Source organism: Paenibacillus spongiae (assembly GCF_024734895.1).
GTDB lineage: Bacteria > Bacillota > Bacilli > Paenibacillales > Paenibacillaceae > Paenibacillus_Z > Paenibacillus_Z spongiae.
The window spans coordinates 142,672-258,014 of record NZ_CP091430.1 but is presented as its reverse complement, the minus strand read 5'-3'; the positions used below and the strand labels follow the sequence as shown (position 1 = coordinate 258,014).

The following is a 115,343-nucleotide window of genomic DNA, read 5'->3' as shown; positions in this document are numbered from 1 at the left end:
TCCTTTACGGGCAAATTGCAAAAAAGTTGCACTCTTAGAATTCTAATTTGTGAACAAATTGTGAACTTAGAAGGGAAAAGATGAAAATAATCGAATAAATAGCGAGAATGAAATTTTTGCCGAATTCCCGCAAGGGAAACGGGGGAACCACTCTGGGTGAATTGATCCCGGCAGCCGGACGGACCGGATGCCTGAGGCGATCATAGGGAGACCTTCAACCGAACCCCACAGCTAACCTCGTAGGCATTGGAAGGGGTTTCTATCTTTGAAGAAGGTTTCCGCTCTGCTGGTTGGTCTGGCTTTATTGTTGACATTCCAAGCTGGAAGCGTTTTCGCAGATTCCAGAATGGATGAAGTCATCAAGGACGTAATCGGCACACCGTACAACTACGGTGGTACAACTACCAAGGGATTCGATTGCTCCGGATTTACGATGTACGTGTTCAAGAAACTCGGCGTATCGATTCCGCATGCATCCTCCTCCCAATCCAAGCTTGGCAAGAAAGTCGCGAAGAACGACCTGATCGCCGGCGACCTCGTATTCTTCAATACGAGCGGTAAAGGTATCTCTCATGTCGGCATCTATGTTGGAGACGGCAAGTTCGCGCATTCTTCCTCCAGCAAAGGCGTAACCATTAGCGGTCTCAGCGATTCCTATTACGTGAAACGGTATGTCACGGCCCGCCGCGTAATGAGCACCGCAACGTATACGAAATATGCCGACGAACCGTCTGACGAAGCAGTCGACGGCGTGGACGTGGATTAAGACGTAAATCGGCATCCTTCACGATGTCGAATTACACAATATAAGCCGCAGTGGTTGTCGATGATGACGAGCATTGCGGCTTTGTTGTTCTTCTTGGGACGATAGGCCCTGTAGTAACGCCGGCCGCCGACCGGAGATTACTCGCCGCGTACCCGGTATCTCACCCACCAGAACGTGCGGCCGACCTGTACGTCCAGCTGCGCAGCGACCGGAGCGAACATTTCGTGCAGCTCCATTGCCGACTCGCATCCCTCGCTCCGCCGGTCCGCGAGTACAGCCGTCGCGCCCGCGCCAAGCCGCTCGTGCCAGGCAGCCAGAAAGACCGGCCGTTCCTCGACCGGCATCTCCCCAAGACAGAAGCAGGCCAGCCCCGCTTCATACTTGCCGTCGACTCGGTTGAGCTCGGTTATGCGCACAGCCTTCGAGGCAGGCGTCAATAGACGGGGGGTGCGCGCCCCTGCCACCCGCAGAACGCTGCGTCCAGCCAGCGTCAGGCTCACCGCATCCTCTACCTGAACCCACTCGTTCCACCGTTCTTCCAAGCTATTCCGCCATCTTCCCATCCGATAACCTCCCGCTGCGCAGCAGCCATGATGTTACCTCTATACATATGACCGTCCGCTCGCAAACTGACCAAAAAAAGGTATAATGAATCCGTGAATGCCTGATCCCGCTTACCTTCTATTGGGTCCTGTTTAATGAGCCTGTTTGCATCAGCGAACGGTCGCACCTAAATATAGAAAACGACATGTAGAACTTTGCTTGCGAAACCATTAAGCCGCGAAGGAGCCGATGTCCCTTGTCCCAGCAATCACCTGCCCTTTCCGTATTCCACCCTACTCTCGCCGGCTGGTTCTCCCGGACGTTCGGGGAACCGACAGATGTCCAGCTGCAGGCGTGGGCTTCCATTCTCTCCGGCCGGCACACGCTCATCGCGGCTCCAACCGGTTCCGGGAAGACGCTTGCGGCACTTATGCCCTGCCTGGACAAGCTTGCTAAGGCCAAAGCCTCCACCCGTTCCGGATGGAAGCCGGGTGTTCGCATTCTGTATGTCACGCCGCTGAAAGCATTAAACAATGATATCCAGCATCATCTGACCCGCTTCATGGAGGCGATCGAGCATTACGCCGCCAGCCAAGCGGAGTCGGGCGGTCCCGCATGGCCGGGCATCCGCACGGCCGTTCGAACAGGGGATACCCCTTCAAGCGAAAGGGCCAAGATGCTCCGCCGGCCGCCTGATGTCCTGGTGACGACGCCGGAATCGCTTTATTTGATGCTGACCTCGGAGAAGGGGCGCGCGATGCTACAGACCGTATGGTCGGTCATCGTCGATGAAATCCACGGAATTGCAGGAGATAAGCGCGGCGCTCATCTGTCCCTTACGCTGGAGCGGCTTTCGGCATGGTGTCCCGAGCCAATTCAACGCATCGGCGTCTCCGCGACGCAGAAGCCGCTCGAGCGGGTGGCCCGCTTCCTGGGCGGCTGGGATTCATCCGCGCCCATGACCGCGGACACGCCGCATCCGCTTGGCTATTCCCCTCGGCCGGTCACGATTGTCGAGAGCGCCATGGTAAAGTCGATCCAGGTGAGGGTAACGATGCCCGATTTCAGTCTGACGGCCAAATCGGGCGAAGGCGTGTGGCTGCCGATCGTCGATCGGCTGCTGCAGCTGATGACCGGGGCGCGGTCCGTGCTGCTGTTCGTCAACAGCCGCAGGCTGTGCGAGCGGCTTGTGCTGCGGCTGAATGAGCAGACCGGCTTCGAATTCGCTCGCGCTCATCACGGCAGCTTGGCGCGCGAGCGTCGGCTTGAAGTGGAAGGGATGCTGAAGAACGGGGAGCTGCGCTGCCTCGTCGCCACCTCATCGCTGGAGCTGGGCATCGACGTCGGCCATGTCGACCTCGTGCTGCAGGTCGACCCTCCTATGGATGCCGCCTCCGGCATTCAGCGCATCGGCCGGGCAGGGCATTCCGTCGGCGATATCAGCCGCGGCTTCATCGTCGCCCGAAGCCGCGGACAGCTGCCGGAAGCGGCCGTCCTCTGCCGCAACATCGTCCTGCGGGATATCGAAGAGATCCGGCTGCCGGATCAGCCCATCGATGTGCTCTCCCAGCAGATCACGGCCATCGTCGCCGCCGGGAATACGACCGTCGATGCGCTTCTCCGGCTTATTGCCGGCAGTGAATGCTACCGTAACTATACGCGCGATCAGCTGGATGCCGCGCTCAAGGTGCTTGCCGGCTTCTATCCGTTCATGCGCCCGCTCATCGACTGGAACCGCGACCTTGATCTGCTGAGCAAGCGGGCTAATACATCCGTAGCCGCCATAACCGGCGTGGGCACCATACCGCAAACCTCGGCGTATCCTGTGCATCATGCGGACAGCCGGATTCACCTCGGCGAGCTTGATGAAGAATATATCCACGAAAGCCGCGCCGGCGACGTCTTTCAACTGGGCACGACATCCTGGATGATCAGCCGGATCGAGCAGGACCGCGTCTACGTGAAGGAAGCGCCGAACCGGTTCAGCGAAATTCCGTTCTGGAAGAATGAGCCGGGCGGCAGGCGCGTCGAGCTGGGCGTTCAGCTTGGGCAGTTTCTGGGTCAACTGTCGGAACGGCTCGAGCTGGACCGGAGTCAGGCGGGCGGCACCGGCAAATCGTCCGCAGCGGAGACGGCAGCCGAGCGGGACCGTAACAATGCCGTGATCCGCTGGCTCGATAGGGATTACGGACTCGACTCCGAAGCGGCCACCCAGCTGATCGAGCTCGTTCAAGCGCAGCATAAAGCGCTGGGATTGCCGACCGAGCGGCGCATATTGATCGAGCATTACCGCGACCTGACCAACCAACAGCGCGTCATTATCCATAATCCGTTCGGCCGGCGTTTGAACCGGACGTGGCTGCTTGCAATCGAGCGCCAATTCGAGAAGCTGCTTCCCTATAGGCTATACGGGAACGCCAAGGATAACGGCATCGAGCTGGTGCTGCCCGAGTGGGATGCCTCCTGGCTGCGGACGCTGTGGCATATTACGCCGGGAAGCGTCGAGCCCCTTCTCACCGAAGCCATATCCGGCTCGCCCATGCTCGGAATCTCCTTCCGCCGGATTGCGGAGACGTCACTCCTGCTCTCCCGCAGCTTTACGCGCACGCCAATGTGGCAGAAGCGGCTTCGCAGCGAAGAGCTGCTGAAGCACGCGCTGCCTTATGCGGAGCATTTTCCCTACTTGCAGGAAGCCATGCGGGAAAGCCTTCACGTCTATATGGATGCGGACGGCTTGAAGCAGCTGTTAACGAGCATCGCGGAGGGCCAAATCGAAATCGTGGTGAAAGAAACGAATAGCCCTTCTCCGTTCGCCATTCAATTTCTGGCGGATTACGTCAATGCGCAGATTTATGAGGGGGAGGGATTTAGCGACGCTACCCGGCTTCAGCTGCTCAGCGTCAGCAAATCGCTCGCCGGCGAGCTGTTCGGCACGGAAGCGGTGCAGAGCGCCGTTGATCCCGGCATTATGAGGGCGGAGACGGAGCGGCTGGACAGCACGGCGCACATCCCCGCCACCGCCGAGGAGCTCTATGCGCTTCTGAAGAAGCGCGGCGATCTGACAACGGAGGAGCTTGGCAAGCTGACGGAGGGAATGGATGTGCGCGGCTGGTTGGATCAATTACAGGATGCCGCACGCATAACGGCTTATTCGTTCGCCAATGATGCGGACGGTATCCGCTGGATCTGTACCGAGGAGCTGGAGATGTACGGGGCATTCCCCGAGACCGAAGCAGCGATAGCCTTCGTGGCCGGCCGATATGCCGAGCACCGGATATCCTTCACCGACGAGGACCTCCGTCACCGGTATGCGTTATCCGAGGAGCAGGCCCGGCATGTCGTCGACAGCCTGCTTGCCATGGACCGGATCGAACAGGCTCCCTTCGCGGCGAGCGAGGACGAACGCATCTGGACCAGCCGAAACGTAGCCAAACGGCTGATCCGCCTAACCATGGAGGAGGCGCGCAAGCAAGCCGGGCCGGTCGATCCGGTCCGCTGGTGCAGCCAGATGGCACTGCTCCAGCACGCTCTCCCGGGGACGCAGCTCAGCGGCAGCGATGGCTTGCGCACCGTGATCGGACGCCTGCAGGGGTTCTTCCTCCCGGCCTCTCATTGGGAATCGATTATTTTCCCTGCTCGCGTGACCGCCTATCGGAAGGACGAGCTGGATCTGCTGTGCGCCTCCGGCGAGATCGTCTGGATCGGCAAGAAAGAAGACGGCGAGAAAGAGGGCAAAATCGCCTTCTTCCTCGCCGATTCCAAGCCGCTGTACGCGCCCTATGTCGATCAGAGCATCAGCCGCGTCCAGGAGACGAAGCATCCCGAGCTGCTCGCCCTGCTGCGGGGAGGCGGCGCAAGCTTCCTGACCCGGCTCAGCCGCGAAACCGGCAAGATACCGTCCGAGCTGCTTGCCGACTTGATCGACTTGGTCTGGGAGGGGCATGTGTCCAATGACCAGTTCGCTCCGCTGCGGCTGCAGCTGCAGACCAAAGGCAAGCAGCTTGCGAGGACAGGCTCCGGCCAAGGCCGATGGTATTGGACCGGCTCTCTGACGGAAGCTGCGGATATCGATCTTCCAGGCGCGTCTGCCGATGGTGATGGTGATCCGGCGCAGCCCGTTATATCCGCCTCGGGAACGGACTTCTCCGAATCGGCGCTTCATTGGACGCAGCATCTGCTGGACAGCTGCGGCATCGTGTCCAAGGAGCTCGTCGCGCAGACCTCCCCGTTCAGCTGGGATGAGCTGCTGCCTGTGCTTCGGCAGCTGGAGCATTGGGGCGTCGTCACGCGCGGACTGCTCGTTCAAGGGGTGCCTGCGCTCCAATTCGCCCGGCGCGAGATGATCGCCTCCGTCCATCAGCCGCTAGCCTCTCATAGCAACGACGATGACATCACGGTGTTATCCGCCGTCGATCCGGCCAATCCATTCGGACTGACTGCGGAATGGCCGGTTGTTCGAGGAGCCGGCTTTGCCCGCAAGGGCGGCAATTATTTGGTGCTGCATCACGGACGCTGGCTCTACTGGCTGGAGAACAACGGCCGCAAGATCGTGGAAATCCCCGGTACGGATATTGACGGGGAGCCCTTAGACCCCCAGCCAGACAAAGGCAATGATACCGACATCGCCGACGGCACGCATGCAGATCCTGGTATGCTAAAGCAAATGTTCCGCACCATTCTGCGCCGGCAAGCCTTGAGCAAAATAAAAGTCGAGCGTTGGAACGGCGAAGACATCACCGAATCGGCCGCAGCCGACTTGCTCCGCGCCATGGGAGCGGAACGCGACAACCGTTCGCTCGTGCTCTGGCCCAGCCAGCTGCAATAACAGCATCAAGAACGAATGACGTGCCGGATCGCTCTGATCCGCACGTCATTCTTCGTTCTTAACCGTTAGTACCTTCCGATTAACGACATCAGGTATCTGGCGTCGTCGGCAGCAATTCCCGGCGTGCCGATAATATTCGGGCGGGCGGGCGGCACCCCTCAATAGGCGAACATCGTCTAAGAAGATTTCGCCTGCCGGGTTCTAAATGTCCGCACAAATACAAGAAAGGGAACGCCCTCGCAGGCGTTCCCTTCAATATCCAACACTCGCTGCGGCAGTCATGATCCTATTCGTCCGCTTAGCTTGTCTGCGATCGTTCGCTCTTCGTCGCCGCCGCAATCCACGCTTCGATCGCTTGGGCATCCATCGGCTTTCCATAATAGAAGCCCTGCATGACCCGGCAGCCGCGCGACTGCAGGAAGCCGATCTGTTCCTCCGTCTCGACCCCTTCGGCTACGACCTCCAGGTTCAAGTGGTTCGCGATGGCGATGATGGTGCTTATAATCGCCTGCTTGGAGGGCAGCGTGCTCTGACGGATAAACATCTGATCAATTTTCAGCGCGTCGATCGGCATTTCGTCCAGGCTTCCCAAGGACGAGTAGCCCGTGCCGAAATCGTCCATCGATACGCGTACGCCGAGCTGCTTCAGGTCCTGCAGCTGACTGATCGTATCCTGCATATCGTACATGGCGATGGATTCGGTGATCTCCAGCTCCAAATCTTGCGGCGCCAGCTGCGAGAATGCAAGCGCATCGGCGACCATCTCTCTGAGCATGCCGCTCTCGAACACGCGGATCGACATATTGACGGAGACGCATACATGAACCAAACCCTGCTGCTGCCATGTGCGGTTCTGCAAGCATACCTTGCGGAGCATCCAACGGGTCATCGATACGATCAGCCCCGTCTCCTCCGCAATGGGAATAAACTCCACCGGAGAAATCAAGCCGAGACGGGGATGCTGCCAACGAAGCAGCGCCTCCATTCCCCCTACTCGATTGTGCTGGGAATCCCATTTCGGCTGATAATAGATCAGCAGCTCGTCGTTCGCCAACGCCTTGCGCAGATCCCGCTCCAGCTCCATCTTCCGGACATACGTCCGGTCGATTTCTTCATCGAACAGCTGGTATTGATTCTTCCCCAGACTCTTCGCGCGATACATCGCCATATCGGCCGCTTTCAGCAGCGAGGTACGGGTCGTCCCGTGCTCGGGCGCCAAGCTGATGCCGATGCTCGCCGTCATATAGATTTCATTCCCCAATACGGTATAAGGCTGTTTGATGACGGCAATGAGCCGCTCCGCCAAATCGGCCGCTTCCTTCCGCCTGCCTCTGGCCGAAGCGACGAGAAACTCATCCCCGCCGAGCCGGAATACCGTATCGTCGCCTGACGTCGTCCGCTTAATCCGGGATGCCACTTCTTTAATGAACAGGTCGCCCGCATCATGCCCGAGCGTGTCGTTAATCGTCTTAAACCGGTCCAGATCGATGAATAACAGATAACCGCTTTCCTTCGCCGGGTATGAGTTTTCAAAATATCGCACCAATTGATGACGGTTCAACAATCCGGTTAACGCATCATTATACGCCATCCGCTCGAGCACGGTCCGGTCGAAGAAGACGACCCCCCAGGAAATGGCCAGAATGAGGAAGGTAGCGATCGCCACGCCGATCAGCAGGATCGTCTGGGAATCCGCGATATTATCGACCGAATGGTTCGCCGATGCATCCAGACTAAACGCGGTCGCCAGCATGCCGGTATAGTGCATCCCGCAAATGGCGGCCCCCATCAGTACCGCGCACAGCAGCTTGAGCTTGCTGAACCCCGACGAATTGCGAAGCTTCACAAATAAGTAGAGGGCCGCGTAGGATGCCGCCAACGCAACGATAACGGACAGCACACAGTAGAACGTATTATAGTGAAGGACGATTGGCCATCGGATAGCGGACATGCCGATGTAATGCATGGCAACGATACCGCCTCCCATATATATACCAGCCGGTACCATCTGACGGATGCCCGCATGAGGAGCGGAAGTCACTCTGAAAGCTATGAACGACGCACTGATACTCGCAATCATAGACACAAGCGTAATTGGAATGTTGTATTCGACGGTCAAGCCCAAATGAAAGGCCAGCATGCCGACAAAATGCATGGACCAAACGCCGATGCCCATAACAAAAGAGCCGACAAACAACCAGATCATACGGCTCTTCCCCTTGACATGCGAAATCTTGCCCGCCAAGTTGATTGCTGAATAAGACGCGGCCACCGCAATGAGAACGGAAAGCAGCACAATCATGCTGTTGTAATGTCCCTGCAGGTGAGTCATAATCAAACCTTCTTTACGAAATAGAGTAGTCGCTCGCAGTACAACTCATTATAAGTCAATTACCAATTGAAAAGAAGTCCTTTGCCGATTTTTTCCGACATATAATAGGAAATTAGTCCCTGAATTGTCCGACAAGCCCCTGTGCTTGTGAGAGGCTTATATCCCCCGTCGTTATCGCATTAATCTATTTATCGCAGATGCACCTTTTTTCAATCTAGGTATTAATGCCTACTTACTATTTTGTCACGCAGCTTAAGACTCGCCTTTCCAGTATACGGACGCCAGCCCAACACTTTCTCAAGCATTATAGCTTGGAAAATACAATGATGTTGTCGAATTGTGTCATACCTATTATTATCGTGGTTAATTCGTACGACGGTTGTCGGGGCTTCTCCTATAAAGGCATTGTTCATCGGGCAGCTGCAGCATTTTCACATATGAAAATACAGATAAGCATGGTATTGTATACAGAGCATTGGAGTTGAGAGGAGATTCTTACATCATGACCCGGCTTGTCTTTCTGGGATGTATCGCTTACCTGGTCGTCGGACTGGGGCAGCTTGTAATCGGGGCCGTTATGGAACCGATGATTCACGCTTACGGGGTTCAATATAGTGACGGGGGACAGCTCGTCATGCATCAATTCTTAGGCGGCATGGTCGGTATGCTGCTGACGCCATGGCTTATTCGGAAATTCGGCAAAAAAACAGTGCTCTTATCCGTGCTCGGGATCACGATCGCAGCTGAAGCTGTCTATGTTATGCTTCCGCCTTGGACGGTTATGCTTACTATTGCGCCGCTTGCCGGTTTTGGTCTTGGCACGACGGAATCGGTTGTCGGCTCCTTCATTATCGGCTCTACCGGAAAGAATGCCAACGTCGCCATGAGCAGGGTTGAAGTCTTCTTCGGAGTCGGTGCGCTGCTGATGCCGTTCGCGGGCGCCCTATTGATCGCAAACGGCTATTGGAGAATGACATTCGGAGTTGTCGGCCTTCTGGCCATCGGCGCATTGCTGTTATGGGTATTCTACTGGCCGTCTCTGCTCGACAAGCGGCCGGAGGATTCGAGCGGCAGCGGCAGTCCAGCTGCTGCAAAGCCTGCCGTCATGAGCCGCCGGTATCTCCCGGTGCTGTTCGCAGGCATCGCCTTCTTCGCCTTGTACGTCGGTCTGGAAATGAGCTTCATCCATTACCTGCCGTCCTTGCTTGTGGCAAGCAACGGGCTCTCGGAATCATCGGCGACGCTGGCACTCAGCCTCTTCTGGGGTGCCATGGTACTCGGCAGGCTCGTAGCCGGCCAGATTGCCGACCGGTTCGGCGGCGTGACCTATCTCCTGCTCATGTGCGCCATATCTACGGTTACGTTCGGTGCAATGGGCCTGCTTACCGGGGCTGCCGAAACCTTCATCCTGACGTTCGGCACGGGTCTGTTCATGTCCGGTATGTTCGCAATTGCGCTCGTCTTCACGAATCGCGCCATACCCGGCCATACGGAGCGGACAACGAGCCTGTTGATGGCAGCAGGCGGCATTGGCGGCGCAGTCATACCTAGAGCGACGGGATGGTTTATGGATGACTTCGGCCCGGATGCCACACGTTGGTTATTCACCGGCTGCGCGGTTCTCCTCTTTCTCGTCATGATCTTCGCAGCTGCCGCCGCACGCCGCACGAAACCCGAAGCAAGATCTGCGGCAGCGTAATCCAAACGTCAACGAATTTCACGGGAAAGAGCCGTCCAGCATGTATCTGGGCGGCTCTTCTTTGATTGAACGGCTCTTCTCTTCACCCGGCCATTAAGGGGAAACGGTCAAGCTTCCGTCATCCTCGACGATGACGAGATTGCGGCCCCCGGTCCCTCCATGGTTGTCCCATGGCCAGATGTCGCGGAAATACCAGCGCCCTTCCGCGCTTAGCCCGTCAATAACTTCTTGCGAGACGTTGCTGTGTCTATGCCAGCGCATGCCGATGTTGCAGAAAGCGAACAGGATCGAGATGCGCGGATGGTCCGGATTCTGCCATACCGGTCCGACATGGCATGTATTCTCGCTGAAGAAGACGATTGAACCTGCAGGCGCTTCATAGCCTTCGAACGGAGCGCCGTACTGATCCTTTCTCGCCAGGAGCGATTTGGGCACTTTCATATTCGATTTATGACTGCCCGCAAGGAACATCGTGCCTCCTTCGTTCAAGCCGACATCATTCAGTTCGACAACCATTCGGGTCAGACCCGCATAAACTTGGCCTTCTGTATAGTGATAATGGAAGTGCGGGCTGCGCATCGGCCCGCCTTGATGCGGCCCCAAATGGTCGCCCTGCCCCTTCTCGCGTTTAACGGTGAACACATGATCCAGCCTCACATCCGGACCGATCAATTCCTTAAGCGTTCCTTTCACGACGGGGCTTCTCAAGATGGCTTCCGCCGCTCCCCCCGGCACCGAGGAACCCTGCACGATTCCAGCCTTCTTCTCTGTATCGGTGCGATTTTCCTTCCGCTCCATATCATTCAATACCTGCTCCCGGATCGCTTCCGTCTGCTCCGCGGACAATACGTTCGGAATCACAATGTACCCCTTCAGGTCGAACAGAAACTTTTGTTCCTCGCTAAGTTCAAATTGTGAGAAATCGACTTCATATGGAACCGGCATCGTCACTTCTCCTCCATTTGAGAACAAAATGTAAACGCTATCAGTTTAACGCTTTCTTGTCGAATTGGCAATCGTTGTCTTTCATTGGTAAACAATTGTACGCTGGGGATTGAATATGGATTATAATGGGGAGAGCAGCCGCAAACTTAAAAAGCTCCATCCGCCCGTTGCCAGGCAGATAGAGCCATTATAGGACGCTCCTTGTTTAGGGGGAGCCGGTTCTACTTCATAATCAAAACCGGTATGGCGGAATGCTGGACCACATTATGGCTGACGCTGCCCATCATGAACTCGCGAATGCCGCCCAGACCGCGGCTGCCAATTATGATGAGACTGCAATCATTCTGTTCCGAATAATTCAGAATCGACTGTGCGGGACTGCCCTCAAGAAGCTCGACATGCGAAGACGGGAGATGGGCTACTTTTTTGCCGGCTTCGGCAAGCAAAGCCTCCGCTCTTTCGTAAAGCTCCTTCTGCATCGAAGCCGTTGCCGTCAGCATCGTATCGGCGACCGCTACATACGGCAGACTGTACACATGAACGACCGACAGTTTACCTGTCTGCTCCGTCTCAACCAGCTTGACTGCATACTCTAATGCTTTCCATGATTGTACCGATCCGTCGAAAGCGACGACCACGTGAGCAAATAGCATACGAACACTCCCCATCTTTTTCGGTATGGTTCTTTATCTTTGCTTTGGTTCAACTTATCGGATACACAATACGATTACCCGATTTCCCCACCTATGAAACGGTACCTCGTACTCTTATTCTATAGCAGAAACGCTGTACAATGTTAGGCGAATTATCAACGAAATATTGACGAAAGTCAAAACCCGGTTAACGAGAAAAATGAATGCGAAGGAGCGGTTACTATGAATAAAGAATGGATTCTGCATTCGGTTATTTTCAATCTGAAGCATGCGAAGGGGTCGGAGGAAGAGCGCCGCTTTCTCGAGGACGGACAAGCGATTCTCGCCTCTATTCCGGCGGTGAATAACTTTCGCGTCTATCGGCAGGTCAGCCCCAAGAACGATTATGATCACGGCTTCGCCATGGAATTCGCGAGTCAATCGGACTACGATGCGTATAACGAACACCCGCTGCATGTCCAATTCGTACAGGAGCGCTGGGCAACAGAGGTTGAACGCTTCCTGGAGATTGATTACAAACCGTAATCGGCGAATTGCCATATGACAAAAAAAAGCGAATGCCGCCGTGGAAATCCGGCAGGCCATTCGCTTTTTTTTTGATTTGCACGATCCGCTGCCACTCTTCGCTTTGCTCAGAACCGGCCTCGCCGTGTGAGTTAGAAATAAACGATATAGACGACAACGGCAAGCAAGATCCGATAGACAGCGAACGGAACCAGCTTGATCCGGTTGATCAGCTTCAGGAAGAAACGGATCGACACAAGCGCGAACACGAACGCGCTAAGAAAACCGACAATAAAGAACGGCAGTGAATCCAGCGTAAAGTATTCCCAGTTCTTCAGCAGTGAGATGCCGCTGGCTCCGGCCATGATCGGCACCGCCATAATGAACGTGAAATCCGCCGCAGCGCGGTGGCTCAGACCGAGCAGAACGCCGCCGGAGATGGTCGAGCCCGACCGGGAGAATCCAGGCCACAGGGAGAAGCATTGAATAAGCCCGATCGATAATGCTTGCTTGTAGGTGATCTGGTCCACCGTCTCGACCTTCACCTTCTTCGGACGGAACAGGTCGGCCGCAATCATGAAGACGGCTCCGACTACAAGCCCGATCAATACGGTTGCGGTGGAGAACAGATACTCGTCGATATAATTCTCGAGCAGCAGTCCGAATACGCCGGCCGGAATCAATCCGACAATAACCTGACTCAGCTTCAAGCGCCCTTGCGATGGCGCTCCCTGAGCTTCGCCCGCGCTGATGCCCTTCTGACCGCGGCGGAAACGCCCCAGTCCGAGCAGGTCGATGAACCGGTTGCGGAACAGGATGACGACGGCCAGAATCGAGCCGAGCTGAATAACGACCTTGAACGTATTGGCGACATATTTGGTCAAGAACTGCTCGGATTGAAGCCACATGTCATCGACAATAACCATATGTCCCGTAGACGAGACAGGCGCAAATTCGGTAAGCCCCTCAACAAGGCCCAGAATAAATGCTTTCACTAGATCCAAAAAATCCATAATGTTCGGTTTCTCCTTCTCCTCATCTGATTCCATGCCCATGCCTGAAGATCTTCTTCAGGTTCCGCAAATAGCGGTTGCGAATAAAGTAGAAATATAGAACCTGCGCAACGAAAAAGCTGATCAACACAATTCCCATATCGGCCGCAATGGAGATGTAGAAGAACCGCTGCAGCGCCGTAAACGCGAATACGCTGTGGATCATCGCGACGCCAATGGGGACGAAGAACAGCAGCACCAGCTGCCGCGTCACGATCCGTTTCAATTCCCGGTCGGTCAGCCCCACCTTCGCCATCGTCATATATTGGCGCCTGTCGTAATCCAGATCGGCATAGAGACGAAAATAGAGGAAGCTCCCCGCCGCGATGAAGAACACGGTGCCGACGAGCAGCCCGACGAACAGCAGCGAGCTGTACAGGCCCTTCTGACGGGAAACCAGCGTTCCGCTGACGGTAATGGCATAGGATTTGTCCGCTTCATATTTCGTCCGGCCGCCCTCGCCTGCCAAGTTCTTCGCCATTCCGATCGTTCTGCCCGATTCCGGGACGTAGAAGCCCGTGTAATGATCGGTCTTGACCTGTGAATCCAGCCGGTTGAATACGGAATCGCTGACGACCAGTCCGCTGAAATCCTCCTCCAGCTCCCGCAGCAGATGATTCGGAATCGGAACATGCTCCGTGATGCCAATCTCCTGGACCTTACCCCCGGCCGCCTTCGATACATAGGTCAAATGCCCGCGTGTTCCCAGCATCGGCCTGTCCTTCAACGAGCCCAGTATGACCAGCGCCTGGTCGCCGGTTAACGGTCGTTCGCCGAATGAATGGCCCGCCCGGATAACCGCTTCGCGGTAGGACGAGAACGGGATAAGCGGCACGCTCTTCATCCTGCCGGAGCGGTCAGCATCTGCCTTGCCCCGGAATCCGATAACCTCATCGACATGGAGATATTTGATGGGAAAGCTCAGCTTCTCGTAATTCAGTCCGCGTGCGTCCAGCTCGGCTTCGATTCCTTCCAGGTGACGCTTCGCGTCCTTGCTGCCTTCCTTGGCCATATAGCCCACTGCAGCCGGATAATCGTCGTTATATTGCGTGAGCAGCGTGTTAATGGACGTCAATACGCCGACTGCGCAGAAGGAGACCGTCGAGATAATCGTGACCATAAAGAACATCCGCGCATTGTCCTTCAGCCTGTATGACAAGCTCGATAGGGTCATGAGGTTCGTATTTCGCCAGAAGAACAGCCTTCGCCGCTGCAGCCTCTTTATTATATAGACGCTTAACTGCGTGTAAAAGAAATAGGTGCCGACGACCGTCATTCCGATAACCGGGAACATACGGGTATAAACCGTTGCCGCCGTGGCGGTTGCAGCAAGAAAGTAGCTCGCGAGCAGGAGCACAGCGGCGAGCAGCGACAAGCGAATGCTGGCCTTGGGCTCCGCCTTCGGCTGCTGCCCCGCTTGAAACAGCTCGATGAGCCGGTTGGTCCGGATCAGGGCGGACGTGCAGATCGAGATGATGAAGAACAGCAGCGCGAACGAGCCGATCGTCAGCGCCGGAGCCTGCCACGATACATGGAAGGAAAGCGGCGGGATGCCAAGGAAGCTGGAGCCAATCATGAGGAACAGCTTGCCTGTCAGCAGCCCGGCGACCATCCCGGCGATAATGGCGCCGATCCCGATTAGCATATTTTCCAGGAATACCATGACATTGAGCTGGCGCTTCGTCATACCGTGCATAAGCAGCACCCCGAACTCCCGCTTGCGCGACCGGAGGAACGAGCTCACCGAATACAGCACGAAAAAGAACGAAAACACATACATGATCGATTCCGCCGCACCCATCGCCTGCAGGACGATATCATAGAACAGCCCGTTCCGAACGTCCGGATTGAAGATGAATAGCGCGCACACGAAAAAAATCATGACCGAGAACGCGCTGCTCAAAAAATAAGCGGCGTATATTCGTTTATTGCGGATGACATTCCTATAAACGAACTGGCGAAAGGTCAAGTCCTCTTCCCCCTAACAGGGACAGCATATCGATGATCTTCTGGAAAAAGGTTTGCCGGCTGTTGCCCCTGTATATTTCGTTATAGAACTTGCCGTCCTTGATAAAAATTACACGATGGCAGAAGCTGGCCGCCACTGCATCATGCGTAACCATAAGCGTCGTCGTTCCCATCTGCTCATTGATGGCCGCCAGCATTTCCATCACATCGTTCGACGCCTTGGAATCCAAATTCCCGGTCGGTTCGTCCGCCAATATCAATGCGGGCTTGTGGATGATCGCCCGGGCGATCGCGGTGCGTTGCATTTGGCCGCCGGAAATTTCATACGTCCGCTTCCGCCGGATATCCCCGATGCCAAGCCTGTCCGTCACGTCCTCCAGCCGGCGTTCCATCTCCTTCACCGATACGCCGTCGAGCGTTAACGGCATGACGATATTCTCCTCCACCGTCAGCGTATCCAGCAGATTGAAGTGCTGAAACACGAAACCCAGCTCATGCCGGCGGAACAAGGCCATCTCTTGTTGGCTCAGACGATGCGGATTGCTGCCATTGACCATGATCTCGCCGGATGTCGGCTCGTCGATCGTCGCGATGACATTGAGCAGCGTCGTCTTCCCGCTTCCGGACGGCCCCATGATGCCGACGAATTCTCCCCGTTCGATGGCGAATCGAATATTATCCAGCGCTTTGTAAGACAGCTTGCCTTCGTATATTTTGGATAAATCGATGACATCCAGAATTGTCAGGTGTAACAACTCCCTTACACATCTTCACGTTACATTATAGTCAAGACCGCTGACGCCTTGCTATGGTTAAACCTTACTGTATCTTACACAATTGTAATCTTACAGCCTTGCATGATCTGACGGGTTCATTATCGTAACGGCAACTGCTCTAGTCCTGCAGTAGAAAACTTTGTTGGCATGCGGGTTCTGCCTTGGTCAGAACAGGATCCGCACGACCGTGCCTTCCCCTGCCGCCGACTCCAGTTCTATGCGATGTCCGAGCTTGCCGCAAATTTGTTTCGCCAGGTACAAGCCCATCCCCGTCGATTCTTGAAAGCTTCGCCCATTCTCGCCTGTGAAGTAGGCGTCGAAGACACGCGGCAAGTCGCTCGCCGGAATCCCGACACCCTCGTCGCGGATTTCCAGAACCGTATCCGGTCCGCGGCTGGAGCCATGAAAATGAATGTGGCGGTTCTCGCGAACCGTGTACCGTACAGCGTTGGTTATCAGCTGCGTCAGGACGAAGGACAGCCATTTCTCATCGGAATGCACCGTCATGGCACCCTCCATCCGAATGACCGGAAAAACGCGCTTCCGGATGAACAGCCGCTTCTGGTGGGAAGTAACGGAGCGGACGACGGCTTCCAGATCGAGGGCTTCGACATGGAAATCGTGTTCGAACGTATCCAGGCGGGCCGTATACAGGACGGTCTCCAACCCTTTCTTCAGACGGTCGACTTCATCGCCGATTGCGGTGAAGCGGGGCTCGTCCTCGTCTTGGACCATAAGGTAGATGACCGATAGCGGCGTCTTCATCTGATGAACCCATTGATTGATGAAGTGGATCTGGGTTTCTATTTTATGCTTGTATTGGTTCAGCTCCGTCTTATAGTGACGAAGCTGGCTCTTGAGCAGCTGCTGCAGGCTTTCCGCAAGCGGCGTGCTTTGCGTCCCGCCCGTGAACTCCTCCATCGAGGCGAGCGGCTCCTCCAGCCGGTTATAGAATGCGCGGTTCGTTATATATCGATAGGCCAGATAACCGACAAGGAGGCAGCCGCTCAACAGCCCTGCATATAAGCTGATCGCCGTATTGCGGTAGCCATCCAGCCTGTAGATGTACGTAATGACCAGCAGCTGCGCAAGATAGACGGCGATTAGAGGCGATTGATCGCGCAGGAACAGCTTCATAATGCCTTCCCCCAATTCGGATACAGCCGGTATCCCTGCCCGCGGATCGTCTGGAGCGAGTCGTGGATGCCGAGCTGCGTCAGTTTCTTGCGGACGCGATTCACATATACGTTAAGCGTATTATCGTCGACGAAGGCTTGATCGTCCCAAATTTTCTCGAGCAGCCGGTCGCGGCTAACGAGCATGCCGGATTTTTTGAGCAGCTCGTCGACGATTTTGGCCTCGGTGTGACTCAGCTCGACGGTTTCGCCGTTCCAGGAGAGGGCCAGCCGTTCGACATCAAACGTCAACCCTTCGACGCTGACCGTCCGCTCGTTCGACGACCCGGCGTAAGTACCGTACGCGCGGCGAAGCTGGCTTTTTATTTTGGCCATTGCAATCTCGTAATCGAACGGCTTCGTGATGTAATCGTCCGCCCCGTTCTCCAGCGCCATCACCTGGTCCATCTTGCCCTCCCGCGCAGAAATGAACAAGATCGGACAGGTCGATAGATTGCGGATTTGGCGGCACCAGTAGTATCCGTCATATTTAGGCAAATTAACGTCCATCAGGACGAGGTGGGGCGAGAACAGCTCGAATTGCTTGCGCACCTTGTCGAAATCGGTAACGGCCTGCGCCTCATAGCCGAATTTATGCAGATGCCCGACCAGCAGGCTGACAAGCTGTTTATCATCCTCAACCAGCAATATTTTGAACATTCGCATTCTCCTTCAGGAGAGTCTCGTTCATTCGAAGAACTACTTGAAAGTATAAACGATACCAGGAAGCCTCTCAACGTACCGGGGGCGTGCTTGATTCATTGCATTTTTTTGCAACCGTCTATTCTTATATATTTTGCAATATTATTTAGAAAATCATCTCTATTATTTATAAAATTTTTAGTTGTATTTACCATAATATCCTAGTAACATTGACCTGATCTGTTTATTCGACAAATTCTGGGGGTTTTTGCACACGATGAAAATGAAAAAATCGGTTCTTGCAGCAGGTCTTGTACTTTCGGTTTCATTCGCTTTTACTTGCGGGGTATTCGCAGACAGCTACCTGAAGAAAATTACCGCCTATCAGAACTCCAAAATCAGCATCAAGGTAGACGGACAGAAGGTTGTCCTGAAGGATGGCAAAGATACGCTTACGCCGATCGTCTATGAAGGCCATACTTATGTGCCCGCGAAGCCGGTTGCCGAAGCCATGGGCGGATCGATCAAATGGGACGGCGCCTCCTCGACGGTGTTCATTTCTTCCGGCAGCGGGAGCAGCGTCGATCCGAACGCCGGCATCCCGAACAAGGATAACTCCGACGACGATAACAACAGCAACAATAACAGCAACGATGATGATGACGACGATAAACAAGCGCCGATCGCAGGCGTTAAGAATACCTTTGCTTCCGGCACATCCGCAGGCGACGTATTCAAGGAGATGAAGCCGGTTGCGAAGACGGCGTTGACGTACTACCTGAATGCGATCAAGACAGGCGATACGGCGAAGCTCAAAGCGTTCACCGATAAATATTACACCGATATGCCGCTCATCACCGATGCAAATAAGAAGTTCGAGTATGTCAGCGACAGTATCGAAGGCTACCGTAAAGCCAACAAGCAGGATCTCATCGACGGCGTAATCGCAGCTGCCCAGAAGAAACTCGATAGCGGCAGCTTCAATCCGGAGTATTCCTCCGGGTCCGCCGAAGGCAAGGGCGTCTATGTCAGCTATACCCTTACATCCGATACCGGTTCCAAGTATTATTTCTACTTCAACGTGAAATTCTCGTTCTATAATAACGGCGACGGCTACAAGCTGACCGATATTTATTTCTATTAATCCTTATTACGTGAAGAGGCTGCTCCGATACTTGTGATCGGGGCAGCCTCGTTCTATGCGCACGCTGTTTGCAGTGAGTTACCGTGCAAGCATCTTCAATGATTGCCATACGCCAGCCTGATTATTCAAGAAGAGCAGCCGCTTCCGGGTGATCCTGCATCACCGCTACCGCATGCGGGGTAGCGCCATAATCGGTCACATCGGATTTATTCGCGCCATGCTGCAGCAGCAGCGTCAGGATCGCTTCCCGGCCGAAATGTCCCGCGACGTGCAGCGGAGTATACCCGGGACGCCACTTCCCTTCACATCTGGCGTTTATATCCGCGCCGCTTTCCAGCAGCGTTCTAACGACATGCTCGTAGTTGCTGGCAATGGCGGAATGAATGGCCATATAGTTAAAGTTGCCGTCCTTGCTCCGGGCATTCACGTCAGCGCCATAATCCAGCAGCAGCCTCACCGTATCTTCATGCCCGAAATAAGAGGCAAGCCCTAACGGGGTAAACCCATCTACGCTGTAATTCAGGTGAAGTCCCGGGGACCGCTCAAGCAGCTCCTTCACCCGGTTCGTATTGCCGACTGCCGCAGCTTCAAAGATGCTCAATTCCGCGCCGTTATCGATGAGCAGCTTCCGAATTTCATTCGCACGATAGTAAGCCGACATCAATACGGCGGTCTCTCCGTTCCCTGCTCTTGCGTTAACGAGAGCCATATCCGAACTGACCAGCGATGTGATTTTGTCCAAATCTTCAGCTCTTACCGCTTCAACCATGTCGCGTCTCAATTGATGCACGTTGTCCGCAAGCTCCTGCGCTCTTCTGAGCAGCTCTTCCGACGATTGAACCCCAACGTTAATAAAATGGGTGACGGCCTTCGAACGGTTGGTCTCCAAGCCCGACTCGACCAGCAAGTCAACCGCCTTCAGGGACGCTTTATCCAGCAGGATGGAAATGACTGCACTTTGCCTTTTAACTGCCATAGGACTCTCCAACTAATGTAAGATTTTAATTTACGAAGTCACCATAACACAAACTTTTTTAAAATTCTATAACAAAAGTCACTGCAAAATGAAATAATTTTTAGTATGGAGTCGGCTGTTTGGGGATAGCCTCCGGCGAGGATTCTTTCACCCGTCCGCTGCCCCTGCAACGCCCAAAACGGGACTTACGGCTGGGGCGCCACGGCTGCAGTCCGGCTGTAACGCCGGCTTTACCGTTACAACTCGAAGGGGCTGATCACAGGACTGACGAGCCGCCCCAAGGGAAAGAGCCGCTCAATTTATATCCAGAAACACCCAACTATTCCCCGGTATTTGCGTCTAATCGTAATAACATGTACTGGAGGTGTTCGCTTTGCTTCATAGGAGAAACCTCGTGAGACTCGGACTTTGTTTGTTCTTGTTGTTAGTCGCCTGCGAAGATTCCAAGGAGTCTGAGCAGCAGTCGCCAGCGGTATCGGGCACGTCGGGGGAAATCCAACAGCTTTCCGCCCCGGACTCAATGAAGCTGGCGGACGGGAAACTGCAGTCCTTCTTGGACCGGAACGCCGACTTCTACCTGGATACAGCCTCTTACAGCCAGCCGATATGGATCGACGACGAAACATTGGTTTATTTGGACAGCGAGGATAGCGCGGATGGCATGCAGCATGTCTACACGATTTACCGATATAACATCGGGACCAAGGAGAAGAAGTCGCTGTGGGAGAAGGAGACGCCCTACTCCCCGAGTCTGTTGAAGTACCGGCCATCGGATCACGCATTGTTGTTCGCTGTCACGGTAGATGAGAATAGAACTCAAACCTTACAACTGAACGCGAATTCCGGCGAGCTGGCAGCATACCCGCAAGAAAAGCATGGGGATTGGACGATGACGTTCCGTCCGGATGGCATCTGGGGCGAGAACGCCGCTTCAGGGAAGAGCGTACAGTGGGCCAAAAGCACGGGGAGGATGACGCCGGAAATTTATTTTCTGCAAGACGGCAAATCATTCGTCTTTCTGGAGGAGACCGGCAGGCGGTTTGCGGATGGCAGCGGAATCGAGAGAAATCTGCGTAAAGTGGACATGGAGACCGGCCGGGTTACGACATTGTTCCCTGACCAACCGCAATGGGATATTCTAGGCTGGGCCAAGGAAGGAGAGATTCTGCTGGTCGATGTCGCCTTCAATGAAGGAGCAAGCCAAGATTACTCTTACCCGATCCTGATGGACTTGGTCCAGGAGACAAGCAAGCCGCTAATTCCAGACCAAGCGAATTTCAGTTCCTACTATGACGGCATATTCAGTGAGGAGGCCGGCCTGTTCATAACGCATACGGACGGGCAGCGGTATATGTTCAACATGCAGGGAGAGCTCATCACTAAGCACGCGTGGCATGGAGAATTTCAAAGAAAGGAAGCGTTCTCTCCGGACGGGCTCAGAACGGCTTTCACCTCCGGTACGTTCCAAGAGGGGAAAATCTTTGTCGGCGATGCCGACGGGGAGCATGTCAGCGCCATGACTTCAGACAGCATGCCCGTATCCGCGCTGATTTGGTCGCCATCAGGCAAAAGGCTGCTGGTGCAGATTGACGGTCACTTAATGATCGCCGTGGATGTATATAAGTCGAACCAATGATTGGAGCACGCCCGCTGCGCAGGCAGAATGTTCTTCCGGTCGCTGTTGTTCCCCCGGCTTTTCTTTGAATCAGATTGATTATAGGTATAAACCAGGGAACAACTGCGCCCGCAAGCGCTTCTCCAGAAATCATTCTTCCTGCTCTGCTCGTAGTTGATTCGCGCTCAGACTGCTGCCCGGACGAAGCACGCAGGCACCGCGACGTATTGGCGCTTCTATCTATCCTTACGTTCCCTGTCTCCACCAAGCAGCTGCAGGATAATCGCCCGATCCGATCACAACCGTTTCCCCGATGGCAGGCGTGGCGATATCGACCTTCCGTTTCTGCGCCGCCTTCGTCACCCGTTCGATCGGGTCCGTCCACTCATGGAACGCCAAGGTGAAGGCTCCCCAATGGACAGGAATCAGCAAGCCCCCTTTGACATCCAGATGGGCCTGCACCGTCTCCTCCGGCATCATATGAATGAAGGACCACCGCGCGTCATATTGACCGCATTCCATTAGCGTTAAGTCGAAGGGCCCGTATCGGTCCCCGATTTCTTGAAAATGCGGCCCATACCCGCTATCCCCGCTGTAGAAGACCTTCGCCTTCTTCCCAGCTATCGCCCAGGAACACCACAGCGTCGAATTGCGGTCGAAGAGGCCTCTCCCGGAGAAATGCCTTGCCGGCGTGCAAGCCAGCTTCAACCCATTAAGCTCGATTTCGTTCCACCAGTCATGTTCGGTCACCTTGGCCGGATCGATCCCCCATTTCACCAGCCGCTTTCTCACCCCAAGCGGGACGATGAATCGCTCTACCCTGTCTTTTAATGCCCGAATCGAGCGATAATCCAGATGATCGTAATGATCATGGGACATGACGATGGCATCGACGCGCGGCAGCCGGTCCCGATCAATTGGCAGTATGCGTCTGTACCTCTTGCCCCCGAAGAAGGGAAACGGCGACGGCGAATCGGCAAGCATGGGGTCGAAGAGCAGCCGCTGTCCTTCGATCTCGAGCAGGAATGCGGAATGGCCGAACCAGGTTACCCGATTGTGTTCCGCGTCAGGCATGGGGTCAAAGCCGAACTCCTTCACGGGAATGGGCCTTGCCGGGTAACGGTTAGGGATGCTGCTCATGTAATCCCGCAGCATGGTAAGCGTTGCCCTCAGCCCCATATCCATAGCCGTAGGAATTTGGTTGACGAACTTCGTCTTGCTGTTGGTCGTTGTCACGACGGAATTCCCCCTATCTCGCATGCGCCCGGATTATTACGCCTTAACTTCGGCTGAAACCCCGAACCGATCCATAAAGATATGTTACACTGGAACTAGTAGAAATAACAGAAGAGCAGCAAGGAGATTGACGAAATGAAGCTGGTATCATGGAACGTGAACGGCCTGCGGGCATGCGTCAACAAAGGATTCAACGACTACTTCAACGAAACGCAAGCGGATATCTTCTGTATTCAGGAGACCAAGCTGCAGGAAGGGCAAATTACCCTCGAATACGGCGAGGACTACCATCAATATTGGAATTACGCGGAGAAGAAGGGCTATTCCGGGACGGCCGTCTTCACGAAGGTAGAGCCCCTCTCGGTCCGATACGGACTAGAGGAAGACCAAGAGTCCGAAGGCCGGATTATTACGCTGGAGTTCGACGGCTTTTATCTCGTGAACGTCTACACTCCCAATGCCAGAAGGGACTTGTCCCGCCTTCCGTTCCGGCTGGAGTGGGAAGACCGCTTCCGCAGCTATCTGCAGCAGCTGGACCGTCATAAACCCGTTATCGCATGCGGCGACTTGAACGTGGCCCATCACGAAATCGACCTGAAAAATCCGAAATCCAACCGGAACAACTCCGGCTTTACGCTGGAGGAACGGGAAAAGATGACGCAGCTGCTCGATGCGGGATTTATCGATACGTACCGTCATTTCTACCCGGATCAAACGGATGTCTATACCTGGTGGTCTTATATGCCCAAGGTAAGAGAGCGGAATGTCGGGTGGCGCATCGATTATTTCCTCGCCTCCGCAAGACTGGCCCCTTCATTGGCGGATGCGCGGATTGATTGCGATATCACCGGCAGCGACCACTGTCCCGTTGTTCTGGAAATGGCCGATCCCGATCCTCAATCGGAGCGGCAAACGGAATAGTCTTGTCGGTCTTGCCGGGAGACTCTCTCTGGCGCATAAGAAAAAGCCCTCCGCGAAGGGCTTTTTCTTATGTACGCAGCACAGCATGGCAGCTGCTAATCCGGACAACGATACGATTCAAACGACCAGCTTCACGCCGCTAGCTCGCTGCTCCAGCATGCTTCTCAGCAGCGTGCCGATGTGAGCGCCGGCTTCTACCGGAGGCGTACCGCCCGGATGGATATTGGACAGCACCGTACGGTCCGACTCCATCATCCCTTTCCGGGGACGGTAGCACATATAAGCGCTCATGGAGGAGGACGAGACTAATCCGGGCCGCTCGCCGATGAGCAGCACCAGCACCTCCGGCTGCAGCAGCTCGCCAATGTGATCCATCACCGCTACCCTTCCCCCTTTTACGAAGAACGGGGTCCCATAATTCAGTCCATTCGCTTGCAGGGAATCCAGCAGTGCAGGATACACATCGGGCAGGTTCCGCTCGATCGCATTCGCGCTCAAGCCGTCGGAGACGACGATTTGCACCTGGGGCTTCCTGCGGCATTCCTGCAGCAGACGCTCCGCGCTCCGGTCGGTCAACACCCTGCCCATATCCGGACGCTTCAAATAGTTCTCGATGTTCCCGTACTGCGTCTCCACCGTGAATAACCCGTAGCGGTCCAGCGTCTCGGGCGTTACCTCGCCGTATACGGAATCGACGGCCGCCGCATGGTCGCAGCGAAACTTCAGCATCGCCCGCGTGAGCGGCCGCGTCCCTGCCCGCCACACCCCGATCCGTGCCGGCGTCGAGGCGCACCATTCCTCCAGCAGCTCCGGCGCATGCGGATTCGGCACCATTGGAGGCGTATCGGCCTCCGTGGATGATTCCGTGACCGCAACAAACGCCTCCCCTGGATCAGCAGCTCCCCGCTGCTGCTGATGCACTTGCCGCTGCGGCAGCCGATCCTGGAGCTCTCTCATGATCCGGTCCGTCAATTCCTGCAGATCGATCGGTTGTTTCATCATCCCGCCTCCTATGCAAACAAGGTCGCATCGCCCGCCGCCGCGGTAAGCTTGCCGCCCGACATAATGCCCATCGACTCCAGCCACTGCTCGAACGCCGGCGCCGGACGCAGGCCGAGCGTCTCCCTCAGCGTGGCGATATCGTGATAGCTCGTGGATTGATAGTTCAGCATGCAATCATCCGCCATTGGCACACCGATGATGAAATTCACCCCGGCGTTACCGAGTAACACCGCTAAGTTATCCATGTCATTCTGGTCGACTTTCATATGGTTGGTGTAGCACACATCGACGCCCATGGGCAGCTGATGCAGCTTGCCCATGAAGTGATCTTCCAGCCCCGCACGGGTCACCTGCCTGCCGTCGTACAAATACTCCGGACCGATGAAGCCGACCACCGTATTGACGATAAACGGCTTGAACCTTCGCGCCAAGCCGTAGCATCTTGCTTCGAGCGTCACCTGGTCGATGCCATGATGCGCATCGCCGGACAGCTCGGAGCCTTGTCCGGTTTCGAAATACCATACGTTCGGACCGGTCCCCGTCCCTTCGCTGCGGGCAAGCGCATCCGCCTCCTGCAGCAGCGCCAGATCGATGCCGAACGCAAGGTTGCCCGCTTCGGTTCCGGCCAGGCTCTGGAACACCAAATCCGCATGCCCGCCCTGCCGAATGGCCCGCATCTGGGTCGTAATATGCGCAAGCACGCAGTTCTGCGTCGGAATCCGGAAACGATCCATCACGTCCTTGGTCATATTCATAATGGCCTTCACGCTGTCGGCGGTGTCGATAACCGGATTAATGCCGATCACCGCATCCCCGATCCCGTAGCTGAGCGCTTCGAACAAGGAGGCCCGGATGCCGTTTACGTCATCCGCCGGATGATTCGGCTGCGCTCTTCCCGCGAGCACGCCCTTCTGCCCGATGGAGATATTGCAGTGCGTGATCACCTCGATCTTGGACGCTGCTTGAATGAGATCGAGATTGTTCATCACCTTGGATACCGCTGCGATCATCTCGCTCGTGAGTCCCCTGCTGATGCGCCGGATGTCATCCGTTCCAGTCGAAGACGACAGCAGATATTCACGCAGCTCGGCCACGGTCCAGCGCCGGATTTCCGCATAAATCTTCTTGTTCAAGTCCTCCTCGATGACCCGGGATACTTCATCCTGCTCCGGGGGCAGCAGCGGATTCTCCCGGATCTGCTCAAGAGTCAGCTCGGAGAGGATCCACTTCGCGGCCATCCGCTCCTTGGCGTTCTGCGCGGCAAGGCCGGCCAGCTGATCGCCTGCCTTCTCCTCGTTGGCCTTGGCCATAAGATCCTTCAAATCGCGAAAATGATAGGTTTGTCCGAGCAATGTCGTCTTTAAATTCATGAGCCCTCACCTCATCTCCTAACTGCCGGAAAAAACCAGGGTTTTGACAATAACGGGAACCATCGTCCCTCGAATCGGTTCGCCCAGATCCAAATAATCGCCATGATCCACCTTAACCTGATCGATGCACACGATGCGGAGCGCGCCTGACGAACGGAGCAGAAGCGACTGCCCAAGCGCTTTGGCCATATCGTTCTCGCAGACGACGACCAGCTTGGCGCAGCCGGGCACGAGGCGCAGATACCCCTGCACGATGGACTCCGACAACCGCCGTATTATGTCGTAGGTGACATTCCTCCGCGAAGGAATAAACAGCGCGAAGGGCGGGCAGCTGTCTTGGCCGTAAATTTGCAGCCCCGACCGGATCGCCGCCTCCGCATCGTCATCCGGCAGCTTCACGACCGGCATGTTCTTCATCGGCAGCATGTCGGGGGTCAGATGCAGCGTAGCGCCGCTGATCTCGGTGCTCTGCATGCCGGCGCCAATGACGGTCGCGTGAACGGCATGAGCGGCACGAATGAGGGAGAAGGACCTCCGTGCGCATTCCTCCGCCAGCGCCGCAGCCAGCAGCGGTCCGAAATCCCCGTACACCGCCGTCTCCTTCATGCTCTCTGGCGGTACCGCTCCGAGCATGGCGCCGATGCCGCCTGAGATCATCCATTCACCGATGGCCGGCATTTCCTCCGGCACACGGCCCACAGCAAGCAGCCTGCCTTGGGACGGAACCCCCTGAAGAAAGTCCAGCAGGGTCCGGCTCATCTGCCGGGCGATCAGGCGAACGTAGTCGTATGTCGGGGCTGCCCCCACCTGAAGGTGAAAGCCGTTCTCCCGCAGCCACGGACGTATGGCCTCCGAGACATAGACGATCCGCCCTTCCGGCGTTAATTGAATCAGCCGTCCTCCGACATGCAGCGTCACGGTTTCGATCATGCGCCCTCGGCGGAAGAAGGACGCATTCGCCGTCCCCCCGCCGATATCGATATTACAGACGACTCCGCGGGACTGCTCCGATCTGCGTTCCGCCCCCGATCCTTTGCCCGACAACAGCGACTCCAGATCCGCCCCCGCTGTTGCGACGACGAAGTCGCCGGCTCTGTCGGCCAAGTAATGGAGCAGCTGCTTGGCGTTATGCTTGGTAGCCGTCTCCCCCGTTATGATCACCGCGCCGCTCTTAATATCCGACAGGCGGATGCCCGCCTTCCCGTATTCCTGTTCCAGCCACCGCATCACCTGCGCGATATCGATTTCATCGCGATTCAGCAGCGGTGTCGAATAGACGGCACTCTCATACGCCAATCGCCGCTCGGCGATTTCGAATCTGGGCAATGCATGGGCTGCCGATTTGCGTGCCAGCCGCAGGCGGCTGACGATGCATTTGGTCGTGCTGGTGCCCAAATCGATTCCGACGCTGGTGATCCACTCCTCGTCCATGCGGGTCACCTTCTCCCGTCGCTCTGCAGCAGATGGTCGATCCGGCTTCGCAGCTCCTCGATGCCGGTTCCCTCCCAGGAGGAGACGGCGAAGCACTCGCCCTTTGGCATCGCCTGCCGGAGCAGCCGTTCGGCCTTGGCCGGATTGGCCGATGGATGGTCGATCTTCGTGATAACGCCGATAGCCGGCACGGGAAATCCGCCGGCGAAACCCGGGGGAAAATATCCCCGTTCCTTGGTCGCATCTTGCACCAGCACCAGTAATTTGGTATCGAAGGAGGTTGCGATCAAATAGCGGTACTGCAGCGGATTCTCGCAGTATTCGCCCGGCGTGTCGATCAGCCAGTCCCGAAACAGCAGGCTCTGCGTCTTCGCTACTTCCCGATCGTCGTTCAGAAGAGCGCGGATTAATGACGATTTGCCTGCTCCCACCGATCCGATTACCATGGCGCGCCTCTTCTTCATGAGCGGGTAATCGGAGCCGGCGTGAAGAACAGCTTGCTGCTCAGAAAGTCGTTAACCGTAGCGACCGCCATCTCGACGGCCGACACCTCTCCGCTTAATACTAACGATCCGGTGAACCGGTCCAAATAGCCGATTTCCACAACGGCCGCCTTGGTGGCGATATCCGCCGCGATAATCGCCGTTTCGGTCGGCGTTAGCGTAAGAATCCCGATGGCTCCGGCCTGATCGATGCCCAATTTGTCGTAGATCACGGGATCGGGATTCGCGATGATATGCGACAAGGTAACCTGCTTCCCGGGAACGTATTCCTGGATCACGCGCTGCTTCTCCATCCTATTCCCCTCCTTGGCCCGCGATTTCCATCGAATCGACTATGCCGACGATAATGGCGTCGATCGGAACGACCCTCTCCGGGAACAGCATGCGCGCCGGATTCCCCCGTGAGACAATGACCTTCTCCCCGATGCCCGCTCCGATCCGGTCGGCGGCGACAACCGGCTGCCCGGCCTCCTGATCGCCGGCATCCAACGGCTGAACGATCATCAGCTTCAGGTTCTCCATCCCGGCTTCCTTCTGGGTCGCCCATACGCTTCCGATGACTTTGCCTAGCAGCATGCCCATCACCCTTTGCTCGTGTATTGAAGGTTAATTCCCCGCTGCTTCAACATATCTCTGGCGAGCGGGGATACGATTGTCTTCGGATCCAGCTCAAGCGAGCCTCCCAAGGCGGAGGCATGAGCAGCTACCCAGTCCGCCGTGATGAGCGCCCTTCGTACCGAGGCCGGAGTCGGGTTATTTTCCTTTACAGCAGCATTCGGGGAATGCGCTGCATCGGAAGAGGAGCCGAACATGCGAACAAGATCCGCAGCCAGCTCAGACCGGTCGATCAACCGAATTCCCAGACCTTCCAAGGCATCCATGTGGGTTCGGAACAGCTTCGCATAGCCGGGCGTCAGCTCCAGCGTCTTCAACGTCTGGCGGTCGGCCCGCTTAATGCCGCCGGAATCCTTCCCGATCCATACCGGCTTGCCTAGAAGCAGCGCCGCAAATACAAGCTCCGACTTCACCGATCCCTTCATCCCGGTTGCGATGCGGGCCGCGTTATCGAGATCGATCTCGGGGATGACGATCCCTACGTAACTCTGCGGCAGCTCCAGCGGCGCCGGCGCATACTCGTCAATGGCGATGGAACGCTTAACGCCGGAGCTCTCGCACTTGTGCATGCCGATCCAAGCGGACGTCTCGCCGTCCAGAAACGCGAGATCGCAATCAATGCCTTGGTTCTCCAGCAAAATGAACGTATCCGAAAAAGCCTCATGCGCGCGGCTGTCGCAGAACAGAAAGAGCACCTTCGGCCGAGGTGCGGACTGAACCGCCGCCGCAAGCAATTCCTTGGCTATTTCCTTTACAAGCTCACGTACATCCATGTTTCTCACCCCTTTGCCCAAGCAGCGTCCGAACCGCCGGCACTGATGGATACGTAATCGCCCTGCTGCAGGAATGCCGCGTTGGCCTCGTCGGTATCGATATGGAAATCAAGCGAGAAGTCGGCATGAACTCTTATGGCGACTTCTCCGAATGTGAGCGGCCGCTGACCATGCGTCTGCACCGATACCCGGTCGCCATGCGTAACGCCGTATCTGGCGGCATCCGCCGGCGACATATGTATGTGCGCCTTCGCCACAATGACACCGCTCTCGATCACGACCAGCCCCTTCGGGCCGTAGAGGGCGATACCCGGCGTATCCGCATGATCGCCCGATAACCGGAGCGGCGGTTGAATGCCGAGCAGAAAGCCGTCGGTGCGTGTAATTTCCACTTGCGTTTCGCCGCGCGAGGGCCCCAAGACCCGGACGTTCTTGATCATGCCTTTGGGTCCGGCCAGCGATACCGTCTCGTGGGCGGCAAATTGGCCGCGCTGCGATAAGGCCTTCATGGGCATAAGCGTATGCCCCTGTCCAAACAACAGGCGGACGTGCTCCTCGGATAAGTGGATATGCCGATTGGACACGCCCACCGGAATATCCGCTTCGGGCTTATGCCTTCTCGCCTCGCCGGATGAAGATACGACCGGAGCTTCCGTAACGGGAATGCCCCGATCGCGCAGAAAGTCCCGCGCCGCAGGCGTCAAGCGGTCGCCGCCGCTCAGCCGAAACGGATTGGGCAATCCTTGCGGAAGTAAAGCCCGCAGTTGGGATTCGGTAATAAAGGCCATGCGGCTTACGCCTGAACGCGCGGCAGAATGCCTTCAATATCGGAATGCGGTCTTGGAATCACATGGACGGACAACAGCTCCCCGACCTTCTCGGCTGCCGCGGCTCCGGCGTCCGTCGCTGCTTTGACCGCGCCTACATCGCCTCGCACCATGACGGTGACGATCCCTCCGCCGACATGCTCCTTGCCGATCAGCTTGACGTTCGCCGCCTTTACCATTGCATCGGCTGCCTCGATCGCACCTACCAGACCCTTCGTTTCCACCATACCTAGTGCCGTTTGCTCTGCCATGTCAATTTCCTCCTAAAATGAATGTAATAGACGCTCGCTTCTCAAACTTCTGTATGAAATGGGCTGCGCTCTTAGCGCAGCTTCAGGATACCTGCATTTCCTTCAGCACGTTCTGAATAATCTGCATGATTTCTTCCCGGGTAATGTCTGCGGGCAAGGCCTGCCCGATCCGATCCTGAAGCGTCTGTTCCGGCTGCTCCAGCGCCATCTCCCGAAGCCCGAACGCGACTCTCTTGATATTGATGAGATGCATCGGCCCCACATTATCCGACGTAATGTTATGCCCATACGATCCGCAGCCAAGCGTCATCGAAGGCGGAATGCCCGTGACGGCGCCGATGGCGCCGAAGGTCGTACCTGCATTAACGACGATCCGGGAGGCCGGCTTCTCCAGCCCGAAGGCCTCGATGACGTCCATCTCCTCGCAATGGATGCCAAGCGTATGTCCCAAGCCGCCGTTCTCCAACAGCTTCTTGCTGATCTGACAGCCGTCCCGCCAGTTGTCGCAGGTGTACAAGGCGATTACGGGACACAGCTTCTCGATGGAAAAGGGGACGTCCTTGCCGATCTCCGTCTCTTCTGCGATAAGCAGCCGGGCATGCTCGGGAATACTGATCCCGGCCATCTCGGCAATCGTTCGCGGCGATCTGCCGACGATGTTCGCGTTCAGCCTGCCGCCGGCCAGGATGACGCGGCCTACCTTGGCCTTCTGCTCGTCATCCAGCACGTAACCGCCCGCCTGCCGCAGCTCCTCAAGCAGCCGCGGTTTGATCGAGGCATCCGCCACGATCGCTTGCTCCGAGGCGCATATGGTGCCGTAATCGAACGTCTTGCTATCGATAATGCGGCGCACCGCCTTCGGAATATCGGCGCTCGGGTGAATATAGACGGGCACATTCCCCGGCCCCACTCCGTAAGCCGGCTTGCCGGAGCTGTAAGCCGCCCTCACCATCGCCGTACCGCCAGTCGCGAGAATAAGGTCGGACAGCTTCGATTTCATCAGCTCCTGCGTCGCCTCCAAGCTGGGCTCCGACAAGCAGAGCACGGCATCCTTCGGGCCGCCCGCCCGCTCCACAGCCTTGCGGACCGTCTCCACGGCCGCCCGCGTGCAGCCCAGGGCGGATGGGTGCGGGCTGAATACGATGGCGTTCCGCGATTTGATGGCGATAAGCGATTTGAATATCGCGGTCGAGGTCGGATTCGTCGACGGCACAATGCCGCAGATGACGCCGAACGGCTGCGCGATTTCCCATACCCGGTTCGGCTCGTCCTTGCGCACAATTCCGACCGTCTTCAAGTCTTTAATTGCCTCAAATACCTGCCGGCTCGCAAAACGGTTCTTCGTCGCCTTGTCCGCCGGATTCCCGAAGCCGGTCTCCTCCACCGCCATGCGGCCCAACCGTTCCGAGTCCAGCTCGGCCGCTTCGGCCATAGCCCGGACGATCTCATCGATCCGGCTCTGGGAGAGCGTCTCCAGCACCGCCTGGGCTTCTTTGGCCTGCCGCAGCAGATTGCGCGCTTCTTGAACGGACGACAAATCTTTATCCAGTGCTTGCAGCGTAATCACTCCTTTCTCGACAGCAACGATCTTCCAGCGGTTGACCGGCGGGGCTTCTTGGCCTGGCCGGCAGCAGACTGCTGTCTGGGCTTAATAAGCGGGAGCACATCGGCAGCCGGTCCTGGTATGACGCTGCGATGCAGCAGCTTTCCCATGGATCTGGCGATCGATGCTCCCGCCTCCACAGCTTCGCTGACTGCAGCGACATCTCCGGCGATATAGACCGTCATGATGCCCGCATCCGCCTTCTCATACGTATAAATCTGTACATCGGCCGTCTTGGCGGCGCCGTCAGCCGCGGCGATCATTGCGGCTAATCCGTAGGTTTCAATCATGCCAAGGGCTTCACGCTTCATAACCGTTCACCCTCCGTCATAGTTCCCGGGGCCGGGACGCCACGCTCTTCACGCCGAATGAGAACGCTTCCGCGGCAGCCTGGCAATCGGCCTGGCTGCCGGTTAGCAGCCCGCCGGCGAAATTGGTCTCCGTCGGCGGGCCATAGAATTGGCACAGCCTGACATTGGCTGCCTTCATGGCCAAGTCCAGGCCTACGATCGCCTCCGCCGGCGGCGCAATGAGATAAGCGAGCGGCTCTCCCGCTTCGATTCCCGCCAGCTCCGATAGGAAAGATCCGGTGCGGGAAATGACATGAGCGTAATAGGCATGGCTGCCGTCTTCGCTCAACGAATAGAAGCAAGCGGTGTTCTCGATCACATGAACAGCCGCTTGGAGCCCGCTTCGCACGGCATCCGGGTCCGGCCCGCCGAGCATGCCGATGAACTCGCCGGAGAGCGGTCCTGAAGCATGGGCAGACCCGGCATAGAACGACTTCGCGTAGACGACGCGGACATCGGCCATCTTGGTCGCTTCATCCAATGCGGTATACCCGACGTCGTCAATGGTCGAGGTCAGGATTCCCAAGCTCCGGACAGACTCCCCAAGCTTCAGCTCGGCCGCCAGCTGATCATCGACGCGGGGAATAACTTGAACGGCCAACGGCCTGGCGCGCACTTCACGATCCATCATAACCACCCGCCTCTTCGAGCTTTCTACTATGAATATGTGAATCTACTACACTTAATTCGCTATAGAATGAACGAAAGGAAGGCGCCGCTTAGGCTTGATGCTCCAATCCTTCGTCAATCGGCAGATTCCTCTTCATTCGCAATCCATACCGTAATATCCCGGTCCGTCATGTATTGCTGCCATTCCTCCGTGCAATTGCGGTCGGTGATGACCGTATAAACGTCGTCAAGGGAGCATACGTTGGCGAAGGTGGTTCTGCCGAATTTGGAGGAATCGGCGATAATGATGACCTCGTCCGCACGATCCATCATTTTGCGGGAAATATTGGCTTCCGATAGCTCGTAGTCGGTGAGTCCGTCTACCAATGATATGCCCCCTGGAGATAGAAATGTCTTATTGACCCTGAGCTGATTCAAGATCAGCTCGGCAAGCGGCCCCTCGGTCGACTTCTGACGGGGATTCACTTCCCCGCCGACGAAGATGATTTTCCCGTTGAAAATCTCGATGGCCAGCAGCATCGTTGGCGTGGAATGGGTGACGATCGTGACATCCTTGTGCTCCCTCAGGTTCCGAATGATCTCCATCGTCGTCGTGCCGTTCCCGAGCATGATGGTGTCTCCGTTCTTCACCATGGACGCGGCATACTTCCCGATGGCCGCCTTCTCCTTGGCATGGAGCTGCGTCTTCTCGTCGAAGGGAAGCTCCAGCGAGTCCGCCCGGACCTTGACCGCCCCGCCGTACACCTTCTTCAGCTTCCCTTCGCTGTCGAGCCGCTCCAGATCCCGGCGGATTGTCTCGGTCGATACGTTAAATTCATCCGCCAGGACGAGAACCTCGACTCTCCCTTCCTTATTTAAGTACTCTAATATTTTCTTCTTACGTTTCTCAAAAGATAGTGACACGGAAATCTCTCCTTAGGATGACTTTGAAGCAAGGTCATATTGATGTATGAATCACACAGGCATCTATAGGTAAAATGCGCAATATCGCAAGTTCAACCCAATCGAGTCGCAAGTTAAGTGGACGTCATTTGGTATAATGTGGTTTCTTTGTATTATACGCCTAATATCGATTTAGTCAACAAAAAACCAACTTTTAGCACGTTAATTCCACATATCTCGTGGAGTGTTATCTTGCAGATGTGGAAAACAACACCCCGAACAAATCCGGTTTAATTCAAGCGCATCTAGCCCTCCCGAAAGTAATATCCGCACAGCGCACAAATCGCAATCGGTAAAAACTTATTAACGCGGACTTATTAACGGACATGAGTTCCGCTATTATATGAATCAAGAATCTTTTGAGAGTGCTGCGGACATGAGATCCCTTATTCAGGCAAAGCGCCCCCCAGATTAATGGATCAGCTGCGAATAACGTATCTGAAGTCCGCAACCGGCGCAAATCGGCCAAAATACGGTAAATAACGAATCCTATGTCCGCAGCTCTCCCGGCTGCTCAACGAACCGCAAAATACCGGCACGCTGACGGTTGGCGGCTGCGATGCTTAGTACGCGAAACGTCAGCGGGCAGTCCAAACTGCTCCTGGCCCTGTGCAATCTCGTGTTGCTCCCGAAGCACAAGAAGGGACGGTCATCCTTACGGATAATCGTCCCTTCTTGCCGGTTTATAACTTGGATTCGATGAGCTTGCTGTATATCTGGTCCAGCATGGCGATTTCCGCATTCGTCAGAACGGAGAAAGTATTCTCCATTACGCTGTCCCATACACCCTTGGCGGTTTCCACCATTTCTCTTCCTTCATCCGTTATTTCCAACTGAATCGCCCGGCGGTCCTGTTGATCGTCACGGACGCGGTGAATAAGCCCTCGTGCCAGCAATTTATCGCAGATGGCCGTAATGCCACCCGATGTCACCGAGAATTGATTGACCAAATCCTTCGCTTGCAGCGGCCCCTTCTCACCGATCCACGTAAGCACTTCGTACTGCGCATAAGACAGATCCATCTTGTTCTGCCGGTTCCATTCCGTCAGCCACTTTCTCCGATGCTGCATGGACTTGCCCGCATAGGACAGCAATAGCTCTTTCCGATTCAATACGGCGACTTCCCTTCCTGATCCACCATTCACTTTCCTTCTACGATAGCAGAAATTGAAAAGGGGGTAAAGGCAGCGGGACTTGCCGCTTAAGGCTTGAAATACTCAGCCGCCGGCAGCTCAAATTTCCATGGCCCTCTTATTAATACGTCAGGATTCTCTATCGTTAATTTCACCTTGCTGCTGCCGGGGTCGATATCAAACTGCAGGTACTCCAGCACGCCCGTCTGCTCGTTCAGTTTCCCGTGATGCCCCATCTCGCCGATATTGATCATATAGAGCGACTTCTCGGACTGGTCATTATAGTGGAGGTCGACATACACTCTAAGCTGGCTGTCGTCGATTCGCTCCGTCTTCGTGATCGTGACCGGAAACCCGGCTAGTTGAAATGCTTGATTCATTCCGTCCGTAGTCTCCGTCGGAACTGTAACCGTAATTTCATCCTTGTATTGAACGCCGATTTCCGGCAGGGTTAACGTATAGGTCTCGCCCTCCGCACCGGATAAAGGAAAATAAAAATCGCTTGCAGGGGCGGATATTCCCCGAATATTCTCGATCTCCAGCTTTTCTCCCGCCGCATTCAACACATTTAGTTTCTGGCCATCTCGCAAGTGTATGCCATGAATGCCATACTCCATAATTGAAAAATCTCCGGCATGCTGCGCGACAAGGGAGATTCGCGCTTTCTCATCTACGCGGCCGGCAATTGCGGTAATCGTAACACCGTTGACGGCTGCCGTCTCCCCCATCTCCGCATAGCTCGCATAAGCGTCCGCCTTGACAAGCGTCAGCGGAATCTCGAGCGCTGCGTCCGTCACGATAAGCTTTACCTTTCCCTTCACATCCAATTGTCCTTGCTGCCAGAAGGAAGCCGTCCAGCTGTCCGGGGACCAGCTGGCCATGGAACGCTTCAGTTCATATTCAACTCCTTGTTCATTAACGAAAGTAATGCGTTCGATCCTGGCCGTGTCCGTTCCATTCATCGTCACATAAGTCATCTTCTCATCCACCATAATACCGGTGATTGCAATGGAGCCTTCCCCAACCTGCCGGGTAATTGGCTGCTTAAGGATATACGTATCCGCAGCCCCCTCTGATTCCTTGACGATGCCGATGCCCGGCACGAACTGCAGCGCCTTCTGTATAGCCGCTAATACTTGCGTATTATATATCGCCGTCGTCAGGATCAGGAATATGACGATAACAGCTGCTATTGCTTGCCGTCTCGATAACCGGTTGCTCGTCCGCCTTCCACTTGACTCGTGTTCGGACCGCGCCTGTTGAATGCCGAGCAGGCTTCGTGCATGAAGCTCGGGAGGAATCGGTATCGTATCGATCTCTTCCTTGATTCTATTGTCCATTCACGTCTTCCTCCTCCGCTCGGATCCGCAGCTTCTTCAGTGCCCGGTAAAGCAGCGTCTTGGCCGTCCCTAACGGGATGTCCAGCATCTCAGCGGTTTCCCTGATCGTGTAGTCGTAATAAAACCGGAGCATGATGACATTCTTCTCTTCCTCGTCCAATGCATCGATTAAGCTCTTCAGCGAAAGGGATAGCGGAATATCTTCATGCTCGCCATGGGCGATCGCTTCATAATGCTCCTGCTTTAACCGTACGACCTTCTTGCGCCGCCGCAGCAAGTCGATGGCGCAGCTGATCGCTATTTTGATCAGCCATGTCTTGAAGTATTGCGGCTGCGCTACTGTCGCTATGGATTTATACGACCGGTAGGCGGTTTCTTGAACGACATCGAGCGCATCCTCCTGGCTTTTCACATAGACGTAAGCGGTGCGGTAGATATCTGCTTCAAACTGCTGGAATAGCGCGATATACGCTGTCTCGTCGCCCTGCTGGGCTCTGCGGACCAAATCCTGAATAGCCTTTCACCCGCCTGTCATGTGGCTTATACGAATTAGACGCTCCGCATCCATCGTTTGGCTTTCGTATGAATAACAAATAGGCAGGAACTCACCGCTGCATGTATAGGACCGTTCCGTACAACCATAATATATAAAAAAGGCCAACCTCCCCCATCGGGGGAGAATTTGGCCTCTAATCTTATCTTACCGGTTATCGCAGTACACGCGCGTGTTGGCTATTAGCTGACTCCGGTTCCGGATGTATCGTTCTGCCGGAGAAGGGCGAGCGCCGTGTGCATTTTATCAATATATGCGGGATCTCCGCCGGTGCACATGAACCTCACGCTCCCGGTGCCATGGCGCTTGGCGATTCCGTAACGGCTCAGCAGCGCAGACAGCCGTTTCACCGTGCCGACGTTTCCGTCGACGATCTGGATATGCGGGGGCAGAATCTCCCGAAGGATGTCGGTGTAGAACGGATAATGCGTGCAGCCCAGCACGATAATGCCGTATTGGTCCAAATCATAGCCTTCGAGCTTCGAGCGGAAGTAATCGCCCATGATGTGTCTGTCGAACTGCAGTTTCTCGCAATATTCCACAAGCTCCGGCAGCGGCAGCGAATCCACGATCCCCCCGTCATCGACGCGGGATACCAAAGCATAGTATTTAGGCTGCTGAAGCGTTAAAGGCGTTGCGAACACCAGCACTCTCTTGCCCGTTGCCCGGTTCATCTCCACCGCCGGCTTCACTGCGGGCTCCATGCCGACAATTGGCATCGAGTACATCTCTCTCAATTCCGCTACAGCGATGCTGGTAGCCGTATTGCATGCCACGACCAGCGCATCGATCCCTTCACCCACCATGGTGGCTACAATTTCATGAATGAATGATTTCACGTCTTCCTTCGATTTGGTCCCATAGGGGACATGGAGCGTATCCGCCATATAGAGGAAGTCCTCAGCAGGAAGCCGGCGGAGCGCTTCCGCCAAAACCGTAAGCCCGCCGATCCCCGAATCAAAAAAACCGATTGTCATGTGTGATCGATTCCTAACGTGTATAGTATTAAGGCTATACTCAGCATACTGCGACATTCTCTTTAGGGCAAGGTCTATCTCTTCCAACTGCACACCTTGACGATATCGATAGGAAGAACGGTTGAAACGCATACCCGCTGTGCGGGCAGAATACTCTTTACGAAGTGGTTATTCCCGATTCCTTGAAGCCCATATGCAGGTTAAAATTGGCTGAACGGAGGAGATGCCGATGCTTCCCCGGCATCCAAGGTCCGTTCCGCCCGTTCTAATAATAAGTATGCTTGTCTTGCCCTAACGATGCAAAAAACACAGGCGAGCCGCCCGTGTTTTTTGCCGATTCCATATCTTACGGGATTCTCTCCTATGCCGCAGCTTACAGATGAGGAACGCCTGCCAGCCGCCGTTCGCCAGCAGCTTCGCCGCTACCCGTGCCGATCCCGCCTGTCGCGCCAGTTACGAGAGGGCGTGCTTGCCGACAAACGCTTGATCTGAGCATATTCCATTGCCTCGTTCCCCCTCGGATGCGCGGCCTTGCCTTAGCGTTTACGCAAACGTTTCGCGAGGTACGTTCCGAGCGATTGGACCCCCTGAACGATGATCACGAGGAATACGATACAGGTTACCATAACGGCCGGCTCCCAGCGCTGGTAGCCATAACGTATCGCAACATCCCCCAGTCCGCCCGCGCCGACAACGCCGGCCATGGCCGATGCGCCGATCAAGCCGATCGTCGCAATCGTGATGCCGAGCACCAGACCCGGCCGCGACTCTTTGAGCAGCACGCGGAATATGATCTGGTTCCGGGTCGCTCCCATCGCCTGATAGGCTTCGATAACGCCCTTGTCCACTTCCAGAAGGGCGGATTCCATCAACCTTGCAATATACGGCGCCGTATAGAAGACCAGCGGCACGATCGCGCCTTTAACGCCGATCGTCCCCCCGACGATCCATTTCGTAATCGGTATGATCGCCACCATAAGCACGATGAACGGCAGGGAACGCAGAATATTAATGACCACGTTAAGAATTTGATAGATGACCGCATTGGCATACAGATTGTTGGGTCTGGTGACGACCAGAACAATCCCCAGCAGCATGCCGATAACCGCCGAGATGACCAGGGAGATGCCGACCATGGCGCCGGTATCCCGAATCGCATCCAGGTACAAATCGCCATATTCCGAGAAGCTGTCGATAAACTTATTCAGCATGTTCAATAACCTCTATTCGCAGCTGCTGCTGAGCCAAATCGTCCATTCCCGCTTCAATGGCCGACGCTTCGCCGGTTACGCCGATAATGAGACAGCCGAAGATCGTTTCCTTGATTTGCGTAATATTGCCGTACAGAATGGTCGGCCGCAGCGCATATTTCGTCGCCAGATCGGCCAATATCGGATCCGCCGCGTTCTCGCCGACGAAGGAGATGCGCAGAATTTTCCCGGGCTTCTTCTCGCTTTGCAGCTTCTGAAGCAGCGCGCTTGGCATCGTGACGTCAAAGATGCTTTTAATGAAATTTTTCGTGATCGGCTGCTGGGGAGCGGAAATAATGTCCATGACCGTGCCTTGCTCCACGACTTCCCCGTTCTCCATCACCGCCACGCGGTCGCAGATCTTCTTGATGACGTGCATCTCATGCGTAATGAGCATGATCGTAATTTTATATTTGCGGTTAATCTCCAGAAGCAGGTCCAGAATGGATTCCGTCGTTTGCGGATCCAATGCCGAAGTGGCCTCGTCGCATAACAGAATTTCCGGATCGCTTGCCAGCGCTCTGGCGATGGCGACGCGCTGCTTCTGCCCGCCCGACAGCTGATGAGGGAATGATTCTTCCTTATCGCTCAGTCCGACCAGCTCGAGCAGCTCCCGCACCTTCCTCGCCGTCTCCTCCTTCGGCGTCTTGACCAGCTGCAGCGGGGCCGCAACATTATGGAAGACATTCGTGGAAGACAGCAGATTGAAGTTTTGAAAGATCATGCCGATCTTTCTCCGTACGGCGCGCAGCTCCGCACGGTTCAAGCTTCCCAGCTCGGTGCCGTCGATCCGGACCGAACCGGATGTCGGTTCTTCAAGGAAGTTGACGCAGCGAATCAAGGTGCTCTTGCCCGCTCCGCTGTAGCCGATGATACCGAAAATCTCGCCCTTCTGTACGTCGAGCGAAACATTCTTAACGGCATCAACCTCCCGTTTCCCTTGATAGTACCGCTTCGATATTTGTTCTAACTGTATCACTGTGCTCACCTTCCGCTTCGTATCCGTTCGGGCGAAAACTGTTCGATGGAGAACGGCGTGCCGCCGTCCACGACCAGATCAGCCGCTATTCTCCCCATGGCAGGCGCGAGCTTGAACCCGTGTCCGGAGAAGCCGTACAACGCGATTGCTCTGGGCATATCCGGCAGTCTGCCAATAATAGCATGCTCATCAGGCGAATAAGCATCCATATAAGCGTTCAGCCGGATCGGATCCGCAATGAGATCGGGGAGCAGCTCGCGTACAGCTTCATTAATTTGATTAAGATCATCGATTGCGATATGACGGTTCAGGTTATGCGGGTCGTCCACCTCGTCATAGCCCTGGTTCAGCATAACCTTGACCATCGTGCCTTCAAGCGTAGGCTTGCCGGAAATATCGAAGTGCTTGCTGCGGCGGATAAAGATCGGGAATTTGTCCGGCGTATACATCTCCGGCTTCGTCGTGGCGAAGAAGCTCATGACCAACCGGCGGGTGACCAGCGGACTAGCCTGCTCCGGAAGCAGCTTCTTCGTATACGGTCCCGTTGTGATGACGACCTGTCCGACCTTGTACGTCTTGCCATTCGCCACAATGCGAACGCCATCTCCGTCCGGTTCGATCGATTCGACCTGCGTATAGCGATGTATAACGGCGCCCAGCGCCTCGCTGCGCTGAACGGCGGATACGACGGCAAATTCCGGGCGGATGAAGCCGGCTTGCTTATCGAGCACCATCACTTCGCCCGGGAACAGCTTGTGCTGCGGATAGCGCTTCTGCGCTTCGTCATATTCCAGGTATTCGTGCTCCAGGCCGTGCGTTTCGATGCTCTTCATGACACTCCGGATCGTATCGCCCTCCGCCGGGCCGATCATCAATCCGCCATTCAAATGCAGCAGCGAATAACCGGTTTCCTTCTCCAGCTCACGCCATTGCTTGCGCGCTTCATGGAGCATCGGCACATATTCGCTGCCTTCCAGATAAGCGGTGCGGAATATGCGCGATTCCCCGCCCGCAGCACTGCGGTCATGGCCGGTTCCGAACTGCTCGAACCCAATGACCTTGACCCCTCTGCGCGCTAATTGCCACATCGTCATGCTGCCAATCGTACCGATCCCAATTACGGCTACTTCAGCGTCCATCATGATCCCCTCCGTCAGCGGATTTAAGTCTACTAAGCGAAAAAAGGCACGGCCGATGCCGAGCCTTAGTCCCCCGAGAAAGACAGTCCGCAGTTCTCGATGTTAATAAGCGTCTTATTGGATAAGCGTGAATCTTATGATTTTGTTAACCTGATTAAGGTTTAAGGTCTTACCACGCCGGAACTTGGAACTCGCCGTACTTCTCTTGAACATATTTCTTCACTTCATCAGACTGATAGTAGCTGATCAGCTTCTGGAAGATCGGCTTGTCCTTGTCAGCCTCACGAACCGCGATAATGTTCACCCATGGTGAATCCTTGGATTCGGTATAGATCGCCTCGTCCAGAGACAGACCGTTCTCAACAGCGAAGTTCGTATTGACCATAGCAGCCGCCAGATCGCCCAACGCCTTAGGAAGGAATGCGGCATCCAGCTCTCTGAACTTCAAATTCTTCGGATTCTCTACGATATCCCGAACGGTAGCTTTGGCGCCCACGCCTTCTTTCAGCTTAATTAAGCCCGCTTTCTCGAACAGAATAAGCGCTCTTGCTCCGTTCGACGGATCGTTCGGCAGACCGAGTTCGTCGCCTTCCTTCAGCTCGGAGAGATCCTTGATCTTGTCGGAGTAGATGCCGACCGGATAGTTGATCGTATCCGCCAGTCTCACGATATGCGTGTTATGCGACGCATTGAATTCCTCTAAGTAAGGCAAATGCTGGAACGCGTTCGCGTCAAGCTCTCCCTCTTCCAGCACTTTATTCGGCTGCACATAATCGTTGAATACAACGACTTCGATATCGACGCCGTCCTTAGCTGCGTTCTCCTTCACGATCTTCCATACATCCTCGGATTCGGGACCCGACGATATGCCAACCTTCAGCTTCTCTCTTTGGCCTTCAGCAGGCTGATTCGCGTTGGCATTCTTATCTCCATTTGCGTTGCTGCCGCATCCGGCAAGCAGCAGCACAAGAACGATACCCAGTACAATTGATGCGTATGATTTCTTCATGATGCCCCCCTGTTTATTATCCTCATTTTCCCATTTTCTTATATTCCAACCTGTTTACCCCGAATTAAAAATAACATGTTGGACACGTTTCGTCAACCCTTTCATGAAATGGTTTTACATTTGTAAAAACTTACTAGTTATTAGGTAGCCCTGCAGGGTTAACTTTACGCAGAACGGCCACCCTCTCCGGATGGCCGATTCGATCGTTATTTAGGATTCCATGAGCTTCGCGGCATCCCAGGCGCGTCTAAATGCGGCAACATCCGGGTAACGCAGCTCTCGCTCAGGGTCGACCGCTCGCAATGCGACCTCGTAAAGCGACAGACTCGCGTCCCATTTCTCGCAGGAACGGTCCGTTTCCCCGCCCAGCAATCCGAAGGCGATGGCCCCCATCGTAAAAACATTCGTCCGCGCATCGATCGGCGCACCTAATGTGAATTCCTCCGGTGATTTCGAACGCGCCGCGCCCCAGAAATGCTCGCCCATATCGTTGAACGAAGGCGTTTTTCGGTAGAAGTCGATATCGCATATTTGGGTCACGTGGTTTGAGAAATCGTATAGTATGCTCCCATCATAGAAATCGACGGCGGCATAGCCTTGCGATTCCACATGCGCATGAAACGAAAAGATTGCATCCAGCGATTCCAATCGCCGACTCACCGGCAGATGCTTGTAACGATAGTAGGGTGAATCCGGGTGATCGTACTTGGCCGGAGGCGGGAAGGACCAGTGGGAATGCAGGCAGTCCCCGTCGAACCATTCAAACACAGCCGCATAGCCTTGATTCACCGGAAAGTGATTCACAAGCTGAATCAAGCTGGGATGCGCTAATGCAGCATATAGAGGGATAGCCTGCGATAATCGCCTCACCGCATCTTCCGGGTCCCCTCTGTAATCCAGCGGTTTAGCTCCGGCATATTTGACGAATCGCCTCTTTCCTTCGATCTCGACGCCGAAGCTAATATTCCCGGAATCCTGTTGGTCGAATACGCGAAATGCATGCCCCAGATTAGTTAGCCATTCGAAATCATGGGGTTCTTGCAGATGAAAGGCAACCTCGCCTAACGATATGGCAGTTGAATAACGATTCTCCATTTGACCCTCCCAAATTTAATGGGGATCACGCCGTTTGCCGGGCTGAAGCGCTGTCCCCTTCCTTGTATTGCGCCCGAATTGATGTTAGCTTCATCTCCATAAGACAACGCCTCCTTCACCTATAGTCGCGATTAAAATACCATTAATCATTTACGATGTAAATCACGCTTAATAAGGAGTTAAAGTAAGCAGGTCTCCAACAGCCGCCTTGTTGCTTCCCAATTGTCGTTAAGCCAGTCATTCCGATCGCGAAATTGGGCGAGAATATACTTGAAAGGCTGTTCGGCGTCCTTCCCTGCATAATGCTGGCCGATATAAATATGAAGGACTGCAATATGATAGACCTGGGTCAGAAGCTGAAGTTGATCGATTTCTTCCCCGGAGCTCTTGCGGAATGCAGCGTATCCCTTAACGAAAGCATCCATCATGTCGAGCGATCCATCGGACAGCTGCAGGATATGATTCAGACTGATCGCGAATTCCATAAAACCCGCATCCATAGATGTAAAATCAAAATCCAATACGCCGCATATTTGGTTGTCTCGGGCTAGTAAGTTGAACACGAGCAAGTCATGATGAACCAATTGGGCCGGCAATTGTTGTAGCTGGCTGATCGAACGTTCTACCAAGGAAACCATTTCGCGATAGAAATTCTGATCGTCCTCCGGAATATGAAAAGGCGGCTCATCGATAAACGACGCCACGGTCCGATGATCAGCTAGAGGATGCAGCTTGTAGATGTTCATAAAGGAGATGCCCCGGAATCCAAGCCCCCTCGTATCGCAATGGCTTAAAGCGGAAGAAATTTCGCCGACCACCCGGCCAAACCCGTATGCTTGCCCAGTGTCTGTCAATTCAGGCGGGCTTCCCTCCAGGAAGGAAACCACAGCCCCCAACGTACCGTCTGCGAATTGTATATATTCATCTCCCGTTAGCGTACGAAGGAAGACAGGCACCTGGAAGGAAAGACCGCTTTGACTTAAATAGGACGTGATGCGCGACTCCAGCTCCAGGCTGGGTACATTTTTGGTATGCGGATTATAGATGCGGGCTATATAGTTAACGTCATGAATCGTAATGACTCTCGTAAGATTCGTCAGACCGAATGGAACCGGCTCCATCTCATAGCTCGAACAATCCTCGAAGTAATGCCGAACCAGCTCATCGAATTTTGCCTGCATAATGCCCTCCTTTACATTCATCCATATATTGCTAAACACAATCCGCTATGCTAAAGTTAATGTATCCATGTTATTGATTAAGGTTACTTTATTCAATATTGAAGGCGGGGCGAACCTATTGAAGCACGATAAGGTCAAGCTGGGCATACCCGGTCAAGAGGGACAGCTTCAAATGATGTTCTCCAGAGGAGGAGCCCGTGCCGGCGCGGGACGTAAAGGCTTCGGCGTAACCAAGAAACTTTCTTTGACGTTGACCGAAGAAGTATGGGCGGCATTGGAGCAGCGCTCCGCCAAGCTCCAATGTTCCCGGTCGGAAACGATCCGCGATATTATGGAAGCCTTCTTCTTGACCGGTTCGGAAGATAAGGATGTGCGGCCGAATGCGGATTAGCGTCTCCCGTGAAACGTTGTATGCTGCCGTACAGAACGTTATGAAGGCTGTATCCTCAACTTGCACCATTCCGATCTTGTCAGGAATCAAGCTCACGGCCCACTCGAATGGACTGACGCTGATCGCAAGTCACATGCACATGATGATCCGGCATGACATTCCTTTAACCGATACCGAGGGCATAATTGCGATTCACAGCACGGGATGTATCGTCGTTCCTGCCAAGACCTTCTCAGACATCCTGCGGAAATTCCCCTCGGACCAAGTCAAGCTGGACATAGCCGAGCATCTGGTCCTCACGATTAGAGCCGATTCGTCTGTCTATCGCTTATGCGGGATGGATCCATCGGATTTTCCGGACATGCCTGAAGCAAGAGCCGATCTCCTATTTAACATCCCTAGCCCGCTGCTGTACCGTGTCATTAAACAAGTCGCTTTTGCCGTGTCGAGCTCCGAGAACAGGCCTGTCCTGACGGGCGTTTCCTGCCGGCTTGATGCGCAGGGCCGCCTCCGGTTTCTCGCTGCGGATGGAGTCCGATTGGCAGTGCGGACGATTGATCTGGACATTAGCCCTGTACCGGTCATCCATCCGATTATTATTCCTGGGAGCAACCTGCTTGAACTGGCCAAGCTGCTCCGCGACGAGCAAGGAACAACGGAGATCGCCTTCGGCGAAAGCTGGGCGGTCTTCAAAACCGGACATACGATGGTCTACTCGGCCTTAATCGACGGCACCTATCCTAACGTGGAGCACTTGATTCCAATATCCCACACGACAGAGCTCCTCGTACATTCCGACGCGATGATACAGGCGATCGAACGGGTCATGCTCCTTACGGATGAAAGCCAGCTCTTGCGGTTCCATGCAGCCGGTCATCACATTAAATTAACGGCCAGAACGGCTCAAGTAGGCGATGTTATTGAAGAACTGAATCTGGCCAACCGAACAGGCGCCGATATCGAACTGGCCTTCAACGGCAAGCATATGCGGGATATACTGCGTTCCGCTGACAGCGAGAGGACCACTTTGAAATTTACCGGCAAGCTGAATCCCATCGTAATTGAACCTTCCGCCGACCCGCAGTCGACCTATATTCTAACTCCGATTCGGACCTGACGATCAAGGGCAGCGGGTTGCGCTTCCGATCATTCGTTCCATGGACAAGCAAGAAGAGACCCTCGCAGGTCTCCTCTTGACAACAGGCGGTGTGACATGATCCTGTTGTTCTCGCCTTGACTAGCTGAATCGCCGCTTCACCAATTATGGTTATCCCCCTTTGTTATTGACGATATTAATGCTTCCTGCCTAGCTCCTGCAGAAACAGCTTAACATCGCCTGGTGCCTTCATCATGCCAAACAGCTTGAGCTTCCCGAACGTCTCTCTTGCTAAATCGAGTGTTACGTCATCGGAAATCATCAATGACCCGATCAGCTTAATATCAAGCACTTTGCCGGATTGACGAAGCTCTTCCAGCCGCTCGCGGCTAAACTCCAGAACACCCATGACAAAAAATTTCTCCGTCGTATACCGTTTTATTTCGGTTGAATGATTTTGCAGCTGGTTTCGTATAGCGATTTTAATAAAATCGGTCCGGTTGGAATAAAAACCTTGATCGACTAATAAATCAATTTGGCCCAAATCGACAGGTCCAAGGTTAATTGTTATTTTCTCTTGATCAGCCAATTACCATCCCTCCAGCATCCATATGGATGGTAATATATCATGTTTTCATTTTATTGGCAATCATTGTTCGCTCATAACATACAAAAAGCCGTAACCGGTTACCTCGTCGCAACCAGTTACAGCCCATAAACAAGTGATTGATTCCATTCCGCTTTCAATAAAAAGCCGCACGCACGGCGTCCCTTTCAGGGCCGGCCATACATTGCGCAGCAGCTCACCTGATCGCGGCGAATTCGACGGGCCTGCCGCCCTACGGCTGCAACGCCGAAAAAGCGTCAAAACCGGCCTTACGCTCCTTCACCTCCGCCTGTCGTACACGCAGCCAAAGCTGTAAGACCCTAAAAGGGCGTTACAGGCCCCGCTGTGGTCCACACCATCCCTAATGCACAGCGGTCACACTATCTTAACGATCCTTCTGCTCGATGCATCCCATCGCCAAGGACTGGAATGACCCTGCAGATGAATGCCGCCGAACCATGCGTCGATCCCATTCGCTGCGACCCAATCCGCGGTCCCGTTCATGACGCTCCTGCCTAGCTCCGTTAGCGTCACTTTACAATGGCGAAATGACGGCGCGGAACCCTCGAAGGTCGGGAATGCTTCCAGTCCCTCGATGTTCAGCAGCCGATGAGGCCCCTGCGATATTCCCGCCAGGCTATGCCAATATTGAAGGTCTCCCATGCCGAGCTCATGCAGCTTGTTGCCGACATGCTCGAACAGCTCCAGCGGCGAATCGGCTCCGCCGCGGACCATCTCCAGCGTGGTTTGCTCTACGATGCCAAGTCCATTATAAGTGGACGGCAGCCGCGACAGATGAAGCTCAAAGGCATTATGCACATAAGGCAGCACAGCGGTACGGCCTTCTTGAAGCAGTTCAACCAATCGGCCCGGGTCTGGAGAGCAATACGCTTCCCATACCGCCGCTCCAAGATCGAACTCTTCCTGCCTTATGGACTGCCACGTACCCGATAATGTTTTCATCTGCTCCACGGACAGCTGCCCCAATCCCCGAAACAGCTCGATCCCCGGATACGCGCCGATGCACAGCAAGCTTATCTTTGTCTTCCCCAGCTTCTGCTGCGAGAGCCAATGGAGCAAATAACAGAGCATGGTCTGGTCGAAGAGGTCATGCTCGAACCAGAGCACGATTTCCTCATAGTTGTGAAAATCAGCTAACGCTTTCTCTTGTGTCAGGCACCCCTCGATATACACCTCGCTTGGAATTCCCATTGCGCTCTCCAAATACTGGGCACGGGCGGACCGGTTCGCCTTATTCGCCGGATCCAGAAATACGGGCCCTTCGGGGTAGACCTCCCGCCAGACCAGAATATCCCCTTGCACGACGCCTTGACGCAGCTTGTCCGCAACGGAATCACCGTTAACGATATGCAGCATGTTGCTTCCTCCTTCATATAGCTGATGGAACACCGCGACGAAATCGGCTACGGGGAGCGTGCCTCTCAATTTACTCCGGGCATCGAATAGACGTTTCTTCAATGTCGAGACAGAGGTGCCCGAATAAGCGGAGATTTCTTGAAGCGAGTAGCCATGAAAATAAAACAATTGTACCGCGATCCGCATGTTGGCCGAAAGAGCCGCTATGGAATCATGGAGTACGCCCAGCATCTCTCTTCGCTCGACAATATCCGAAACATCGGTTTGGAGCCCGGCCGCCCGGCTAATGGCATCGATGGGAACCGTCCGCAGCCGCTTCTTGCGGATATGACGATGGCACTGGCGCATTACAATGGTTTTGAGCCAGCCGGGGAAAGCCTCCGGCTGCTTCAACTGATCCAGATGAATGAACGCCTCCGCGAACGCCTCTTGAACCGCATCCTCCGCCAGATGGCGGTCGTGCAATTTGTCATACGCGACCGCATACGCCATAGCCGAATAATGCCGGACGATAGGATCGAACGCATCCCGGTTTCCTTTTCTCGCCGATTCAATCCACTCCAGCACGTACACGCCGCTCCTCTCGTCTCATATGTTCACTCTATAAGTGCCAAAGAAGTTCATGAAGGTTACTTCTAGCATCTTATAACCTCGCAAAGCGGCGGCTTCGTTCCAAGCAACGGGCTTTATCTACTGCTGGTAAGCGCTTATCCAAGGTGCTGAGCTACACATATTTGTACCATTGCTCGATCCAGGGATGCTCGCCATAATGTTCCCGAATAAAGGCACCTGCCTGATGGATCAGCTCCTCCGCTTTCGCATAGCAAGGGTACTGAGCCAGCTCCCTGTGAGGCGTTATCGAATGGCTGACCGGCATTGCATTCAAATAAGCCAGAATTTCCGCGCCATACCTTGCTCCGAACCTTGTAGCGGGAAGATAGGCCGATACCCACTTATCATGCGGATAGCTCTTGCCGTCCAGCAGATATGCCATCCGGCAAACTCCTTGAACGATCTTTGCACCGTGCAAATGAGCGGATATGCTGTCTCCCCTTTTTAACGGATGCCTCATCCAGTCCAGTGTAAGCTGCAGGTCTAAATACTGATCCTTCACATAAGGAATTGGATCCCTTAAAAATTCACCGGAGGCCTGCTCCAGCAATTGGCTGAATCGATGTCCGGGGTCATGAATCGGGATCGCATGCTGAAACTCCCACACCTGAGGAAAATCATAACGGTCAAAGTAGCCTTGTAAGATGTCATAGGATTCAAAATGGTAGTGTCCGGCCCAGTCCCCGATCGGGATAAAGACGCCATCGGTACGGTCGGTTAAACCAAGCTGACGATAGGTTTGTTGAATGCGCTTAAGATCCTGCCCGCTACAAAAGAACACAAAATCAATATCCGAATAACGGTCGCTGTTCCCCCGCGACACGCTGCCTTTGAGAACGAGAGAGATCCGATCCCAGAACTCGCCGATTACCTCATGTTGAGACAATTCGCGAGAATAGTCATGAGCCAATGACAATAATCGTTTGCTATGCTCATTCACACGCCTCATACCCTTCTATATGAGTTTGGTTGCACGAAGCTGTTCTGCAGTGATCTTGCTAGTGAAACTATGGTTTCTCTTCAGTATACCGCTCCCCGTTCGAACGCGACGATCCAGTCACCTTGAACGGCGGCATATCCTTCGTCACCTTCAACGACAAGGCCGAATAAATTTTTCACATCGAGGTACTCTTTCCGCGCTCCGTTATCGAACTCCAACGTGATGTAGTAATACGTCCGGGAAGAGTTGACCGGGTTCATCCCGCCGCTGCCGTTGCTGTGATGGCTCGTATGGTTGCGAACCTCCATCCGCTTGGCGACGACCCGGGCAAATACGGATTCGCGAGGCGACCTCGCATTTTTGAAATACCGCGCCCCGTTCGTGACGATGCCGATAATGACGATCGCGAACACGATGACGATAAAAACAGGAACAATCGAAAACAGGATGCCGAAGCCACCGAAGGACGGTTCCGTAAACATAGGACTCTCCCCAATCTCTTGTTTGGTTACCGTTATATACGACTCCTAGGCGGAATATGTTTCCATCCCATCAACAAAAAAAGCAGTATGCCCGCCGGCGCGGGGAATGAACAAACCCTCCCTTGGACCGGATCGGCTTGGGAGGGTTACACAACAGCGATGTCATATATTGTTTACGTAGTCTTCCGCTTCCGGCGAAGTATAAGTGCTACGACCGCTATACAACCGAGGGCAATAAGGACGTAGACGACATTGGAATAGATGTTCATGTAGGCCACGATGGTTTCCCATGAAGAGCCGACGGCAGCGCCGATACTAATGAGCGTCGTATTCCAGATCAATGACCCTACGGTGGTCAGGAGAATAAACAATCCCAGGTTCATGCGGGTGCTCCCTGCCGGAATGGAAATCAGACTGCGGAGCAGTGGGACAAGCCGGCAGAGAAGCACGGTCCACACTCCGTATTTGGAGAACCAGTTGTAAGCCTTATGCACGTCGGCAGTGGTCAGTCTTAGAATCCTGCCCCATCTGACAATGATACGCTCCATTCTGCTCCGATCAATCAAATAGCCGATGTAATACAGGACGATTGCCCCGACTAAGGATCCGACTGTGGAGGATACCACCATTCCCATGATGCTGAGCTCGGACGAATTGGTCGTCATGAAACCGCCGAATGTTAGGATGACCTCGGATGGAATCGGCGGAAACACATTCTCAATCGTAATGAGCAGGAAGACACCGATATAGCCAAATTGATTCATCATTTCTGTAATCCAGTTCTCCATGCTACACCTCTGTACTTTCGGAGTATTAAGATAAATTGCCGTACATCTTCTGATGGATCCAAGCATCTAACAATTTATAGACGAGAAACAAGAGGAAAAGGGAAGCGCCATACACGATAAATATCGTTTCAAGAATCAATACCAATACCGCGTTTGACCCTAATGCCCCATCCAAAACGACAAGCAGGACAAGTGCTGCGCAAGCAACCGCGGCCCAGCCGAATAAATAACAATGCGCATGCAGCTGGAACAGCGAGGTGTTCTTCGATAGAGATAACAGCTCCTTGACCTTGAATTGCGATATGGCCTCCGCGGTTGCCTGTTCCCTGGATTTTCCCCGGGTCATTAAATCCTCCGTATAATCCTCTAAATAATTGCGCAGCTCCAGCTTGTCTTCATCGCTCATAGCCAGCTGTTCGACGTAAGCCCCGATATCGTTCTGCTTCCGGTACATCGCATTGATTCGAATATGGCCGATATAATTCATGACGCTCCATAGAATAGCCAGCCCGAACGAGGCACCATACCCAACGGACAACCAAAGCCGGTCATCGGGTTGATCCATACGGTCTGCGTAAAAGAACGCGCCGCATATTAGAATGGACAGGATCAACATCCACGAATACTTGATATCGCCTAAACTGAATGCTTTCCGAAACAAATGCATCTCCTCAGTCCCCCTAGATAAATCGGTTTACAATTCGGGAGGTATGCTGCCAATCTTGAATGTATTTATTCAAAAGCAGTCGCCCCTCATCGGTAATCGAATAATATTTCCGTCTTCCTCCGTGAGTCTGATCGCCCCAGTAAGAGGCCACCGCGTGCTGCTTCTCCAGTCGCTTCAACGACAAATACAACGTCGCTTCCTGCAGTTCAAAGGCCCCGGATGTCCGATCCTTAATTGCCTTTGAGATCTCGTATCCATAATTATCGCTCTCTTGAATAATCGAAAGAATCAAGAGATCGACGGTCCCCTTCAGCATTTCCGTATTCAATCGCTGTTCCTCCGCCTCAATATTACCTAACATTCTTAAGTACATAACAATCATAAGTTAAAGTACTTATGAATGCAAGGTACTTTATCAATTCTTTTGAACGTAAAAAACTGCAGCAGGTTACTTGTACGTAACCTGCTGCAGCCCAGTATCACCAACGTCATTCTGTTGGAGCGGAGGATTTAATCAGATCCTTCCTCCAGAAATCGATCACCGTATAGCCTTCCAGCTCCACGGAATCCCAGGAGTTCTTATACTTCAGCCCGTATCCGTCCATCAGCTCGATCGTGCTTTTCACTTCCGATGTCTTCACTCGAAGCTCCATCGATACCATGTCTCTCAAAATATTCTTCAACGTTTCCGTTTCATTCGCTGCCATGTTACCTATCAATCCTTCGCTATAAATTGTCGTGCGTGCATGAGGGAGATCATTATCTTACCTTACCTTATCTTAGCATAACTTATTTATATAAGTTTCCCCCTTTACTTGCTTAACGAAACCTGCGCCGCGGCCGCTTCACTTGTTATATTCGTCCATGAGCTCGGAAAGATTTGTTCTCGAGACGCTTCAGTACTAGCCCTATTTCAGATCCCGATCAGATCCATACGCACAGAAAAGAGCCGGGATACCTGCAACAAGGTACCCTGGCTCTTTGGTGCTCGTATCATGAACGCAGCTGTCTTATTAATTGAGGAACTTCACTAAGCTTAGAAGCTTATAGATCAATGCCGCCGTTTCTGCGCGAGTAGCATAGCCTTGCGGATTTAAGTTTCCTTGGTCGCTGCCGTTCATAATCTTTAGGCCGACAAGCGCCGCAATATGAGACTCGGCAGACTTGGCAATCGAAGCGCGGTCATGGAATGAATCAAGAATGGACAGGCTCGCATCCGTCTCTACGTTCAGATAAGCAAGCACGCGGCCGAGAATGATGGCCTCTTCTTGACGGGTGATTGTTTGATCGGCTTTGAAGCTCCCGTCCGCATAACCGTTAATGAAGCCGCGGGAGGACATTGCGCCTACGGCGCCGGCATACCACGCCTCCATAGTAACATCCGAGAACGTTATTGCGCTCGCATCGTCGCTCAGTCCAAGCCCTTTCGCCAGGATCGCCGCGAACTCCGCACGCGTCACAACGCCGCTGGGCTTGAATGTGCCGCCCTCGTATCCATGGATGATTTTTTTGTTCGCCAGGATCTTGATTTTGTCTTTAGCCCATGAGGTGCCAATGTCAGAAAGGCTGCTCGTATGCTCAATCACCGTATACACGGAATTGTGATCGGCTTTGATTATGGCTACCGGCTTGCCGGCTGCAGCCGTAAAGATCGCAGGCACAGGCGACACGGAACCGTCTGAATGAATGACGACGCCTGCGGCATTTGCCGAATCCACGGAATGATTCAATTCAAATGAACGGTTGATGTAATGGCCGCGGAAATCGTTGAAATCATAGGTCTTGCCCGGTGTAACGATGGCGATCGAGAAGCTTGCGGCAGAAGCAGCAAGGGTGCCGCCGGCCTCCGCGACCTGATCTTGCACGGCGCTTGCAGGCAAGGCTTCAATGGATACGTGGATCTCGGCATCCTTGGCTTCCGAATCGGAAAGACCAAGCGCTTTCGCTACTGCCGAGGTGTCCGCCAAAGCAGCAGGGAGTTCATAGGTAACGCCGTTCATTTGGAATACGACTTTCGATCGTTCGTCCTTCTGTTTCAACGCTGCAAGCAGTCCCGGCGTCAACGAAACAACGGCTTTACCGTTCGAACTTTCCACAGGAACAACGACGACTCTAGCCTCTGTGTGGCTTACTTGTTTCAGAAGCTCCGCTTCATTAACTTTCGTTACGGCAGCCCCCGCTCTGTTCGTGGAGGTTTCAACCGCAGCCACGATAACGCCGCTGCCTGACGATTCGATCAACGATTGGGTCGCGCTGGTCATTGCAAATGCGGGCGGCGCCGGAGGGGTTGGCGGTGCTATGAAGCCGCCTGGAATATTAACCGGCTCTACACGTTTTACCGTCAGCATGAATGTGGCGGCAGCCTCTTCCCCGCCCTTGGTAACCGCAGCGGTCAACATGACATTCGCATCCGCGGCGGAAGGCCGGTTGACGACTCCGGTATTGGAAATGACGGCAGTGTTGCTTGAAGACCAGGCAATGACCGAACCGTGCGCTCCGCTAACTGGCAAAGTAAGGCTGCCCATCACGCGGCTGGCCGAGTCGCCTGCCGCGTACCCTACGGCAAGATGGTCTTTATCGTAGGTAACCGCCTCAAGATCCGTCTCGTCCTTCGGGACAACGGTAATATGGAACGTCTTCGTTTCCGAGACGCCGCTCAAGGTAAGCGTAGCCGTCAAATCCACATTGGCCGGGCCATCCGAGAAATTCGGACGCGTCACCGTACCGTCATTCGCAAGGTACGCGGCGTCGGAAGAATTCCAGTTTATCGCGATACCGTTAGAGATGGAAGGCAGCTGCAGGTTCCGGGTCACGGAGGATTCCCAGTCTCCGCTCGCATAGACGGGATGAAGTCCGGCTTTTTCGTTGAGGAGCAATTCGGAAACGGTCCCGATCACCGAAACATCGAACGAAACCGTGTCGGTCACACTGCCTTTCGTAATCGTTGCCGTCAAGGTGACCGTAACCGTAGACAGTGGTCTGGCCACCGCCCCGCTATTCGTAACGATACTTGTATGGCTGGAAGACCACGAAATGGAGGTGCCGTTCACTTCATCAAACAAACGCAGCAATAGATTCCTTTTTACATAGCCTTGCGATTCATCTGTTGCGTAGATCGGGGTTATTTCCGCTTTCGTATTCGCTACGCTTTCGGCATCCGTTAAGACCACTTGAGGCGTCGTTCCGATGACGGTGACTTCAAATGTCTGGGTCGCCAAAGCCAGGCCCTTGGTAATCTCGGCTGTCAGGGTTACTTTCGTATTAACCGCCGGTCTATTCACACTGCCTGTATTCGTGATGATCCCCGTATTGCTCGAAGTCCACGAAATGGAGGTTCCATTGATGGAATCGGCGGTCGGAAGCGTCATGCTGCCCGTTACCCATCCTATACTATCGTCCGAGTCGAAGAATGGCGTTAAGCTCGCTTTGGTTTCCGCAACGCTCTCCGCATCCGTTGCCGTACCGCGGTATTGCGTATTGGCAAAAAAGTCGGCCGCGTTCGGTCCCGAGATGGTAATAGAGCTATATCTCCCGATCACGCTGGACGTAAGCTTAAAACTGTTCGGAGAAGTAACGGCCGCCGTGATATGAGTTCCCGCGAGCCTGGAATTAATCTGATTGACCATCTCCTGCATACTAGCCAAATTCTGATCCAGCGCAATGTCTACCGCAGCTCCGGAATCATCGCTGACCGTAAAGCTTTTCGAGTTGCTTCCCGAATAATCCAAACTCATAATCGGCTTGCTCTGCGCCTCTGCAGCAGTGCCGCTTCCCGCATCCGCAAAGGCCAATCCGTTAAAACTGGATAATAGAATAATCAGAGCGATGAAGCTAGCAAAAAATCTTGACGTCCCTTTCCGCATTACACTCATGCTGGCAGCCCCTTGTATAAGTTAATCGTTTCCTTTTTTGCATGATCGAGTATAGCACGTACGGGTAGTGATTGTTGTCATGATTTTGTCATATGACATATTATAATATTTAACTATTATGAGAGTAAGAGGAATAACAAAATCCGAATTTCCCACGCGCCACGCTGGTTCTATCTCTAGCGCCGCGCGCAATATGGACTTGTGTCCCCGTACATCACAAACGGTGAATATCCCGCAAATTATGTATCGTTAACGTCATTGAGCAGTGAACTTACGTGCGGTTCAGCGTATTGTCCCCATCGCCAGCCGATGAACCATAATAAATTTGGAGCGGATTCCCGCCACGGCATCTAAATCTGACCGCTCGCAGCACCGCATCAGCTTGTTCCGGCTAGGCGCGCCGGTCTAGATTTGACGTATACCCATTTAAAAATTAAGATGGATAAACAACGGCATTTGAATGCTCTATAAGCATGCCATTGTGAATGAGACAGTTGGATATCTAATGCAATTTTGAAAGGTGTGATTCCCCATGAGTAAGAAAGCGTATCGAGGCAAGGATTTTGAAGTGTACTTCGATTCAGAGAAGTGCATTCATTCTGGTATTTGCGTAAAAGGGATGCCTGAAGTGTTCGATTTGAAAAAGAGACCTTGGATTAATACAGATGGGGCACCGACAGACAAAATTGCTGCTCATATTGATACTTGTCCGAGTGGAGCGTTAAGCTACAGGTATCTATCCTCACCATCCACATAAATCCATTTCACTACGAGTACTCGTCAATCGCCAAGGAGGGAACGATCATGTATCAAGTGGAACATAATACGGATAAGCATCAATTCTTTATACAGGACAATGGGGAACTCATTGCAGAGATGACCTACAGTGTTACCAATCCATCCCTATATATCATCGATCACACCTATGTAAATGATAATTACCGCGGACAAGGCTTGGCTGATCAGCTCTTGACTCACTTCATTGACTATGCGCGCAAGCATGAGATTAAATTAATGCCGCTTTGTCCTTTTGCTAAGAAGCAATTCGACACTAAGCCTGAATACGCGGATGTCCGTTATTAACATGGTGTAATAAAAATACAGCTTAAGGAAAAGCCCTGGTTCATACGGGCCATTCCTTAGGCTGTATTTTTAGTAGGAAGCCCTGCTTGGGCTCCCCTTCCGCCGGATAACGTGCCTCTTGGCATAGAGGTAGGTCTTAGCACCGCGCACTCGCAGCTCCCAGCGCACGGTGTTTCGCTGTATGACGGCGGTCGACCACATGGCCGTCGGCAACCTGTCTGCCGCTGATTCTTCCCTCTTGCTCTTCTCCTGTTGCAACAGGTTCATCGCTGTACGAAAAATCCAATCCACTCAAGCTTCATCCTGCGTGTTCAATCAAAATAGTTCAGACTCATCGCTTCCCGTACTTCCTTCATCGTCTCTTGAGCGACTCCTCGTGCTCGCTGAGTTCCAGCCATTAAGATGTCGTCGACAGCTTTTGGCCTCGCGGCATAGTAAGACCGGCGTTCGCGCATAGGCTCAATAAGCTGTTCCAATGCTGACGTAATCCGTGCTTTACAAGCAGAGCACCCCATGGTCCCTTTCTCGCACCCTTCACGGATTTCCGGGGATTCATCCGGGCGGAAGGCCCGATGATACGCATAGATCGGGCAAATATCCGGGTGGCCGGGGTCGTTCTTATGAACGCGAGCGGGGTCCGTCGTAGCCCGTTTGATTTTATTCGCAATCTCCTCCGTTGAGGAATCCAGCGCGATGGCATTGCCGAGACTCTTGCTCATTTTCGCATTCCCATCCGTACCCACCAGCCTTGGCATATCGCCTATCAGCGGCTTTGGCTCCACAAGCACGGGTTCATATAATTCGTTGAACCGGCGTACGATTTTGCGCGCCAGCTCCAGATGCGGCAGCTGATCGTCTCCGACCGGAACGATCGTCGCTTTGCAGAATGCAATATCGGCCGCCTGACTCACCGGATAGCCCAGAAATCCGTAGTACATCTCGTCTAGCCCGGCATTCTTCGATTCCGATTTCACCGTTGGGTTGTGACGCAGCGCATTAACGGTGACGAACATGGAGAACAGTATGGTCAATTCTGCGATTTCCGGAATCATGGACTGTACGAATATCGTTGATCGATCCGGATGAATGCCTACGGATAGATAATCCAGCGCAATCTCGCGTAAGTGCTCACGAATCAAATCCGGCTTCTCAAAATGTGTCGTTAACGCTTGAACATCCGCCAGAAGCACGAACGTCTCATATTTCTCTTGCAAATGAACGCGGTTTTGCAAACTGCCGACGTAATGGCCAAGGTGAAGCTTGCCGGTAGCCCGATCTCCTGTTAATACTCGTTCTTTCATGGTCTAACATCCTCCTTGTTATGGTAACGATTTTCTGTAACAAGACACTCATCCACCACCAACCATCATCCATGGCCATCACCCCCTTAATAAAACAAAAAAACTCCGTCCAATAAGGACGAAGTTGTCGTGGTACCACCTTAAATGACCGTTCTGCCGCCTGTTCCGCTGCATTCCGGTCTTCTCCATACGGTGCGGAGATCCTAATCCTGATCCTGATTCGGATAGTCAGATCTCGATACCGCTCCCTTGATAACGGCGGGACGCCCGGCATTTCCCTACTGTACCTTGTCGGTCGATTCGGGAAAGCAACTCCGAAGGCCATTCGATCATACAGCGGACACCGGTTCGCAGCAACCACCGGCTCTCTGCAAGTCCAATCACGTATGTCTACTTACCCTTCTTCCACGTTGTTTGTAATATATGGAAAATATTATCACACCTCGATGAGCCGGTCAATGAAAAACCGACAGATAGGTGCATCTCCGTCCAGTTCAATGATAACCGACAAATGTAGGTGCATCCTCATCCCGGTCAATGAAAACCGACAGATAGGTGCATCTCCGTCCCGTTCAATGATAACCGACAAATGTAGGTGCATCCTCATCCCGGTCAATGATATACTCTATATAGACGAAGAACGTCCTTTTGCCTAGCGGCTGAAGGGCGTTTTTTTATTTCTGCTGTTGAAAGGGGAACGTAGTCGTATGAACTTTGAACAATCGCATCAAGCCTTCCTCGATCGCCACCTCGCCTCCCGGGCAGGCGAGCGAAGAGGGAGGCTTCTCAGAGGACACAATTATGCCGAAAAGCTGCTGCTCCAAAATGTATGGTGGCCCATGTTCGGTAATCTGGAACATTTGCACCCCGAATATGAAATTTATGATTGGAACCGCAAATCGCAGTTTCTGGATTTCGCGTTTTTGCCGCCGTTCGGTCGTTTCGGAATCGAGTGCGACGGCTTCCAGAGTCACGTCAAGGACATGGACCGCGAAAGATTCAGCTACGCTCTGAATCGGGATACGTTCCTGACAGGAATGGGATGGAAAATGATTCACTTTTCCTTCGACGACGTGCAGAACCGCCCCGAAGTATGCCGCATGCTGCTGAAGCTCGTTCTAAGCCCGTATCTCATCCGCGACAAGACGGCATCTTCCATCTCGCCTTCCGAACGTGATGTGCTGCGGCTGGCATGGAGCTTGGGAAAACCGCTGCGTCCGAAAGATGTTATCGACCGCTACCAAGTCAATTATCGCACCGCCCACAAATGGCTGCAGGGTCTGATCGATAAAGGGCTGCTACGCTCCACCTCGACGGGCAAATACAGCTGTTACTATGAAGTGAGAGAAATAGCGGAGTCGTTGCTGTAGGGGAAGTTGGTGTAGGGAAGTTGGTGTAGGAGCGCCTGGTATTGGATGCCGAGCAGCTAGTGTAAGAGCAGCATTTGTAGGAACATCTACGTAGAGCAACATGCGCAGGAGCACCGTGCATAGGAGCTCCACGCGGAGGAGCAACATGCGGAGGAGCTCCACGCGGAGAGCAACATGCGGAGGAGCTCCACGCGGAGGAGCAATGCGCGCAGGAGACTGGTGTATGCAACGGTTGGTACACGGGTGCCTGCTTAGGAACAGCTGGTATATACGAGCTGCTAGCAGGGGCAATTTCGTCAGCCCAAACCTTGTTGAATCACACGATTATGCTGATCTGATCGGGTACATCTCTTAAATGTTGCACTTTATACAACACTAAGCCGGTTAACGCCCGATTATACGGATATTGTTGTATTTTCTGCAATAATTTATCCCGCCAAATGGCTAATCGACGATTTCAACTCAACATTGATGTATTTTATACAACAATACGGCCTTAAGAAGCTGTATTACGAAGGATTGTTGCATTTTATACAACTCTTTCGTATTCACGCACCGCGAGCAGCTCTCAGCGTACGGTGTGGTGCTATGTACGATACTGCACGGTGTGGTGCTATGTACGATACTGCACGGTGTGGTGCTATGTACGATACTGCACGGTGTGGTGCTATGTACGATACTATGAATGGTGTAGTGCTATTCGCGATGAGGTGAAATGCACTGCATGGTGTTATTGTTGGCGATCGACCCATCTCCGTCCAATTGCTCGGTAATGGGCTGCTACATCGGACCCGAGAGTGTGAGCGACCGCCGTCCGTCATGTAACGCCATACTGCTCGCTGGAGGCTGCGCGCGGTGTAAAAGAAGAGCCTTAACAAAAAAAAAGAAGGCCGCGTCCGGCGCGCGGCCTCCCTCCCTTCCCTAGACGGAGAGCTCTCATCCGACCAGATCTGGCCGAACATGATAGATATCAAGCAGCTTTCGAATGGAATCCACTGCAATCGGGCGCTGAAAGGCTTACTTAAACTGAAATTGTCCGATGCGGCTTTGCAAATCGTCAGTCATATTTTGCAGTTCGTTGGAAGCCGCGGCCACCTCTTGCACCATCGCATTCTGCTCCTGAACGGATGCTGAAATCTTGCCCAGCTTGTCCGCATTCTCCCCCGCCGTATCGGCCACCTGCTCCGCACCCGCAAGCATGGCGTTCATCTTTACGGATTGTATTCCCATCAACGCTGCAATACGGTTAATGGCATCAACGGTTCGTTGGACGGATTGCGAGATTAGCTGTAAACGGCCGATCGTTTCGCCCGTTTTGGATGATTCTGCAATGGTATGCTGGGCTTGCGCTTCCATTCGATTAACCGCAATTGTCAAATCGGCCTGAATGGCTTCGATTAAACCGCCGATATGCTGCACTTCCGTTGTTGTGTGGTTAGCCAGCTTTCTAATTTCCACAGCGACAACTTGAAAGCCTTGCCCATGTTCGCCGGCATGAGCTGCCTCAATCGAGGCATTCAGCGCCAGCAGATGGGTTCTCGACGAAATGTCTTCCACGGCATGGACAATGTTCTCAATTTGTTCGGCGTGCTTCTCCAGTTTTTTCATGATTACCGTGGTTTCATTACCTTCTACAGCCAGACGATTCATCGTTACCGACAAGGAATCCATCGCCTCGCTGCTGCTGGCCATCGCTTCCACCATTTGCTCGGCATCCTGCTGGGCGGTCGCCGTACAAGTCGCCGCATCGGCCGAAATACCGGCTATTTCTTCGATCGACGCATACATCATTCGCGACAGCTGTGCCTGCATATCCGTGTTCGAGGAAATTTCCCCCACCCGCTCCGTCACTTCCGTCAGCACCACTGCCGCTTGTTCCGCTGACAGATGCAAATGCTCCACTTCATATCCGGTAGCGCTGGAATGCGCATCAATATCGGCAACTAAACCACGAAGACTGATGATCATCTGATTAAACGATGTGGCGAGCTGCATCAATTCATCTTTCGATTTCGGAATCTCCACGCCCGCCTTCAAATCCCCGCCTGACGCAACGCCTGCAGCTCTATGCAGATCATTGAGCGGCTTTACCAGCCACCTCGCCGTTAACCAGCCGAGAAAACCCGTCCAGAACACGCCTAATCCAAAGGTCATACTTGTAAAGATCCACGGTTCCATGTCCGGAGCCAAATAATCCTTAAGCACAAAAATAAAGAAGGCGCTGGTACCGTATGTAGTTGCGGCCACTACGCTAATGCCTAGAACAATTTTGGTCACTAGGCTCGTCGAAACCTTCATCTGCCTGCCTCCTGACGGATGGTATTCCCTATCTGGGATTCCAACAATTATCTCTCGGTTTCATTATGACGATTCGCCAACAAAGTCACTGTGATATTCATCACAATGTACTCCCGGCGGTTATGGCCGATGCGTAAGAAGTTTGGCGGTCAGCACGGCTTGAGCAGCTTGGCCGGTCAGGACGGGTTAGGTGACTTGGGTCAAAATGCCCGATCCGCAGTAGACGATGATCTCTTCCGTGGGGTTGATGCTTATAAATTGCTCCCGCAGCCCGAAGGCCATCATCCCCAAGCTACCCCCGGACACCACGGGCCGTTCTTCTCCATTGCCTGTACTGCATGACAATCAAGCTCCTCACTAGAAGCGACAACAAAAAAACGACCGAAAGACGCCTCTCATGCAAGGCAGCCTCTCCGCTGGGTGCTGGTGACTTCCCGGGCCAAATCAGCCTATTATGTGAGGGAATATCACCCGACGCCATTGTTAAATCTGTTGTTCATCGGGTTTGATTGCCTCTTCGGATGGTGGGCCTTGCCGCGCGGTCCGTTCGAAGCCGTCCACGCCATCGGCGCCAATCTCATCGCTAAGCCGAAGTCGCTGGACACGGTCGTCCGTGAAATGCGGCAAATATGAGTTCTACCGGACGTAGTCCTTAACGATCACTGCTGCAGCCCCGGTTTTCCCTTATGTCCGGCAGCCTGTATATGCCAGCCACCCGCTGCCGCACAACATAAAAGCCGGGAATCAGTCGCACAAACTGCGGTCTCGATTCCCGGCCTTTCCTTCAATGAATGTCGCAATGCTATTGCAGGACGACCACATCGCCCTTCTTCAAGCCCTCCAGCACTTCCGTCTTCTCCGACGTTTCCATGCCGATCTTGATGTCCCGCCGTTCGAACTGTCCGTTCCCCTTGTCCACCATGACATAATACGCATCCTTCTCGCGCATGACGGCGATCGTCGGCACGACGGTGACATCCTTCTTGCGCTCGGTTTCGATCTGGCCGTTGAGACTGAGGCCCGCGATCAAATAATCATTGGGCTCCAGCGCGATCACAACCTCGAATTGAGCGGCCTGATCGATGTTGTTCTGATCGGTGCCGGTTTTGGCGAATTTCGATACGCGAAGCACATTGCCCGACAGCTTCACTTCCTTCATCGCGTTCATCTTTACTTGAACCTGCATGCCCGGTTTAATGCGGAAGACATCCTGCTCGCCGACAAGCGCGATGAACTGCAGCTTGCTAAGGTCGACGATTTTGCCTATGTATTGATTGTCTCCAACCGCTTGCGGCCGTTTGCCCGCCGTTTCATAGAGGAAGATGCCCGCCGCCGGCGCACGGTATTCCGACTTGCCGAGCAGCTCCTTCTTCTCCGCCAGCGTTTTGCGTTGGATCGACTCCGTCACGCCGTTCAGTTCCTGCGTCAGCCGGTTGATCTCCTTCGTCGCGAGCGCCCGCTTCCGCTCCGTAATCGTCTGGTCGATGCTCACGTCCTCTTCGTCCAGCTTCGCCATGTAAGCTTGCAGATCGGCTTCGAGGTCCGCCTTGCGAAGGGCCGCTTCTTCTTGGGCAATCTCATTCTGCAGCGCCTTCTGATCGAGCTTGAACAGAACGTCCCCCTTCTTGACCTGCTGCCCGTCCTCGACGCTCCAGCCGGTGACCTTCGAGCTGAATGGCGCATAGACCATCGTCTCCTGCTCGTAGAGCGACTTGCCCTTTACCTCAATCGTGTTGACGAGCGTCTCGGTCGTCACCTCGAACGTAATGGGCGGCGAGGCCTCCATCGGATCCATCGGCTTCGCAGGCCGCGATATCGAGTATAAGGCATAGCTGACCCCGATCAGGACAAGCCCGATGACGAGCCATTTGATTTTCTTCTTCATCCCTTCTACCCCTTCTTTCTAATAGCATAGCATCGCATCACTTGCCGCTAGTCCCGTCGAATGGCCGTCAGCGCATCGGTACGCGAGGCGCTCACCGCCGGATAGATCCCCGATATAACGCCGGTCAGAATCGCGAACGCCATGCCGACCGGAATGGCCATCAAGGGGACGAAGATGATCACGGCGTCCTGATCGCTGCCAGGCATGGATTGGATCAGGGCATTGATTCCCCATACGATCCAATAGGAGAACAAGATGCCGAGCAATCCCCCAAGCAGGCCAAGCAGCGCCGCTTCAATAATGAACATGTTGCGGATTTGCGCCAGATTCGCCCCAAGCACTTTCATAATGCCGATCTGGCGGCGCCGCTGGTACGTCGACATCGTCATTGCCACGACGATCGATATCGAAGCGATGATAAGAATAAATACGCCGCCGCCAAGCGCAACCGCTTTGATGATGCCGAATTGCTCGGCGATCCGCTCCTTCTGCTGCAAATTCGTCTGCGTGTTCAGGGTGAGCTTCTTAATCTGCTGCTCCACCTGTTCGACGTTCTCCTGGCTGTCCACCTTCACAATGACGGAGTTGTAAGAGGCTTCGCCGGCGTTCCCGCCGCCCATATTCAGCTCCTGCTTCAGCATCTGCGCCGTCTCGAGCGACACGTAAGCTTTCTTGTCGTATGCGACCGCATTCTCGCTGACGCCCTTGGGCTTCTTCAGGACGCCGGTGACGCGCAGCGGGGAGGACTGTTTGGCCTTCCCGTCATTCGAGAAGCCAAGGAACTGAACCTGCCGCTGGAACAGGGAGGACGGCGTCCGGTTCATTTTGTCGTACTGCTCCATTAAGGAGCTGTCGTAAGGATTGCGGTTCAGCTGCTCGATAAGCTTGTCGCGCGTCTCCGGATCGACCAGACCCAGCGTCGCTCCGTAGTTAAGCACAACGGTGCCGATCAAGTCGGAAGGCCCACCCTGCATGAACGGCTTGTCGAAGCCCTCCAGCATATTCAGATCCGTTCCGATCACTTCCACATAGGCCTTCCGGTTGTCCGTCGTGGACATCTCCAAATAATTCATTTGCTGAAAAGGAGCCACCGCCGTCACATGCTTGATGTTCCTCATGATGGCCAGCTTCTGATCCGTCAGCTTGCCGCGTTCCAGGGAATCGTCGCCCTCCGCCGAATCGCCGCCGACCGCCTGACCTCCCTGGCCTCCGCTTGCCGGTACGCCTTCATTGGCCGTCACCGTAATCTCATCCATCTTGAAGAAGCTGTTCATCTCGTTCTCTATGTATTGCTGAGCCGATTCGCCTATACTGAGGGCAAGTATAATCGCCGCGCAGCCAATCGACAGGCCGGCGGCGCATAGAGCGGTCACGACTTTCCGGCGCCTGACCTGGTCCCATGACAGCCGTGTAAGGTCGCCAATCCTCATCCCGTCATCCCCCCTGCTACCAGTATCGCTTCAGATGGATCCTGATCCGTTATCAGGTAGCCGTCCCGAAGCGAAATAATGTGCTGGGTCTGAGCCGCTACTTCCCTCTCGTGCGTGACAATGACGAACGTCGTCTTCATCGTGCTGTTCAGCCGCTTCAATATCGCCAATATCTCCTCTTCCGTCTTCGTATCCAGATTGCCGGTAGGCTCGTCCGCAAAAATAACCGATGGTTCGGTTATTAAGGAACGAGCGATACTGACACGCTGCTGCTGCCCCCCCGACAATTGCGAGGGAAACAGCTCCGCCTTCTCGGGAATGCCCACCTGCTCAAGCAGCGAGAGAGCCTTCTGCTTCCGGATCGAGGGCGATACCGATTGAAACACAAGGGGCAGCTCGACATTCTCGCGAACCGTCAGATTGGCGATCAACTCGTACGCCTGAAAAATAAATCCGATATGCTTGCGCCGGAACTCGGAAAGCTGATTCTCGTTCATCTTCACGATATTGTGATCCGCTATGTATATATCGCCTTCCGTCGGCTTCATCAAGCCGGCCATCAGGTTGAGCAGCGTGGATTTGCCCGAGCCCGAGCTTCCAAGAAGAGCGACAATCTCACCTTGCCTCACACGAAAGTTAATTTGCTGTAATACGGGTGTCGTTTCTGTGCCGTTCTGAAAAGCATGGGACAAACCTTCTACACGCAGCAATGCCGTCACTCCTTTCATGACGTATTTTTAGGTAACCGGACCTACACCTACACTATAAATACGGCATGTCCAGCAGAAAAGTTTGGCATTTCTGCGTTTTCTTATAAATTTTTGCAGGATTCGATCCGGCAGCATATTTCACGCCTCAAAGCCAGGTATCACGCTGAATCGCACTCCCCGCGGAGCCCTGCTAATGGGGCTGCCGACAGTCTTGTCCGGCAGTCTATTTTCCCGTTACGGGTCGCATGCCCATCCATCCGGTTCTAGTGTCGAGTGATACGCAAAAAGTAATGAAAGGGGCCGTTTCCCCCAAATGGGCTTTGTCAAATCCAGCTTCTTGCAGAAAAAATATGGTAATATACATGGAGATAAATTCTCGTCAACTAGGAAGAAAGCCAGATTCAAGAATAGAGGTGCTGTTTATGCTGCAAACGGTTTCAGGGCCAATTACTGCGCAGGAAGCGGGACGAATTTTGGAACATGAGCATGTGCTCGTAGGGTTTGTGGAAGACGGAAAGCTTACGCCGGAGCTATATAACCGTGACGAGGTGGTCACGTCCATCCTCCCGTTCTTGTTGAAGCTGGCGGAAGCCGGATGCGGCACCATGGTGGACTGTGCGCCGGAGTACTTAGGCCGGGACCCTTACATTCTGAGGCGGCTATCGGAGCTGGCCGGAATCCATCTGATCACGAACACCGGATTTTACAAGAAGCCGTATCTGCCTTCCTTCGTTTACGAGATTTCCGAACGGGACCTGGCCGATATATGGACGCGGGAAGCGCTGGATGGCATTGGGGAGAGCGGCGTGTATCCGGGTTTTATCAAAATCGCGCTTAACGACGGGACGGCAATCGACGATACGCAGTTGAAGATCCTCCTTGCCGCTATGCGAACCTCATTGGAAACCGGCCTGCCGATTCAGTGTCATACGATAGGCCCTGACATCGCCCTGCACGCCTACGAGATAATGAAACGCGCGCATTTCGACCAGGAACGATTCATTTGGATACACGCGCAAACCTTTAAAGACACTGTGGTTTACGAGCGCCTTGCAGAGGCGGGCGGATGGATTTCCATCGACTCCATAATGAAGGGGACTTACGGGGAGCATGTGGATCTGTTGGCTCAACTGCTCGACTGCGGCGTCGGGAACCGTCTGCTGTTGTCTCAGGATACCGGCTGGTACAATGTAGGACAGCATAAGGGAGGTAACTTGCGTCCTTATCACCACTTGTTTACGGACTTCTTCCCTGCCGCAGCGGCCAGCGGTCTCGATCCTCATTGGCTGGAGCAATGCGTTACGAGCCATGCCTTTCAAGCTATGAGCAGGCGAGCCTAACACAAATAAGGGGATCCACCGTTTGTGCATCGTTCTATACAGGCAAAGAAACTTCAATACACCGATTCTGCGAATCCATATTAAGTCAGGTCTTCGTGATTGATTCGGACTTTTGATGCATTCTCTTTATTTGTTCTGCTGGAGCTGTTAAGTATTCGGCTAGCCTCTGCGCGCTTTCTTGAATTTCTTTCTCTGAAATGTGCGGAGCACTATATAAGACGAATGGAGGCAGATACAGCATCTCTGTTAGCAGAACAGTAGCCTCTAAAGGCAATAGGTACTGTTCTAACGTATATTTGCTGAAACCGTCCGGTCGATAGGAATCCTCTGGACGACCTGCAGAAATAGCCAAGACATATTCTTTGCCCCGTAACTGATTGCCCGTGCCATATGCAAAACCATATGTATATACTTCATCCTGCCACTTTTTCAGAAGGGGAGGGGTACTATACCAGTAAAGCGGAAATTGAAAAACGATTCGATCATGCTTTAACAGCAGCTGCTGTTCTCGCTGAACATCAAGTACTTCTGATGGATAGGCGCCATACAAATCATGTATCGTAATGTCCGATTCGGCTTCTAATCTTTCCTTCCAAACTCGATTTACTTTCGATTCTTGAAGATTAGGATGAGCGATGATGACAAGAGTTTTCATCTTAATAAATGACCTTCTTTTTTAAGTTTACACTGATTATATCAGACTGGGCCGAAGAGTAAACCGTTGACGATGACAACAAGGCTAGACTCTCTTGGAGGATAAAGCAGCCGGTTCGTGTTCCTATTCCGGGGGGGCTACCCAGCCGACGACGGTTCAAAATCGCGACGTAAGATGGCGCGGGAAGATTCCTCCCGTTATAATGTGAACATAAGCTTGAAGACGGAAGGGGTCTATTCCATTGTCACTGGTTGGAGAGGAACGTAAAGGAATCATTCTGGAGCTGTTGAATTCGGAAGGCCAAGTCAAGACCGTCGACTTGGTGAAGAAACTGGCCGTTTCCTCCGAAACGATTCGCCGCTACCTGGAAGAGCTGGAGTCGGAGGGCCGATTAAAGCGCGTATACGGCGGCGCGGTTAAAATAAATGTTAACGGCGAGGAGCCCTCTTATTTGAAACGCGAGGTGCTCTATGCCGATGAGAAGCGGAGCATCGGCAAGGCTGCGGCTGCCCTGATCGAGGATAATGACGTCATCTTTATCGACGACGGCACGACGCCGATGCAGATCATTTATTTTCTCATGAATAAGCGGAACTTAACCGTGCTTACCATGTCGATGCCGGCCCTGCATCTGCTGATGGAATATAAAAACAAGGAGCTGTTCTCCGGCGACATCTACTTGATCGGCGGGAAAGTGAATAACATCCACTCCCGGGTCTCGGGATCGATTGCGGAGAAGATGGTTGCGCTATTCCATGCCGACAAGGCCTTTATCTCGATTGATGGCATTACGCAAAAGGGAATTACGGTGTTCGACGCGGAACGGGGACAGCTCGTCTACAGAATGATGGAGAACTCCAAGCAGCGGATTCTCATGTCCGACAGCTCCAAGATCGGTCAAACCCAGCTCTACCGCATGGCCGAATGGCGGGATATCGATATCGTTATCTGCGAGAAGGAGATGCCCCGAGAATGGAAGAAGACGCTCAATGAACAAGAGGTCAGCTGGATTGTGGCCTACTAAGCGAAAAGAAGCTGTCACCGCGAAAGCAGGCGGTTACAGCTTCTTTCGGCGTTGTCATACGCCTTGGGATCGAGCATGCGACATGTGCTTACGGGACATAGAGCTTCCTATATTCGGGATAAGCGCGAAGATGTATCTCTTTGGCGCGCTGCTGCGTCTTTTCCCTGACCTCCGGCATATCCTCCGCCTCCACATAATCGGCGAGAACATCGATAACATCATCGAAGAGCTTGGCTCTAAAGTACAATTCCATACGCTCGTACACCTCTTCGCCGGCTAAATCAATCACTTTCTCTCTCCAAACCGGCCATTCCCACTTCCCGTATAGCGGCCACAGCAGCACGGAGTAATCCATCGCGGCATCCCCGTTTGCCTTTAAATTATCCCAGTCGATAAGCCACAGATCACGGTTATCATTGGCCAAGATGTTCTGCCAATTGATATCGTTATGCGTAACGTCGGAGGCCTGCTTCCGAAAACAGGGCAGCTCGCCGGCAAGCCGTCTTAAGGCCGCGATCTCCGCTTCAAACCATTCGATCGTTTGGTCCCTCACAAAGGTCAGCGCATGTCTACCCGCTCGGATCCCTTCCAGATCTCCCTCGAACCGGGTGATGTACTCATCAATCAGAGCTTCGGCACAGGTTTGGGCCGCCTCTCCGGATGGGATGGTTTGCCGAATCTGCTCGTCTCTATGTAATTGATGCAGCAGCTGAAGCACTTTCGGAATCATCGGTATCGGGTCCGCGATATCGCTTAGCGGCTTCGCTTCGAGATATTCGAATACCAGTCCGTAAGGATAGCCGGGGATCACCTCCTGCGTAACCTCCCGAACAAGCCGGGGCGCATGATAGCGCTCCGCAAGGTGGCCGCTAATGAGCGCCCACTGCTGCAAGCACGCCGCTCGTTCTTCTTGCGCGAATTTCACGTAGCGAACGGTGTCGCCGTCCGATACCCGGTAGGACTGGTTGACGAATCCCCCCGGGTTCCAAATATACGCGGCTTCGATCTCGGAGCCCCGCAATCCCAGCGCTTGTCCGCAGCGCTTCGCCCACTCCGCCACCTTCAGCTCGGCTGCCTTAATGTCCATTCCCGCCTCTCCTCCTCCGTGCCATGTCAGCATGCTGCTCCAGGGCCATTGTTTCATCCCATGGATTCTACATCCCGCTGATCATTAGTCCCATTAATTACTCGGTAACACTTAGTATGACTCCAGATTGATAAAATGGTTATTCCACAAGACCGGCACGACGGAACTGACGTCGATTTGCGAGCAATACCGGACATCATGCCCATACCCGCGTTCGATGAGCTCGCGTCCGCTGCCGCAAAAGGAGATTGATCGAATAAATGCGCACCGTCCATTCATCCATATTCACATCTCCTATATCTTACCATATTACTTCCCGGTACAATCCATCTTCGTGATTTGCTCCAGCCGATAATATTTGACCTCGCCGGAAGCTCGCCCATTTTGTGCGCACGTAAGAGAGCCCTGCGGCGCTGCAGCAGGGCTCTCTTGGATTTGTGATTATTCTTTAATCTTAATTTTGTTAAACTGTGCCGTAATTGTCACGTTCTGCGACGGCATTTGGTATGTGTAAGTCCCGTCACCTTTTGCCGTTATCGGATATACGGAGTTATCCGCGCCTGTAACCGTCAAAGCGGCTTCGTCAAGCTGAAAGCCTGAATATGCCTGGGTGTAAATCGTTACAGTGTCGCCGCTGTGCGCCCTTGAATAGTTAAGACTTGTGCTGGTGGCAATATCGCCGTTTGCGGATTGCACAACATTAATATTGTTTGTTGCATACAGGGTTATGGAGTTCCCGACAGGAGTGAAGTTAGTATCTTTGGTAACCTGTTGCAAGGTCCATTGCTGATCCTGTACAACCTCGGTCAGTTTCCAGATCTTTCCGTTAGACCATGCTTTTCTCATATCAGCCTGTACCTCGGACGTGAATTCGCCGCCTACATCAAACGCGCCATGTTTTATCGCATTGTTCCAAAGCTTGATTTCCTTTGCCATGTAAGGTCTCGATTGAAATGTGCTTGCAGTAACATACCAACCGGTGCCGGCATTCCAACCGGCCTTCATAGCAAGATTCATAAGCAGGTTAGGCTCGTTGGAAGCTCCATGATTTCCGTGGGTGTATGTCCAGCCAAGCATTTTCGGAAAAAAGTTTAGTCCGTAGAATTCCAAATAATTGTAAATGAGGCTGATCGGTGTATTGGATTCTCCCCAGCTGATCCTGGATGATACATTCCATAAATTAGAGCCCATATCACTTGCTTCTGTAATAAATCCGTCTTTGTTTCCGGCTGCATTTATACGATTATAAACTGCGATAGGAAATTCGCTGAATTGAAGAGGACCGTAAGTTGTCATTTTGGTTGCCTCCAATGCATCATAAGACATTGCATGAACACCTACGTTATTGAATATGTCTGCCATACGGCCGGTCATCTGCTTATTCAATTCCATATCCGCAATATATCTGTCGTAATAGAACCAGAGCAGCTTAGCGGCAGCTCCTGTATCATGAGCGCTTACCGTAGTTGCACGATAACCGCGCACAACGCCTGTCAATTGCCATTCATTATCACTCACTTGAGTGCAGGTGCTAAAAGCTATCATTTCATTATCGATCAGAACGCTGTTTGAACCTGCTGCGCTGACAGCAGCGGGCGAGAATTCCTTGCCGTTATCGATATATACGGTAGTATCGGTATCCGTCATCGGTCTTGTCAGATGCGCAATGCCCGCGCTTGCGAGACCGGCATTAGCAAGGGGCTTGATATATGTCACGTCGCCCGGGGAAATCTCGTTCGACAAGGTATGAACGCCCACCTTAATGCCGTAGCTTGCCGCGATGTCTACCATTTGTTTTGTCGCCGCATCGGAACCGCCGAAGTTGCCGTTAAACTGGTATCCGCCGTCTGTAATCCATGGACCTGACGCTCCGTATTGCCCGTAGATGTAATTAATACCTGCGTCGAGGGCCATTTTGGAGTCATTTACAATATTGTTGTACATATTATCGGTAAATACCAGGAAATCCTGCGCCGTTTCCTGAGAGGTCTTTTGCCACTTGCCGTTAATCGTCGGGTGCGGCAAGCCTTCATTTATCTCTATGTTGGATAAAACGTTTAAAATGTTGGGCGTTCTTGTTCCGAACAAGGCAATAGAGGAGCCTATCATGCTCGCATCGCCTGCGTAATCACCGGTAAGCGCGGGAATGGTGCGCGTGGGTGAATCGGCGTTCCATTCCTGAACCTTACGCTCGGTTGGCTTAGTATAATCCCATGTGTATGCCTGCAACGCACTGCCCCATGTGCTGAAAGCAGCCGCGATATTGTTGAAACCTCTGGCATCGAGGGGATTTAAATATCCGTTAACTAGCGGAAGATCCGACGGGTAGCTTAAATTGTTAAATTCAACCGGCCAGCCACCGACGGTCTTACTGTTCAAGGCATGAATACCGATGCCGAATTTGTCGTTGTATGCAACGCCTGCAACCTGACCGCCTGATTTCATGCCAGTCTTGATGGGACCCCATAATACTGCCTGTGCCGACCATTCCGACGGTAATGTCAAATCTGTCAGCTTAAAGGTGGTATAGCCGCCCTTTTTATCAACTTTTACGGTTGCCTTGCCCTTTACAGAGGCAAAATCCAAGGTTAAGGTCCCGTTTCCTTTTGCATAATGTACCGCTGTTGGATACTGGGGAGCATAGTTCACAATCAGGGACATCAGATACGACGCCTTGCCGTCCGGACTGGATGTAACATAGTCGGTACCGTCAAGAGTATTGATAAGTTTTGTAATCTGACCGGCGCCGTTTAGCACGATATTCAACACGCCTGCCGGAATTACATAAGCATCGGAACTGGGCATAGGTACCCATATCGCTGCCAGAGTTATATCCTTTGTAATCGCAGTGGAAAAATCATAGGGCACGCCTTTAAGCTTCCATCCTGCCAGAACCATACCATCGCTTGTCAAACCTTCAGGAGGGGTCACCGTTTCGCCTTCCGTGACCTTTGCAGTCATTGGTTCCGCATTCTCGCTGTAAGAAAATTTAACGGTGTATACCGGAACGGTTTTCCAATTAGCCACAAGCTTCATGTCACCTGTTACCGGCTTAGAAAAATCCCACGCTGTTCCGCCGGCAACATCCACTGTCCATCCGTCGAAAACCTGACCCAATGTTTGGGAAACGGGGTCGCTGGGTTTTGTTAATACTGTGTCGTTGATTACTTTTACGGTATTTGAAGGGTTAACTCCGTCATTATACTCATATGTAACGGCATTCATAAAGTAGGCCTGCAGCTGGACCATCTGCGGAAGGTTATTGTTGGAGATTGTACCGGTAAATCCGCCACACCACCATCTGATATAACGTGCAGTTGTAGGGGCAAAGTTAACCTGATGACCGCCTGCATTGGTATCCTCCTGATATTCGGTGTCATTTCCAGCTGAAACACCAGTTATGGATCCGTTTACAAGAGTGCCGTTTGCAAATGTCTGGTTCGAGTCCTTTGGATCCTGATGAGCGACATTGTTAACATCCTGATTGAATACGTTGACCCAGTTGATGCCGTCTGCCGAAAGCTGAACAATCTGGTTATGATATGTTCTTAGGCCTGATGCGGGGTGATTCCTATAATAGTTCCATATATTTATGACATTCATCGTTTTTGCTGTTCCTAAATCGATGAGAAGATACACAGCGGATGTATCGCCTGGAGGGACGGTGTTGTTAGCATGCGGTGCGACCCATAAATCGGTATTAAGCGTGCCGCTTGTTATGTTTTGGAGTGAAAATGGGGAGCCTCCCCACCAACCGCCGGTGCTCTGACCGGTTGAATCATAATCGGACCCCGTTACGGTGGCGTTATATGCAAGATTTCCCGGAGGGGTACCTGTTGTCGTCGCTGCCGCAACATATGACGTAGGCGATACTGTTACGACAAAACAACATAAGGTTAGAATAATTGATAAAAGTCTTAGTTTGGTTTGCATAATCCATCAAACTCCTTTAAACATTTAATTTTTGAAGCAAGCATTCTTTAACAGAAGCAATGCCATAAAAATGTAAGTCATCCCTCCTTTCAGATGATTTCCATAAAAAAACAAGCACACCGGTAAGTGGGGTTTATTTTACGCCGCTTGCCATGTACTTTGAGTCTTCGTCGTATGTTTTTTATCGCGATTCATTTTAATTGGCTTTCATCGCATTTTACAAGAGTCATTCACGCAAATAATTAAGAAATCCCTCCTTTCACCTTTTTGACCGTTTTCTAACTTCCCATTTTCCTATTCAGGTCTTTCTCCGCTTTCACGGGGAAAGACCTGAATGAACTTGCATGTTGCATTTACTGAGGTGCGCTAATTTGAGACAGCAAATATTGCTTATTGTTTCTCCGCTATCCAGGCATCCAGCTGTTTTTGCTTCTCCGCGATAATCGTATCGGCGCCTGCATCTTTCAATTTTTCCAAAAATTGCGGCAAATACTTGCCGGGGTCTACAGAGCCGCTGGAGATGGCATAATAAAGCTCATCGATTACAGAATCAACATTAGCCTTCTCGGTCTTCACCGGCGTAAAGTCAAATACGAATCCCAACGCATTGGAAGCTGTCGCATTTGTATTCAGATCGACCCACATATTCGTAAACTTGTTGTCGACCTCGCCGCCTTTCGGATCTCCTTCAAATAAATAGGTAAGCCTCATATTGCCGAATTCCCAAGGGGAAAAGGTTTGATAACCGCTGTCTGTGATCGTTTCAATCCGATTCTCGGAGACTTTCTTGTAATGCTTTCCTTCAACGCCCCAAACAAGGGTATTGTAAATTTCCTTGTCCGTGTTCAGCAGATTGAGGAGCATCATCGCCCTTTCCTTATTCGGGGAATTGGCGGAAATCGCTGTAATGGTGGCGGCGGCTTTATCGGTCGTCAGCAGCGGCTTCACAAATTGGAAATCGTAAGAATGAACATCTTTATTGGAATTGGACATTCTTCCCGTTGCCTCCAGACCGGCTTGTTCAAAGGCCAGGGTATCGATATCGATCTGGCCTAACTGAAGCGCGTTCTTTCCTGCCTTGCGGTCCGCCGAAGTTTCTTTCAAAGTTGAAGCGTCTTTCCTCATGTATCCTTTGCTGAACCAGTCTCTCATCATCGTTACGTATTCTTTGAATTCCGGTGTCTCGTACTGGTTGACAACTTTGCCGCCGTCATTCAAGTAAAGATCTCCCGGAGTCTTGGGATCGCCTAAAGTTTCCAGACCGAACATGGGTGGAGCGGTAAGGAAGGGATCAACTCCCTGACTATATTCCCAAGGGATGAGATTCGGCTCATTCTTCTTCACCGTTTCCAGGAAAGGCGTCAAATCCGATAGCTGCTTAACGGACTTCCAATCCAGATTATATTTGTCCGCAACGGCTTTCTGAATGATATAGCCGTAACCGGCCGTCGATTGCTGGAAGACGGGAACACCGTAAATTTCCCCTTTTACCTTCACGGCATTCCAGAACATGTCGGGAATCCCTTTCTTGGTGTCGGGAGCATATTGGTCAATTAATTCATCCAGCGGCGCGTACGCTCCATTCGCCACGTTCTGGAAATAGTTGTTGAAATTCGAAGCCGTCCAAGCCAGATCGAAGGGCTCGCCCGAACCCATGACGACTTTCATTTTTTCCTCGTATGCTCCCCAGTCAATCAGCTTAAGATGAACCGTGGCATTGATTTTCGGCTGTACGAGCTTGTTCAGGGCGTCTTCTACCGTCTGCAAATCCTTCTGTGGCGATCCCGGGAAGTAGTACGTCAGTTCTACCGGCTTCAAAGTTTCCTGTGCCGGTTGGGTCTCGCCTCCTTCCGGCTGAGCCGCACTTGGCGAAGCCGTGTTGTTTGAATTGTTTGTCCCGCAGCCTGCGAGTACAATCGCGAGCGCGGCAATAATGCCCAATCCTTTTCGCATTTTCAACATCTCTGCCATGACCTCCATGATTTTATATGCTTAACGGGACATACCCGGTAAAGCCTTGCTTTTACGCTTTCACAGCGCCCAATGTAAGCCCTTTGACGAAATATTTCTGAAGAAAAGGATACGTGAGCACGATAGGCCCGACTGCCAAGACGCATGTTGCCATCCTTGCCGTCTCATCCGGTTGCATAGCTGCGGCCTTCACGGTCAAGGCATTCCCTTGCAGGAACGCGATGTTATTCATAATGGACTGAAGAAGAAACTGCAGGGTGTACAGATCCGCGTTCTCAATGAAAAGAGCGGCGGTAAACCAATCGTTCCAGTAAAACACCGCAACGAACAATCCGATGGTAGCCAGCACGGGAGTCGATAATGGAATGACCAGCTTCACGAACGTGTTAAACTCGCCGGAACCGTCGATTCTTGCGGATTCTATGATCGAGTCCGGAATCGTTCTAAAGAAATTTCTCATGATCAGTACGTTTATCGATGAAACCAGGTAAGGCACGATAAGCACGAATATCGTATCTTTCAGATGAAGGTATTTCGAAAGCAGAATATACCAAGGCACCAAGCCCCCGCTGAATAGCAGGCAAAACACAACCAGGAACGAAACGATATTCCTGTACTTGACCTCGTTTCTGGAAAGGCTGTAGGCGAACATGGAGGAGATGATCAAATGCAGCAGCGTTCCAGCCGCTGTAACGATAATGGTCACTCCGTATGCCCTGAGTATGGGGGAATTCCCCATTAAAATATATTTATAGGCGTCGAAACTGAAATTCTGCGGAATGAGGCGGTACCCGTGTTGGAATATAGACTGTTCTTCGGTCAACGACACGGACAGGACTAATAGCAATGGGATCAGACATAGCGCCGAATACGCCATGAAGCTGATATTGAGTGCAATCTTGGACACATGTAGTCGATTCATCTCGTCTTCCTCCTAGAACAAAGAACTGTCGCGGTCGTACCGCCGAATCACGTAATTGGACGCAACGACGAGAACGAATCCAACGCACGACTGGTATAAACCGACGGCTGAGGACATTCCGAAATCTCCCATCGTTTTCAGCGCTCTATAGACATAGGTATCGATAACATTGGTGGCGCTGAATAATACCCCCGATTCCTTCGGGAGGTTATAGAATAAGCCCCAATCCCCAAAGCCGGCGTAAAAAATTTTGCCCGTTTGCAGGAGCACCAATGTAATCGTAATCGGGGCGAGCATCGGAATCGTGATCCTGAGCGCTTGCTGGAACTTGCTCGCTCCGTCTATTTTGGCTGCCTCATAGAATTCGGTCGAGATCCCGGAGATCCCCGCCGCAAAGATGACGGCGAAGTAACCCACATTTTTCCATACATAAGCCGCCGGCAAAATATATCTCCAATAACTCGGTTCCGAATACCACTGAACAGGATCAACCCCGAATAACTGAAGCAAATAGTTCATGATCCCCCTGTCCACGCTCAGAAAGGAAAAAAGCAAATATTCGGCTACGACCCACGACAACAAATAAGGAAGAAGCAATATGCTTTTGTACGCTCCCGCGAGAAAGCGGCTGCCGACTTCATCGATTAAGATGGCGAAGACCAGCGCAAGTCCGATCCCCAAAACAATGAAGACCACGTTATAGAAGATCGTGTTAAAGGTGATTTGGAATAGGGCATCCGATTTGAAAAGAAACTCGAAATTTTTGAAACCGATCCATGGACTCCCCGTTATGCCTTTAAACGGGTTGTATTGCTGGAAAGCGATAACGACGCCGATCATCGGCAAGTAGTAGATAACGATAATGAAAAGCAGTCCCGGAAGCATCATGGCATAGAAGGTTTTGTTTCGGATAATCTCGCTTATGAAGGGTATCCTTCGTCGAACGCTTGTTGTTTCGGATTTCTTCGTCATGGTTTCCACTGGTGTTCTCCTTGCATTCGTTTTTTTACTGTAAGCGTAGTCCCATGCTGCCGTAAAAGAAACGATAAGATTCGAGATTACTCCAATTTTTAAAACCGAGCGTCTATAAAAAATATCTAAATCTCTAAAAAATGAACCTCGACCCGACATGCGCCATTTTCCCGTTCCTTTTTCCTCCGCATTCTTATAAAATAAAACCACTGTAACTAAGCGAAAAAAGAGGGGCGTTTGAACTTGGAAGCGTTTAAAGTCCGAACCAGTATGTATAAGAGACTGCTCATCTCCTTCGTGACGATCATAATCGCCCTGATTTTGGTTCTTTCCTCTATTCTGTACTATAATTACAGCTCATCATCGATCTCGCTGCTGAAGAATATGAAGGCCGACATTTTGTCCCAAACGAGCTACAGTGCCGTGTATATGGATACTATCTCCAAGAGATTCTGCCAGTCGCTGTCGTTGAATCATTCCATCATCGCCTTCGCGAACAGCAATCAAGATGATATTCTGATCACCGGCAAGGCGATTCGAACTTTGAGCGCCCTGGCCATCCCGAACACCTACATCCATTCCGTGTATGTCTATAACAAAAAAATCGATACGCTCATTTCCACGCCGTCGGATACGTTTTACAGCAGCCCCGATTTCTTCGATCAAGATATCGTAGGGATGTTGAATCATCTGCAAAATAAGGAGATGCCCATTCTCTACCCCATTCCAAGAAAAATCGCCAATCCGGAAGGGGCTAACGCGAAGTTTTCAAACGTGTACACCTATGTATTGTTCGATACGATTAATCCCCGGAAAGCCTTCAACAACGCCATCGTATTGAATATAGACGCCGATTGGCTGAGGAGGACGATTTCTTCCATCGACAGCAAGATGAACAGCGAAGGAAGCGAGCTCTTGGTCGCGAATGAAAGCGGTATCATTGTGAACCACTCTTCGCCCGACCAATTCATGAAAAACATAGCGGATCAAGATTATTTCATCAAAGCGCGTTCCTCCGCGAGTTCTTCCGGCTCGTTTTTCGGCAATCTCGATCATCGCAAGTACGTCATCTCCTATGTATCCTCCAAAGATCTGGGATGGACGTTCCTGAGCATGACGCCGTATAAATCCGTTTTTGCAAGCGTGCAGCGAAACGGGGTCATTACCCTCGTATTTTGTTTAATCGTGCTGCTGCTCGGGTTATTTTACGCCTACCTGGCTTCCAAAAAACTGTATCGCCCGATTGGCGCGCTCACAGACGGCATCAAGCAAAGGCTAAAACCCGAAAACAGACCGGAACAAAGCATGGACGAAGTTGGCTTTCTGGCGAGCGCTTTTCACGGAATCATCGATAAGACAGCCTACTTGGAAGACATGAAGAGAAACAGCGCCCCCCTGTTGAAAAATGAATATTTAAAAAATATATTGAGCGGTCAAGTCGTGCTTCCGCTTGGAATACCGGCCGCCTTCGAGAAAGAGCTCAACATTCATCTGAATTTACGCCATGCCATGTTTCTGATTCTCCTAAAGATCGATGGTTATAAAAGCTTTGTCGAAAAACACAATGAAATGGACAGATCCTTGTATAAGTATGCCATTGCGAATATCGCCAAAGAGGTGACTTCCGAGTATTTCAGCAATGAAGTGATCGATACAAGCGCCGACCAGCTTGCCGTTCTGGCGGACGTAAAAGCGTTCCCGGGCAGCCTGGAGCCGATATACGACGCGTTTCACGCGATCGTTTCGAGAATACAGGACAACGTCCGAAGGCATCTGAATATTTCCTTATCGGGTACGCTCGGTTTCAGGATCGAGTCGCCGGAACAAATTAAATCGGTTTACGAGGAAACGCTGAATCTTTCCATGTATAGGATCGTCTATGGACATTCCAGCATCATTACTCCGGACATTTTAAAGAAAGTGGATTGGGGCCGTTTTAAGTTTCCCACGTCCAAAGAAAAACAATTGATCGATTCGTTAAAGCTAGGAAACGGCAACGCGGCGAAAATCGCCTATCAGGAGATTATCCAATCGATCGAACGCACTCCCTATGACAATATCATGAGCTCGAGCATTTATCTGTTTTTCTCCATCTATAATTCGTTAAACCAGATCGTTGCCGACACGCCATCCAGATTCAACGATTTATCCATCGATTTTCTTCATAAAGCAACCGGGCTGGAAACGCTTGAAGAGATGGAGGTAACGTTCTTCGAGTTAATCGATGATATTATCCTCTTGAAGGACGGAACGAAAGACAGGAAGAAAAACGAGATCGTGAATCGCGTGACCGAGCATATCCAGAAAAACTATTCGGATAAGAACCTATCCCTGAACAGCTGCGCAGAATCGCTTTCCCTGTCTACGGTCTATCTTGGCAAGCTATTCAAAAATGCGACCGGCAAATCGGTAGCCGAATATATTACGGCTGTCCGCATGGAGAAGATCAAACATTATTTGGAGCAGAGCAGCATGCCGATCAATAATATTTTGGAAGAATGCGGGATGGAGAAGTCAAATTACTTTTATACGAGCTTCAAAAAGTATTTCGGCGTTTCTTTGACGGAATACCGATTAAAGTCTGCCAATACAGGTGACGAGTGAACGAATAGAAAGAAATTAGGGCTGTGCCTAAGCTATACAACGCTTCGGTACAGCCCCATATGATCATAGGGATGAGTTCAGAATGACTCTCTAACATTTTGCTCATCTTGTCTTCTATATCTAAGGCAGCCTTCTCCATTTCTGAGTAAAGAGGGCTTTCTGCCCATGCACTGAGACAGTATAGCCTCATTTCGGATTCCCCTAGTTTTCGCATCTGCTGCGCGATAAGAAAGGCAATAAACGCAACCGTTGATTTGTGACACCCTAAATTTTACCGGTTCTCGAAGCTTAGGGTCGAGATCTGTGGACTTCGTATAGGCATCCATCTCACTTAGAAGTTAAATCCCTGTGGCACTAATTTCATCACCTGATAAATGTCTAAATGTGTGGACATAGAGTGATCCTTCTTTCTTGAGTGTATTTAAACATAAGGCTGCATACCTTTTTCAATCCAATCTTCACGTGTGGGACCAAGTACATTGGGAACTCGTAAACCAGCTTGCCGCATCAATACCGTCATTTGGCCGCGGTGATGAATTTCATGCCGTAGCGAGTACCGTAAAGCAGCGCCGTTCTGCCAATCCTCACCGAACAGGTTAACGATCTGGCCAAGCGACTCGTCAGTCCATTGGCTTCTAATGGCACGCAGCATGGATTTTCCAAGACGCCGGTATTCAGTTAAAATCTTTGCAGCTGACACAGGTACGTTTTCATCCGCCAAAGGCTCGTCATAGGATAATCCCAGATAGGTTAGAAAGTTGATCGAGCTTACGAGATGCCAAGCAATCTGGCCAAAAGTTCTCTGATTGTCCGAGACGGCTTGTGTTAGTGATTCGTCCGTAAGTGAATCTAAAACCCGTTCCGTTATAACCGACTCCATTTCGAATTCCTGCACGAAATCATTGATTTTGGAAAACAATCATGTTCCCTCCAAGTTAATTAATTTTCCTACAACGAAATTATATATAGTTATCGCTGACATCTATGGTCAGTAATTATGGTACCGAATAACTTTCTATGACGGCATCGAAAGAAGGGGCTACTCCGTGTTAAGAGTAGCCCCTTCCTTCGCATTGAGTGTACTTTAGATCCCTTTGCCCCCGACCGGTCGCAACTTTACCGGCTCCACGCCGGCAATCAATGGTCTGCAACGCTGAATCAATGCCAATACATTTTCATTTTTAAGGGATTCGGCATGCGCTTCGGCATCTCTCCATAACTCCGTCACCCATATCGCATCCGGATCGTCTTCTGCCACATTGATGATATACAATTCGCAGCCTTCTGCAGAATCCAACAGATTAGCCGCTTCCAGCATCATTTGCACGAGAGCATCTCCCTGGCCTGGGTGAGCCGTTAATTTTCCATACATGGCGAATTTGTTCATATCCATCACCCCTTGCGTTTTTGGATTATAGTGATTTCATCGATTCGTAATGCGATGCTATACCATAACTAATTTCCACCAGCCGCTCGATAAGAATGTCCGGTTCGAGAATGATAAGCGATTTTCCATAGGGGAGAAGAAAGTAAGGCACATAGGACTGCAAGGAATGAATGCCGAGCCTGAATAATGCTACTCCATCTTTGCGTTCAACAAGCGTATGGCCAAACAACCAATGCTGGCATAAGAGATCCAGCGCTTGCTCATGCCCTTGTATCCTTACCGCTGCGAGAGATTCCGAATCCAAGGTGCCGGGAAGCAAATTCCGCATCAGAAAGTCTTTAGCGGAGAAAGCGGCAGGCCGCTCGAAATAACGATCGCTCGGTTCCATTCGTGAAATGCGATCCACCCTGAAACTGCGTACCTCCTTCCGAAGGTTGCAATACCCGACAGCATACCAACTACCTTTCCAATGTACAATGCCGTAGGGGTCGACTTCGCGTATGTTGGGAGTGTCTCCCTTGCCATTAACGTAGACCATCTCCACCGACCTGCCCTGAGCAGCCATTTCTTCCAAAACACGAAGCAAATCCCGCTGTTTCCCTTCGATCGGCGGATGAATGATGGAGAGACCCTCCATGTGCCGCTCGATTTGATCCAGCTGCTCCTCATTCGTGTAGCGCTTCAATTTATTGATCGCTCGGTTAAGCTCTTCCTTAAACGGATAGCCCGCCTCGTGTGCGAATGTTGAAGCGTGTACAAGTGCTTTCTGTTCTTCCAAGTCAAACAACAGCGGAGATTCCGCAAAATGACCGAGTATTCGATAGCCCCCATTCGGCCCAGAATCGGCTATAATAGGGACCCCGCTAGCACACAATGAATCGATATAGCGGTATACAGTACGAATATGAATCTCCAGCTCATTCGCGAGCTTCTTTGCTGTCATTCGTCTACCCGACCGAAGAAGCCATAATATGGACAGCATATGGTCTGATTTAGACATATTTCGCCAAACCTTCCTGATATGAAATGAGAAAGTTATTGAGATTAAGGATAAATTCTTTCACCTTTTTCAAGCATCATGACAAACTGTTTAATTCGTTTCGTTCGGGTTTCTTGCTTTTTTGCGTTATGAATTCTAAATATGATCGCATATTTATTTTGTCTATTTAAAGTATCATAAAATGCCTTCGCCTTTGCATTACGTTCCAATTCGATCGCGAAGTCCTCTGGCAAAGAGGCAGTACTTTGCGATTCATAGGCCTTATCCCATTGTCCGTTCTGTTTGGCAGCTTCAATCGCCTTAAATCCGGAGGGCCTCATTCTTCCATTTGTGATAAGAAGCTCTGCTTTTTCTTTATTCACTTTAGACCAGATGCTCTTCGCCCCACGCAGAGTAAATCGTTGAAGCCATGTTTTGTCATCGAATGTTTCCTTCTGACTATCGACCCACCCATAACATAACGCACTTTCGAGTGCTTCATCATAGGAAACAGAAACAACGCCGGAATTTTTTTTCGCGATCTGCAAACGGAATCCCGCTGAAGTATCATAATTGTTCTCAAGCCAATTCTCTAGAGATTGTTGGTCCGCGAAGAATAAAACCGGAAATTCACACGATTTCTTTTTCACATGATACGCCTCCTGATTAAAGTATATACAATTATAACTGACAGATACAGTCAGTGATTATTTCGACAAGACGTGATTATCTATAGGTGTTATCATCCAGCTAGGACTGGAGGATCGTCCGGAATCCGTCATAACGATCATATTGCCGAGCGAGGACTAATTACTAAGACGGGGGTCTTGCCCCCGGCCCATACGCTGTACAATAACGAATAGACAGGAACAGCCCTTGATCTGCGGATCAAGGGCTGTTCCTGTTCAATTTAATTCGCTCGCTTGCGCCTCCATCGCTCGCCGATGATCGCGAAGCGCTGATAGAACCACTTCGATTCCTTGGCCAGCAGCGGACCGAGAACGGCCAGAACGAGCACATACAGCACGGCGAAGGATTGAATGGACGCCATTAACCCGCCCGCCTTGCCGATATTCGCCATAATAATCGAGAACTCTCCCCGGGCGACCAGCGTGAACCCAACGTTGAGAGACGCCCGCGGCGACGCGCCGGAGAGCCGGCCGGCAATCATGCCCGCCGCCAAGTTGCCAATAATCGTAAGGATTACGGCTATAACCGTCATGCCGACGGCTCCGCCCAGCGACGAGGGCTCAATCGTTAAGCCGAAGCTGAAGAAGAACATCGCGCCGAAGAAATCCCTAAACGGCATGATCTGCTGTTCAATCCGCTTGACATGTCTCGATTCTCCAAACACAAGTCCGATCATCAGAGCGCCGATCGCTTCCGCTACGTGCAGCGTTTCGGAGAAACCCGCGACCAGGAACAGCAGCGTCATCACCATGAGCAGGAAGAGCTCTGAAGAAGGGACATTCAAGGCAATATCGATATATTTGATCACTTTCCTGCCTATAAACAGGAACAGCACAATGAATGCAAGAGCCGTGAGCGATATGAGCAGCACGCTGACGATGGAGGTTGCCCCGCTTAATACAAGGCCGGTTAAGATGGAGATGTGGATCGCGATGAATAAATCGTCGAACATAATCATCCCCATGATCATTTCCGTCTCCGGGTTAGCCGTCCGCTTCAGATCCACCAGAACCTTGGCTACGATGGCGGTGGAGGAGCTCGTCATAATTCCGCAAACGACAAGCGTCTCCTTGACGGGTAAGCCCGCAATCCAGCCTAACAGCAGCCCGGAGAGGAAATTTAACGCAACATAGAATGAACCGCCGATCAAGATCGCTTTACCCGACTTGAACAGCCGCGCGACCGAGAACTCCATTCCCAGATAGAACAGCAGGAACAGAATGCCCAGACGCCCCATAAATTCAATAAAAGAGGAGCTCTCGATAAAACGTAAGTCGATCTTCCAGAAATGCGGAGCATGAGGGCCAACAGCCATTCCGATTAAAATATAGAACGGGATAACGGAGAAACGAAGCTTATTGGCGAGAAAGCCCGTAAACGTAATGAGCGCCAGCGCGATACCGACTTCGAATATGAGCATCTCCATAGGCTACAGCTTCCCGTTGCGAAGCAGCATCTTTAACTGCTTGATTTGCGCGCGCTCCCCGGCCACGACGAATGTCATACCCGCTCCAATGACGAGATCGGCGCCAGGATTCATATGCGTCTTCTTATTCTTCTGCGCCACGGCCAAGATGGATGCTCCCGTTGCTCCGCGGATGTCCAATTGACCGATCGTCATGCCTTCGCTCTTCGATTCCGGCTCCAGACGGATCCACTCGATCGCCAGCCCGTCTAGCAATATATCCTGGTTATCCGAGAAAGCCGGCTTGTACGTGATCCCGGCGAGAATGGCCGATATCGATCTGGCCTCGTCGTCATCCAACGTGACCATGGAGAGCATCTCATCCGGCTCTTCCGGCGAGAGGTGAAACAGATCGCGGCGTTCGTCATTATGAACGACGATGACGAGCGTATCGCCGCTTCTGGTGTTCATGGTGTATTTACGTCCGATTCCCGGGAGATCCGTCTCTTTCAAATTCATCGATAATACCTCCCTTCAGAACATACTGATCAACCTGTGGCTGCATGAACGGTTCTATGCATACGATTCTATGGTTCATCGTAGATTTCCCTCCCCATATGAAGGTTTCCGAAACCAATTCCTCTGTTCATACAATCCCCTCCTAATAAAATAGACCTCTTGTCAGTCAGAGGTCCTACCGCCATTCTATCAAATTGTAAATATAAGTCCAGCAGGAACAGATTTAAAAATATGGAATTGATATTTCTTCAGCTTTTCTGCAGAAATATTCCATCACAAATCCGTCCGAGGGATGGATGGATACCACTTCAAAGCCGGCTCTGGCCATCATCCCTTCCATAATCCAGTCGAAGGTGCTGAATTCATCCCGGATATGCGTCTCAACCTCCGCTTTGAACAGCTTGCCTGCATGCGCTTCGAAGCCGGCGATGAAACGATCGATTTTACGCTGATATTCCGCCGGCCGGAAATGGAAAATAACATCGTGCAAGTATAAGATCCCGCCCATCTTAAGCATTGCATTCATCCGCATCAAGGCGATTTGCTTCCAGAAGTCCGGCAGATGGTGAAGCGCCACTTTCGTAGAGACGATATCCACCGGCTCCGCGCGATGCTCATAGCTTAAGAAGCCGGAGTGAATGAATTCGATATTGGACCGCTGTTCCCGCTCCGCCTTGCGCCTGGCCTGCTGCAGCATGGCCTCGGACACATCGACCGCATAGATCATGCGAAAATGCTTGGATGCATGAATCGCGGCTGCGCCGGTCCCGCATCCCATGTCCAGCAGCGTAAGCTCCTGATGATGTTCGAAGGGCATCCGGCTTAGGAAGCCGGCAAATTCCTGTTCATCATTCCTGAATTTCTGATGCCGGCTGTCATAGATCTCCGCTTGCTCCGGATCTGCATAGTCCACGCCGCAATGCTTAAATTCATCATAGGTCCAGTTATTCATCGGAACTCCCTCCCCCTTAAATCAATGCGTACAGCTCCTGCATCGGCCGGATCACATTTTGTTTCATTCTTGCGGAGGCCGCTTCCGGATCACGCTCTTCCAGCGCCGCGATAATCGCTGCATGCTCTTCCTCGGAGGACCGTGCCGCCGTAGGAGGCTGCTTCAGGAAAACATACTTAAACCTGCGGATATGAATCTGCAGCGATGCGCTGAATGAAGCAATGTACGGGTTGTCGGATATCTCGACGATCATATTGTGGAACTGCTCGTCGAGCTCCATCGCCTGGTACGGCTGTCCGTTCCGGATGGCTTCGCCGAACTGGGCGTTAAGCTCCTTCAGCAGCTCGATCTGTTCCGGCAGAATGAGCTGCGCCGCTTGCTCGGCAGCGAGGGCGTAGAGTGCTGCGAGCGTGGGATACATCTTCAGCATGTCATCCTTCTCGATGCGCGTTACCCGCGTTTCCTTGCCGGGATGCATCGATACGAGCCCCTGCATCTCCAGCAGCTGAAGAGCCTCGCGGATCGGCGTTCTGCTGACGGCCAACGATTCCGCAAGCTCGGCATCAAACAGCTTCTCGCCCGGCAGCAGCGTCCCTTCAATGATCCAGCGTTGAATTTGCGAGAGTGCCCGTTCTTTGGCAGATATTCGGGTCGGCGATGCGAAATTTTGAGGTACCGGCATGTTCCATCCTCCTTAACTTGATTTTCTGTTATATGCAATATATCGCATACATATACTGAATGCAAGATTGAGGACGCCAATGCAGTGTTCGGAATGATGGTTGAGACGCTTCGCCTGCTAGGCCGGGGACCTCATCGCATCGATCCATCCATTATCGTCCGAATCGGTTATCCTACGGATCAGCCGCTCGATGGGCTGCGGCGCTTCTACGATTATAACCAGGCGGATATCATGATGAATCCCAGAACAGGCAAACCGCTGTGCATTCCATATGGGCTTCTGAACGACGCAGACGCATTGCATCCGGCTAAGCATGGTTCCTCAGCGAACATTGCGACGGAGGCCCCAGTCCCTGCTTCTCATGAGGAGCGTCTGAAGATCGGGGCTGTCTGAGCGCAATCGAAGCAGGATAAAGCTTCTAGCAACCGGAGGGTCAAGCATTAATTTCAATTCATTCCGGCGGCAACATCCTAGCCTGACAAGACAAGAGACCGCGCTGGGCGCGGTCTCTTATGGTATAGCTGCTTTTAATCTTATGATTTGACCTTGGTGAAATACAGGTTCAGATCATCGTCGACGCAGACCTGCGTACCAGGAATGACGGGCTGCTGCTTGTACATCACACCTCTGCCGTCCGGAACGTATCCTCTCTTGGCGTAAATCCGCTGCGCATTCCCGTAATCCCGATACAGTCCCACGCCAATGCCGACGATTCCGCACCGCTCCAACGCTAAGGTCTCGACAGCTTCCATTAACGCATGGCCGATTCCGCGATTCCGCAGGGGAGGAATCACATTGAAGTCGTTGATCTCTGGTATGCCATTCTCCGCAAAATAAGGATAGCCCGATACGTCAAGAAGATGCAGGCTTCCTGCAAACTGCCCTTCGTAGAAGGCAAGTAGCGTAACTCTTTGGCCTGTTACGTTCTCATCCCAGCATCTCGCGATGTACTCCATTGGTTTGCCAATATGATGTTCCGTGAAAACGCGATATATATGCTCAACGTCTTCCCCGGTCATTGGCCGGATTACGATTGGACTTGTCATAGCCACACCCCGTTATCGCCTAATCAAAATGATCTCACAACTCTGATTTTACCATGGCTGGCCTGGTTATCACTCGTTCATCTATAACTATAACGGAATTTTACCGGCGTAAAGCCGCGCAGCATAGAAAATATGTCCATATTCTTATATTATAATGGCAAATAAACTGGCGGTGATGAGCTTTTGAATAGCCTAATTAAGGGACTGCTTGCGTTCTTCCTAGTCCTCATGTTCTTGTTCGTTGTCATTGGCGTTATCAGTTTTCTATCCTAATAAGCCGAACATCGGCCTAACGCGCATGAGAATCCTCTCCCAGTCTCTGCCGCAATAATATAATAAAAGCCTGCAGCCTTCTGACTGCAAGCTTCTATCTCGTTTAATCCTTCTGGGTTATTGAGCCGAGCCTGCCGGAACGCTCCTGTACAGCTGGTTTTCCCAACCCTTTAATTCATTCTGCTTGTCGCATTGCAGCCAGATATCCATCGTGCCGCGCGATCTGTTATTCCAGTAAGGATACGGGATCGCCGTGATGGTATTTCCACCCGAATCTTTGGTGCGTAAGATTACCGCGCCGTCGAAGAAGTCCTGCACATATTCCGTTCTAAAGTCAGGCGCATTCGAAATCTTGCGGTTCAAGCGTTTCTCTCTATCCAATGCCTCGCGCTTATATAGAACGATGCCATCGACGGATCTATCGTTATCTACCGATTCCAGACAGTAGAGCATAGGTCCCCGTTTGATCGCCACCTTATCCGCATGTGTTCTCACATATGGATGGGCTTCGATTAAGTCAACGGGCATATCCAAATCAAGCACGATCGCATCCCCCAGGGACCATGTTTTTTCAATCACGGCATATCCATTCATGATCCGGTATTCTACCGGCTGATTATTTACGAGAATGGAATAATTCCTGCACCATTCGGGAATCCGCAGACGGATGGCGAACGCGGACTCTCGTTCCGGCGTTACGGAAATCCCGACCGCACCTTCCCAGGGATATGCGGTTTGCTGCTTCAGCTTGACATTCACCCCGTTAATCTCCATCTCGCTTTCGCTTCCAACATACAGATTCACGAAAGCTCCTCTTTCGTCGTATGCGTAGATGTAGGAGGCTAGTTCCGGCAATAGCTTGATGATCATCGGCGGGCAGCACGGACAGCTATGCCATTCCCACCGATTGTGGCCGCCGTGGCTGACGAGCGGATTCTCGTAAAAATACTTGTGCCCGTTCATAGAACGTCCGGCCAGCACGATATTATAAAGAATCGTTTCCAGTTTATCGATATACCGGCCTTCCCCAGTCGCTAAATAAAGGTTCCAGCTAAAGAACCCCATACCGACGCCGGCGCAGGTTTCCAGGTATCCGTTGTCGGGCAGTTCATAATTGCCGCCGAACTTCTCGTCCTCGTGAACGGCTCCGACACCGCCGGTAATGTGCGATTTTTGGTAAGAGATATTGTCCCAAAGCTTCTTGGCCGTCTCCAGAACCTTCGCTTCCCCGGTAGACAGGTACAAAGCTGTCAGACCCGTATATAAAAGCGTTGCGCGAACGGCATGTCCAACAGCCTCGTCCTGCTCCAACACCGGTATATGATCTTGTGCGTATTCTCCATGGGAATACCTGCCTTCATGATTTCCCCGGTTATGGATCCAGAACGTAACTAATTCCAAATAGCCGGTTGCCTCGAACGGAGCATTCATTGTCTTGGCGAGCTCCGGTTCGTCAACGGAAAGCTGGTACAGCTTCAGCAGCGCTTCTTCCGGGAGCGAATGTGCCGGTACAATATTGCGTTTGGGCGGAGGACCCATAAGATCGCTCATATGATTGGCGAATTTCACGGCAATTTCAAGCAAGGAAGTCTTGCCGGTCGCCTTGTAATGGTGAACGGCAGCCTCAACCAGACAGCCGGCGTTGTATACATCATGCTGCCACCGCAGATAGCCCCCATTCTCGCCCCAGCGCTGACCCGGGCGGTCAAGCAGCGTATACGTGTTGATATAGCCGTCTCCTACGGTGTTTTGCGCGCGGGCTACCTTCTCAATGATCTCGTCTACTCTGCGATCCAATTCCTCGTCGTAATCGACGGCTAGAATATCGGATATCCCCCGGATCGTTTCGTAGATTAAGCCGTCAAACCACGGTTCGCCGCAGTGATACCCCTCCTCAGCGCCTTCAGAGACGAAATCGAAATTCCGCATAGCGCCGTCATTCTCGAATTTATCAAGCACATCATACACGGTTACATCCCGCAGCACTTTTAATTTGGGTGCCCAGAAAGTATCGTTGATGCTCACTGAACGGACCGGAAGGTTATGAACGATCTGGTGCTTGTAGGTTGTTGGCCGCATGCGGTCTTTCATGGTTTTGTTGGTCAACACGAACACCCCTTTTGAGAAATTGGTTTACACGGCTGCTTCGTCACTTGCCAAGGAACTCGATTATAGCCTGGCCTACTGTGTCGGCTTTGTGGGTGGCCGCTATCCTGATCGCGTCAGGAGCATGGGACATGGCTACGCTTCGGGAACATGCGCGAAACATGGCCAGATCGTTGAAGGAATCGCCGATGCATACCGCTTCCTCCCCCTGGATGCCCAATAATCTCATTAGCAGCTCCACGCCTGTTCCCTTATCTACGCCGCCGGGCATCACGTCAATGCCATCCGGATCGGAGAATGAAGCCGTAATCCGATCACCGTATTGGTCCTGCAGCTGATCCAGCATGGATTGCAGCAGCGGAACCGTGCCATAGATGGAAAACTTCGTGACCGGCATCCCTTGTGCAATGTCCGACATGACTTCGCGGCGTTCACGGAGCGGAGTCAAGAATCGCTTGCCTACACGTTCCGCCTCCGGGGTTAGCTCACTCACGTAATTACCGTCGGCGCTGCAAATGACGGTGACAAGTTCGGGATGGCGTACGGCTTCCCGTACCGATAGAGCAAGGTCTGCATGATAGTCATTCGATTGAATGATTCCGCCATCCAAGCCGATAATGGCAGCCCCATTCTGGCAAATCGCATAACAGGGAACTTCCAGCTCATCCATGACGAGCCGGATTTCCTCATACATCCTCCCGGAAGCGAGACATATGGCGACGCCCATCTGATTGGCCTCGCGGATCGCTCGCACATCTTCATCGCGAATTTGCTTGCGGCTGTCCATTAAGGTGCCGTCTATATCAGATACGAATAGCTTCATCACCATTCGGACGATTCCTCCTTTCACTAGTGGCAGGTTAATAGGATTGCCGTGAACGGCAGGAAATCAATGTTCTGGAATGCATACCCGGCACCCGCTTTCATATGAACGAATTGCGGCTTCCGCAAGAAGAAGCGCGCGATATCCTGCTCTGGCATCGATAGGAGGGGCTTCGCCATTACGGAGAGCGAGGAGAAGCGATTCGACATGCTTGTCGAACGTCCGATGGAACTCGCGGTCCGCATCGTTGAAATAGCCGGCCTCCCAGCTCTCCCCCATTTCATTGCCTGCGGCATGATACGTATATCGTTTGACCGTATCGTAGATAACGGAACGGCCGCGGGTGCCGTCAATCTCCACGCGATGAGTGTCCGGGTAGGCGTACGACGAATCGTACGTCCCGATCAAGCTGCCGACCGCCCCGCTTCGAAAGCGGAGGGCAAGCGATAGCGTACGGTAACCGCCGCCCGTCTTATCCGTCATCTCCGCCATCACCGATTCGATGGGTCCGCACAGATACTCCAGCATATCGAAACCGTGGCACTGCGTCTCGATCAGATTCGCATGAGGGTGACCGCTCTGCCCTTCCCCGCCGAACCGCCAGGAAGCGAAGGTAAGCTCGCCAAGCCTGCCTTCCATAATCGCCGCGTGCGCGAGTTCTACAGGCTTGGCGAACCTGTGGTTAAAATTGATCGCGAAAAATACGTTTCGTTTGGCAGCTTCATTCATGAGAATATCGGCTTCCTTTAGATCGAATACCAACGGTTTCTCGACAAGCAGGGGGAACCCGGCCCGGATAACTTCAAGCGTAGCGTCGAAATGACCTTGATTGGGCAGACACATGCTTACGAGATCGGGCACCTCTTGCTCAAGCATGTCGGCAATCCGCGTATATGCCTTGGTTCCATAGAATTGCGCTTTCTCTTGCGTTCGCTGAGCGTCGCGGCCAACGATCGCGCAAAAGTGAACATCGGGTCTCGTCGCCCATATTCGCGCATGCTGCAATCCCCAGCTGCCCGGCGACTGAAAACCGCCCGATAATCCGCGGCCGTTCGCGGATCCGCCTGCACCGATTAAAGCGACCTTCAGCTTTCTGTCTATACTCATTGCTCAATAAGCACCTTCCCGGTATCGCCTTGGAAAAACAATTCGTACGCTTCCTGAATACGCTCAATACCGTATCGGTGAGTTATGATTTGTTGAAGATAAGGCAGGTTTTGAAGAATAAGACTGTGATTCTCAGCCAGCTCGTGGTATTGGAAGTATTCGCTTCCAAGCACGGCACGCTCGGTAGCAATAAGATCGCTCGATACGTTCAGATTCAACTCTTGTCCGTGACCTACGCAGACCAGCACGCCGCGCTGATGAAGCGCATCCAGTGCCGTTTGGCGTCCGGAGGTTTTACCGCTCGTATCAATGGCAATATCAATACCGTCATACCCAGCGCTTTGAATCGCTTCCGTAACCGTTTGATTCGCCAAGTTCACCGGAATGGCGCCCATTTGCTTGGCAAGATCCAGACGGTATTGAACAAAATCCATAATAAAGACCGGCATTTCATGTCCCAACAGCAATTTGGCCATCGCAAGAACGCCAAGGCCGATCGGGCCCGCACCCGCCACAAGCACCGATTGAATATCCTTATGGACGAGTTGGGCGCGTTTGATCGCATGACCGCCCGTCCCCATAATATCCAGCAGCATCGTCGCATCGGTTAAAGGAATGGATGGATCGATTGGAAAGAAAACGTTCTCGTTAATGACCATATAGGGTCCATAGCCGCCGTCGTTCGAAAAGCCGTAATCCGCCCTCTTGTTCAAGCATTGATTCGTAAAGCCTTGCGAGCAATTGCGGCATTCGCCGCAAAAATCCATTAAGAATACGACGCCGGGCGTACCAATTGCCGTAACCGTTCCCTCTCCGGCCCCCGCAACGATTCCTGCAGCCTCGTGACCGGGCGTTGTCTTGCTTCCATCATAGAACTGGCCGCGGTCAGATCCGCACAATGCGTTTGCCTTCACCTGAATAAGCAGCTGCCCTTTGCCCGGAACGGGTACAGGCTTCTCGCCATATTCAATTTTTCCTTGGCCAACAAACAACGGAATGGGCATTGTTTGCGGTATGTTGTCAATACGACTCATCTGCTTCATCCTCCATTATCATAGGAACTATGCGGAAACGAACAAGAGGCGGAATTAGAAAGCGATCTGAATTTGCTTGTTCCCTTCTTCAAATTACGTAAACGGTAACATTAACGATAATGTAGCATTGGCATCCTTCTATGTCAATATTTTTCCAGATGATAGATTTAAAATTTGTAAGCGTTTCCAAATTTATAGTTAGCGGAACAGCGTTGATTACGCAAAGTACCGCTGAACTGGCTTTGATGATTACTTCGTGCTTTCTCTTAAGACTAGCGTCGTATCAATAACCTCGTGAAATCTTTCCTTCGATTCCGGATGATTAATTTTATGCAGAATGATATCCATCGCTCTCTTGGACATTTTCCCCTTGGAGTTGCTAATTGACGATAGTTGGAATGGGATGAACAGACGTGACTGTATATTATCAAACCCTATGACCGCATAGTCATCCGGCACGCGATAGCCATACTTATGTAAGACATACACGGCTTCCCACGCGATAACATCGTTAAAGGCGAAAATTCCCGTGAAGTCGGCTTTCTGTTCGATTAATTGTCTGACGACTTGTTTGGTGTCGCCTGCCGAAGCTCCGACTTCGATGATCAGGTCCTCTTCTATGGGCAAACCGGCTTCGTCGTGCGCTCTCTTATAACCTTCGAATCGCTCTTGTGCACTTGATATCCGATTCGGTCCATTTAGAAACAACACTCTTCGGTGACCGCTCTCGACGAGATGCTTCGTGGCCAGATAACCGCCTTTCTCGTCGTCGCAAATCACATAATCGAATTCCGGTTCATCTTTGAACCTTCTGCCGATCAATACAAATGGAACGCCGTTTTTCTGCAAAAAACGGATATTATCGGTGCTGCGCTGCGAAGGGCAAATAATAATCCCATCCACGTTTTTCCGAATTGCCGTAAAGATGGCTCGCTCCTCCATGTCATAGTCATCCTCGGTATTGATGACGAATATCGTGTAGTTATGCTTGCGAGCCGTTTTATCGATATCCTTGACCATGATGCCGAAATGCGGATTGGCCACATCGCTGACAATGACCGCGATTGTTTTGGTAAGTCCCGACCGGAGAGAGCCCGCAAGCGCGTTTCCGATGTAACCCATGTCTTTTGCCAGGTCTTTAATCAATTTCCGAGTCGCAGGCGCAATATCCTCTTTATCCTTCAGCGCTCGCGAAATCGTGTTAACCGAAAGCCCTGCTTTCATTGCAAGATCCCTAAGCGTTACTTTCCTGCCTTCCATGCTCCCTCTCCTTTAGGACTCAATAGAAACATGACCTGTACTGCATTTCCAATATTATTAAAAGCATAGCATCCGGCAATTTTACCGTCAATCGACACCGTATACGACACAAAAAACCACAACTGCCGGAAGCAATACCACAGTGCTTGCCAACGCCAACAACCCGGAGCCTAGGCCCCGGGTCTTGATGCTTCTTCATAATGGCTGCAGTAATAAGTGCAATCGATGACAGACATTCGTCTGGTTTAACAAAGCAACCTCAGTTCGCTGCCCCTCGGACGAAAATCTATCCGATTTGCAGGATCGCCATCCTGCATCCGCTCCTGAAACAGGCCGTCTTTCTGCCGTACCGCTGTCGTCGGCAGAGCGCCTTCCAGTCCAAGCCTGTACGGATGACCGTTAAAGACATATCGGATTTCTTCCGATTCCAACACAATATCCGGCTGATCGGCCGTATTGCCCCATGCCATACGAAGCCCCCAGTCGGATGACTCGCCGGAGATCGAGATGCAGCGCTCCGAGAAGCGAATCTCCAGGCTTTTCCCTCCCTCCAGACTGAGCATGACCGATAGTTCCTCGGGAACGGACTCATCCGCCTCCATGGAAAGGACTACAGCCGGTACCGCTTTCCCGTCCGCATCGAATACAACCGGATACATCCCGGACAATGTATGCTCGTCGCTCCAGCGGGCGCCGTCAACAACGGGCAGCGTATCGTAGCGGCAATTCTTGTTGTCGCATACATCCCGCAGATAACGCTCTTCATAGCGCTCATCGAACAGATGGATATCGCGGATTCGAAGATTGCCATCCTTCTTGAGCAAATTCACCCGGTAATAACGATTGTAATACCAGATCGATTGATGGCCTTCTCCCCTCCAATCCGATAGGGCGCATATGGAGGAAGCCGGCGTTAGCGGATACTGCCGCCGGAACCATCGTCCCGTCTCCGCCAACGTTTCCACGGTCAACGCTCCTTCTGCTTGCTTCTTCGCCAATAGCTCGACCTGATCGATTAGCCCATCCTTGATCAGCTTCCAGCCGAAGGAATTTTCCTGGCCTACCTGGGTATAACCGAATGAAACCTGACTGGGACGAAAATTGACGTCGAAGAACCACCGGACCCAATCGGGAATGCCCCCTCCTCCTTCATAACCTGAGTAGACCGGCTCAAGCGTGATGACGCTCTGTCCGTTACCGCTATCCTGCGCATCATATTGATAGATGGGGTCGCTCCCCAGCATGCGGAATACGGGAACCGGTATTTGATTATCCCCGGTTTGCGCGGGCATGAAGCCATTGTGCCGGCTTGGATAGTAAGCTTGGTTATAGTAGCCGCCCCATAGCGTATAGCCGTCCGTTCCCCATTGATCTTTGCAATTGCAGGATGCTGCGATTCTGTAGCGGTCGGACAAATAAGCCAGCAGATGCGCATCCATAAACCACGAGCCGACCGACTGCGGATAATGCCCGAACATTGCACGGAATTCTTCCATAAGCACGTCTGCGAGCCGTTCCCGCTCCTGCGGCGTGTACCCGACAGAAAATCCGACATGAGCGTGCCAATCCCAGGGATAACGTCCTCTCCATGGAATGCCGGCCTTCTCCGCCATCGGCTGGACGACCTCGAACCAGACGCCGATTTCCTGAGAGGCATCCGCCTCGCTCATAAGAAGCTCCGTAAACTTCGAATCAATGAGCGCATCGTATTGGAGCAGCCACGTCGCCCGCAATCCGTGCTTTTGCACAAGAGACAGCTGCTCGCGCACCGGTTCAAGCAAGTCCACAGGCAGTCTAGGCTCCACTCCGCGTATAAAATTAATAATATTCACGTGATTCGGATACACCACAGGCCTTGTATTCAATGTTCTACCCTCCGATTCTTGTTATTCCCCGATAATGACAGGCTCTTCGTTATAGACGTTGCGAGGTAAACTCCGCTTGATGGTTACCTCTATTTTTCCCGCTGGAGTGTCGCTGTAGGCTTTGTACTCCTTATTGAATTCCGCGATGGTCTCCGCGTCATGACCGCGAACCTTCATTTCGTTCAAGAACTGATTGAACGTATCCTCGAAGTTCTTCTCACTCTTGGCTAGCAGCAGCTTAGCGTAATATTGAAGGCGTATGTCATTTTGCACGGGGCTGTATTTCTCCACCGCTCCGCCAATGATCGGCTTGATCCGGCTGGATTGGGGAATAAGCCCGTACGTTCCCTGCTCGTGGTTCAGTTCCTCTGCCTTGTACAGCATAGCGTTTGTAGCCGGCCACGTCGGTTCCATCGTCTTAATATGCGTCATCAAGGTACTGGCGAGATTTTTCCACCACCAGAAGCCATGTTCGGTCACTTTGGCCATTCCGCCTGCATCTCCGCCCCAGAATTCGGGTCCGTAGAATACGTCATTGTCAATAATGACAACGCCATCTTCCATTTTGTGAGCGCCAAGTTCTTCGGGGCCGTATTCCATCAGAATGAACGCTTCCGGCGTTTGCATCCAATCCAGACCTTTCATCAGAACGTCCGGGTTCTCGACCTTCGCGCTTATGCCCGTACCCGAGCCCCCAAAAGGATTGAAGCTGGCATACTGGGCGAATTTAACACCGGGGTTGGCCGGCAGATAGGTCGGAATGAACCAGCCGCCCGGGAAACCCTGCCTTTCGAGTGCCTTGTACGAAATCGTATCCGGAATGCCCTTGTTCTTGAGTATGGTAAGATTCGGATTATCCCATCCCCCGAAGAGCATCGCACCAAAACGCAAATTGTTCGCTTTCTCCTTGAACAAATCCTTCTTCTGAAAAGCGGTCTCCGGATCCAGCAGACCCTTCAGATGGAGGCTGTTCAGCCATTGAAACGCCTGCTTGAATCCTGGCAGCTGATAATCCGGAAGGACCGTTCCGTCAGCCTGCTCATTCCAGCCGTTTCCTCCGCTTACAACGCCGAACATAGACATGACAACGTCAAGTCCGGCGAAATTCTCTCCGCCAAGCGACAGCGGTATAATTTTGCGTCCCTGGGCGTCCTTGAAGTCTTTTATTTTATTCAGGAATTTCTCAAACCCCTCGACGGTTCTCAAATCCTCGTAGGTCATTCCGGATTTCTCCAGAATGGTGTTCTGAATCCATAATCCCTGGGCGTTTCCCTGCCAGGCGGCCGGCTCTTCGACAACCGGTTCGTAGCCCGACGGTACAAAGTAGATGTGTCCATCCGCAGCACGCCAGTTATCGATAATGCGTTTGTCAATCTTGGCCAGATTCGGATAGTCTGCGGCATTATCGAAATAGTCGTCGAGCGGAAGCAGCTTCTTCTCATCGATGAGACGCGACCACATGAGACTATCGGCAGGCAGGATAATCGCATCGGGGAAGTCTCCGCTGACGAGCTTAAGATTGATCTGCTGAGCCACGTCGCCTCCGTTACCGATCTCCACTTTATTCCAACGAATCCCCGATTTCTCCATGACCACCTTCGTAATCCTGCCGTCCAGATTGATCGGAGTCGTTTGCGTGGGAGCATATAAGGAATAATGACCCGATCCTGCCGACGACTCCTTTGAAGCCGGCTTGGAATTACTGCTGTTCCCGGGCGACTCGCTCTCCCGGTTCGCACAGCCTGTGAACAACGCCGCCGTCAATGTCAATGCCAATGCCGTTTTTATCCCTTTGCTCAGTCTAATCCCCATTGGATATTCCCCCTAAAAAGATTGGATCTGTCGTATATATCATCAAACGAACTGACGCAGCGGCAGCATTTATGCGTTCGCGGGCAGGATCCTTACCGCGAACGCGGTTCACGCCATGGCGCTCCGGCATTCATTTGTTAACAGCGGCAATCTCCGTTATTCTTTAACCGAACCGATCAGTACACCTTTGACAAAATATTTTTGCAGGAATGGATATACGAAGAGAATCGGCAAGATCGTAATTACGATTGTCGCCATTCGGACTGACTTGGAGGTAATCGCTTCCGGATTGTACATACTGGCTTCCTTGGCGCCTGTCATTTGGCTTGCGCTGATCATATTACCCGCCTCCATCGTACTCATGACCCGCTGCAAATAGGTTGGCAGCGGTTGAAGATCGAGATCGTTCACGAAGAACGCTCCAGTGAACCAATCGTTCCATTGGGATACGGCCGTAAACAAGCCCAGCGCTGCAAGCAAAGGCATAGAGAACGGCAGCACGATACTGAAATAAATTCGAACATAGCCGGCACCGTCGATCTTTGTCGATTCCACGACGCTTTCCGGAATGTTGTTCTGAAAGGACGTCTTCATAACGAACATGTTCCACACACTGAACAGACTGGGAACCACATACACCCAAAAGTTATTGATGAGCCCCAGGTTAATCAGCTGGATATAGTAGGGAATCAATCCCCCGCTGAACAGCATAATGAAAAGGAATACAAGCAACAGCTGCTGCCTGCCTGGAAGCTCTTTTCTGGACAGGGCATAGGCAACCATCGAGGTCACCAACAGGGAGCCCGCCGTGCCGATTGCCGTGCGGCCCACGGTGATCCAGAAAGCGTTAACAATGGTGTCGTCGGCCAGGATGACCCGAAAGTTATCCAGCGTGAACGCCCTGGGCCACCAGTAGATTCCTCCCATGCTCGCGTCCTGTCCTTCATTAAACGAAAGAATGAAGATGTACCACAACGGATACGCGCATACAAAAGCAAACAATAGCAACAGCGCCGAATTGAATATTGTGAAGGCTCTGTCTCCCGCCGTCAGGCGACTTCCCATACACTCACCCGCTCTTCTACCATATGCCGTCCCCGCCAATCCGCTTGGAAAGCATATTGCTTAAAATTAACAAAATCGCTGACATGACACTCATCACAAGCCCGATTGCCGCGGTCATGGAATACTGGGCCTGCCCGATTCCAAGCCTTAACACATACGTGTCTATGACCTCTGCCACGCCGATATTCGCAGGGTTGATCATCGCGTAAATCTGATCAATTCCTACGCTTAACAAGCCGGGAACGGTAAGAATGAGAACGATCGAGATGATCGGTACAATGCATGGAATCGTAATATAGCGCATCTGGGCGAACCGCCCGGCCCCATCCATGACTGCCGCTTCATAAAATACCGGATTAATGCCGGAGATCGCGGCAAGATACAGGATGGTTCCCCAACCGACTTCTTTCCACATGCTGCTGAGGACGAAGATTGGACGAAACCATGTCTCCGAGCCCATGAAGGCGATCGGCTCGAATCCAAGGCTGCGAAGCAGCGAGTTCGCTCCTCCGCTGTCGATCGACAGAAAGGCGTCAAGAAACCCTACAACGACGATCCAGGAGATGAAGTGAGGCAAATAACTCAACGATTGTACAAAACGCTTAAATCGAAAAGAACGGACTTCATTGATTAACAAGGCAACAATAATCGTTGTCGGGAAAATAAACAGCAAGCGGAGCATGGTTAACAGAAAGGTGTTCCCGGTAGCCCTCCAGAAATCGGCGCTGGCCGTGAATTCTTTGAAGTTTTGCAAGCCGACCCATGGACTGCCCCAGATTCCATCACGAAAGTTATAGTCTTTGAAGGCAATCTGCAATCCAAGCATCGGAATGTAGTTAAACAGAATAATGAGAACGACCCCCGGTAAAAGAAAGAAGTATAGCGGGAGGAGGCCTTTCCATCTAACTGCGGAGAGACGTTGCATGTTGTCGGTGATCCCCTTTCTCTAAGTTTGGCGTTTGGCTTGTGCGGCACTGGTACCCTGATTATAAAAAAGCATAGAAGCGCTTACAATTATCGTAATGCACGATTACTTATGCTCTGACACTATCTTGACTGTTTTCATCACAAAAAAAGAACGACGGCTGTTATCCGTCGCTCCTTTCCGCTGTACATAGACCACTTCTTAGTCCTGACCGACAACCCCGAGATACGCTCTAAATTCTTTGGGGGTAAGTCCCGTAATCCGTTTGAACAGACTGGTGAAGTAGCCGATATTCTGATAGCCGACGCGTTCTGCCACCTCGTAGAGCTTCAGCTCCGATTGATGCAGCAGTTCCTTCGCCTTGTTGACGCGTATCTGGATTAATTGATCCGTGAATGACACACCAAGCTCCGACCTGAACAGCGCTCCGAGATAATTGGGGCTCAGATAGACCGAATCCGCGACCAACCGCAAGGAGAGGTTGTCCTTGTAATGACCGTTCATAAATTCAAGCGCTTTCTGAACGATGATCTGGCTGTGACTCTTCTTTCTCTCTGCAACAAAATTACAAAATCTCGTCATAATCCGCACCGTTTCCTGCAGCAGATCCTGCTCTTCCCGGCAATCCAGAATTTGTTCCCACAGCTCCTTCTCGGAGCCCAGATGGCGGTTCGAATCGCCGATCTCCCCTGCAACCCGACTGGCACCGCTCACCAGCTGCAGGCACAGACTCCTCAGCTCCGTTCCGTGAATATGTATGTCCCCGGCGATACGGCGCATCATTTCACCCAACAGGCCCAGGCTGATTTGGCTGTCTCCTGCCCCCATCGCTTCCAGAAAATCACCAATCAGTTCCTCCGGTCTTTTGTCCGATACCACGGCCTGTTCCCCAAGAACCTGCCAGCGAAAGATCCGTTCATGCCCCCCAAGAAACCTCTGATTTACCGCTCGCTGCGCCAATTGAAAGCTTTCGCTCAATCGAGCCAGCGTCGGTACCGCAGGCCCTGCGCCAATGCAAATGCTGCAGTACGCGGTTTTGCCTAACCCAAGCTCGAGCTTTTGCAGCGAATATTCCACCTCATGATCAAAACTCGCCTCCGTCGCACCTTGTAGTATCAGCACAATATTTCCACGCTGAGTCGTAGTTGTTTCCTCAAGCAGTGATCCTAAGGCATTCGCGGCCTCTCTCCTGAGAATGGGCTGGAGGCGGTTAACCTGCTCTTCCTTCGGCAGCGGAGAGGCAGGATCCGCATCGATGACTATGATCAGAATCCGGCGGGCGCCCGCGCGCGCAAACATATCAAGGGACCGGGCACGCGCTCCAATCGCCTCCTCGCAAAGGATGAGGCCGTGTATAAGCTCCTGCAGCAGATTTTCCCGAGCAATCGGCTTGAACGCATTAAGCTGCTCTTTAATGAGCTCCTCTTCCTTGCGCTTCGTCAATTCTACCTGTTCAGAATGGCTGATCTGTTCAAGAATAGCGGTCAGCTCGTCGAAAATAATAGGTTTGACGAGGAAAGCGTCTACTCCGAGGTCAAGGGCCGACTTGGCATATTCGAACTCCTCAAAGCCGGTAACCATGATGATATGCATGCGGGAATTGATTCCCCTCATTCTGGAAGATAGCTCCAGTCCGTTCATCCCCAGCATTCGAATATCGGTGATCAGCAGATCCGGAGGATCAAGCTCGGCCAGACGAATCGCCTGGTCCGCATCCTCCGCCTCTCCAGTCACCCTCATATGATACCGCTTCCAATCCACATGTCTAATAATCGAGCTTCTTTGTCTCTCTTCGTCGTCAACTACAAATACTTTCAGCTCCATGCCGAATTCCTCCGGTTGATTAGTTAACTCGATTCAAGAAGAAACGGCAGGCGCCGCCCTTGTCGGCGAACTGAGTTTCTTCCCTCAGAATAATAAGCAAAGGTTCACGGAAACTTATACTTTCTTATATTTGTACGAAACGGCCGGATTGCTGCGGAATAAGAAGCCGAATCGACGTTCCTCTCCCGACCGCGCTTTCGATTGTCAAGCTGTACGTCTCGCCGTAATGGCGCTTGAGACGCTCGTTTACGTTGTATATGCCGAATCCGATGCGGTCCTTACCGCTGCTCGCGTTCTCCAACAATGCATTCAGCTTGTCGGGTGTCATTCCTTCCCCATCATCTGCTATGGTGATGCAGAGCTTGTCATCTTGCAAGCTTGCGCGAACAAGAATGCGTCCCCGTCCTCCAGTTCGTATGAACGCATGCTGCAGGGCGTTCTCAATAATCGGCTGCAGTGTGATTTTGATCATGTCGCAGGAGAGGGTCTCTTCCTCCACCTCGAATACTGTTATGAGCCTTCCCGGGTACCTCCATTCATGAATCTCCAGGTAGGCACGTACATGCTCCAGCTCTTCCTTGAACGACAAAATATCCCCTCCGCGATTCAGCGCCAGCCTAAAGAACTTGGCCATGGCATCCACTGTACCGCTGATTTCGGAAGATCCTACATCCATTGCCATACTCTTCACCAGCGCAAGCGTATTGTACAGGAAATGAGGATTGATCTGCGCTTGCAGCAATCGCAGCTTCTCGGCTTCAGCCGAGCTTCTCGCTTCGGATATTTCTCTGAGCGACTTCTCCAGGCGGATCGACATGTTATTGAACTCTTCTTCCACATCGGCCAATTCATCATTGCCGTGGACCCTCACGGTCAGACCCATATCTCCGTCGCGTACCTTCCGCATGTTTCGGATCAGAGAATTCAGACGTTTGGTGATCCTGCGGCCGAAGCTGAACAAGACAACAAAAGTGAGCACAACGAACAGAATGCTGACGGTAACGGCTGCTTTTTTCACAAGCTGCAGCTTCTGCCACAATTCTTCCTGACTGACTACCGTTACGATTTTCCAATTCAGTCTATTCGTCTCGAATACAACCATGCTCTGCTTCCCGTCGATTTTCGTAGAATACCAGCCCTGCTTCGCATCGTACACCTGCTGGAGTTCAGGAAGCTCCTTCACATTGTCACCCGCATACTTGTCCCTATAATTCATGAGTGCTCTTCCGTCGTTATCCGCGATAACCGTCCACCCTTTCTTGAATTCCAGCGGATTGGACAACTGATCGAACAACGCCAGGTTCGTCACTTCAATATGAATGATGCCGAACTTCTCATTGGTCAAATAATCGACCAGCCATTTGCTCACGTGGAGGGACGGCTGCACGTCATCCCCTTTCCACTCAAAATACCAGTAGAACTGCTGGTCCACGCCTTCCATGGCAGGGTACCATTTCTGGGAAACGGCCTTATTCAGATTCAAGATCACTCCGCCGTCCTCGTGCAGGGAGGGATTGGACTTATAGAACTGGACTTTCTTCATCGGGAAGTATGCCCGAATCCGGCTGACGACGGAATTAATTTGTTGAAGGGCGATCACCTCTTCCTCCAGCGAATGGTATTGTTGTGTCAGCGTCGTCGTTATTCTGGGATCCAGCGCCATCTGCATTAAGATATTCTGATAGCCGATAATTCTGTACTCGATGTTCTCGTTCAACTGATAGGCAACCTTCTCCAGCATTTCACGACTTTCTTTCTGTGCGAGCGACAGGCTCGTCGAAAATAAATAGAACCCGATTATAAGAACTGGAATAATCAGGAAAAATATAATAATCATAATCAGCTTTTGGAGCAGCCGCACTTTATACCAATGCCTCACGATCCGATCTGCCTCCCCTACGACCCCCTAATAATGCCATATTCGCACACATTTGGATAGTAGCCGCGCTTCAAAAATATAACTTGCACATCACACTCCCCATCCCCTCGGATACTTAAAAAAATGGATGAAAAAGAGATATTTAACACAACATTATAAAGACCGTGAAGAATGAGGTCGGATAAGCCCGGTCCAGTCCCGCCTTGGATGAGAATCCGGTGTGAACGATAGCTGAGCGCTTGGGAGTATGATGCGCGTTGTCGTATTCCATGGCTTTCAAGCATAAATTCATAATAAAGGAGCCGTGATCATAATGAGAGAAGCAATCGGTAAAATAATCTCGCTTGGCTTGGGAGTTGCCATTGTGAGCAAGGAGCAGATCGAGAAGACGGTCGAAGAGCTGGTGAAAAAGGGTGAGATCAACAAGGCGGAATCCTCCGGTTTGGTGGATGATCTTATTAAGAAGGGCGAGGAGTCCAAGAACCGGTTAGAAGCGATGGTGAAGGAACGCGTAAACGCCATACTGGGAGAAAGCCGGTTGGCAACCAAGGAGGATATCGCGCGAATCGAGCAGCGGTTAGACGCTTTGGAACGCAAAGGTACGAGCGAGGACTGACAGGAGGCCGTCAAATGAACGCAGGAAAACGGATTCGACAGCTGCAACGGTACCGGACGATCGCTTCCGCTTTCGCGCGTAACGGACTCGGGTATGTCTATCAGGAAATGGGGCTGACCCAGAAGCTTCAATTCTTTCGAAGCGATAATGAAAAGGAGATGCAGGGTAAATCGGTAGGCGAGCGCATCCGTCTGCTGCTGGAGGAATTGGGTCCGACCTTCGTCAAGCTGGGGCAAATCGCAAGCACGCGTCCCGACTTGATTCCACCTTCCATCCTGTCCGAGCTTGAGCATCTCCAAGATCACGTGCCCCCGTTCTCGTATCGGGAGGCGTCCGGCATCATTGAGCAAGAGTTGGGACTTCCCGTCGAAGATCTGTTCCTGCAATTCTCCGAAGCTCCCCTTGCGGCGGCCTCCATCGGGCAGGTCCATCATGCCGTATTAATGGATGGAACAGCCGTCGCCGTCAAGGTGCAGCGTCCCCATATTCAAACGCTGATTGAGACCGATCTGGACATTCTGACCGATTGGGCGCGGTTAGCCGAGCACCGGTTGGAGTGGGCGCGCAATTATCGACTGCGCGATATCGTAGACGAACTCGGACAAGCACTTCGAGCTGAATTAGACTACACGAGAGAAGCGCGGAATGCCGAACGGTTCGGGAGTCAGAGCGCAAGGTTAAAGCATGTCCGCATACCGGAGGTATACTGGGATTACAGTACGAGCCGCGTATTAACCATGAGTTACGTAGAAGGCATCAAGCTATCCGACCAAGAGCAGCTCGATCGGGCGGGGCTGGACCGGCGATTGCTCGCGGAGCTTTTTGCCACGACGATTCTTCATCAGATCCTGGTTGAAGGGCTTTTCCACGGCGATCCCCACCCGGGGAATGTGCTCGCACAGCAGGACGGCGGGCTTGTCCTGCTTGACTTCGGCATGGTGGGGCGGCTGACTCCGGCGATGAAGAAGAATTTTTCGTCGTTTGTCATCGCCTTGCGCAATCAGAGCACCAAAGGCGTTATCCGCGCGATTTCCAATATGGGGGTTGTCCCCGAAGATGTGGACGACGAATTGCTTTATGCGGATGTGGACCAATTGCGGGAAAAGTATTATAAGGTCCCGTTAGACCAGATCAGTATGGGCGAAGCCGTTCATGATTTATTCACCGTAGCGCTTCGCCACCGGATTCGGATACCATCGGAGCTGACTTTGCTTGGTAAAGCCCTTCTGACCATGGAGGGGGTGGTAACGGCACTGGATCCGGCCTTCAGCGTCTTTGATGTGGCCGAGCCGTTCGGGAAGAAGCTGCTGCTGGAACGGCTCAATCCCGTCCAAATGCTGAAGAAATGGCTCGAGGATCTGCCCGATTATATCGATCTGCTGCGTGAAGTGCCGTTAGGCGTCAAGCAATTGACGTCCCTGATGCGGAAAGGAAAGGTGAGCGTTGAAATTACGGTCCCTCAGCTGGATGCCTTGATGAAGAAAATGGATCGGATCAGCAACCGTCTTTCGTTCAGTATTGTATTGCTGTCTTTGAGCATCGTGCTGGTCGGACTGATTGTCGGCTCTGCCCTAAGCCATTCGGATACGCTGCTTTGGCGGATTCCCGTCATTGAAATTGGTTCTGTAATCGCCATCTTCTTGTTTTTCTGGCTCATATTTTCCATTTTTCGTTCCGGCCGATTCTAGAACTCCAGGGTGTCCTCAACGATTGAATGCTCCTACATACCCAAACGGCGCTCTCGGCACCAAGTCCAAGAACGCCGTTATTATTTAATCCGACTTCATTTTAACCAGCTTAACAATATAATCGTCCTTGCCTATTATCTGTTGCTTACCCAATTATCGTATTCAACCCATATATATGGCTAAGGCCGGGAGCCCCTCGAATTGTGAGGCGTTCCCGGCCTTATTGGCGTCTAGTACAAATTGATGTCCGTCATCAACCTATTCGTTACCGCTGTCGTAAACTTCAAAGGCTTGGAGCGTCGGGTACCACCGCGACTCGTCTATAACGAGCCGTATTCGCTTGGCCGTTACGCGGTCGAAACGGCAAATGTGCTTGTACCCGATGACCCTTCCTTCATAAATCGTCTTCCAGTCATCTCCGACCATGCATTCCAGGCGAAACCGTTCCACCCGCTGGCCTTCCCGGATGTTCTCCATCAATACGACGCGATCCAAATGCGCTTCGCGGCCGAAATCAATGGTCAGCTCCGCCTGCTCCACGCCCTCCGGCGGACACCAGTAAGTATCGGCAGTGCCATCCGTTACATGATCTGCTCGGTGATTGTCGTCCTTCGTATCCGATGCCTGTACTTCGGCACCCGCCGCGAGATCGTTCCGGTACGTTGCGGCAAGCCGCTGACCGAGCTCCCGCAGCGTGCGAACGTCATTCTCATGAATAAGCCCGCGCTTATCGGGAGGAAGGTTCAGCAGGAACGAAGCGTTGCCGCCAACCGTTCGTTCATACAGGTCGACCAGCACGTCGAGCGTCTTCACCTTGTCGTCTTCCGATTCATGGTAGAACCAGCCTGGGCGGATCGACGTATTCACTTCGGACGGATACCAGACAACCTCATCCACCCGGGCAAGAACCTCGCGGCTCCCCAGATCATCGTCATGCGATCCGACCCGCTTGGCGAATTCCCCGTCATCCGCCTTCTGCGAGTTTTCCTGAATCTTCTCATTATCCCGCATGCTGGCCGGTACGACGCTCCATTCCGCGCTGCGGGTATGACCCGCCTCATTGCCGCACCAGCGAACGTCCGGGCCGCAGACGGAGATGACGGCGTCCGGCTGGCATTCGCGAATGACGCTGTAATAAGCCTCCCAGTCGTACACCTGCCTCTTGCCGTTCGGTCCCTCCCCGCAGGCGCCGTCAAACCATACGCAGAAGATGTCTCCGTAATTCGTAAGCAGCTCGCGCAGCTGATTGACGAAATAGGCATTGTATGCAGGCGAATCACCGTAATTCGGCTCGTGACGGTCCCAAGGGGATACATAGATCCCGAATTTCAAGCCCGCCTTCCGACAGGCTTCCGCCACTTCGCGGACCAAATCGCCCTGGCCATCCCGCCACGGACTATTCTTGACCGTATGCTCCGTATACTTGCTTGGCCATAGACAGAAGCCATCATGATGCTTGCACGTGAGAATGAGCCCCTTCATGCCGGCAGCTTGGCAGGCTGCTACCCATTGCGAAGCGTCCAGCTCGGACGGATTGAATATTTCCGGGCTTTCATCACCCAATCCCCATTCCCGGTCCGTAAACGTATTCACCGTAAAATGAATAAAGGCATAGAACTCCATCTCCTGCCACAGCAATTGCCTCCTTGCAGGCGTAACCGCGGCAGCTTGTCTAATCGATACAGCCATCCTTTTCAAACCTCCCCTATTTTCTCTTATCCGGTATATCCGTTATCCGATTCCGATCCCGATCCCGATTGCATCACACTTAGCCGATCAGAAAACGAGATCTCGTACGTCCCTCCCGCTTCCGTATCGATAACCGCCACATGGCCGTTATATACGACTTTGCAGGTACTTCCGTTTAGTGAAATGATGCTGCACCGCTTCAGCGTCCCCTCCTGCCATTCCATATCGACCTGGAACCCGCCGCGCGCCCGAAGCCCCTTCACCTTGCCTTCGCTCCAAGCCTCCGGAAGCGCGGGAAGCAGCTCCAGTTCACCCGCATGGCTTTGCAGAAGCATCTCGGCTATCCCTGCAGCACCGCCGAAATTGCCGTCGATTTGGAAGGGAGGGTGACTGTCGAATAAATTCGGAAGCGTCGACTTCATCAATAACAATTCGAGGTTCGCAAGCGCCTGCCCGCTATCCTTCAACCGGGACCAGAAATTGATGATCCAGGCGCGGCTCCAGCCCGTGTGTCCTCCTCCATGCCGCAGCCGGTATTCCAGCGACTTCCGGGCGGCTTCCATCCGGTCGGGCGCGGATGCGTACGTATATTGCGCTCCGGGATGAATGGCGTATAGGTGGGAGATATGGCGGTGGCCGGGCTCGACCTCATCGACACGCTCATACCATTCCATGAGACGGCCATCCGAGCCGATACCGGATATGGCCAGCTCGTTCCAGACTTCCTCCACCTGCCCGGTAAATGCATCGCTTATTCCCAGCTCCCTCGCAGCCTCGACCACACAAGCGAATACATCCCATATGATTTGCTGATCCATTGCCGGGGCCATACATAGACTCACGCCCGTGCCATCGGAGGATACATACGTATTTTCCGGCGAAGAGGACGGACCCGAAACCCACTGCCCGGTCTCCGGATGCCTCACCAGCCAATCCAGGAAGAAGAGCGCGGCTTCCTTCAAGATCGGATAAGCACGCTCTGCCAGAAACCGCCGATCTCCGGTGAACCGGTAATATTCCATGAAATCCCGGACGCACCAGCCCGCTCCCATCGGCCACATGCCATAGGTAACCGCGCCAAGAGGCGCCGTAAACAGCCATGCATCGGTCGTATAATGCGCAACGAACCCCCGGCAATCATACACTTCGCGCGCTGTCCTGCTGCCCTGATCGACCAGCCCTTCAATGAGCTTGAAATAAGGAAGATGACATTCCGCAAGATTGGTCACCTGGGCAGGCCAATAGTTCATCTGCAGATTGATGTTGATGTGATAATCGCTATCCCATGGCGCCTTCATATGCGGATTCCATATGCCTTGAAGATTCGCGGGCATGCCGCCCGGACGGCTTGAAGAGATGAGCAGGTATCTTCCGAATTGAAAATACAACGCTATCAAGCCTTGATCCTCGCTGCCCTGCCGGAACGCTTCCAGTCTCCGGTCCGTCGGAACGGAATCGGCAAGCGGCGAGCGCTTGAGCTGAAGCTCCACGCGTCTAAATAGCCGTTGGTGCTCATGAATATGTTCCCGCTTCAGCTGCTCATACGGCTTGGCCATGGCCTTCCGCAAATCATCCTGGCATTGCTCGACCAAGTCATGACGCAAAGGCTCCATCGGCTGGGCAAAATGATAATCGGTGCGAACGGCAAGGTATAAGGTTAATGTAGCGGCACCGCTTACAACGATGGTCCTCCCCTCTTGCTTGACGGTACCGCCCTCTGCTGCCGCTCTTAACACGCCGGCAAATTTGACGCCCGGATGCGTCGTTCCATGGGCGGCCTGCGCGGTAAGCACCAGAGCGTCCCGATCCCCGACCTCGACGAAGGCATCTTCTTCACGCGTCATATCGATCCGGGTATCGATCCGGCCCTGGCCTTCCGTATGCCACCGAAGAACAAGCACCTGGTCGTTCACGCTGGAGAAGGCCTCCCGGTAGTGGCGAACCCCGGCTTGAAGGTAAGAAACGGCCGCGATAGCCGTATCGAGATCCAGCTCCCGTCTGTATTCGCTTATCGGCTGTTCTTGGGAGGTCTCCTGATGGCGGAGCCATAGGTCTCCGAACGGCTGATAGCTTCTAGGGCCCGTATGCGGCGACAGCACCTTCTCCTGAACCAGCCGCTCCGCCTCTGCGCTTTTGCCCGCAAACAGCAGCTCTCTTGCTTCTTGAATGGCCTGTTTCGCCCCCGGCTGGTGAACAGGGACAGGCGGCCCCGCCCAGATGGACTCTTCATTCACCTGCACCCGTTCCACGGGATAGTCGCCAAATACCATAGCCCCGAGCCTTCCATTCCCGATGGGCAGCGCCCGATTCCAGCTATCCTGCTCGTTCCCTTCGGGCCATCCTGCCGGATGATCATACCACAGCTTCGTATTTTCACTCATCTTGGAAGCTCCTAACCGATTGGATTCATTTTGATTCCAGAACCGTTGCCCAGCTTGTTGCCCGCCAGGAGATATGCTTTGGCCGACCGCTGCAGGGTGGTGTGCTCTTCGTATTGGGAGCGGTCGGAGCGAGGTTGATTGAATATGCGCTGCTCCGCCTGATTGGACTCGCAATCGGTCTCATAGATGATGAATTCCTTCTGAAATTGCAGGATATTCGAGCCCTGCGGCAGGACTTCGCTTAATCCCGGATACAGCAGCCATGAATGGCAAGTAAAAACAGGCGTTATCCCTCTGAAGAAGCTTCGTGCCCGTTCGAAGGATTCCTCAACGCTCCGGGACTCCAACGACTCGCCGGACGGAATATGTACATTGAGTACGATTTGATTCTTAAATACGGTCCTTCCGTCCACTTCCAGCGTGCGCTCCAAGGCAGAAGGTTGAAATTGCAGACGGCCCAAGCGGAATAATCGAAGCTGAATATGCTCCTGCAGCCAGTGGTACTCTTCGATGCCATACTCGCCATAATCCCGTTTGCAGGTTAAGCACCAGATCTGAATATCCGAGAAGGTATCGAAGTAGATCTCATCGTCGATCCCCCGGAGCCGGTACTCTTCATGGACATCTGCCGCAAACCTTGCGTATAAATACAAGAACAGCTGCCGGTAGCCTGCAGTCTGCTTTACCTTCTCAAAAAAGGCGTAACGGTTGGCGTAAAATTGCTTCTTGCAGGCTTGATACTGCGGTTCATCCATTTGATAATCATATAAAATCTGCCGAGCGTCCGGATCCAGCTTGATCCCTTCGCACAATTGCTTCAAGTTCAAACGAAAGCTCCTCCTAACGATTCATCCATTTGCCATTGGTAAAATCGGGTATAGCGACCGGATGGCCGCCCATCGCGATCGAATCCTCGGATAATGCAGAGATGCACATCCAGGAAGCCATATCATAGACGTCGATAGGCGTTTGCGTCCTCTTTCTTACGCTATCGAAGAAATCTTCGAATACGAGCCAATCCATGCCGCCATGGCCTCCCTTAACGCCTTCCTCGATGTATTTTTTCCAGAGAGGGTGGTCATATTTTTCCCGGAAGCCTTCTACATTGCCCCATTGGCCTTTCCAGTCGAAGTGGTGCTGATCATGCATGCCATCGATATAGATCGAAAGATTCTCCTCCGCGTACATTCCCTTTGTCCCTCTTACCGTGAAGCCTCTGGAATAATACCTCGGGAGCGTCGTATCGAGCGTTATCGTAATCGTTTCGCCGTGGGCGCATTTGATAATCGTCGTTACGATATCGCCCTGCATAATATCCGTCTTGGCCAGCTCGGAATGCTCGCCTTTCTCTCTCTTGATATATTCCTGCAATCCTTTGGCCTTGGAGGCCATGGACACCAGAGATACCATCCGGTTCCCATGATTGATCCCTAGTACCCTGGCAATGGGCCCGATCTCATGGGTCGGATAATTCTCGCAATTCCGGTGAATATAATTGTTTAACCGATAGTGCCGATTCTCACTGCCGTAAGCGATTTCATCCCGCAGATCATGATGGTATCCGCCTGCGCAGTGCACGATCTCCCCAAATACGCCGTGCTTAACCATATTAAGCACCATAAGCTCTTCCCGGCCATAGCAGCAGTTCTCCATCATCATACACGGCACCTTGGTTCGTTCATAGGCTTCGACCAACCGCCAGCATTCTTGAACGGAATAAGCCCCGCCTACCTCACTGGCCACATATTTGCCAGCTTCCATCGAAGCGATCGCAATATCCATATGAGCGGCCCATGATGCACTAATTACGATAGCGTCGATCTCGGCAATGGCCAATACCTCCGTATAATCCGTCGTCACGACGGGGCGGTATCCCTGCGCCTTCTCGACCTGGTCTGCAGCCTGCTCCCCTCTGTCCGCGTATAGATCGCATACGGCGGCTACCTCAACATCCGGCATCTTAAGAATGATTTGCGTAAGCAGCCCCATGCCGCGACCGCCCAAGCCGATAATTCCCGTCTTAATCCGCTCTCCCACTCCTGCCCAACTCCTTGTCGTTATTCGCTTCCCTACCTGAATTATACAGTAACCCCCGCTAATTCAAGTATGAAATTCGGGGTTTAACGTATAAAGAAATGGCAGATCAGGCCGGTTATAGCCGTAACTGGACATTCACAAGATCATTCATGAAGCTAGTCGGCAAATCTCCTGGCCGTGCAAAAAATACAGAGCCAAGGAGGTCATGCCTCGCTTGGCTCTGTATCTATCTATCGCTATGCACTGATCCCCGGTTGTAAGACGAACCGCCGCTTTTTCACCCATGCGGGCTGACCCTTGTATCATGCCTCCTAAACCTTCATCTGGATGATTCCGCCGCGCACAAGGACGAACAAGGATACGCTGAACTTTTTGCGCATCGCGCGCAGTCCCCAGCGCACGGTGTGGCTTTGCATGATTGCGGTCCACCACGTGGTGTGCGCGCAAGTCGAACAAGACGACCTTGAGAGAGTTACGGACATACGATCCGTTATTCGCCGAATTTCAGCCGATTGGCGACGGTTGCGGACATACAATCCGTTATTCGCTTTATTAACTGCAATTCGGGGACGCTTTGTCTCCTATAAAGGCTCTCATGTCCGCAACACTCGCAAAACGTTCTTGATAACTTCGCTAACGGAACCTATGTCCATAAGCATGGTATCATCCGCGGCCGCGGCGATCGATTCATACAACAGCGGTCTGCTTCTGCACACCGTTCGCAGCCCCCAGCGTGCGGCGAAGCTTTGCATGAGTATAATACTTACTAGCTTAGTGGCGGCACTCAATGAATGCCCAAAGAGGGCCGTAACAGCATACCTTCCGGCAGCCTGTTACAGCCCTGCAACCAGTATCCCTCGCGGGATTCCAACTCTTCAATGGCATTCACTCCAGCGCACTTCAAGACAGCTTGCCGACTTCAGCTTCAGCGTATCTTTACAATCCGGAGGCAGCTTGGCTAACCAGCGAGGACAGCTGATCGCGATCGGCCGTGTGCCCTTGCCGCAGCTTGATCGTCTTTCTTTCCGGGGGACCGTCGAACAATCCTTCCGGGAGCGATAGCCCGCCCGCATTAAAGATCGTAAAGCTGACCGCGTCTTTCGACGTTGAGATCACGGCGGCGTATTTCCCATTTTTCAAAAAATGAGGCTTCTTGTACTGGATGCGCTCCTGGACGTCCGGAACCGCCCCGTGAACAACCTCGCGCAGGCGGGAGCACAGCTCCCCTTGCCAAGGCTCCTTTACCGCTTCAATGAAATCTGTTACTTCCTGGTTCATATACCGCTGCTCCTTTGTTGTGTAAAATGAATGTGCCGTTCTTATTGCGTGACGATCATCCACGTGACGCCGAATTGATCCACGACTTCGCCATAATAGGCCCCCCACGGCTGACGATCGAACGGATGCTTGAACTCGCCGCCCTCCCCAAGGTTCGCATAGGCCGTGCGGGCTTCGGCTTCGCTGCCGTACGATAACGATAAATTAAGGCTTCTGCTGCCAGGTACCGGTTCGAAGGAATCGGACAGAAACAGGGTATTGGTTCCCGCAACCGTCAAAACCATATGCATGACTTTATCCTTCATCGCTTCGGGCGCTCCCGGGGTTTCACCGAACGTAAGAACGGACCCGATTTCTCCTCCCAATGCTTGCTTATAAAATTCCGCCTGCGCTCTTGCATTCTCCGACATCAAATAAGGGGTAAGCTGTGCTCCCATTCTTCATCAACCTTTCCATTGGGTTTGTTTTGCCGGCAAGTGACAATCGGAATTTTCGATTGTAACACTTGCGGACATTAGATTAAATCTTGACCTCTATAAACACGACGAACGGGCCATGACGGAATCGACAGATACGAATAAAAAAGTTTAACTTTTTTTGAGCATATCGATTTGGTCCCGCAGATCAGCCTCCAAGAACCGCGTATGCGGAGCTTGCGGCGGATTCGCATCCTCGATGAGCTGACGGAGCTCGACTTCGCCCCCGCTGAAGACGCTCGGATGCGGCATGCGCATTGCCCACTCGACCGCTTCTTCTTCTGAGCTCACCTCCATCAAGATGTAGCCTGCAACCAGCTCCTTCTCCCGCGCAAAAGGTCCGACCGTCACCTTCGGCTTGCCGCCGTGCGCCGGATAGGTAATCCGCACCCCGCTTGCGCTCGGCTGCAGCTCTTCCGCTGCGAGAAGCACGCCGGATTTGTCCAGCGACTCCTTGTAGGCAGTCATCGCCTCCCGATACTCCCGGCTGGGCCTCACGCCGGCTTCAGAATGTCCGGTGGCCTTGACCATCAATATATACCGCACCCACGTTCCCTCCCGATTCAATTGAGACTGAGGCTGCGCGCTAACCCGCCTCTATACAAACGACGAACGGGAGACGCCATAATCGACATGAGGTGAAATGAAAAATAAAAAAACGCGAATGGACAACGGTCCATTCGCGATTATATAGGCGGAACGAGAAACGTAACATCGAGCGGAGCAGGAAAAATGGTCCTGGAGAAGCGATAGCGGTCGCCTATGTTCCTGAATTTCAACCTACTTGTATCATTCAAGAAATTCGGGAACAACAGCGATCGGAAGAACATTCTGCCTGCGCAGCGGCATGGGTTGGGTTGGCGGTCACGCATCGATGCCTTGCTGATCGCAGTCGCCCGATTCGCTCGCAGCGCATTCCGCGGCGCGCTTAAGCAGAAGCCCGCGCTCCCTTGCATTGCGCGTCAGCGATGCGGCGCGTTCGAACTCTTCGCGGGCTTCGCCGGTACGGCCCAGCTTGACCAGCAGATCGCCGCGAACGCTTGGCAGCAGGTGATAGTCCTTGAGCGACGGTTCGGCGACCAGCTCATCGACGAGTTGAAGACCAAATGCCGGGCCGAAGGCCATGGCGATCGCCACCGCGCGGTTCAATTCCACGATAGGCGACGGCATGACGCGCGACAAGGCTTCGTACAGGGCGGCAATACGCGCCCAATCGGTCTCTGATGCGGTACGGGCCTGCGCATGGCATGCGGATATGGCAGCTTGCAGCGCATAAGGACCGAGCGGACGCCCCAGCTTCCGGGCGCGTTCGAGAGCGGCCAAGCCGCGGCGGATCAGCAGATGATCCCATAATGCGCGGTTCTGATCCATAAGCAGGATGGGTTCCCCCGCAGCGTTCACCC

Annotated in this window: 106 protein-coding genes and 1 riboswitch (1 of these 107 running past the window's edge); of the genes, 20 read left to right on the top strand and 86 right to left on the bottom strand. The window is 52.6% G+C overall.

What is annotated here, in order from left to right:
* Positions 1 to 107 precede the first annotated feature (107 nt).
* A riboswitch (cyclic di-AMP (ydaO/yuaA leader) is annotated at positions 108 to 261 on the top strand.
* Positions 262 to 265: 4 nt separating this feature from the next.
* Positions 266 to 766, top strand: a complete 501-nt coding sequence (locus L1F29_RS01190; RefSeq protein WP_258386600.1) for a C40 family peptidase — start codon at positions 266 to 268, stop codon at positions 764 to 766.
* A 137-nt stretch (positions 767 to 903) separates the two neighbouring features.
* Here L1F29_RS01190 and L1F29_RS01185 read toward each other — a convergent pair whose 3' ends face one another.
* Positions 904 to 1,329, bottom strand: coding sequence for a hypothetical protein (locus L1F29_RS01185; protein WP_258386599.1), 426 nt, complete (start codon positions 1,327 to 1,329; stop codon positions 904 to 906).
* 236 nt (positions 1,330 to 1,565) lie between these two features.
* Between L1F29_RS01185 and L1F29_RS01180 the strand changes: the two genes are divergently transcribed.
* Positions 1,566 to 6,134 carry a DEAD/DEAH box helicase gene (locus tag L1F29_RS01180; RefSeq protein WP_258386598.1) on the top strand — a complete coding sequence of 1,523 codons (4,569 nt, stop codon included), beginning with the start codon at positions 1,566 to 1,568 and terminating at the stop codon, positions 6,132 to 6,134.
* Between the two features lie 298 nt (positions 6,135 to 6,432).
* Here L1F29_RS01180 and L1F29_RS01175 read toward each other — a convergent pair whose 3' ends face one another.
* Positions 6,433 to 8,466 (bottom strand): bifunctional diguanylate cyclase/phosphodiesterase, encoded by a 2,034-nt coding sequence (locus L1F29_RS01175; RefSeq protein WP_258386597.1) that lies wholly within the window; start codon positions 8,464 to 8,466, stop codon positions 6,433 to 6,435.
* A gap of 502 nt (positions 8,467 to 8,968) precedes the next feature.
* On the opposite strand from L1F29_RS01175, the gene L1F29_RS01170 reads away from it, so the two are divergent.
* Complete coding sequence (locus L1F29_RS01170) at positions 8,969 to 10,165, top strand: MFS transporter (RefSeq protein WP_258386596.1); 1,197 nt, start codon at positions 8,969 to 8,971, stop codon at positions 10,163 to 10,165.
* 93 nt (positions 10,166 to 10,258) lie between these two features.
* Here the strand turns inward: L1F29_RS01170 and L1F29_RS01165 are convergent, their stop codons facing one another.
* The gene (locus L1F29_RS01165; protein ID WP_258386595.1) at positions 10,259 to 11,110 is read right to left on the bottom strand and encodes a phytanoyl-CoA dioxygenase family protein; all 852 of its coding nucleotides are present in this window, start codon (positions 11,108 to 11,110) and stop codon (positions 10,259 to 10,261) included.
* 221 nt (positions 11,111 to 11,331) lie between these two features.
* Positions 11,332 to 11,763, bottom strand: coding sequence for a universal stress protein (locus L1F29_RS01160; protein WP_258386594.1), 432 nt, complete (start codon positions 11,761 to 11,763; stop codon positions 11,332 to 11,334).
* Positions 11,764 to 11,985: 222 nt separating this feature from the next.
* On the opposite strand from L1F29_RS01160, the gene L1F29_RS01155 reads away from it, so the two are divergent.
* Positions 11,986 to 12,288 (top strand): Dabb family protein, encoded by a 303-nt coding sequence (locus L1F29_RS01155; protein ID WP_258386593.1) that lies wholly within the window; start codon positions 11,986 to 11,988, stop codon positions 12,286 to 12,288.
* A 131-nt stretch (positions 12,289 to 12,419) separates the two neighbouring features.
* Here L1F29_RS01155 and L1F29_RS01150 read toward each other — a convergent pair whose 3' ends face one another.
* The 5 genes from L1F29_RS01150 to L1F29_RS01130 form a co-directional block, all read right to left on the bottom strand.
* On the bottom strand, positions 12,420 to 13,280 hold the full coding sequence (locus L1F29_RS01150; protein WP_258389568.1) for an undecaprenyl-diphosphate phosphatase: 861 nt from the start codon (positions 13,278 to 13,280) through the stop codon (positions 12,420 to 12,422).
* Between the two features lie 22 nt (positions 13,281 to 13,302).
* Positions 13,303 to 15,288 (bottom strand): FtsX-like permease family protein, encoded by a 1,986-nt coding sequence (locus L1F29_RS01145; RefSeq protein ID WP_258386592.1) that lies wholly within the window; start codon positions 15,286 to 15,288, stop codon positions 13,303 to 13,305.
* Complete coding sequence (locus L1F29_RS01140; RefSeq protein ID WP_258389567.1) at positions 15,263 to 16,033, bottom strand: ABC transporter ATP-binding protein; 771 nt, start codon at positions 16,031 to 16,033, stop codon at positions 15,263 to 15,265. Before L1F29_RS01140 ends, L1F29_RS01145 begins: the two co-directional genes overlap by 26 nt.
* A gap of 195 nt (positions 16,034 to 16,228) precedes the next feature.
* Entirely contained in the window at positions 16,229 to 17,200 is a 972-nt protein-coding gene (locus L1F29_RS01135) for a sensor histidine kinase (RefSeq protein WP_258386591.1), read from the bottom strand.
* Positions 17,197 to 17,898 carry a response regulator transcription factor gene (locus L1F29_RS01130; RefSeq protein WP_258386590.1) on the bottom strand — a complete coding sequence of 234 codons (702 nt, stop codon included), beginning with the start codon at positions 17,896 to 17,898 and terminating at the stop codon, positions 17,197 to 17,199. Before L1F29_RS01130 ends, L1F29_RS01135 begins: the two co-directional genes overlap by 4 nt.
* Before the next feature lie 259 nt (positions 17,899 to 18,157).
* Between L1F29_RS01130 and L1F29_RS01125 the strand changes: the two genes are divergently transcribed.
* Positions 18,158 to 19,024 carry a stalk domain-containing protein gene (locus L1F29_RS01125; RefSeq protein ID WP_258386589.1) on the top strand — a complete coding sequence of 289 codons (867 nt, stop codon included), beginning with the start codon at positions 18,158 to 18,160 and terminating at the stop codon, positions 19,022 to 19,024.
* A gap of 121 nt (positions 19,025 to 19,145) precedes the next feature.
* On the opposite strand, the gene L1F29_RS01120 is transcribed toward L1F29_RS01125, so the two are convergent.
* Positions 19,146 to 20,000, bottom strand: a complete 855-nt coding sequence (locus tag L1F29_RS01120) for an ankyrin repeat domain-containing protein (RefSeq protein ID WP_258386588.1) — start codon at positions 19,998 to 20,000, stop codon at positions 19,146 to 19,148.
* A 394-nt stretch (positions 20,001 to 20,394) separates the two neighbouring features.
* On the opposite strand from L1F29_RS01120, the gene L1F29_RS01115 reads away from it, so the two are divergent.
* Positions 20,395 to 21,636: a TolB family protein gene (locus L1F29_RS01115; protein ID WP_258386587.1), complete on the top strand. Its 1,242-nt coding sequence runs from the start codon at positions 20,395 to 20,397 to the stop codon at positions 21,634 to 21,636.
* Positions 21,637 to 21,861: 225 nt separating this feature from the next.
* On the opposite strand, the gene L1F29_RS01110 is transcribed toward L1F29_RS01115, so the two are convergent.
* Positions 21,862 to 22,800 carry an MBL fold metallo-hydrolase gene (locus L1F29_RS01110; RefSeq protein WP_373876514.1) on the bottom strand — a complete coding sequence of 313 codons (939 nt, stop codon included), beginning with the start codon at positions 22,798 to 22,800 and terminating at the stop codon, positions 21,862 to 21,864.
* A 186-nt stretch (positions 22,801 to 22,986) separates the two neighbouring features.
* On the opposite strand from L1F29_RS01110, the gene L1F29_RS01105 reads away from it, so the two are divergent.
* A complete protein-coding gene (locus L1F29_RS01105) occupies positions 22,987 to 23,772 on the top strand; it encodes an exodeoxyribonuclease III (RefSeq protein ID WP_258386585.1) in 786 nt (261 codons plus the stop codon).
* A 117-nt stretch (positions 23,773 to 23,889) separates the two neighbouring features.
* Here L1F29_RS01105 and eutC read toward each other — a convergent pair whose 3' ends face one another.
* The 25 genes from eutC to L1F29_RS00980 all read right to left on the bottom strand — a co-directional run bounded on the left by eutC (position 23,890) and on the right by L1F29_RS00980 (position 44,725).
* On the bottom strand, positions 23,890 to 24,771 hold the full coding sequence (eutC, locus tag L1F29_RS01100) for an ethanolamine ammonia-lyase subunit EutC (protein ID WP_258386584.1): 882 nt from the start codon (positions 24,769 to 24,771) through the stop codon (positions 23,890 to 23,892).
* Between the two features lie 11 nt (positions 24,772 to 24,782).
* The gene (locus L1F29_RS01095) at positions 24,783 to 26,144 is read right to left on the bottom strand and encodes an ethanolamine ammonia-lyase subunit EutB (protein WP_258386583.1); all 1,362 of its coding nucleotides are present in this window, start codon (positions 26,142 to 26,144) and stop codon (positions 24,783 to 24,785) included.
* Between the two features lie 18 nt (positions 26,145 to 26,162).
* Positions 26,163 to 27,575 (bottom strand): ethanolamine ammonia-lyase reactivating factor EutA, encoded by a 1,413-nt coding sequence (locus L1F29_RS01090; protein ID WP_258386582.1) that lies wholly within the window; start codon positions 27,573 to 27,575, stop codon positions 26,163 to 26,165.
* Between the two features lie 5 nt (positions 27,576 to 27,580).
* Positions 27,581 to 28,021, bottom strand: coding sequence for a EutP/PduV family microcompartment system protein (locus L1F29_RS01085; RefSeq protein ID WP_258386581.1), 441 nt, complete (start codon positions 28,019 to 28,021; stop codon positions 27,581 to 27,583).
* A gap of 14 nt (positions 28,022 to 28,035) precedes the next feature.
* Positions 28,036 to 28,371 carry an ethanolamine utilization microcompartment protein EutS gene (gene eutS, locus L1F29_RS01080; RefSeq protein ID WP_258386580.1) on the bottom strand — a complete coding sequence of 112 codons (336 nt, stop codon included), beginning with the start codon at positions 28,369 to 28,371 and terminating at the stop codon, positions 28,036 to 28,038.
* Position 28,372: 1 nt separating this feature from the next.
* The gene (locus L1F29_RS01075; protein ID WP_258389566.1) at positions 28,373 to 28,654 is read right to left on the bottom strand and encodes a EutN/CcmL family microcompartment protein; all 282 of its coding nucleotides are present in this window, start codon (positions 28,652 to 28,654) and stop codon (positions 28,373 to 28,375) included.
* 5 nt (positions 28,655 to 28,659) lie between these two features.
* Positions 28,660 to 29,466 carry a hypothetical protein gene (locus L1F29_RS01070; RefSeq protein ID WP_258386579.1) on the bottom strand — a complete coding sequence of 269 codons (807 nt, stop codon included), beginning with the start codon at positions 29,464 to 29,466 and terminating at the stop codon, positions 28,660 to 28,662.
* A 5-nt stretch (positions 29,467 to 29,471) separates the two neighbouring features.
* Positions 29,472 to 30,254 (bottom strand): phosphate propanoyltransferase, encoded by a 783-nt coding sequence (locus L1F29_RS01065; protein WP_258386578.1) that lies wholly within the window; start codon positions 30,252 to 30,254, stop codon positions 29,472 to 29,474.
* Between the two features lie 5 nt (positions 30,255 to 30,259).
* On the bottom strand, positions 30,260 to 30,544 hold the full coding sequence (locus tag L1F29_RS01060; protein ID WP_258386577.1) for a BMC domain-containing protein: 285 nt from the start codon (positions 30,542 to 30,544) through the stop codon (positions 30,260 to 30,262).
* Positions 30,545 to 30,626: 82 nt separating this feature from the next.
* Positions 30,627 to 32,111 carry an acetaldehyde dehydrogenase (acetylating) gene (locus tag L1F29_RS01055; RefSeq protein WP_258386576.1) on the bottom strand — a complete coding sequence of 495 codons (1,485 nt, stop codon included), beginning with the start codon at positions 32,109 to 32,111 and terminating at the stop codon, positions 30,627 to 30,629.
* Positions 32,108 to 32,458, bottom strand: a complete 351-nt coding sequence (locus L1F29_RS01050; protein ID WP_258386575.1) for a BMC domain-containing protein — start codon at positions 32,456 to 32,458, stop codon at positions 32,108 to 32,110. Before L1F29_RS01050 ends, L1F29_RS01055 begins: the two co-directional genes overlap by 4 nt.
* A gap of 16 nt (positions 32,459 to 32,474) precedes the next feature.
* On the bottom strand, positions 32,475 to 33,125 hold the full coding sequence (gene eutL, locus L1F29_RS01045) for an ethanolamine utilization microcompartment protein EutL (protein WP_258389565.1): 651 nt from the start codon (positions 33,123 to 33,125) through the stop codon (positions 32,475 to 32,477).
* 116 nt (positions 33,126 to 33,241) lie between these two features.
* A complete protein-coding gene (locus L1F29_RS01040) occupies positions 33,242 to 34,030 on the bottom strand; it encodes a DeoR/GlpR family DNA-binding transcription regulator (protein ID WP_258386574.1) in 789 nt (262 codons plus the stop codon).
* Between the two features lie 528 nt (positions 34,031 to 34,558).
* Positions 34,559 to 34,684: a hypothetical protein gene (locus L1F29_RS01035; protein ID WP_258386573.1), complete on the bottom strand. Its 126-nt coding sequence runs from the start codon at positions 34,682 to 34,684 to the stop codon at positions 34,559 to 34,561.
* Positions 34,685 to 34,752: 68 nt separating this feature from the next.
* A complete protein-coding gene (locus L1F29_RS01030; protein WP_258386572.1) occupies positions 34,753 to 35,181 on the bottom strand; it encodes a MarR family winged helix-turn-helix transcriptional regulator in 429 nt (142 codons plus the stop codon).
* A gap of 89 nt (positions 35,182 to 35,270) precedes the next feature.
* The gene (locus L1F29_RS01025; RefSeq protein ID WP_258386571.1) at positions 35,271 to 36,542 is read right to left on the bottom strand and encodes a hypothetical protein; all 1,272 of its coding nucleotides are present in this window, start codon (positions 36,540 to 36,542) and stop codon (positions 35,271 to 35,273) included.
* Positions 36,532 to 37,047 carry a sigma-70 family RNA polymerase sigma factor gene (locus L1F29_RS01020; RefSeq protein ID WP_309252370.1) on the bottom strand — a complete coding sequence of 172 codons (516 nt, stop codon included), beginning with the start codon at positions 37,045 to 37,047 and terminating at the stop codon, positions 36,532 to 36,534. Before L1F29_RS01020 ends, L1F29_RS01025 begins: the two co-directional genes overlap by 11 nt.
* 230 nt (positions 37,048 to 37,277) lie before the next feature.
* Entirely contained in the window at positions 37,278 to 38,072 is a 795-nt protein-coding gene (gene murI, locus L1F29_RS01015) for a glutamate racemase (RefSeq protein WP_258386570.1), read from the bottom strand.
* Between the two features lie 373 nt (positions 38,073 to 38,445).
* The gene (locus tag L1F29_RS01010; RefSeq protein ID WP_258386569.1) at positions 38,446 to 38,568 is read right to left on the bottom strand and encodes a hypothetical protein; all 123 of its coding nucleotides are present in this window, start codon (positions 38,566 to 38,568) and stop codon (positions 38,446 to 38,448) included.
* A gap of 40 nt (positions 38,569 to 38,608) precedes the next feature.
* Positions 38,609 to 39,283: a methionine ABC transporter permease gene (locus tag L1F29_RS01005; RefSeq protein WP_258386568.1), complete on the bottom strand. Its 675-nt coding sequence runs from the start codon at positions 39,281 to 39,283 to the stop codon at positions 38,609 to 38,611.
* Positions 39,273 to 40,301, bottom strand: a complete 1,029-nt coding sequence (locus L1F29_RS01000) for a methionine ABC transporter ATP-binding protein (RefSeq protein ID WP_258386567.1) — start codon at positions 40,299 to 40,301, stop codon at positions 39,273 to 39,275. The genes L1F29_RS01005 and L1F29_RS01000 overlap by 11 nt, the downstream gene beginning before the upstream one ends.
* Before the next feature lie 5 nt (positions 40,302 to 40,306).
* Positions 40,307 to 41,443, bottom strand: coding sequence for an N-methyl-L-tryptophan oxidase (solA, locus tag L1F29_RS00995; RefSeq protein ID WP_258386566.1), 1,137 nt, complete (start codon positions 41,441 to 41,443; stop codon positions 40,307 to 40,309).
* Between the two features lie 166 nt (positions 41,444 to 41,609).
* Positions 41,610 to 42,449, bottom strand: a complete 840-nt coding sequence (locus L1F29_RS00990) for a MetQ/NlpA family ABC transporter substrate-binding protein (protein WP_258386565.1) — start codon at positions 42,447 to 42,449, stop codon at positions 41,610 to 41,612.
* Positions 42,450 to 42,659: 210 nt separating this feature from the next.
* A complete protein-coding gene (locus L1F29_RS00985; protein WP_258386564.1) occupies positions 42,660 to 43,544 on the bottom strand; it encodes a serine/threonine-protein kinase in 885 nt (294 codons plus the stop codon).
* Between the two features lie 179 nt (positions 43,545 to 43,723).
* Positions 43,724 to 44,725, bottom strand: coding sequence for a phosphotransferase enzyme family protein (locus L1F29_RS00980; RefSeq protein ID WP_258386563.1), 1,002 nt, complete (start codon positions 44,723 to 44,725; stop codon positions 43,724 to 43,726).
* Positions 44,726 to 44,843: 118 nt separating this feature from the next.
* Here L1F29_RS00980 and L1F29_RS00975 point away from each other — a divergent pair, with 118 nt between their 5' ends.
* Positions 44,844 to 45,116, top strand: coding sequence for a hypothetical protein (locus tag L1F29_RS00975; protein ID WP_258386562.1), 273 nt, complete (start codon positions 44,844 to 44,846; stop codon positions 45,114 to 45,116).
* Complete coding sequence (gene dnaN / locus L1F29_RS00970; protein WP_258386561.1) at positions 45,106 to 46,233, top strand: DNA polymerase III subunit beta; 1,128 nt, start codon at positions 45,106 to 45,108, stop codon at positions 46,231 to 46,233. Before L1F29_RS00975 ends, dnaN begins: the two co-directional genes overlap by 11 nt.
* A gap of 175 nt (positions 46,234 to 46,408) precedes the next feature.
* On the opposite strand, the gene L1F29_RS00965 is transcribed toward dnaN, so the two are convergent.
* The 9 genes from L1F29_RS00965 to L1F29_RS00925 all read right to left on the bottom strand — a co-directional run bounded on the left by L1F29_RS00965 (position 46,409) and on the right by L1F29_RS00925 (position 55,557).
* Positions 46,409 to 46,801, bottom strand: a complete 393-nt coding sequence (locus L1F29_RS00965; RefSeq protein ID WP_258386560.1) for a ribbon-helix-helix domain-containing protein — start codon at positions 46,799 to 46,801, stop codon at positions 46,409 to 46,411.
* A 393-nt stretch (positions 46,802 to 47,194) separates the two neighbouring features.
* Entirely contained in the window at positions 47,195 to 48,763 is a 1,569-nt protein-coding gene (locus tag L1F29_RS00960) for a sigma-70 family RNA polymerase sigma factor (RefSeq protein WP_258386559.1), read from the bottom strand.
* Between the two features lie 157 nt (positions 48,764 to 48,920).
* The gene (locus L1F29_RS00955) at positions 48,921 to 49,748 is read right to left on the bottom strand and encodes a hypothetical protein (RefSeq protein WP_258386558.1); all 828 of its coding nucleotides are present in this window, start codon (positions 49,746 to 49,748) and stop codon (positions 48,921 to 48,923) included.
* Positions 49,749 to 49,828: 80 nt separating this feature from the next.
* Positions 49,829 to 50,230, bottom strand: a complete 402-nt coding sequence (locus L1F29_RS00950) for a DUF2500 domain-containing protein (protein ID WP_258386557.1) — start codon at positions 50,228 to 50,230, stop codon at positions 49,829 to 49,831.
* A gap of 173 nt (positions 50,231 to 50,403) precedes the next feature.
* Entirely contained in the window at positions 50,404 to 51,018 is a 615-nt protein-coding gene (locus L1F29_RS00945) for a DedA family protein (RefSeq protein WP_258386556.1), read from the bottom strand.
* 25 nt (positions 51,019 to 51,043) lie between these two features.
* Positions 51,044 to 51,685, bottom strand: a complete 642-nt coding sequence (locus tag L1F29_RS00940) for a permease prefix domain 1-containing protein (protein WP_258386555.1) — start codon at positions 51,683 to 51,685, stop codon at positions 51,044 to 51,046.
* 13 nt (positions 51,686 to 51,698) lie between these two features.
* A complete protein-coding gene (locus L1F29_RS00935) occupies positions 51,699 to 52,013 on the bottom strand; it encodes a PadR family transcriptional regulator (protein ID WP_258386554.1) in 315 nt (104 codons plus the stop codon).
* A 160-nt stretch (positions 52,014 to 52,173) separates the two neighbouring features.
* Positions 52,174 to 52,392 (bottom strand): hypothetical protein, encoded by a 219-nt coding sequence (locus L1F29_RS00930; RefSeq protein ID WP_258386553.1) that lies wholly within the window; start codon positions 52,390 to 52,392, stop codon positions 52,174 to 52,176.
* A gap of 306 nt (positions 52,393 to 52,698) precedes the next feature.
* Complete coding sequence (locus tag L1F29_RS00925; protein ID WP_258386552.1) at positions 52,699 to 55,557, bottom strand: S-layer homology domain-containing protein; 2,859 nt, start codon at positions 55,555 to 55,557, stop codon at positions 52,699 to 52,701.
* Positions 55,558 to 56,089: 532 nt separating this feature from the next.
* On the opposite strand from L1F29_RS00925, the gene L1F29_RS00920 reads away from it, so the two are divergent.
* A complete protein-coding gene (locus tag L1F29_RS00920; RefSeq protein WP_258386551.1) occupies positions 56,090 to 56,314 on the top strand; it encodes a (4Fe-4S)-binding protein in 225 nt (74 codons plus the stop codon).
* 47 nt (positions 56,315 to 56,361) lie between these two features.
* Positions 56,362 to 56,640: a GNAT family N-acetyltransferase gene (locus L1F29_RS00915; RefSeq protein ID WP_258386550.1), complete on the top strand. Its 279-nt coding sequence runs from the start codon at positions 56,362 to 56,364 to the stop codon at positions 56,638 to 56,640.
* Between the two features lie 311 nt (positions 56,641 to 56,951).
* Here L1F29_RS00915 and trpS read toward each other — a convergent pair whose 3' ends face one another.
* On the bottom strand, positions 56,952 to 57,941 hold the full coding sequence (gene trpS / locus L1F29_RS00910) for a tryptophan--tRNA ligase (protein ID WP_258386549.1): 990 nt from the start codon (positions 57,939 to 57,941) through the stop codon (positions 56,952 to 56,954).
* A 707-nt stretch (positions 57,942 to 58,648) separates the two neighbouring features.
* Between trpS and L1F29_RS00905 the strand changes: the two genes are divergently transcribed.
* On the top strand, positions 58,649 to 59,311 hold the full coding sequence (locus L1F29_RS00905; RefSeq protein WP_258386548.1) for a BlaI/MecI/CopY family transcriptional regulator: 663 nt from the start codon (positions 58,649 to 58,651) through the stop codon (positions 59,309 to 59,311).
* 1,017 nt (positions 59,312 to 60,328) lie between these two features.
* Here the strand turns inward: L1F29_RS00905 and L1F29_RS00900 are convergent.
* Positions 60,329 to 61,609, bottom strand: a complete 1,281-nt coding sequence (locus L1F29_RS00900) for a methyl-accepting chemotaxis protein (RefSeq protein ID WP_258386547.1) — start codon at positions 61,607 to 61,609, stop codon at positions 60,329 to 60,331.
* A 129-nt stretch (positions 61,610 to 61,738) separates the two neighbouring features.
* On the opposite strand from L1F29_RS00900, the gene L1F29_RS00895 reads away from it, so the two are divergent.
* The gene (locus L1F29_RS00895; protein WP_258386546.1) at positions 61,739 to 61,951 is read left to right on the top strand and encodes a hypothetical protein; all 213 of its coding nucleotides are present in this window, start codon (positions 61,739 to 61,741) and stop codon (positions 61,949 to 61,951) included.
* A gap of 78 nt (positions 61,952 to 62,029) precedes the next feature.
* Positions 62,030 to 62,242 (top strand): hypothetical protein, encoded by a 213-nt coding sequence (locus L1F29_RS00890; RefSeq protein ID WP_258386545.1) that lies wholly within the window; start codon positions 62,030 to 62,032, stop codon positions 62,240 to 62,242.
* Positions 62,243 to 62,411: 169 nt separating this feature from the next.
* On the opposite strand, the gene L1F29_RS00885 is transcribed toward L1F29_RS00890, so the two are convergent.
* From L1F29_RS00885 to L1F29_RS00875, 3 genes are read right to left on the bottom strand one after another with little or no spacing between them, the layout of a single operon-like run.
* Positions 62,412 to 63,494, bottom strand: a complete 1,083-nt coding sequence (locus tag L1F29_RS00885) for an efflux RND transporter periplasmic adaptor subunit (protein ID WP_258386544.1) — start codon at positions 63,492 to 63,494, stop codon at positions 62,412 to 62,414.
* 47 nt (positions 63,495 to 63,541) lie between these two features.
* Positions 63,542 to 64,924, bottom strand: coding sequence for an ABC transporter permease (locus tag L1F29_RS00880; protein WP_258386543.1), 1,383 nt, complete (start codon positions 64,922 to 64,924; stop codon positions 63,542 to 63,544).
* Positions 64,921 to 65,634 (bottom strand): ABC transporter ATP-binding protein, encoded by a 714-nt coding sequence (locus L1F29_RS00875; protein WP_258386542.1) that lies wholly within the window; start codon positions 65,632 to 65,634, stop codon positions 64,921 to 64,923. The genes L1F29_RS00880 and L1F29_RS00875 overlap by 4 nt, the downstream gene beginning before the upstream one ends.
* Positions 65,635 to 66,056: 422 nt before the next feature.
* Between L1F29_RS00875 and L1F29_RS00870 the strand changes: the two genes are divergently transcribed.
* Complete coding sequence (locus L1F29_RS00870; RefSeq protein WP_258386541.1) at positions 66,057 to 66,974, top strand: phosphotriesterase family protein; 918 nt, start codon at positions 66,057 to 66,059, stop codon at positions 66,972 to 66,974.
* 85 nt (positions 66,975 to 67,059) lie between these two features.
* On the opposite strand, the gene L1F29_RS00865 is transcribed toward L1F29_RS00870, so the two are convergent.
* Positions 67,060 to 67,629 carry an NAD(P)H-dependent oxidoreductase gene (locus tag L1F29_RS00865; RefSeq protein ID WP_258386540.1) on the bottom strand — a complete coding sequence of 190 codons (570 nt, stop codon included), beginning with the start codon at positions 67,627 to 67,629 and terminating at the stop codon, positions 67,060 to 67,062.
* A 241-nt stretch (positions 67,630 to 67,870) separates the two neighbouring features.
* Between L1F29_RS00865 and L1F29_RS00860 the strand changes: the two genes are divergently transcribed.
* A complete protein-coding gene (locus tag L1F29_RS00860) occupies positions 67,871 to 68,653 on the top strand; it encodes a DeoR/GlpR family DNA-binding transcription regulator (RefSeq protein WP_258386539.1) in 783 nt (260 codons plus the stop codon).
* An 88-nt stretch (positions 68,654 to 68,741) separates the two neighbouring features.
* Here the strand turns inward: L1F29_RS00860 and L1F29_RS00855 are convergent, their stop codons facing one another.
* The 6 genes from L1F29_RS00855 to L1F29_RS00830 form a co-directional block, all read right to left on the bottom strand.
* Complete coding sequence (locus L1F29_RS00855) at positions 68,742 to 69,740, bottom strand: aminoglycoside phosphotransferase family protein (RefSeq protein ID WP_258386538.1); 999 nt, start codon at positions 69,738 to 69,740, stop codon at positions 68,742 to 68,744.
* A gap of 111 nt (positions 69,741 to 69,851) precedes the next feature.
* The gene (locus L1F29_RS00850) at positions 69,852 to 70,019 is read right to left on the bottom strand and encodes a 2-phosphosulfolactate phosphatase (RefSeq protein WP_258386537.1); all 168 of its coding nucleotides are present in this window, start codon (positions 70,017 to 70,019) and stop codon (positions 69,852 to 69,854) included.
* Positions 70,020 to 70,181: 162 nt separating this feature from the next.
* Complete coding sequence (locus L1F29_RS00845; protein ID WP_258386536.1) at positions 70,182 to 73,673, bottom strand: InlB B-repeat-containing protein; 3,492 nt, start codon at positions 73,671 to 73,673, stop codon at positions 70,182 to 70,184.
* Positions 73,674 to 74,063: 390 nt separating this feature from the next.
* The gene (locus tag L1F29_RS00840) at positions 74,064 to 75,635 is read right to left on the bottom strand and encodes an ABC transporter substrate-binding protein (protein ID WP_258386535.1); all 1,572 of its coding nucleotides are present in this window, start codon (positions 75,633 to 75,635) and stop codon (positions 74,064 to 74,066) included.
* Between the two features lie 61 nt (positions 75,636 to 75,696).
* Positions 75,697 to 76,566, bottom strand: coding sequence for a carbohydrate ABC transporter permease (locus L1F29_RS00835; protein WP_258386534.1), 870 nt, complete (start codon positions 76,564 to 76,566; stop codon positions 75,697 to 75,699).
* Between the two features lie 12 nt (positions 76,567 to 76,578).
* Positions 76,579 to 77,538 carry an ABC transporter permease gene (locus L1F29_RS00830; protein ID WP_258389563.1) on the bottom strand — a complete coding sequence of 320 codons (960 nt, stop codon included), beginning with the start codon at positions 77,536 to 77,538 and terminating at the stop codon, positions 76,579 to 76,581.
* A 243-nt stretch (positions 77,539 to 77,781) separates the two neighbouring features.
* On the opposite strand from L1F29_RS00830, the gene L1F29_RS00825 reads away from it, so the two are divergent.
* Positions 77,782 to 80,142, top strand: coding sequence for a helix-turn-helix domain-containing protein (locus L1F29_RS00825; RefSeq protein WP_258386533.1), 2,361 nt, complete (start codon positions 77,782 to 77,784; stop codon positions 80,140 to 80,142).
* 77 nt (positions 80,143 to 80,219) lie between these two features.
* Here L1F29_RS00825 and L1F29_RS34290 read toward each other — a convergent pair whose 3' ends face one another.
* The 9 genes from L1F29_RS34290 to L1F29_RS00785 all read right to left on the bottom strand — a co-directional run bounded on the left by L1F29_RS34290 (position 80,220) and on the right by L1F29_RS00785 (position 86,756).
* The gene (locus tag L1F29_RS34290) at positions 80,220 to 80,468 is read right to left on the bottom strand and encodes a carboxymuconolactone decarboxylase family protein (protein ID WP_373876465.1); all 249 of its coding nucleotides are present in this window, start codon (positions 80,466 to 80,468) and stop codon (positions 80,220 to 80,222) included.
* Positions 80,469 to 80,563: 95 nt separating this feature from the next.
* Positions 80,564 to 81,061: a DinB family protein gene (locus L1F29_RS00820; protein WP_258386532.1), complete on the bottom strand. Its 498-nt coding sequence runs from the start codon at positions 81,059 to 81,061 to the stop codon at positions 80,564 to 80,566.
* A 165-nt stretch (positions 81,062 to 81,226) separates the two neighbouring features.
* Positions 81,227 to 81,529 carry a putative quinol monooxygenase gene (locus L1F29_RS00815; RefSeq protein ID WP_258386531.1) on the bottom strand — a complete coding sequence of 101 codons (303 nt, stop codon included), beginning with the start codon at positions 81,527 to 81,529 and terminating at the stop codon, positions 81,227 to 81,229.
* A 25-nt stretch (positions 81,530 to 81,554) separates the two neighbouring features.
* Complete coding sequence (locus L1F29_RS00810) at positions 81,555 to 82,529, bottom strand: helix-turn-helix transcriptional regulator (protein ID WP_258386530.1); 975 nt, start codon at positions 82,527 to 82,529, stop codon at positions 81,555 to 81,557.
* 44 nt (positions 82,530 to 82,573) lie between these two features.
* Complete coding sequence (locus L1F29_RS00805; RefSeq protein ID WP_258386529.1) at positions 82,574 to 83,158, bottom strand: YdeI/OmpD-associated family protein; 585 nt, start codon at positions 83,156 to 83,158, stop codon at positions 82,574 to 82,576.
* A gap of 260 nt (positions 83,159 to 83,418) precedes the next feature.
* Complete coding sequence (locus tag L1F29_RS00800; RefSeq protein WP_258386528.1) at positions 83,419 to 84,624, bottom strand: cation:proton antiporter; 1,206 nt, start codon at positions 84,622 to 84,624, stop codon at positions 83,419 to 83,421.
* A gap of 3 nt (positions 84,625 to 84,627) precedes the next feature.
* The gene (locus L1F29_RS00795; RefSeq protein ID WP_258386527.1) at positions 84,628 to 85,122 is read right to left on the bottom strand and encodes a cation:proton antiporter regulatory subunit; all 495 of its coding nucleotides are present in this window, start codon (positions 85,120 to 85,122) and stop codon (positions 84,628 to 84,630) included.
* A 223-nt stretch (positions 85,123 to 85,345) separates the two neighbouring features.
* The gene (locus L1F29_RS00790) at positions 85,346 to 86,074 is read right to left on the bottom strand and encodes a class I SAM-dependent methyltransferase (RefSeq protein WP_258386526.1); all 729 of its coding nucleotides are present in this window, start codon (positions 86,072 to 86,074) and stop codon (positions 85,346 to 85,348) included.
* Positions 86,075 to 86,090: 16 nt separating this feature from the next.
* Positions 86,091 to 86,756 carry a GntR family transcriptional regulator gene (locus L1F29_RS00785; protein ID WP_258386525.1) on the bottom strand — a complete coding sequence of 222 codons (666 nt, stop codon included), beginning with the start codon at positions 86,754 to 86,756 and terminating at the stop codon, positions 86,091 to 86,093.
* An 84-nt stretch (positions 86,757 to 86,840) separates the two neighbouring features.
* Here L1F29_RS00785 and L1F29_RS00780 point away from each other — a divergent pair, with 84 nt between their 5' ends.
* A complete protein-coding gene (locus L1F29_RS00780; protein ID WP_258386524.1) occupies positions 86,841 to 87,149 on the top strand; it encodes a hypothetical protein in 309 nt (102 codons plus the stop codon).
* A 140-nt stretch (positions 87,150 to 87,289) separates the two neighbouring features.
* Here the strand turns inward: L1F29_RS00780 and L1F29_RS00775 are convergent, their stop codons facing one another.
* The 12 genes from L1F29_RS00775 to L1F29_RS00720 form a co-directional block, all read right to left on the bottom strand.
* On the bottom strand, positions 87,290 to 87,802 hold the full coding sequence (locus L1F29_RS00775) for a GNAT family N-acetyltransferase (protein WP_258386523.1): 513 nt from the start codon (positions 87,800 to 87,802) through the stop codon (positions 87,290 to 87,292).
* 390 nt (positions 87,803 to 88,192) lie between these two features.
* Positions 88,193 to 90,181, bottom strand: coding sequence for a glycoside hydrolase family 127 protein (locus tag L1F29_RS00770; RefSeq protein ID WP_258386522.1), 1,989 nt, complete (start codon positions 90,179 to 90,181; stop codon positions 88,193 to 88,195).
* Positions 90,182 to 90,224: 43 nt separating this feature from the next.
* On the bottom strand, positions 90,225 to 91,010 hold the full coding sequence (locus L1F29_RS00765; RefSeq protein ID WP_258386521.1) for an HAD family hydrolase: 786 nt from the start codon (positions 91,008 to 91,010) through the stop codon (positions 90,225 to 90,227).
* 60 nt (positions 91,011 to 91,070) lie between these two features.
* A complete protein-coding gene (locus L1F29_RS00760; RefSeq protein WP_258386520.1) occupies positions 91,071 to 92,111 on the bottom strand; it encodes a Gfo/Idh/MocA family protein in 1,041 nt (346 codons plus the stop codon).
* Positions 92,108 to 93,145: a zinc-dependent alcohol dehydrogenase family protein gene (locus L1F29_RS00755; protein WP_258386519.1), complete on the bottom strand. Its 1,038-nt coding sequence runs from the start codon at positions 93,143 to 93,145 to the stop codon at positions 92,108 to 92,110. The genes L1F29_RS00760 and L1F29_RS00755 overlap by 4 nt, the downstream gene beginning before the upstream one ends.
* A 249-nt stretch (positions 93,146 to 93,394) precedes the next feature.
* Complete coding sequence (locus tag L1F29_RS00750) at positions 93,395 to 94,405, bottom strand: LacI family DNA-binding transcriptional regulator (RefSeq protein ID WP_258386518.1); 1,011 nt, start codon at positions 94,403 to 94,405, stop codon at positions 93,395 to 93,397.
* Positions 94,406 to 94,650: 245 nt separating this feature from the next.
* Positions 94,651 to 96,270 (bottom strand): hypothetical protein, encoded by a 1,620-nt coding sequence (locus tag L1F29_RS00745; RefSeq protein WP_258386517.1) that lies wholly within the window; start codon positions 96,268 to 96,270, stop codon positions 94,651 to 94,653.
* A gap of 21 nt (positions 96,271 to 96,291) precedes the next feature.
* The gene (locus L1F29_RS00740) at positions 96,292 to 98,082 is read right to left on the bottom strand and encodes an extracellular solute-binding protein (protein ID WP_258386516.1); all 1,791 of its coding nucleotides are present in this window, start codon (positions 98,080 to 98,082) and stop codon (positions 96,292 to 96,294) included.
* A gap of 156 nt (positions 98,083 to 98,238) precedes the next feature.
* Complete coding sequence (locus L1F29_RS00735; protein WP_258386515.1) at positions 98,239 to 99,009, bottom strand: carbohydrate ABC transporter permease; 771 nt, start codon at positions 99,007 to 99,009, stop codon at positions 98,239 to 98,241.
* Positions 99,010 to 99,163: 154 nt separating this feature from the next.
* Positions 99,164 to 100,072 (bottom strand): ABC transporter permease, encoded by a 909-nt coding sequence (locus L1F29_RS00730; protein ID WP_258386514.1) that lies wholly within the window; start codon positions 100,070 to 100,072, stop codon positions 99,164 to 99,166.
* A gap of 201 nt (positions 100,073 to 100,273) precedes the next feature.
* Positions 100,274 to 101,896, bottom strand: a complete 1,623-nt coding sequence (locus L1F29_RS00725; protein WP_258386513.1) for a response regulator — start codon at positions 101,894 to 101,896, stop codon at positions 100,274 to 100,276.
* Between the two features lie 124 nt (positions 101,897 to 102,020).
* Positions 102,021 to 103,775: a sensor histidine kinase gene (locus tag L1F29_RS00720; protein WP_258386512.1), complete on the bottom strand. Its 1,755-nt coding sequence runs from the start codon at positions 103,773 to 103,775 to the stop codon at positions 102,021 to 102,023.
* A 313-nt stretch (positions 103,776 to 104,088) separates the two neighbouring features.
* Here L1F29_RS00720 and L1F29_RS00715 point away from each other — a divergent pair, with 313 nt between their 5' ends.
* Both L1F29_RS00715 and L1F29_RS00710 read left to right on the top strand, forming a co-directional pair.
* Positions 104,089 to 104,391, top strand: coding sequence for a phasin family protein (locus L1F29_RS00715; protein WP_258386511.1), 303 nt, complete (start codon positions 104,089 to 104,091; stop codon positions 104,389 to 104,391).
* A gap of 14 nt (positions 104,392 to 104,405) precedes the next feature.
* A complete protein-coding gene (locus L1F29_RS00710) occupies positions 104,406 to 106,079 on the top strand; it encodes an ABC1 kinase family protein (RefSeq protein WP_258386510.1) in 1,674 nt (557 codons plus the stop codon).
* A gap of 258 nt (positions 106,080 to 106,337) precedes the next feature.
* Here L1F29_RS00710 and L1F29_RS00705 read toward each other — a convergent pair whose 3' ends face one another.
* The 8 genes from L1F29_RS00705 to L1F29_RS00670 all read right to left on the bottom strand — a co-directional run.
* Positions 106,338 to 107,768, bottom strand: a complete 1,431-nt coding sequence (locus L1F29_RS00705; protein ID WP_258386509.1) for an alpha-L-fucosidase — start codon at positions 107,766 to 107,768, stop codon at positions 106,338 to 106,340.
* Between the two features lie 26 nt (positions 107,769 to 107,794).
* A complete protein-coding gene (locus tag L1F29_RS00700; protein ID WP_258386508.1) occupies positions 107,795 to 110,149 on the bottom strand; it encodes a glycoside hydrolase family 95 protein in 2,355 nt (784 codons plus the stop codon).
* Between the two features lie 11 nt (positions 110,150 to 110,160).
* Entirely contained in the window at positions 110,161 to 110,976 is an 816-nt protein-coding gene (locus L1F29_RS00695; protein WP_258386507.1) for an acyltransferase domain-containing protein, read from the bottom strand.
* A 13-nt stretch (positions 110,977 to 110,989) separates the two neighbouring features.
* A complete protein-coding gene (locus L1F29_RS00690; protein ID WP_258386506.1) occupies positions 110,990 to 112,186 on the bottom strand; it encodes a Gfo/Idh/MocA family protein in 1,197 nt (398 codons plus the stop codon).
* Positions 112,187 to 113,122: 936 nt separating this feature from the next.
* Entirely contained in the window at positions 113,123 to 113,464 is a 342-nt protein-coding gene (locus L1F29_RS00685) for a DUF1801 domain-containing protein (RefSeq protein WP_258386505.1), read from the bottom strand.
* A 41-nt stretch (positions 113,465 to 113,505) separates the two neighbouring features.
* The gene (locus L1F29_RS00680) at positions 113,506 to 113,901 is read right to left on the bottom strand and encodes a VOC family protein (protein ID WP_258386504.1); all 396 of its coding nucleotides are present in this window, start codon (positions 113,899 to 113,901) and stop codon (positions 113,506 to 113,508) included.
* Between the two features lie 150 nt (positions 113,902 to 114,051).
* Positions 114,052 to 114,486 carry a YciI family protein gene (locus L1F29_RS00675; protein ID WP_258386503.1) on the bottom strand — a complete coding sequence of 145 codons (435 nt, stop codon included), beginning with the start codon at positions 114,484 to 114,486 and terminating at the stop codon, positions 114,052 to 114,054.
* 318 nt (positions 114,487 to 114,804) lie between these two features.
* Positions 114,805 to 115,343: the end of an RNA polymerase sigma factor gene (locus tag L1F29_RS00670; RefSeq protein WP_258386502.1), read on the bottom strand. The gene runs 754 nt beyond the window's last position; the window shows 539 of its 1,293 coding nt (coding positions 755-1,293); its start codon lies off the right edge, out of view; the stop codon is at positions 114,805 to 114,807.

What these genes read in the sequence shown, in the direction of transcription:
- L1F29_RS01025 (WP_258386571.1), bottom strand. Translation starts at nt 36,542, where the DNA reads ATGGACAATAGAATCAAGGAAGAGATCGATACGATACCGATTCCTCCC.
- L1F29_RS00790 (WP_258386526.1), bottom strand. Translation starts at nt 86,074, where the DNA reads ATGAATAACTGGACCTATGATGAATTTAAGCATTGCGGCGTGGACTAT.
- L1F29_RS00925 (WP_258386552.1), bottom strand. Translation starts at nt 55,557, where the DNA reads ATGAGTGTAATGCGGAAAGGGACGTCAAGATTTTTTGCTAGCTTCATC.
- L1F29_RS01105 (WP_258386585.1), top strand. Translation starts at nt 22,987, where the DNA reads ATGAAGCTGGTATCATGGAACGTGAACGGCCTGCGGGCATGCGTCAAC.
- L1F29_RS00980 (WP_258386563.1), bottom strand. Translation starts at nt 44,725, where the DNA reads ATGCAGGCAAAATTCGATGAGCTGGTTCGGCATTACTTCGAGGATTGT.
- L1F29_RS00950 (WP_258386557.1), bottom strand. Translation starts at nt 50,230, where the DNA reads ATGTTTACGGAACCGTCCTTCGGTGGCTTCGGCATCCTGTTTTCGATT.
- L1F29_RS00700 (WP_258386508.1), bottom strand. Translation starts at nt 110,149, where the DNA reads ATGAGTGAAAATACGAAGCTGTGGTATGATCATCCGGCAGGATGGCCC.
- L1F29_RS00850 (WP_258386537.1), bottom strand. Translation starts at nt 70,019, where the DNA reads ATGAATGGACGGTGCGCATTTATTCGATCAATCTCCTTTTGCGGCAGC.
- dnaN (WP_258386561.1), top strand. Translation starts at nt 45,106, where the DNA reads ATGCGGATTAGCGTCTCCCGTGAAACGTTGTATGCTGCCGTACAGAAC.
- L1F29_RS01125 (WP_258386589.1), top strand. Translation starts at nt 18,158, where the DNA reads ATGAAAATGAAAAAATCGGTTCTTGCAGCAGGTCTTGTACTTTCGGTT.
- L1F29_RS00775 (WP_258386523.1), bottom strand. Translation starts at nt 87,802, where the DNA reads ATGACAAGTCCAATCGTAATCCGGCCAATGACCGGGGAAGACGTTGAG.
- L1F29_RS00765 (WP_258386521.1), bottom strand. Translation starts at nt 91,010, where the DNA reads ATGGTGATGAAGCTATTCGTATCTGATATAGACGGCACCTTAATGGAC.
- L1F29_RS01155 (WP_258386593.1), top strand. Translation starts at nt 11,986, where the DNA reads ATGAATAAAGAATGGATTCTGCATTCGGTTATTTTCAATCTGAAGCAT.
- murI (WP_258386570.1), bottom strand. Translation starts at nt 38,072, where the DNA reads ATGACAATCGGTTTTTTTGATTCGGGGATCGGCGGGCTTACGGTTTTG.
- L1F29_RS00725 (WP_258386513.1), bottom strand. Translation starts at nt 101,896, where the DNA reads ATGGAGCTGAAAGTATTTGTAGTTGACGACGAAGAGAGACAAAGAAGC.
- L1F29_RS00830 (WP_258389563.1), bottom strand. Translation starts at nt 77,538, where the DNA reads ATGACGAAGAAATCCGAAACAACAAGCGTTCGACGAAGGATACCCTTC.
- L1F29_RS01130 (WP_258386590.1), bottom strand. Translation starts at nt 17,898, where the DNA reads ATGTTCAAAATATTGCTGGTTGAGGATGATAAACAGCTTGTCAGCCTG.
- L1F29_RS00685 (WP_258386505.1), bottom strand. Translation starts at nt 113,464, where the DNA reads ATGAACCAGGAAGTAACAGATTTCATTGAAGCGGTAAAGGAGCCTTGG.
- L1F29_RS00870 (WP_258386541.1), top strand. Translation starts at nt 66,057, where the DNA reads ATGCTGCAAACGGTTTCAGGGCCAATTACTGCGCAGGAAGCGGGACGA.
- L1F29_RS01075 (WP_258389566.1), bottom strand. Translation starts at nt 28,654, where the DNA reads ATGCTGCTAGGCAAAGTCATCGGAAGCGTATGGGCGACCCAGAAGGAA.
- eutC (WP_258386584.1), bottom strand. Translation starts at nt 24,771, where the DNA reads ATGAAACAACCGATCGATCTGCAGGAATTGACGGACCGGATCATGAGA.
- eutL (WP_258389565.1), bottom strand. Translation starts at nt 33,125, where the DNA reads ATGGATCGTGAAGTGCGCGCCAGGCCGTTGGCCGTTCAAGTTATTCCC.
- L1F29_RS01060 (WP_258386577.1), bottom strand. Translation starts at nt 30,544, where the DNA reads ATGGCAGAGCAAACGGCACTAGGTATGGTGGAAACGAAGGGTCTGGTA.
- L1F29_RS00845 (WP_258386536.1), bottom strand. Translation starts at nt 73,673, where the DNA reads ATGCAAACCAAACTAAGACTTTTATCAATTATTCTAACCTTATGTTGT.
- L1F29_RS00715 (WP_258386511.1), top strand. Translation starts at nt 104,089, where the DNA reads ATGAGAGAAGCAATCGGTAAAATAATCTCGCTTGGCTTGGGAGTTGCC.
- L1F29_RS00800 (WP_258386528.1), bottom strand. Translation starts at nt 84,624, where the DNA reads ATGGAGATGCTCATATTCGAAGTCGGTATCGCGCTGGCGCTCATTACG.
- solA (WP_258386566.1), bottom strand. Translation starts at nt 41,443, where the DNA reads ATGATGGACGCTGAAGTAGCCGTAATTGGGATCGGTACGATTGGCAGC.
- L1F29_RS01165 (WP_258386595.1), bottom strand. Translation starts at nt 11,110, where the DNA reads ATGCCGGTTCCATATGAAGTCGATTTCTCACAATTTGAACTTAGCGAG.
- L1F29_RS00735 (WP_258386515.1), bottom strand. Translation starts at nt 99,009, where the DNA reads ATGGGAGGAATCTACTGGTGGCCCAGGGCGTTCACGCTGGATAACTTT.
- L1F29_RS00785 (WP_258386525.1), bottom strand. Translation starts at nt 86,756, where the DNA reads ATGCCGGTACCTCAAAATTTCGCATCGCCGACCCGAATATCTGCCAAA.
- L1F29_RS00740 (WP_258386516.1), bottom strand. Translation starts at nt 98,082, where the DNA reads ATGGGGATTAGACTGAGCAAAGGGATAAAAACGGCATTGGCATTGACA.
- L1F29_RS01120 (WP_258386588.1), bottom strand. Translation starts at nt 20,000, where the DNA reads ATGGCAGTTAAAAGGCAAAGTGCAGTCATTTCCATCCTGCTGGATAAA.
- L1F29_RS01150 (WP_258389568.1), bottom strand. Translation starts at nt 13,280, where the DNA reads ATGGATTTTTTGGATCTAGTGAAAGCATTTATTCTGGGCCTTGTTGAG.
- L1F29_RS01070 (WP_258386579.1), bottom strand. Translation starts at nt 29,466, where the DNA reads ATGGATGTACGTGAGCTTGTAAAGGAAATAGCCAAGGAATTGCTTGCG.
- L1F29_RS00945 (WP_258386556.1), bottom strand. Translation starts at nt 51,018, where the DNA reads ATGGAGAACTGGATTACAGAAATGATGAATCAATTTGGCTATATCGGT.
- L1F29_RS01095 (WP_258386583.1), bottom strand. Translation starts at nt 26,144, where the DNA reads ATGAATTTAAAGACGACATTGCTCGGACAAACCTATCATTTTCGCGAT.
- L1F29_RS01110 (WP_373876514.1), bottom strand. Translation starts at nt 22,800, where the DNA reads ATGGATATGGGGCTGAGGGCAACGCTTACCATGCTGCGGGATTACATG.
- L1F29_RS00985 (WP_258386564.1), bottom strand. Translation starts at nt 43,544, where the DNA reads ATGGAGAATCGTTATTCAACTGCCATATCGTTAGGCGAGGTTGCCTTT.
- L1F29_RS00920 (WP_258386551.1), top strand. Translation starts at nt 56,090, where the DNA reads ATGAGTAAGAAAGCGTATCGAGGCAAGGATTTTGAAGTGTACTTCGAT.
- L1F29_RS00730 (WP_258386514.1), bottom strand. Translation starts at nt 100,072, where the DNA reads ATGCAACGTCTCTCCGCAGTTAGATGGAAAGGCCTCCTCCCGCTATAC.
- L1F29_RS00710 (WP_258386510.1), top strand. Translation starts at nt 104,406, where the DNA reads ATGAACGCAGGAAAACGGATTCGACAGCTGCAACGGTACCGGACGATC.
- L1F29_RS00755 (WP_258386519.1), bottom strand. Translation starts at nt 93,145, where the DNA reads ATGAGTCGTATTGACAACATACCGCAAACAATGCCCATTCCGTTGTTT.
- L1F29_RS00885 (WP_258386544.1), bottom strand. Translation starts at nt 63,494, where the DNA reads ATGAAGAAGAAAATCAAATGGCTCGTCATCGGGCTTGTCCTGATCGGG.
- L1F29_RS00915 (WP_258386550.1), top strand. Translation starts at nt 56,362, where the DNA reads ATGTATCAAGTGGAACATAATACGGATAAGCATCAATTCTTTATACAG.
- L1F29_RS00810 (WP_258386530.1), bottom strand. Translation starts at nt 82,529, where the DNA reads ATGTCTAAATCAGACCATATGCTGTCCATATTATGGCTTCTTCGGTCG.
- L1F29_RS00865 (WP_258386540.1), bottom strand. Translation starts at nt 67,629, where the DNA reads ATGAAAACTCTTGTCATCATCGCTCATCCTAATCTTCAAGAATCGAAA.
- L1F29_RS01065 (WP_258386578.1), bottom strand. Translation starts at nt 30,254, where the DNA reads ATGGCCTTTATTACCGAATCCCAACTGCGGGCTTTACTTCCGCAAGGA.
- L1F29_RS00895 (WP_258386546.1), top strand. Translation starts at nt 61,739, where the DNA reads ATGCGTAAGAAGTTTGGCGGTCAGCACGGCTTGAGCAGCTTGGCCGGT.
- L1F29_RS00880 (WP_258386543.1), bottom strand. Translation starts at nt 64,924, where the DNA reads ATGAGGATTGGCGACCTTACACGGCTGTCATGGGACCAGGTCAGGCGC.
- L1F29_RS34290 (WP_373876465.1), bottom strand. Translation starts at nt 80,468, where the DNA reads ATGGATGCCTATACGAAGTCCACAGATCTCGACCCTAAGCTTCGAGAA.
- L1F29_RS01090 (WP_258386582.1), bottom strand. Translation starts at nt 27,575, where the DNA reads ATGGACGAGGAGTGGATCACCAGCGTCGGAATCGATTTGGGCACCAGC.
- L1F29_RS00990 (WP_258386565.1), bottom strand. Translation starts at nt 42,449, where the DNA reads ATGAAGAAATCATACGCATCAATTGTACTGGGTATCGTTCTTGTGCTG.
- L1F29_RS01175 (WP_258386597.1), bottom strand. Translation starts at nt 8,466, where the DNA reads ATGACTCACCTGCAGGGACATTACAACAGCATGATTGTGCTGCTTTCC.
- L1F29_RS00840 (WP_258386535.1), bottom strand. Translation starts at nt 75,635, where the DNA reads ATGTTGAAAATGCGAAAAGGATTGGGCATTATTGCCGCGCTCGCGATT.
- L1F29_RS00940 (WP_258386555.1), bottom strand. Translation starts at nt 51,685, where the DNA reads ATGCATTTGTTTCGGAAAGCATTCAGTTTAGGCGATATCAAGTATTCG.
- L1F29_RS00680 (WP_258386504.1), bottom strand. Translation starts at nt 113,901, where the DNA reads ATGGGAGCACAGCTTACCCCTTATTTGATGTCGGAGAATGCAAGAGCG.
- L1F29_RS01085 (WP_258386581.1), bottom strand. Translation starts at nt 28,021, where the DNA reads ATGGTAATCGGATCGGTGGGAGCAGGCAAATCGTCATTAATCCGCGCT.
- L1F29_RS01050 (WP_258386575.1), bottom strand. Translation starts at nt 32,458, where the DNA reads ATGAAGCGTGAAGCCCTTGGCATGATTGAAACCTACGGATTAGCCGCA.
- L1F29_RS00795 (WP_258386527.1), bottom strand. Translation starts at nt 85,122, where the DNA reads ATGAATTTGAAAGAGACGGATCTCCCGGGAATCGGACGTAAATACACC.
- L1F29_RS00905 (WP_258386548.1), top strand. Translation starts at nt 58,649, where the DNA reads ATGAACTTTGAACAATCGCATCAAGCCTTCCTCGATCGCCACCTCGCC.
- L1F29_RS00760 (WP_258386520.1), bottom strand. Translation starts at nt 92,111, where the DNA reads ATGAGTATAGACAGAAAGCTGAAGGTCGCTTTAATCGGTGCAGGCGGA.
- L1F29_RS01010 (WP_258386569.1), bottom strand. Translation starts at nt 38,568, where the DNA reads ATGCTCAGATCAAGCGTTTGTCGGCAAGCACGCCCTCTCGTAACTGGC.
- L1F29_RS00930 (WP_258386553.1), bottom strand. Translation starts at nt 52,392, where the DNA reads ATGGCAGCGAATGAAACGGAAACGTTGAAGAATATTTTGAGAGACATG.
- L1F29_RS00855 (WP_258386538.1), bottom strand. Translation starts at nt 69,740, where the DNA reads ATGGACATTAAGGCAGCCGAGCTGAAGGTGGCGGAGTGGGCGAAGCGC.
- L1F29_RS01005 (WP_258386568.1), bottom strand. Translation starts at nt 39,283, where the DNA reads ATGCTGAATAAGTTTATCGACAGCTTCTCGGAATATGGCGATTTGTAC.
- L1F29_RS00815 (WP_258386531.1), bottom strand. Translation starts at nt 81,529, where the DNA reads ATGAACAAATTCGCCATGTATGGAAAATTAACGGCTCACCCAGGCCAG.
- eutS (WP_258386580.1), bottom strand. Translation starts at nt 28,371, where the DNA reads ATGGAGAAGCAGCGCGTGATCCAGGAATACGTTCCCGGGAAGCAGGTT.
- trpS (WP_258386549.1), bottom strand. Translation starts at nt 57,941, where the DNA reads ATGAAAGAACGAGTATTAACAGGAGATCGGGCTACCGGCAAGCTTCAC.
- L1F29_RS00750 (WP_258386518.1), bottom strand. Translation starts at nt 94,405, where the DNA reads ATGGAAGGCAGGAAAGTAACGCTTAGGGATCTTGCAATGAAAGCAGGG.
- L1F29_RS01160 (WP_258386594.1), bottom strand. Translation starts at nt 11,763, where the DNA reads ATGCTATTTGCTCACGTGGTCGTCGCTTTCGACGGATCGGTACAATCA.
- L1F29_RS01185 (WP_258386599.1), bottom strand. Translation starts at nt 1,329, where the DNA reads ATGGGAAGATGGCGGAATAGCTTGGAAGAACGGTGGAACGAGTGGGTT.
- L1F29_RS00900 (WP_258386547.1), bottom strand. Translation starts at nt 61,609, where the DNA reads ATGAAGGTTTCGACGAGCCTAGTGACCAAAATTGTTCTAGGCATTAGC.
- L1F29_RS01135 (WP_258386591.1), bottom strand. Translation starts at nt 17,200, where the DNA reads ATGAAGCTGTTCCTGCGCGATCAATCGCCTCTAATCGCCGTCTATCTT.
- L1F29_RS01170 (WP_258386596.1), top strand. Translation starts at nt 8,969, where the DNA reads ATGACCCGGCTTGTCTTTCTGGGATGTATCGCTTACCTGGTCGTCGGA.
- L1F29_RS00705 (WP_258386509.1), bottom strand. Translation starts at nt 107,768, where the DNA reads ATGGCTGTATCGATTAGACAAGCTGCCGCGGTTACGCCTGCAAGGAGG.
- L1F29_RS00835 (WP_258386534.1), bottom strand. Translation starts at nt 76,566, where the DNA reads ATGAATCGACTACATGTGTCCAAGATTGCACTCAATATCAGCTTCATG.